Origin of the sequence: Vibrio sp. 1151_11, assembly GCF_029478525.1 — a bacterium.
Lineage (GTDB): Bacteria > Pseudomonadota > Gammaproteobacteria > Enterobacterales > Vibrionaceae > Vibrio > Vibrio anguillarum.
This window is the reverse complement of the sequence record NZ_SHMN01000018.1, coordinates 1-96,070: the sequence shown is the minus strand read 5'-3', so window position 1 is coordinate 96,070 and position 96,070 is coordinate 1. Positions and strand designations below refer to the sequence as shown.

Annotated in this window: 83 protein-coding genes; 39 read left to right on the top strand and 44 right to left on the bottom strand. The window is 43.9% G+C overall.

Annotation, left to right across the window (positions count from 1 at the left end):
- Positions 1–155 precede the first annotated feature (155 nt).
- Positions 156–1,280, bottom strand: coding sequence for a VarG family subclass B1-like metallo-beta-lactamase (locus tag EXZ60_RS13645; RefSeq protein WP_115340008.1), 1,125 nt, complete (start codon positions 1,278–1,280; stop codon positions 156–158).
- Positions 1,281–1,392: 112 nt separating this feature from the next.
- Here EXZ60_RS13645 and EXZ60_RS13640 point away from each other — a divergent pair, with 112 nt between their 5' ends.
- On the top strand, positions 1,393–2,325 hold the full coding sequence (locus EXZ60_RS13640; RefSeq protein WP_017044895.1) for a LysR family transcriptional regulator: 933 nt from the start codon (positions 1,393–1,395) through the stop codon (positions 2,323–2,325).
- 189 nt (positions 2,326–2,514) lie between these two features.
- Here EXZ60_RS13640 and EXZ60_RS13635 read toward each other — a convergent pair whose 3' ends face one another.
- Both EXZ60_RS13635 and EXZ60_RS13630 read right to left on the bottom strand, forming a co-directional pair.
- Entirely contained in the window at positions 2,515–3,255 is a 741-nt protein-coding gene (locus tag EXZ60_RS13635) for an isochorismatase family protein (RefSeq protein ID WP_017044894.1), read from the bottom strand.
- Between the two features lie 10 nt (positions 3,256–3,265).
- Positions 3,266–5,821, bottom strand: a complete 2,556-nt coding sequence (locus tag EXZ60_RS13630; protein WP_277435844.1) for a hypothetical protein — start codon at positions 5,819–5,821, stop codon at positions 3,266–3,268.
- Positions 5,822–6,388: 567 nt separating this feature from the next.
- Here EXZ60_RS13630 and EXZ60_RS13625 point away from each other — a divergent pair.
- The gene (locus EXZ60_RS13625; protein ID WP_277435843.1) at positions 6,389–7,417 is read left to right on the top strand and encodes a trypsin-like serine protease; all 1,029 of its coding nucleotides are present in this window, start codon (positions 6,389–6,391) and stop codon (positions 7,415–7,417) included.
- 95 nt (positions 7,418–7,512) lie between these two features.
- Here the strand turns inward: EXZ60_RS13625 and EXZ60_RS13620 are convergent, their stop codons facing one another.
- Complete coding sequence (locus tag EXZ60_RS13620; protein WP_277435842.1) at positions 7,513–9,069, bottom strand: PAS domain-containing methyl-accepting chemotaxis protein; 1,557 nt, start codon at positions 9,067–9,069, stop codon at positions 7,513–7,515.
- Positions 9,070–9,303: 234 nt separating this feature from the next.
- On the opposite strand from EXZ60_RS13620, the gene EXZ60_RS13615 reads away from it, so the two are divergent.
- Positions 9,304–12,222 (top strand): alkaline phosphatase family protein, encoded by a 2,919-nt coding sequence (locus tag EXZ60_RS13615; protein WP_277435841.1) that lies wholly within the window; start codon positions 9,304–9,306, stop codon positions 12,220–12,222.
- Positions 12,223–12,318: 96 nt separating this feature from the next.
- On the opposite strand, the gene EXZ60_RS13610 is transcribed toward EXZ60_RS13615, so the two are convergent.
- Complete coding sequence (locus EXZ60_RS13610; RefSeq protein ID WP_069211991.1) at positions 12,319–12,837, bottom strand: RNA methyltransferase; 519 nt, start codon at positions 12,835–12,837, stop codon at positions 12,319–12,321.
- Between the two features lie 229 nt (positions 12,838–13,066).
- On the opposite strand from EXZ60_RS13610, the gene EXZ60_RS13605 reads away from it, so the two are divergent.
- The 5 genes from EXZ60_RS13605 (at position 13,067) to EXZ60_RS13585 (ending at position 17,416) form a co-directional block, all read left to right on the top strand.
- A complete protein-coding gene (locus EXZ60_RS13605; protein WP_277435848.1) occupies positions 13,067–14,374 on the top strand; it encodes a sphingomyelin phosphodiesterase in 1,308 nt (435 codons plus the stop codon).
- Positions 14,375–15,322, top strand: coding sequence for a hypothetical protein (locus tag EXZ60_RS13600; protein ID WP_277435840.1), 948 nt, complete (start codon positions 14,375–14,377; stop codon positions 15,320–15,322).
- 83 nt (positions 15,323–15,405) lie between these two features.
- On the top strand, positions 15,406–15,927 hold the full coding sequence (locus EXZ60_RS13595; RefSeq protein WP_026027777.1) for a DUF2058 domain-containing protein: 522 nt from the start codon (positions 15,406–15,408) through the stop codon (positions 15,925–15,927).
- Positions 15,928–16,109: 182 nt separating this feature from the next.
- A complete protein-coding gene (dmeF, locus tag EXZ60_RS13590) occupies positions 16,110–17,000 on the top strand; it encodes a CDF family Co(II)/Ni(II) efflux transporter DmeF (protein WP_277435839.1) in 891 nt (296 codons plus the stop codon).
- Positions 17,000–17,416, top strand: coding sequence for a MarR family transcriptional regulator (locus EXZ60_RS13585; protein WP_129533202.1), 417 nt, complete (start codon positions 17,000–17,002; stop codon positions 17,414–17,416). Before dmeF ends, EXZ60_RS13585 begins: the two co-directional genes overlap by 1 nt.
- A 53-nt stretch (positions 17,417–17,469) precedes the next feature.
- On the opposite strand, the gene EXZ60_RS13580 is transcribed toward EXZ60_RS13585, so the two are convergent.
- Complete coding sequence (locus EXZ60_RS13580) at positions 17,470–18,939, bottom strand: serine protease (RefSeq protein WP_277435838.1); 1,470 nt, start codon at positions 18,937–18,939, stop codon at positions 17,470–17,472.
- Positions 18,940–19,214: 275 nt separating this feature from the next.
- Here EXZ60_RS13580 and EXZ60_RS13575 point away from each other — a divergent pair, with 275 nt between their 5' ends.
- Positions 19,215–19,766: a YbhB/YbcL family Raf kinase inhibitor-like protein gene (locus EXZ60_RS13575; protein WP_277435837.1), complete on the top strand. Its 552-nt coding sequence runs from the start codon at positions 19,215–19,217 to the stop codon at positions 19,764–19,766.
- 14 nt (positions 19,767–19,780) lie between these two features.
- Positions 19,781–20,623 carry a helix-turn-helix transcriptional regulator gene (locus EXZ60_RS13570; RefSeq protein WP_277435836.1) on the top strand — a complete coding sequence of 281 codons (843 nt, stop codon included), beginning with the start codon at positions 19,781–19,783 and terminating at the stop codon, positions 20,621–20,623.
- Positions 20,624–20,636: 13 nt separating this feature from the next.
- Here the strand turns inward: EXZ60_RS13570 and EXZ60_RS13565 are convergent, their stop codons facing one another.
- The 3 genes from EXZ60_RS13565 to EXZ60_RS13555 all read right to left on the bottom strand — a co-directional run bounded on the left by EXZ60_RS13565 (position 20,637) and on the right by EXZ60_RS13555 (position 26,491).
- On the bottom strand, positions 20,637–23,474 hold the full coding sequence (locus tag EXZ60_RS13565; protein WP_277435847.1) for an FAD-binding and (Fe-S)-binding domain-containing protein: 2,838 nt from the start codon (positions 23,472–23,474) through the stop codon (positions 20,637–20,639).
- Positions 23,475–23,546: 72 nt separating this feature from the next.
- Positions 23,547–24,683, bottom strand: a complete 1,137-nt coding sequence (gene lldD, locus EXZ60_RS13560; RefSeq protein WP_277435835.1) for an FMN-dependent L-lactate dehydrogenase LldD — start codon at positions 24,681–24,683, stop codon at positions 23,547–23,549.
- Between the two features lie 107 nt (positions 24,684–24,790).
- Positions 24,791–26,491: an L-lactate permease gene (locus tag EXZ60_RS13555; protein WP_277435834.1), complete on the bottom strand. Its 1,701-nt coding sequence runs from the start codon at positions 26,489–26,491 to the stop codon at positions 24,791–24,793.
- 220 nt (positions 26,492–26,711) lie between these two features.
- Between EXZ60_RS13555 and EXZ60_RS13550 the strand changes: the two genes are divergently transcribed.
- The 6 genes from EXZ60_RS13550 to EXZ60_RS13525 all read left to right on the top strand — a co-directional run bounded on the left by EXZ60_RS13550 (position 26,712) and on the right by EXZ60_RS13525 (position 33,969).
- The gene (locus EXZ60_RS13550; protein ID WP_013868134.1) at positions 26,712–27,611 is read left to right on the top strand and encodes a LysR family transcriptional regulator; all 900 of its coding nucleotides are present in this window, start codon (positions 26,712–26,714) and stop codon (positions 27,609–27,611) included.
- Between the two features lie 251 nt (positions 27,612–27,862).
- On the top strand, positions 27,863–28,663 hold the full coding sequence (locus tag EXZ60_RS13545) for a TIGR02391 family protein (RefSeq protein WP_040122747.1): 801 nt from the start codon (positions 27,863–27,865) through the stop codon (positions 28,661–28,663).
- A 146-nt stretch (positions 28,664–28,809) separates the two neighbouring features.
- Positions 28,810–29,601, top strand: coding sequence for a retron Eco8 family effector endonuclease (locus EXZ60_RS13540; protein ID WP_277435833.1), 792 nt, complete (start codon positions 28,810–28,812; stop codon positions 29,599–29,601).
- Positions 29,547–30,932: a retron Eco8 family effector endonuclease gene (locus tag EXZ60_RS13535; RefSeq protein ID WP_346780464.1), complete on the top strand. Its 1,386-nt coding sequence runs from the start codon at positions 29,547–29,549 to the stop codon at positions 30,930–30,932. The genes EXZ60_RS13540 and EXZ60_RS13535 overlap by 55 nt, the downstream gene beginning before the upstream one ends.
- 175 nt (positions 30,933–31,107) lie before the next feature.
- On the top strand, positions 31,108–32,208 hold the full coding sequence (locus EXZ60_RS13530) for a reverse transcriptase domain-containing protein (protein ID WP_277435832.1): 1,101 nt from the start codon (positions 31,108–31,110) through the stop codon (positions 32,206–32,208).
- Positions 32,209–32,862: 654 nt separating this feature from the next.
- Complete coding sequence (locus EXZ60_RS13525; RefSeq protein ID WP_277435831.1) at positions 32,863–33,969, top strand: hypothetical protein; 1,107 nt, start codon at positions 32,863–32,865, stop codon at positions 33,967–33,969.
- A 793-nt stretch (positions 33,970–34,762) separates the two neighbouring features.
- Here the strand turns inward: EXZ60_RS13525 and EXZ60_RS13520 are convergent.
- From EXZ60_RS13520 to budA, 3 genes are all read right to left on the bottom strand, one after another.
- Positions 34,763–35,521 carry an SDR family oxidoreductase gene (locus EXZ60_RS13520; protein ID WP_069212235.1) on the bottom strand — a complete coding sequence of 253 codons (759 nt, stop codon included), beginning with the start codon at positions 35,519–35,521 and terminating at the stop codon, positions 34,763–34,765.
- Positions 35,518–37,221: an acetolactate synthase AlsS gene (gene alsS, locus EXZ60_RS13515; RefSeq protein WP_096037131.1), complete on the bottom strand. Its 1,704-nt coding sequence runs from the start codon at positions 37,219–37,221 to the stop codon at positions 35,518–35,520. The genes EXZ60_RS13520 and alsS overlap by 4 nt, the downstream gene beginning before the upstream one ends.
- Before the next feature lie 100 nt (positions 37,222–37,321).
- Complete coding sequence (gene budA, locus EXZ60_RS13510) at positions 37,322–38,119, bottom strand: acetolactate decarboxylase (RefSeq protein WP_170894898.1); 798 nt, start codon at positions 38,117–38,119, stop codon at positions 37,322–37,324.
- A gap of 85 nt (positions 38,120–38,204) precedes the next feature.
- On the opposite strand from budA, the gene EXZ60_RS13505 reads away from it, so the two are divergent.
- A complete protein-coding gene (locus tag EXZ60_RS13505) occupies positions 38,205–39,089 on the top strand; it encodes a LysR family transcriptional regulator (protein ID WP_069212238.1) in 885 nt (294 codons plus the stop codon).
- A gap of 63 nt (positions 39,090–39,152) precedes the next feature.
- On the opposite strand, the gene glpQ is transcribed toward EXZ60_RS13505, so the two are convergent.
- Positions 39,153–40,214 (bottom strand): glycerophosphodiester phosphodiesterase, encoded by a 1,062-nt coding sequence (gene glpQ, locus EXZ60_RS13500; RefSeq protein ID WP_026028651.1) that lies wholly within the window; start codon positions 40,212–40,214, stop codon positions 39,153–39,155.
- 99 nt (positions 40,215–40,313) lie between these two features.
- Entirely contained in the window at positions 40,314–41,690 is a 1,377-nt protein-coding gene (gene glpT / locus EXZ60_RS13495) for a glycerol-3-phosphate transporter (RefSeq protein ID WP_069212239.1), read from the bottom strand.
- Positions 41,691–42,157: 467 nt separating this feature from the next.
- On the opposite strand from glpT, the gene EXZ60_RS13490 reads away from it, so the two are divergent.
- Positions 42,158–43,360, top strand: a complete 1,203-nt coding sequence (locus EXZ60_RS13490; RefSeq protein WP_277435830.1) for a lytic polysaccharide monooxygenase — start codon at positions 42,158–42,160, stop codon at positions 43,358–43,360.
- Between the two features lie 91 nt (positions 43,361–43,451).
- On the opposite strand, the gene EXZ60_RS13485 is transcribed toward EXZ60_RS13490, so the two are convergent.
- Positions 43,452–43,856, bottom strand: coding sequence for a cystatin domain-containing protein (locus EXZ60_RS13485; RefSeq protein ID WP_064626477.1), 405 nt, complete (start codon positions 43,854–43,856; stop codon positions 43,452–43,454).
- A gap of 398 nt (positions 43,857–44,254) precedes the next feature.
- Here EXZ60_RS13485 and ompW point away from each other — a divergent pair, with 398 nt between their 5' ends.
- Together ompW and empA are read left to right on the top strand one after the other, a co-directional pair.
- Positions 44,255–44,899 carry an outer membrane protein OmpW gene (gene ompW, locus EXZ60_RS13480; protein WP_026027686.1) on the top strand — a complete coding sequence of 215 codons (645 nt, stop codon included), beginning with the start codon at positions 44,255–44,257 and terminating at the stop codon, positions 44,897–44,899.
- Between the two features lie 362 nt (positions 44,900–45,261).
- On the top strand, positions 45,262–47,097 hold the full coding sequence (gene empA, locus EXZ60_RS13475) for a zinc metalloprotease EmpA (protein ID WP_094165313.1): 1,836 nt from the start codon (positions 45,262–45,264) through the stop codon (positions 47,095–47,097).
- A 74-nt stretch (positions 47,098–47,171) separates the two neighbouring features.
- Here the strand turns inward: empA and EXZ60_RS13470 are convergent, their stop codons facing one another.
- Positions 47,172–47,492, bottom strand: a complete 321-nt coding sequence (locus tag EXZ60_RS13470; RefSeq protein WP_105977001.1) for a heavy metal-binding domain-containing protein — start codon at positions 47,490–47,492, stop codon at positions 47,172–47,174.
- 119 nt (positions 47,493–47,611) lie between these two features.
- Here EXZ60_RS13470 and EXZ60_RS13465 point away from each other — a divergent pair, with 119 nt between their 5' ends.
- Complete coding sequence (locus EXZ60_RS13465; protein WP_235800198.1) at positions 47,612–48,517, top strand: LysR family transcriptional regulator; 906 nt, start codon at positions 47,612–47,614, stop codon at positions 48,515–48,517.
- A 49-nt stretch (positions 48,518–48,566) separates the two neighbouring features.
- On the opposite strand, the gene EXZ60_RS13460 is transcribed toward EXZ60_RS13465, so the two are convergent.
- Positions 48,567–50,573 carry an alkyl sulfatase dimerization domain-containing protein gene (locus EXZ60_RS13460; protein WP_277435829.1) on the bottom strand — a complete coding sequence of 669 codons (2,007 nt, stop codon included), beginning with the start codon at positions 50,571–50,573 and terminating at the stop codon, positions 48,567–48,569.
- Between the two features lie 224 nt (positions 50,574–50,797).
- On the opposite strand from EXZ60_RS13460, the gene EXZ60_RS13455 reads away from it, so the two are divergent.
- Entirely contained in the window at positions 50,798–51,406 is a 609-nt protein-coding gene (locus EXZ60_RS13455; protein WP_026027933.1) for a 2OG-Fe(II) oxygenase, read from the top strand.
- A 51-nt stretch (positions 51,407–51,457) separates the two neighbouring features.
- Here the strand turns inward: EXZ60_RS13455 and EXZ60_RS13450 are convergent, their stop codons facing one another.
- The 3 genes from EXZ60_RS13450 to EXZ60_RS13440 form a co-directional block, all read right to left on the bottom strand.
- Positions 51,458–51,703 (bottom strand): Rho-binding antiterminator, encoded by a 246-nt coding sequence (locus tag EXZ60_RS13450; protein ID WP_013868119.1) that lies wholly within the window; start codon positions 51,701–51,703, stop codon positions 51,458–51,460.
- Positions 51,704–51,720: 17 nt separating this feature from the next.
- On the bottom strand, positions 51,721–52,242 hold the full coding sequence (gene speG, locus EXZ60_RS13445) for a spermidine N1-acetyltransferase (protein ID WP_017044230.1): 522 nt from the start codon (positions 52,240–52,242) through the stop codon (positions 51,721–51,723).
- 90 nt (positions 52,243–52,332) lie between these two features.
- Positions 52,333–53,793 carry a PLP-dependent aminotransferase family protein gene (locus EXZ60_RS13440; protein ID WP_277435828.1) on the bottom strand — a complete coding sequence of 487 codons (1,461 nt, stop codon included), beginning with the start codon at positions 53,791–53,793 and terminating at the stop codon, positions 52,333–52,335.
- A gap of 97 nt (positions 53,794–53,890) precedes the next feature.
- On the opposite strand from EXZ60_RS13440, the gene EXZ60_RS13435 reads away from it, so the two are divergent.
- The 5 genes from EXZ60_RS13435 (at position 53,891) to pstB (ending at position 58,705) form a co-directional block, all read left to right on the top strand.
- On the top strand, positions 53,891–54,793 hold the full coding sequence (locus tag EXZ60_RS13435; protein WP_026027683.1) for a DMT family transporter: 903 nt from the start codon (positions 53,891–53,893) through the stop codon (positions 54,791–54,793).
- 282 nt (positions 54,794–55,075) lie between these two features.
- The gene (locus EXZ60_RS13430; protein WP_026027935.1) at positions 55,076–55,897 is read left to right on the top strand and encodes a phosphate ABC transporter substrate-binding protein; all 822 of its coding nucleotides are present in this window, start codon (positions 55,076–55,078) and stop codon (positions 55,895–55,897) included.
- A 211-nt stretch (positions 55,898–56,108) separates the two neighbouring features.
- Positions 56,109–57,041: a phosphate ABC transporter permease subunit PstC gene (gene pstC, locus EXZ60_RS13425; protein WP_088733528.1), complete on the top strand. Its 933-nt coding sequence runs from the start codon at positions 56,109–56,111 to the stop codon at positions 57,039–57,041.
- Positions 57,042–57,046: 5 nt separating this feature from the next.
- Positions 57,047–57,910: a phosphate ABC transporter permease PstA gene (gene pstA, locus EXZ60_RS13420; RefSeq protein WP_026027681.1), complete on the top strand. Its 864-nt coding sequence runs from the start codon at positions 57,047–57,049 to the stop codon at positions 57,908–57,910.
- A gap of 45 nt (positions 57,911–57,955) precedes the next feature.
- A complete protein-coding gene (gene pstB, locus EXZ60_RS13415; RefSeq protein ID WP_013868112.1) occupies positions 57,956–58,705 on the top strand; it encodes a phosphate ABC transporter ATP-binding protein PstB in 750 nt (249 codons plus the stop codon).
- Between the two features lie 73 nt (positions 58,706–58,778).
- Here the strand turns inward: pstB and EXZ60_RS13410 are convergent, their stop codons facing one another.
- From EXZ60_RS13410 to EXZ60_RS13395, 4 genes are all read right to left on the bottom strand, one after another.
- Positions 58,779–59,879 carry a GGDEF domain-containing protein gene (locus EXZ60_RS13410; protein WP_064626471.1) on the bottom strand — a complete coding sequence of 367 codons (1,101 nt, stop codon included), beginning with the start codon at positions 59,877–59,879 and terminating at the stop codon, positions 58,779–58,781.
- Positions 59,879–60,346, bottom strand: a complete 468-nt coding sequence (locus EXZ60_RS13405) for a molybdopterin-dependent oxidoreductase (RefSeq protein ID WP_064626470.1) — start codon at positions 60,344–60,346, stop codon at positions 59,879–59,881. Before EXZ60_RS13405 ends, EXZ60_RS13410 begins: the two co-directional genes overlap by 1 nt.
- A gap of 201 nt (positions 60,347–60,547) precedes the next feature.
- The gene (locus EXZ60_RS13400; RefSeq protein ID WP_026027937.1) at positions 60,548–61,924 is read right to left on the bottom strand and encodes a YjiH family protein; all 1,377 of its coding nucleotides are present in this window, start codon (positions 61,922–61,924) and stop codon (positions 60,548–60,550) included.
- Between the two features lie 351 nt (positions 61,925–62,275).
- A complete protein-coding gene (locus EXZ60_RS13395; RefSeq protein ID WP_277435827.1) occupies positions 62,276–63,937 on the bottom strand; it encodes a SulP family inorganic anion transporter in 1,662 nt (553 codons plus the stop codon).
- Positions 63,938–64,148: 211 nt separating this feature from the next.
- Between EXZ60_RS13395 and EXZ60_RS13390 the strand changes: the two genes are divergently transcribed.
- Together EXZ60_RS13390 and EXZ60_RS13385 are read left to right on the top strand one after the other, a co-directional pair.
- On the top strand, positions 64,149–64,448 hold the full coding sequence (locus tag EXZ60_RS13390) for an isoamylase early set domain-containing protein (RefSeq protein ID WP_026028657.1): 300 nt from the start codon (positions 64,149–64,151) through the stop codon (positions 64,446–64,448).
- Positions 64,449–64,634: 186 nt separating this feature from the next.
- Positions 64,635–65,942, top strand: coding sequence for a peptidoglycan DD-metalloendopeptidase family protein (locus EXZ60_RS13385; RefSeq protein WP_194567222.1), 1,308 nt, complete (start codon positions 64,635–64,637; stop codon positions 65,940–65,942).
- 52 nt (positions 65,943–65,994) lie between these two features.
- Here EXZ60_RS13385 and EXZ60_RS13380 read toward each other — a convergent pair whose 3' ends face one another.
- Together EXZ60_RS13380 and EXZ60_RS13375 are read right to left on the bottom strand one after the other, a co-directional pair.
- Positions 65,995–67,827, bottom strand: a complete 1,833-nt coding sequence (locus tag EXZ60_RS13380; RefSeq protein WP_277435826.1) for a bifunctional diguanylate cyclase/phosphodiesterase — start codon at positions 67,825–67,827, stop codon at positions 65,995–65,997.
- A gap of 215 nt (positions 67,828–68,042) precedes the next feature.
- Entirely contained in the window at positions 68,043–68,927 is an 885-nt protein-coding gene (locus EXZ60_RS13375) for a LysR family transcriptional regulator (RefSeq protein ID WP_026027569.1), read from the bottom strand.
- A gap of 134 nt (positions 68,928–69,061) precedes the next feature.
- On the opposite strand from EXZ60_RS13375, the gene EXZ60_RS13370 reads away from it, so the two are divergent.
- The 3 genes from EXZ60_RS13370 (at position 69,062) to EXZ60_RS13360 (ending at position 70,971) form a co-directional block, all read left to right on the top strand.
- Complete coding sequence (locus EXZ60_RS13370) at positions 69,062–70,258, top strand: multidrug effflux MFS transporter (protein WP_277435825.1); 1,197 nt, start codon at positions 69,062–69,064, stop codon at positions 70,256–70,258.
- Between the two features lie 124 nt (positions 70,259–70,382).
- The gene (locus tag EXZ60_RS13365; RefSeq protein WP_026027570.1) at positions 70,383–70,733 is read left to right on the top strand and encodes a hypothetical protein; all 351 of its coding nucleotides are present in this window, start codon (positions 70,383–70,385) and stop codon (positions 70,731–70,733) included.
- Positions 70,734–70,836: 103 nt separating this feature from the next.
- A complete protein-coding gene (locus EXZ60_RS13360; RefSeq protein WP_013868100.1) occupies positions 70,837–70,971 on the top strand; it encodes a hypothetical protein in 135 nt (44 codons plus the stop codon).
- A gap of 195 nt (positions 70,972–71,166) precedes the next feature.
- On the opposite strand, the gene EXZ60_RS13355 is transcribed toward EXZ60_RS13360, so the two are convergent.
- The 3 genes from EXZ60_RS13355 to EXZ60_RS13345 form a co-directional block, all read right to left on the bottom strand.
- Positions 71,167–71,736 (bottom strand): glutaredoxin domain-containing protein, encoded by a 570-nt coding sequence (locus tag EXZ60_RS13355; RefSeq protein ID WP_232471696.1) that lies wholly within the window; start codon positions 71,734–71,736, stop codon positions 71,167–71,169.
- A 59-nt stretch (positions 71,737–71,795) separates the two neighbouring features.
- Entirely contained in the window at positions 71,796–72,680 is an 885-nt protein-coding gene (locus tag EXZ60_RS13350) for a DMT family transporter (RefSeq protein ID WP_277435824.1), read from the bottom strand.
- A gap of 461 nt (positions 72,681–73,141) precedes the next feature.
- Entirely contained in the window at positions 73,142–74,137 is a 996-nt protein-coding gene (locus EXZ60_RS13345; RefSeq protein WP_199867990.1) for a porin, read from the bottom strand.
- Between the two features lie 284 nt (positions 74,138–74,421).
- Between EXZ60_RS13345 and EXZ60_RS13340 the strand changes: the two genes are divergently transcribed.
- Entirely contained in the window at positions 74,422–75,036 is a 615-nt protein-coding gene (locus tag EXZ60_RS13340; protein ID WP_277435823.1) for a fumarylacetoacetate hydrolase family protein, read from the top strand.
- A gap of 58 nt (positions 75,037–75,094) precedes the next feature.
- Here the strand turns inward: EXZ60_RS13340 and EXZ60_RS13335 are convergent, their stop codons facing one another.
- The 8 genes from EXZ60_RS13335 to EXZ60_RS13300 form a co-directional block, all read right to left on the bottom strand.
- Complete coding sequence (locus tag EXZ60_RS13335; protein ID WP_013868095.1) at positions 75,095–75,415, bottom strand: AzlD domain-containing protein; 321 nt, start codon at positions 75,413–75,415, stop codon at positions 75,095–75,097.
- Entirely contained in the window at positions 75,412–76,143 is a 732-nt protein-coding gene (locus EXZ60_RS13330) for an AzlC family ABC transporter permease (RefSeq protein ID WP_088733521.1), read from the bottom strand. The genes EXZ60_RS13335 and EXZ60_RS13330 overlap by 4 nt, the downstream gene beginning before the upstream one ends.
- 76 nt (positions 76,144–76,219) lie before the next feature.
- Positions 76,220–77,053 carry an AraC family transcriptional regulator gene (locus EXZ60_RS13325; protein ID WP_029388160.1) on the bottom strand — a complete coding sequence of 278 codons (834 nt, stop codon included), beginning with the start codon at positions 77,051–77,053 and terminating at the stop codon, positions 76,220–76,222.
- 207 nt (positions 77,054–77,260) lie between these two features.
- Entirely contained in the window at positions 77,261–78,964 is a 1,704-nt protein-coding gene (locus tag EXZ60_RS13320; protein ID WP_277435822.1) for a phospho-sugar mutase, read from the bottom strand.
- 158 nt (positions 78,965–79,122) lie between these two features.
- Positions 79,123–80,055, bottom strand: a complete 933-nt coding sequence (locus EXZ60_RS13315) for an amino acid ABC transporter permease (protein WP_047687756.1) — start codon at positions 80,053–80,055, stop codon at positions 79,123–79,125.
- Between the two features lie 14 nt (positions 80,056–80,069).
- Entirely contained in the window at positions 80,070–80,852 is a 783-nt protein-coding gene (locus tag EXZ60_RS13310; RefSeq protein ID WP_277435845.1) for a transporter substrate-binding domain-containing protein, read from the bottom strand.
- A gap of 97 nt (positions 80,853–80,949) precedes the next feature.
- Entirely contained in the window at positions 80,950–81,747 is a 798-nt protein-coding gene (locus EXZ60_RS13305; RefSeq protein ID WP_094165293.1) for an amino acid ABC transporter permease, read from the bottom strand.
- A complete protein-coding gene (locus tag EXZ60_RS13300; protein WP_047687789.1) occupies positions 81,747–82,466 on the bottom strand; it encodes an amino acid ABC transporter ATP-binding protein in 720 nt (239 codons plus the stop codon). The genes EXZ60_RS13305 and EXZ60_RS13300 overlap by 1 nt, the downstream gene beginning before the upstream one ends.
- A gap of 299 nt (positions 82,467–82,765) precedes the next feature.
- On the opposite strand from EXZ60_RS13300, the gene aroG reads away from it, so the two are divergent.
- Positions 82,766–83,818, top strand: coding sequence for a 3-deoxy-7-phosphoheptulonate synthase AroG (gene aroG, locus EXZ60_RS13295; protein WP_013868087.1), 1,053 nt, complete (start codon positions 82,766–82,768; stop codon positions 83,816–83,818).
- A 100-nt stretch (positions 83,819–83,918) separates the two neighbouring features.
- Here the strand turns inward: aroG and EXZ60_RS13290 are convergent, their stop codons facing one another.
- Positions 83,919–84,362: a DUF2850 domain-containing protein gene (locus tag EXZ60_RS13290; protein WP_026027942.1), complete on the bottom strand. Its 444-nt coding sequence runs from the start codon at positions 84,360–84,362 to the stop codon at positions 83,919–83,921.
- A gap of 369 nt (positions 84,363–84,731) precedes the next feature.
- On the opposite strand from EXZ60_RS13290, the gene EXZ60_RS13285 reads away from it, so the two are divergent.
- Positions 84,732–85,013 (top strand): pyrimidine/purine nucleoside phosphorylase, encoded by a 282-nt coding sequence (locus EXZ60_RS13285; RefSeq protein ID WP_194576687.1) that lies wholly within the window; start codon positions 84,732–84,734, stop codon positions 85,011–85,013.
- Positions 85,014–85,041: 28 nt separating this feature from the next.
- Here the strand turns inward: EXZ60_RS13285 and EXZ60_RS13280 are convergent, their stop codons facing one another.
- Both EXZ60_RS13280 and EXZ60_RS13275 read right to left on the bottom strand, forming a co-directional pair.
- Positions 85,042–85,788, bottom strand: coding sequence for a transporter substrate-binding domain-containing protein (locus tag EXZ60_RS13280; protein WP_170907573.1), 747 nt, complete (start codon positions 85,786–85,788; stop codon positions 85,042–85,044).
- 97 nt (positions 85,789–85,885) lie between these two features.
- On the bottom strand, positions 85,886–86,734 hold the full coding sequence (locus EXZ60_RS13275) for a pirin family protein (RefSeq protein ID WP_277435821.1): 849 nt from the start codon (positions 86,732–86,734) through the stop codon (positions 85,886–85,888).
- Positions 86,735–86,882: 148 nt separating this feature from the next.
- Here EXZ60_RS13275 and EXZ60_RS13270 point away from each other — a divergent pair, with 148 nt between their 5' ends.
- Positions 86,883–87,173, top strand: a complete 291-nt coding sequence (locus EXZ60_RS13270; protein WP_013868082.1) for a hypothetical protein — start codon at positions 86,883–86,885, stop codon at positions 87,171–87,173.
- Here the strand turns inward: EXZ60_RS13270 and EXZ60_RS13265 are convergent.
- Both EXZ60_RS13265 and EXZ60_RS13260 read right to left on the bottom strand, forming a co-directional pair.
- Positions 87,154–88,329: a GGDEF domain-containing protein gene (locus tag EXZ60_RS13265; protein ID WP_013868081.1), complete on the bottom strand. Its 1,176-nt coding sequence runs from the start codon at positions 88,327–88,329 to the stop codon at positions 87,154–87,156. The two genes, EXZ60_RS13270 and EXZ60_RS13265, sit on opposite strands and share 20 nt — an antisense overlap.
- Positions 88,330–88,643: 314 nt before the next feature.
- On the bottom strand, positions 88,644–89,552 hold the full coding sequence (locus tag EXZ60_RS13260) for a LysR substrate-binding domain-containing protein (protein WP_277435820.1): 909 nt from the start codon (positions 89,550–89,552) through the stop codon (positions 88,644–88,646).
- A gap of 90 nt (positions 89,553–89,642) precedes the next feature.
- Between EXZ60_RS13260 and EXZ60_RS13255 the strand changes: the two genes are divergently transcribed.
- Entirely contained in the window at positions 89,643–90,569 is a 927-nt protein-coding gene (locus EXZ60_RS13255) for a DMT family transporter (RefSeq protein WP_277435819.1), read from the top strand.
- 11 nt (positions 90,570–90,580) lie between these two features.
- On the opposite strand, the gene EXZ60_RS13250 is transcribed toward EXZ60_RS13255, so the two are convergent.
- On the bottom strand, positions 90,581–91,672 hold the full coding sequence (locus EXZ60_RS13250; protein WP_277435818.1) for a DUF3541 domain-containing protein: 1,092 nt from the start codon (positions 91,670–91,672) through the stop codon (positions 90,581–90,583).
- A gap of 328 nt (positions 91,673–92,000) precedes the next feature.
- On the opposite strand from EXZ60_RS13250, the gene EXZ60_RS13245 reads away from it, so the two are divergent.
- Positions 92,001–93,377: a diguanylate cyclase gene (locus tag EXZ60_RS13245; RefSeq protein ID WP_017045991.1), complete on the top strand. Its 1,377-nt coding sequence runs from the start codon at positions 92,001–92,003 to the stop codon at positions 93,375–93,377.
- 272 nt (positions 93,378–93,649) lie between these two features.
- Here the strand turns inward: EXZ60_RS13245 and EXZ60_RS13240 are convergent, their stop codons facing one another.
- Positions 93,650–95,167 (bottom strand): DUF3612 domain-containing protein, encoded by a 1,518-nt coding sequence (locus EXZ60_RS13240; protein WP_017047432.1) that lies wholly within the window; start codon positions 95,165–95,167, stop codon positions 93,650–93,652.
- Between the two features lie 161 nt (positions 95,168–95,328).
- Here EXZ60_RS13240 and EXZ60_RS13235 point away from each other — a divergent pair, with 161 nt between their 5' ends.
- Entirely contained in the window at positions 95,329–95,907 is a 579-nt protein-coding gene (locus EXZ60_RS13235; RefSeq protein WP_013868075.1) for a malate synthase, read from the top strand.
- The last annotated feature ends 163 nt before the right edge of the window (positions 95,908–96,070 follow it).

Below are 96,070 nucleotides of genomic sequence, written 5' to 3'. Positions count from 1 at the left end.
ATTAATTATGTTTAGAGCTTGAGAAACATCCATAAAAAAATCCAAGTGCATTAAATACACTTGGATTTTGACAGCTCTGAAGGATCGTTCAACCGATCACTTTGGCCTTAACTGATCGGCATTACTCGTTAGAGGGCTGTTTTATCCGAGTGAAATTAGTGATCGATCATATCAGCCAAAATCATGGCTGCGTGGGTTTCCACCACACCTGAATCGAAACCGTACATGTGGCTATACTTGTTCGCCATTGCGGTATGTACATTGTTAGTGATCTCATCTTGCCAGCGTTTGAACCAAACGAAGTGGTTTCCGTCACTCAAAACTGGAGTGTAGGGCGCGACTTCTAGCTGCTTGCCCACTTCAGTTCTGATGTCCGCAATATATTCCAGCAGATCTTTCACATCCTGTTTTGAACCGATATTGCCATGGCCGCCGTTAATAAAGTCCCACTGTTTGCTGAGTGGTGTGCTCAGAAGGCTTTGTAGATCCTCTTCGTAACCGTGGAAATGTTCTGCTCCCGCGAAATTATAAAACGGCAGTTGATCAGGGTTAATCATGTCTGCAAAATGCAGCACACGATCACTTGGGATAAGAATCATCGTGTTATCCGGTGTATGGCCAGAGCCTTCTGGTGCCATCATCTTTAACTTCATTGAGCCAAATTTGACCGTTTGAGGTTTTTTCAAATCGTATACCTCATTTGGCGCTGGAACTTTAGGCGTTTTCACACCGTTTTCGCCCACTTCAGCGTGGTGGTTGATCTTGTCTGCAACGGTTTGACTAGCAATAACACGGACATTATCCACCTTTGGATAATTTTTCTTAATCAAGTCAACCAGTTGGTTACCACCACCTACATGATCTAGGTGGTAGTGCGAATACATAATGGTAGTAATTGGTTTATTGGTGATGGATTTAACTCCTTTAAAAAGAGCATCAATGCGGCCATCGCCTAGCGGATCAATCAACAATACTGAGTCTTCATTAACTACAACCGTAGCGTTGTAATAATTAACCCCGATCCAATAGGTATTTTTGCCCAATTTTTGAACGGTGGCTTTACTCTCATCAAATTGGCGCTCATACAGGTTATTGATTTTCTGTCCCAGTTTCAGAGACTGAGTGGCAGAGGGCTCAACTACGATTTTCGCTGTGTCTTGAACGGTTTCACCAGGAAAAAAAATCGCATGTTGGTTGTCGTGGTCATGGCCTTTCGCATTTACATTAAAAGTAAACAGTGCAGCAGCAATAGGGGCTAAAGCTAGGGTGGATAGTTTCATTTTTTATCTCCTCAATCAGGTGAGGAGAAGATAAATGAAAAACAAACATATCAAAAATGCATGCTTGTTATAGTATATAGATCATTTACGCACGAAATTATTAGGTGATGGTATGGTCGCCCCCGAAATCAATTTGCGCAGCATTGACTTAAATTTATTGACGATTTTAGAAAAGCTATTAATTCATAAGCATATTAGTCAGGCCGCTCAAGTATTAAACATGAGTCAGCCAGCAGTCAGTCGAGCTCTGATGCGCTTGCGTGAACAATTTGGTGATCCATTGCTGGTGAAGGTGAAAAATGAGTACCGTTTGACTGTAAAAGGTGAGCGCCTTTATAGCGAATTGGAAATATCACTCAATACCATTCGTCATATGTTGGTAGATGACGAGTTTGACCCCCAGCAATACTCAGGCGTGTTCACTATAGGGGCGTTGGATTTCGAAATGATGATGATTGTGCCGAAATTGTTGGCGCGTTTTCAACAGCGTGCTCCAAACTTGAAATTACAAATTGTGTCTTACAACTCGTTTATGCCGCTGCATGATTACTTGGAAAAGGTGGCGGATTTATTACTGTATTCCACCGATGAGTCACCCACTAACGTGTTTAAACAGCGTTTATTTAATGATAACTATGCCGTAGTGATGTGTTGCCAGCATAAATGGGCTCTTCAGCCTATGACGTTAGAGCGCTATTGCCAGAGCCGACATCTAATCATCTCCGGTAATGGCTTGGGCAAAACGGATATGGATCATGAGCTGAAAAGACTGGGTTATCAGCGCGAAGTGGTGGCATCTTTGCCACATTTTTCGATGGTGCCGGAGTTATTGATTAACACTGATCTGATTGCCACTTTACCAAGACGTCTGGTCTCTCACCTAGGTAGACGTTATGACATCACGGTGGCCGATTTACCGTTTTACACTGCCGACTTTCGAGTTGAACAATTTTGGCATCTCATTCATCACAATAGCCCAATCCACCAGTGGGTGAGGCAGGAAATAAAAAATATGGTGGATGAAGAAATCGGGGAATCGGTGTGAGGCGACTTTATTGAGCCGCCTCTTTCTTTAGCGGATTCTAACTGGGAATATCGCAATAAATTTGAAGCCTCACACAATCGGCAGCGTAAGACTGCTTGTTAAATATAAGATACAGAGTAGGGCAAAATATAGCGATACTCCACCATATTGCTACTCCTTACTTACTTTAAACAAAGCCAAGTTAAAAACTTAAGCACCACTATAGCAGGCTGCATTGAAATCAAAAGGCTGTTTCTGCTTTCTGAAAATATGAACGTTTGGATCTGTATCAAGACCCAGCTCAGTCCACGTGCTAGAAATACCAGGCTTATTCGCTTTATTAGTAACAATGTCTTCGCTAACCAAAACGTTAATACGCTGCTCTTTTGAGAGAACGTAAGCAGTATGTCGCACACAACAATCACTGTTAAACCCCATGATGACTGCACTATCAATTTGGTTTTGGTTAATAAATTGAATGATTTTACTTTGAGAGCTGGTATCAATTTCAACCGTTTCTTTCACTACATAATGGTATCGTTCAGGTCCAAACTTATACATTTCAGATTTGAGCTTTTTAAAGGTCGGGTTGTGTTCAAGATAACGGCTTCTGTCTCCACCATAGTTATCTCGTAATGAAAAACGGTCAATGTAGTTGATATCAAAGACGTGAAGCTTGTTTTCGTTGGCAAACTTCAACATTTCTATTTGGTTTTTCCAAATTTTTTTATTGCCTGGTGCTTGTGCTGGTAACCAAGGCAACTTTGATGTCGTTTCTTGCATGTCAATCATGAGGATAACGGGTTTATCCCCCCTGTGTATACGAGACAATATGTCATTTTTTAAAGCCCCTACATCTGCCCATGATTGCGTTGAAGAAAGGATTAAGCTGAAGGTAAGCAGGACTCGTGTTGTCAAAAACTTCTTATTCATACTGTGTATTGGTTTCATTGTTTTATTCCTACAAATACTTAGGGTTGTTAGGACTGAGATCACTAGCCACTTTACGGTCACTTTGCTGTTTCACAGCCCATTCAATGGATGCTTGTACTTCCAATTGCTGACTTGTGAGTGATGACATTAATTCATGTATAGGAGCAATCCACTCAAGTAAACTGTCGCTATTTATATCTAATAGTGCTTTTTTGACAGGAGTAAAATTGATGTAGCACTCACGTCCTGGTTGGTTGTTAAGTTGATTTGACGCATTAGCCAGAGCAGAAAATCTTTCACTGAGAACGGATTGAGGATCAAAGAGCGCTCGCAGTGAAGAGTCTAACTTTTGGTCATAATTGTATGGGGGGAGGTGAGAGATTGTATAACGAAGAACATTGCCAGGAAGCTCTTCAGTAAAGAGAACATCATTTGGCATGTCGTTGGCATGTCCGGTAGAGGTGTGCTGCTGGTGGACGATGGCTGCATATCGATGGAAGTCCCCTATCTGAGAGATAAGCCAGTCTGTGCCTTTTTGTTTTGATTGATTTATTGCTTCAATCATCTCTCTTTTTAGGATCTCTTTGGCTATTTGAAGCGAGTTTCCGGAAAGAGAAGCCAAATCCAAAGTTGAGTTTTTTAAGGCTGAAGCCATTAAAGGGGCATGCTTTTCTAAGTCAAAGCTGCCAGGGTGCGCATAGCTCAAAAACTGAGTCAGTTGAATCGCTTGCCACTCGCTTTCTAGGGCTTGAGGAATAAGCTCAGCAAGTTTGATTTCCCTGTATCTTGATACAGAGCTTGAATAATCCGCAAACCACCGACTAATGTCGGATAAAGAGGAGTGTTGAGAGATGTTTTGCCTCTCTAAGTATCCGGCATTCCATCCTTCACAATTATGTGGACACTCATCTTTTATCTGCGCATCGGAACCGAACAACCATTTGTGCACTAAAGCTCTGTCTTTTTTTGCATTATTTTTGGCGGCCTGCTGCTGCGAATAGTGAGTGATTTGTTGTTCAAACCATTGTTCTTCTTGATTCGCATCCCAGCCTATGCTGATCAAATTCAAGATGGCTGCGTCGAACTTTGTATGAAAATTTTGGCGTGGCTGAGAAGTGATTTGGCTGATAACTGCGTCTTTTGCTGGTTCAAATTTTCGTGTTTCAGCCGGTATCCATTCGTATTTTCTACATCCTTGGAAGTTAGGATCACCTGCTAATATTCCAAATGAGGTGCATTTTCTATAGCCTTCATTCAAGATGAGGGTTTTTGTTTTGAGCTCATCAGCCGTTGCTGGACGGTAAAGAACACTACGCGCCATTTCATCGATCGCATATCGACTAGCTTGATCTTTAAAAAATTGAGTTGATTTTTCTAGAGCACCAGAATCAAACAAACGATCAACGGCTTGTCTGCCATCGATTATTATCTGCTTCTTAAGTGCTGAACTGATGTGCTCAAGGTGTTCGCTTGCTGTATTTGCTATCTGCTTCTTGGTCGACAAAACGGTTTTAAAGGCCTGCGTAAACGCCTGTTGATCAATATGCCCAGTACGTAACTCATCTAGACGCTGCACAACACCGCTTAATACACTTTGCTGACAGAGTTGTAAGTTAGTAAGTGCTCCATTAGCTTCTGAGGTCGCTGGAATGCTTGAAGAGCTATTGGAGTTTGAATTGGTATAAAGCGATGCAATCACTCGGGTTTCTGCATCACAAGCGCTAGTTAAGTCGCTAGGAAACAAGCGCGAGCCATTATGGTCAAACGAAAGAAGCGTATAAACATACTTATGTAACTCTTGATCGAGTGCGCTAATAAGCTCGTTAGACAATTTAGCTTGTGCGTAAACCATTTCCTGATAATGGTATTGATATTTAAGAGTGATATCTTTTGCGTACGCACCGACTATTTCAGTGACTAAATCCGCTTGTTTATTGGCGAGCTCTGCCCAATGTTTCTTGTTTCTTAAATCTTGCTGGGTGGCAATATCGTCGTGTATGTTGAAACTGTAATGTTGACCACTTGAAATGGCATCCCAGCGGTGACTTAATATCACTCGGTCTATTTCTCTTTCGGGTAGTTTGAGTACACCAAACCAATCCACTAGCCCCATAACCGTTGCAAATCGATCATAAGAAGTTTGGGATTCATCTTTAAATGTATTACCTATCTCTTTTGCCCATAACCCTACCGCCGCAGCATCTCCAATAGGGCCAAGCACTTCAAGAGCGCCGGTGGCGAATTTTGAGCTTGTTCTACCTAGTGTTTGCAGCAGTCTTTTTGCTGCGTCTGCTTCTATGGTAAGTATTGAGCTAGGGCCTAGTTCCAGTAAGGAAGAAGATTTTGAATACAGCTCATTAGCTTCAATAATTGAAGGTTTTAATTCAGTGAAGTGTTCTGGCGAGGAAGAAAAAAGTGTGTCGGCTGTAATGTCGTCACTAGATAAGGAATAATTATCTTTGCGTAATGCCCTCATGGAGTCGTTATCGAGGATGTTGATTTCATCCCCGATTCGGCAAATCTCAAAGGCAGTAGTGGATGTAGTAAAAAATGCACTTACGAGCAGCAGTTTGGGCAACTTCATATCTCAATCCTTTGTTGACTGTTATTTGTTATTAAACGTTACAGATATGTTTATTAATTCCTAACAAGGACCAAGTCTAGTGAATTATCATAAGTAAGAGTAATTTAATGAATCAATATCACGGAAAGTGAATTATTAATTAGTGTGAAAGAGTATTTTAAAAGTAGATCGATTTTCCAATTAAATAAATCGTAGAGAAATACCGTACGAATGATTTAATTGGAAAATGAACACATGTAATAATTGTGGCCTGGCTATATGCATAAATGGTATATGGGCTATATCATTTGTGCATTATTAATATTGATTTTATTCATCTATTTTATCGGAAATAATAAATATTAGCATCACATCGTTAAGATTATTTTTCACTATCTTTAATTCGTAAAAGCTAATGCACGGTGGTTTAATTACGGTCGTACCGTAAAATAATTAGTTTAGATAGCGTAACCATCTTATGAATATCGATAGGTTGCGTGAGTTTTTTTAGTGAAAAGCTATGTAAGCACTGGAAAATTTATTTTTGTCGTTTACTTTAAAAACTCATAAAATTAAGAGGAAAATTAAATGAAAAATAAAAAATACACAAAACCAATATTAATTGGCTTGACCTTGGTGGGAGGCGGCTATTCATTGCCTGCTAGTGCTGTTGAAGGTAATGATGTTTTACCAAGTGATGTGCCATACATGGTTTATTTTAAATATGCACATTGCTCTGGTACGTTGATTGCGCCAAAAACAGTACTCACCGCACTCCATTGTGTCGGACTCGGCGCTCAAAAAGGGAATCATGCGTATCTTTTACATTCAGGATCTCAAGAGGTTGATGAGAATGGCCGTATACCGAACCCAAGTATTAAAGTTAAAATAGTAGAAGCCTATACAGCTGATCACATATTCGAACCTAGTAATGGAATAGGCCGAGATGAATTTGATGATATAGCTATCGTAGAACTTGAAAGCATGCCAGAGGGGGTTACGTTTTTACCTGTCGCAAATCAGTCAATTCCTCTCGGAGCAGAAGTTTTCCCCATCGGCTATTCAACCTCAAGCCTAAAGCGTATGCCAATTCCTGCTATTGTCGCTGCAAAGGAAAATTCTCCAGATTATGAGCGTGAAGTGGATATGGCTCAATGTAATAGTTCTAAATATTTTTCAAACAACTTTTTTACTCAGGAATATTCTCAAATAGATCAAGAAAGTTGTGATTGGGCTGAAACGCGTTATGAATATAGACAAGAACATGGGATATATAAGCCTAACCGTTATTCTATTACTATTGAAAATCCACCATTAGATTCTTCAGATTCTAGATTTGATGTCAATGAATTTGGTACTGTATTAACGAAATATTCTACTTTTAGAGGGGATAGCGGTGGTCCTTTAATTTACCAAGGAAAGGTATATGGTGTTGCCAGTACGGGAGTGAATTCCCATTCTCAGGTGCATAATCAGGCGACATTCTATGCTGGTTTTACCAGACCTGGAGTATTTAATTGGATAGTTGATACAGTGAAAAAAATTCAAAATAAATCTATGGAAAAAAATGTGAGTACGGCAGTGCTTGATGCCCCAATTGTATTTCCAATAGATTAGCGATCCCTATAAAATAGAAGCAGTAATAATTTATAAACACTGCTTTTATTTTTTAAACTGACTGGCCCTCGTTAGAGGGCTGGTAGGGCATGAAATTATAACTTTCTAAATTGGCTAACTAATTGTCCTTGAGAACCAAGGTTTTCCACTAAATTCTCACATTCATCTCGTGTATCACTGGCCAAAATATTGGTCGCAACACAGACATCACTGATCGATTGAACGCTTGAGTTCATATCTTCAGTAACGCGTGCCATCTCTTCTACGGCTGTGGCAATTTGTTCATTTCTATCCGTAATATCAATCACCTGAGTAAGTAGCATATTGAGTTTATCACCAGAGACATTGGCACTATTAACACATAATTTAGATAATTGTGTGCCTTCATGCATTGCATCGACAGCTTGGTGGGTACTGGTTTGAATCAGCGCAATGACATTTTGGATCTCTTTAGTGGACTCATGGCTGCGTTGTGCCAAGGTGCGAACTTCGTCGGCGACGACCGCAAATCCACGGCCTTGCTCGCCAGCCCGAGCAGCTTCAATAGCGGCGTTGAGTGCAAGCAGGTTGGTTTGTTCAGCGACAGATTGGATCACAATTAACACTTGGCCAATGGTTTTCCCATGTTCTGATAGTTGCGTGACAACCGATGAGGCGCTGTCTAGTTGGGTGGCGAGCTGTTGCATTGCATTCAATGTATCTTTTACCGAATCCATGCCTTCTTCGGCGGCCAATTTTGCTTTCTCTGCCGCGTCAGAAGCACTTTGCGCATTTTGTGCAATTTCATTCGCGGTAGAGTGCATTTCATTGATCGCGGCGGCAACTTGTTCTGTTTCTCGTGTTTGCCCCTCTAAATTGATCGCCGTAGTTTCGCTATTTTTAGAGGACGATTGAGCTGCATCTTTAATTTGTTGGTTTGAATCTTGGATGCGTCCAACGACCGCATTGAGTTCAGACTGGCGCATTTTTAAGGCCAATTTGATTTCAGAAATGTCATCAATATGGTTGTTATACACCAATTCCATTAGTGGGTTATTAAACACCTTGCGGGCTTCGGCACTGAGCGATTCTAAGCGGCGAGTTAAACTATAGCCAGCAACTACTGACAGTAATAGCATCAATACTAAACCTACGCCGGGAAGGAAAGTATCTGCAACAAAGCTGACACCCGCGATGGGTAATAAAGTTAGGGCTAAGCGCTGCCATAAACGAGTTCGAGGTAGCTTGAGTCGCCTAGGTGTTTTTCCCGCTTTGAGCTGCGCGTAGATTTTTTCTGCGTTGGTGATGTGTTCTCGACTTGGACACAAACGTACCGACTGAAACTCAACCGTTTTACCATTTTCGACTATCGGAGAAGCAAACGCATCAACCCAATAATGATCGCCATTTTTACATCTATTTTTGACGATACCCATCCAAGATTGGCCGCGTTTTAAATGCTCCCACATATCTTTAAACGCTTCTGCTGGCATGTCTGGGTGACGAACTAGGTTGTGAGGCTGGTTGATAAGCTCTTCTAATGAGTAGCCCGCCACTTCACAAAACTCTTTACTGGCATAAGTGATATGGCTGCTTGGTTTAGTGACCGATAATAAGTTATAGCTAGGTGGAAACTTGACTTCTTTTTGTGTGACAGGTTGGTTGGTACGCATGATTACCTCGAATTAAATAAGTTAAAAACAAATTAAGCCAAGTCTCTCTAGCGTTAGATGAGGGTGTTATTTATTATTTTTGTTTCCACTGTTATAGATTCAAATCGCTAAGAACGCAATAGAATTAACCAGTATAGAATACCTAATTGGTATCATTACTTTTGATGTGGACATATGGCCGATTTATAACGTAAATATAACTTACGACTTGACCTTACGAGTAAGCTTGCCACAATGTGCGCATGCAATAACTGTAGGGAAAACAGTATGATATTTTATTCTTTTGGGCGGCTAAAACCCATCGCGTTACTCTTAACTTCTTTACTTTCATCAACCTCTTTCGCTGCTATCAATGATGCGCCTGTGGTTGGTGGGCTGTTCAATTCGGCGCAAATATTGAAAAATCAAATGGCGTCGTCTTTAAGCTATTCAACGCGCTTTGCCCGTGATTCGACCTTATTTACCATCGCTGGGGTAACACTCGATAGCTATATCCTTATGTTGCCTTTAGATGCAAAAACAAAAGCTCGCGTTATTGCACAAATTTCTAACCCAACTTACGCCATCCCGCTGGGCTATTTTTTATATCAATATTATGATCGTTATACGGGGTTAGAAAATGATGATGTATTTAAACAGTATTTAAGTACTGTTTATGACGCAAAGGTTTTAAAGGGATTCGAGCATAGCCTCTACCATTATGGGGAAGAGGTGGTGAGTGAACAAAAAGAAAATATTAAAGATCAAGGGCATCATGAAGGGATTAAAGTGGATGCCCAATTTATTGCGGCCATGGTGACTGTGTATGATGCCTTGGTTGAAATTGGTGAGTGGCAACAGCTTGAGAGATTGCCGGATCACTATCAATATCTGACGTCAAGTGAACCCGATCGATTACTGATTAATAAAATCCAACCGATAGTGATCCAAATTATTAGTCAGGCTGCTAATGGGATGGATGAAGGAGAGATGAAGCAAGCCCTTTTTGGGGTATTAGAAGATGCAAAGCCAGAAAATACAGCACGTGTGAACAACAAAGCAGAGGCAATCACGGTTACTTTGATTGATTTTGTGCGTATGAACGTATTAAAAGGCTACCGCCAATTTGTCTATCAGCAAGAGCGTGAACAAGCACTAAATTCCTGGTTACAAAAAGCATTTGATGATGATCCTCAAGCATTGATTGCGTTTCTCCGCTCTCAGCAACAACGTCGTATGGCAGTGCAGATCACCGTGGATGGTTTGCAACAAGGGCTGATCGAAGGTTTGGTTGATCCAAGTAAGCCATTTATCCGCAAAGCTCACCAAGATCACAACAATCGATTGAGCACTAAGCCTTCTTCAATGGAGGTGGTTCAACCCGAACATCAGCAGCAAGTACGTTTCATGCAGATATTGGCTGAGCAGCCTTATCACGATCCACATTACTTGCCGTTTTTTAAACGCTTGTATCGTGATCATCGCGCTTCTATTACTCAAGTGGGCATTTCATCAACACCAACGATCAGTGTGCGTAATTTACCGATCATAAAAACAGGAGCTAAGGTGTCCGGCCAAGGTGGTACTGGCATACCCAATTTCCACTTTGTTGATCGCCCAACCGACCGAGCTTATTACTTTTTTGGTAATGATGCACTGCAGCTTGATCGCTTACTGGTTAAAAACCAAGTACAAACGATGTTTGATCGCCTCGCTTACCTCAACACCCTCAACTGCAATGCACAATACGATTGGAATGCTCACACCACTTATGATGGTTTAGTGAATTTGGGGGCGGGTGAGGCATTACGTGATTTTGGTGAAAAGCGGTGTGTGCGTGAGCTGAAAGAGCGCGCGATTGTCGAACGTGAACTTCAACAGTTGCGAGCGACATTAGTTGAAGAGGTCTCGCGCTATCAGCAGATAAGCAAGTGGGATTTTTATACTCGCTGGACTCGCCATCAAGTGCTTGCTCACCAGTTGAAACAACTTGCACAAAAAGAACTGAAAGGAATGCCCGACTATACGCTGATTTATAATCCATGGCCGGATCATTTTGCTCATTTTAGCGGCCCATTCAGCGATGAAGTCATCATGCCAACTGGGGAGCTAAACCGCCTCGATTACTGGCTAGCGCAAATAGAAGCAACCTATCAAGACGCGGGAGTATATAACCGCACGTTATGGGGCATGGCTGGCGATCATGGTTTAGCTCCTGTTTATTTCTCCCTCAACCCAGAAAAACAGATCTTTGAGCCGCTAGCGTCACAACTGGGAATAAAACTCAACGTGAAAAAAATCTCATCGGATGAGGGAGAAGGGCCAAAAATGACGAATGCGATTAACGCGCCGTCAAACAAAGGGATTGATGTGGTCGTCGCTTCCACTGCGGGTGGAAATTTTATGATGGATTTCTTTAATGCAGAAGCTGGATGGGAAGTTCAACCGGTTTATCAAGAGCTGATCCGTTGGCAACCGATCCATTCTAAGCCAGGGCAGCAGGTTGATGTGATCGATGAAACCGTAGCGCGACTTGCTGAAAGCCTAGATTATTTAGTTGTGAGAGAAAAACCATGTGATTTAACAGGCTGTTCTGTACGGTTGGTTGGCGAGCGGCAAGGTAAACGAGTGGATGAGTGGATTGAAAAAAAGGGTGATAAACTGCGCTATTTTGCTAAATCGGAACAGCCATTGCTGCTTGGCGTTCAGCAGCTAAATGCTTATTTGTCGCCTCCTTCATCTGACGAGCTAGAACATTATGCACAACTCGTCGAACGTTGCGTTTATCACGCTAAAGCGAATCAAGCTGAGACGTGGTGCTCAAGTGCGCAGTGGCGAGAGTTAACACGTTTTACGCCCCGTCCAGATTCGGTTAATCAGCTCGCTGCTATTTATGAAGACGACCGTGCGGGCACCATTAACCTATTTCCTAAAGAGGGCGTTGGCTTTAATACTAAAGTTCCGGGGCGTCATGCGGGTGAAAGCTATCTAGAAAAAGATGCTTTTATCGGTTTTTGGGGGAGCCCAATTTGCAATCAAGCCACGCCGCTCGGTTCAGTCGAAAATGGCTCACTTGCGCCCACTCTTTATCACTATTTAACGGGAGACGAAGTTAAAGTTGGTGAAGATGGGTGGGGTTATCCATCGGTTCTTAAACAGCTGGATATTCGTTAGCGAGAGTTGGCCGTTATGACTGCCAATGAAATAAGTGAGCGTTAGGCTTTATTGAGTGAAGAACGTTCGCTTGTTTCATTGGCTTCGATTGCAGCCTTAAGTGGTAGGTTGATCAGCACGTTTAAACTTCAAACGATTTTTCACATCTCGGCTGCTCAGAATACGTTGGCTGTGGTCAATATCGAGCTTGGATTTTGCCAAGCGATCATACAGCAGCACATTGACGCTCGCGGCCAAATTCATGCAACCAATTGTTGGGATGTATACAACCTCACTGGCTTGGTTAACTATCTCTTGTGGAATAGAACCATCTTCAGGGCCAAACACATACAGCGCTTTTTCCGGGTGAATAAACTCGGGCAGTGGTGTCGCCCCTTCTGCCAGTTCAACACAGACGATTTTCATCTCACTTGGCAAGTCCTGCGTGATCTCTACCATCGCGGTGAGCGGGATTTTACTTTGAATGTTTTTTGTGTCGGTTTGAAATTTCACTGCGCGATCATAACGCTCACCACTGTAGCGAACCGCGCATGCTTGGTAGCAACCTGCCGCGCGCATCACACCACCTACGTTGGTTGGGCTTTTAGGGTTACACAAACCAATGATCACTGACATTTCACGTTCCACAAAAAATCCTCTCACAATTTGGGGCGGGCAGTATAACGCTAAAATTTGCCTTGAAAGAAAAAATATCGATAAATCGTTCAATAGTTTTTATATTTTTCGTGACCTTTCTTGGAGTACTCAAACTGTCGTATTTCTTACATCAATATTTCATAGGGGGATGGCTTAATTTATTTTTTCACAGTTAAAGGATGAAAACGTGAAGATTATTAATAAAGTCATGCTATTTGGGTTGTCTCTTGCTGCTCATGTGGTATTGGCGGACACCGATATTTATTTAACCAATAACTCTGCGCTGCCAATGTCTATTGCCGTGAAACAGACCGGATCTGATCAGTTGCAACAAGGCAGTGAATGGCAGCAACACAGTGAAACGCTAGGCCCGTGGGAAACTAAAATGGTGCTCAGCTTTAACCGCTGGCAAGGGGTGAAATCTGGCAAAACGTACCAATTTGAAACCATGTTGACTTTGCTGCAAGGGCAGGTTTTCTCTTTACAGCAGAAGATGGAAGGCCATTGGTATAACTCAAGCATTGAGCATGGGGTACAAGCACGAGATGTTCCTCTTCAGTGGCAAAATGATCGTGCGGTTCACCGTTATTACTCAACGCAGTTGATTGAACGTCCAACCGAGCTTGCGTTTAAATCCGTCAGCACCACTCGTTACGACGACATTTATTACACCATTACGCCAACGAATACAGAAGAAACACCCGACGCTGAGACCTTAAAAGTGATGACCTATAACGTTTGGGCGTTACCTGTGATTGCTTCAAATATTGCCGAGCGTTTTGCTATCATCCCTCAGCATATCAAAGGATATGATGCCGTAATGCTGCAAGAAGTGTTTGCTGCGGGGCGTGATGCTTTTCTTCGAGAGCTGGCAAAAGAGTATCCGTACCAAACGAAGATGCTCGATAAGTCTGGGGTGAATATCCATGACGGCGGAGTGATCATCGTCAGCCGCTACCCAATTGTTAACCAAGGACAATATGTCTTTCCTGATTGCTCGGGAACTGACTGTTTTGCTGATAAAGGGGTGAATTATGCTGAAATCATCAAAAATGGTCAGGCGTATCATCTGTTTGCAACGCATACTGCCGCGTTTGATACCGATACCGCTCGCGATTATCGCCAACGTCAGTTCAGACAGATGCGCAGTTTTGCGCAATCGTTCTCTATTCCCAGCACAGAAACGGTGATTTATGGCGGTGATTTTAACGTGAATAAACGTAAATTTGCCGATGACTATCAAAATATGCTCGCGAATCTTGCGTCAACCGAACCTAGCTACGCAGGCTATACCGAATCAACGTTTGATCCGCGTATTAATGATTTTGCAGGAGAACCCTTATCCGGTGGTGAAAACGTGGAGTACCTTGATTATGTGGTGGTAAGCCAAGAGTTTGCACAACCAAGCGAACAACAAAACCGCAATACTGTGCTGGTGCCAAGAACCACGGACGAGCGTTTATGGCAGCATTACAATTTATCGGATCACTTTCCGGTTAAAGCTGAGATCCGCTAGATGCGTTGGGTTAGGTTATTGATCTGCGTTGCCTTAGCCGGCAGCGCAAGTTATTGGTGGGTGAAGAGGGATGAGTTTCCCACTATCCAAACACCACCCAATAGAATTGAGGTTGCATTGCCGGGCACGGTGCGTTTGCCAGAGCAAAGTGGCGTTGCTTTGGTGGCTAATCGCGATCATCCAACCCATGAAGAGTGGACACTCGTTGGTGAAACGCTGCAAACAGAAATAGGCAAAGCGCTGAGAGAGAGAATAGAGCAGTTTTGGCAGCAGTGTCGTCAGCAAAATGTGTGTGCTGCGCGGCTACAACAACTACAAGCGCAGTTGCCCCATGAACGTTATGAGCTGGTTGTACTCTATTGGCAAAAACAGGCGCAACGTGACGCGTTGCTTGGAATGGAACTCATCAGTCAGGATACGGAATTAGGTGACAAAATGGCTTATGTAAAATCGATTGATCAACAAGTATGGGGGCGACAAGCGGATATCTTGTTTGCTGATCAGTACGCTTATGATGATTTTGTACAGCAACCCAATGACTACGAAGGTATTGCTTCCGTAGAAGAGGCGTTGCAGAGCATTGAACAGCGGCTTGCACAGCATCAATATCAATGGGATACATTCTCATTAAACACAGGTAATGCACGCTATGAACAAGCGATTCGGCTGATCCCCCAACATTTATCGTTAGAACAGCGCTTAGAAGTACAGCAAGGTTTGGCCGAACTTTACTTAAATGAACATGAGCGCAGTGAGGTGACCCATCGCCAAATCGAGCAACAAGCGCAGGCTGCTCAAGTCATTGACTACCAGCAAGCATTAGCGCAGTTAGAAAAGACGCTCTCAAACCAGAGAAAGACAGCCTATGCCACCCTTTCGACAGAAGAGTGGGTGCGTTACGCGGCAAAGCAGCGTTATGAGTTTAGAAAAGCATTTTTTGCTCGTTAGGATGAATAAGATAACCACAGCGCTCTTTATTCACTCGCCATGAACCGTTAAACTCACCAGCAAATAACTGACTTGGATTGATCATGGCAACCTTATCTCTACAAGAGCAAATGCTAAAAGCGGGTTTAGTCAACGCCAAAAAACTCAGCAAAGCGAAAAAGAGCTCTAAAAAATCGCGCGTGCAAGCACGTGAAGTGAAAGCGGCAGTAGAAGCGAATAAAGTCGAGCAACAAGAGCGCGACAAGGCACTAAATAAACAGCAAAAAGAGCAGTTGTTGAGCAAAGAAATTCGCGCTCAAGTAAAACAACTGATTGAGATGAATAAGCTGGATCTAAAACACGGTGAAATCAAATACAACTTTGTTGATGGTAAGTTGGTGAAGTCACTTTATGTCGATTCACTGGTTCGTGATCAACTGAGCAAAGGAATCCTGGCTATCGCGCGTTATGAAGATGGCTATGCTGTCATCCCGGGTGTGGTAGCGGATAAAATCTTCATGCGTGATGAAGAGAGCATTATCGAAAATAAAACTGCCGATGAATCTCTACCTGCTGAAGATGATCCGTACGCGGATTTCGTAGTCCCTGATGATTTGATGTGGTAATTCCTTCCAGCTCTCCTTCTCAACGGAGGAGGGCTCTCGTTCTCCCTTCCTACCTCTACTTTCCACTTAGCCTATTTCCCCCAATGGTTTCGGTACTAATAGACAGAGTTTGTTGACAATATTTGATAATCAAACTAAATTTAAATCAAATATTTTGATTATCAAACTAAGTGAGTGGGATTTTGCAGTTTACTACCGAGCATCGTCATAACTTTATCGCTAGCGCAGACCAAAATGAGAAACGCACGTTTTACGTTCTTTTGCTCACGCTTGTCACCATGATAGCGGAGATCATTGCTGGTACTATTTTCGGTTCGATGGCTCTGCTTGCCGATGGTTGGCATATGGGTACTCATGCGGCTGCTTTCTGCATTACGCTGTTTGCTTACCGTTATGCCAGAAAGCATGCACACAGTGAAAAGTTCTCATTTGGTACCGGTAAAGTGAGTGTGTTGGGAGGCTACACCAGTGCGATTGCATTAGGTATTGTGGCGTTGCTGATGGTGGTGGAATCGGTTCATCGTTTATTCAATCCCGAAGCGATTCAATTTAATGAAGCGATTATTGTCGCCATCATTGGCTTGCTGGTGAATTTAGTGAGCATGCTATTGTTGCATGATAACCATCACCACGATCATAACCATGACCATCACCATCACGATCACAACTTACGAGCTGCCTATTTGCATGTTCTTGCCGATGCCTTGACTTCTCTTTTGGCGATTGTGGCGCTCTTGTTTGGAAAATATTATGGTTGGAACTGGTTAGATTCTGTTGTAGGTATCGTCGGCGCTACCGTGATTGCTAAGTGGACAATAGGTCTTATCAAGCAGACTAGCCCCATTTTATTAGATGAAAGCATCGAGCAACCCTATCGACGTTTAATTGAAGAAGAGCTAGCCGCATTTGCGGTGATTAAAGATCTCCATATTTGGAAAATCAGTGGTCATCACTACTCAGCTGCGATTATCTTAGAATCTCATGTTGATAAAACCGTGGCAGAATATAAACAAATACTGGCGAAGTTTGATAAAATCCACCACCTTACCCTTGAAGTTCACCCGATGGCATGATGAGTAATATCGAAAAACTGAATCAACAATTAACGGAATTTTACGACAAGATGTCCTCATGGGAGCAATCTGTGGTGCGAGACACTGGCTACTCTCTGGCGCAGATCCACACCATCGAGGTGTTAGGTATTCATGGCGCGCTGAGAATGAAAGAGTTAGCGCAAAAGCTCGGTATCACAACTGGTACGCTCACCGTTCAAATAGAGAAGTTAGTGAATGCTAAGTTGATTGAACGCGGCGCGCACCCAGATGACAGAAGATCGATTGTCGTGACTTTAACCGCGGAAGGTCAGAAAATTCATCGCCAGCATAATCAGTTGCATGTGGAGTTAGTGAAAGATCTGACGAGGCACTTGGATGTAAACGAAGAAACAGTATTACTCAACAGCCTGCTAAAAATGAACCAAGAGTTTTAAGCTATGACCAACCACTTGCGACTTGCAAGTGGTTGGTCAGCTAATTTTCTGTTTTATTCTACCTGTAATGTTACATCAGAAAAATTCGAGTATGCATCGATCATGATATGCAGATCCTCAGAATTTGGCTCTGCTAAGCATTGCTCATTACTTCCTGATTGGTAAGGCCGACAATCAAAGACTCTTTTGGTCGGCGGATTGCCTGAAAGGGTATAGAGATCGGCATCGCCTTGCCCAGAGGTTATCGAAATTTTTACCGCTGCTTGGCGTTCTGATGCAGGTAAAATGAATCGTTTTTGTTGGCCTTTGCTCAAGGTGATGCCAGTAATACTTTGCCCACGCTGGATGACGCCATCTTGCGGAGGTGGAGTGCCTCCTTTTTTCCCTACGGGCAACTGGTTATCAAAGAATGGTGCAACCTGAGGCCAGATTTTGCTGATTTTGACCCCTTGGTTTTCACACCCCCCAAAGTGGTGTAGTGCAATGACTTTATGGCTCTCAGAGGTCAATACAGGTGAACCAGAAGAGCCGCCAATAGTGTCACAAAAATACCCTGTGTCGGTATTGGCACCACGACCATTGGTAGAGGCTATATCAATTTGGCACATGCCAGAGCCATTTTGATCGCTTTCAATCGCCAACTCTTTGGGGTTACCAGCGCCGTGTTGTGGAATATAAATACCCGTGCCGAAGCTGGGCTCTGAATTGTCTAAGCCTAAGTAACTAAATTGTCCTAGCTGCTCGAAATTAGCCACCGTGAATAATGTGTAGTCCAAGGTATAATCGGTGCTTAATAACTGATCGCCCATGACTTTTACTGTGGTATCCAAGCTACCGCCGCAAGTTGTGCGTTGGTAATTAAACCATACTTCAGTATTTTTTAGTTCAGAGGCTGTTGATACACAGTGGTTATTGGTGATCATGTGATTATTGGGCCCGACACGCCAAGCTGTGCATAAACTACGGCCATCAATCAGTAGCCTTGCTACGGCGCTACTCCACGCCACTTTTTCAGGGTGTGAGTCGCTCCAACAAGCAACATCTTTTCTTTCATTGATGCCACAGGTTGAAAACAACCCAGAATTATCAGCGGCTAGGTTCGGTTGTGGTAACGTGGCACTTTCATTCCCAGCCATAAAATAGTCAATCGAGATTTGTGCTTGGTCAGGGTGTTCGCCGGTTTTCCACTCCACGATAACGCTATCCCCATTAATCGAGCGGGCAAATAAAGGCCCGCTCTCTGAACTGTCGTAGGTGATACTTTCATTGCTGTGTGGAGAGCGTAGTGTGACGCTTCCCCCTTTGCTGAGTTGAAACTTATCAAAGTGGACCTTAATAAAGCTGGCTCCCGGCGAATGGATTGGATAGTGAGTGGTTAGAGATTGATGGGTTGTTAAAGAATGCGGATGGATTACTTTATCCGCAATGGTGGGGAGTGATTCTTTTTCTATTGAAGCAGTCGCTGGAGTAGAACTCAACACCACTGCTGCTATTAAGCCAAGTAGACGTATTGATAATTGCATTTTGATCTCCTCTATGTGGCAATAAATGCCTCATAAAGCATATGAGCCTATGAGAGTATTGGCTCAAAAATAGTCTCGATATGTGTGTAAACTTAATTGTGCGTAATATTATCAATAGCAGTCCTCTCCAGTAGTCTCTCGAAGATGGTAGAGGAATGGGGCCAACAAAAAGTATCACTGCTCAATCTTTAAAGCGTTAAAATGATACTTTCTGTCGGATGTTGTATGGGTGATGCTGCTAGACTTGTTCATGAACTTATTCATAGGAGAAAACAATGAACTCGACGATTTTTAGCTCGGCCATCGTCACCACGACGTTAACCACCAGCTTATTATTTGCAGGGATGGCAAATGCTTTGCAACTCAGCAGCCGTGATATCCAAGAAGGCCACCCGATGGCAAAAACCTTTGAATTTTCAGGCTGGGGTTGTTCTGGGGAGAATCTTTCGCCGCACTTAATTTGGACTGATGCACCACAAGGAACCAAAAGTTTTGCTATTACGGCTTTTGATCCAGATGCTCCGACAGGAAGTGGCTTTTGGCATTGGATTGTGCTGGATATTCCAGCGACAGTGAGTGAGCTAGCACGTGGGGTTGAAGTCAAAAAGCTCGGTGCAATAGAAACACGTATCGATTATGGCAGCGTTGGTTTTGGTGGTGCTTGTCCGCCAGAAGGGCACGGAATGCACCGTTACCAGTTTACGGTATGGGCTCTCCCGACGGAAAAACTCAATTTGGCGGCCGATGTATCACCTGCGGTGGTTGGTTTTACCCTCAATAGTTTGGCGTTAGAAAAAGCGACGCTGACCGCAACCTATACACGCTAATTCATGGGGGAGTGATGAATCACCAATACCAAGTCACCACCTTTCGAGCCGCTCAGCAACAAAGGCTGAGAAATGTGAGGATTCACTCTCCAAGCTTGATTCAGATCCAATTTGGCAGTAAAAAACTGTTTCATAAGGAAGAGGCGATTAATCTATCGAGCGCTTCGTTATTATTGTGTGAGGCCTCAGCTTCGCTCAGTTTCGAAAATTTACCAGAGCACGGTTACTTCTCGTCAAGGCTGTTCAGTTTCACCTACCGCCCGACCGAGGCGATGCTTGCGTTAAGCGCAAGTTATGATCGCCCAGTTATGTGGCCTGTGATTTCAACCAGCTCCTCATTGAAAAGTTCGCTCAATGCGCTCGCCTCGTTCGATCTTTCGTTAATCAGCCAAGAAACCCAAGCCTATCTACTGATGGTGTTATACCAACAATTGGCTGAGCAAGGTGCACTGCATTGGCTCTTTGAGAGTAATTCTCTACCCTTTGAGCAGAAGCTGAGAAACTACCTCGCCCAGGCACCAGAAGAAGAACATCCACTTGAGCGGGTAGCAACGCACTTTGCCATGAGCCGCGCGACCTTAATTCGACGCTTAAAGCAACATGGCACCCGTTACCGTGAGGTTTTGGCTGAAGTGCGTGTGAATCACGCGCTGAACTTAATGCAAAGTGGTCAACGAAATATAGCGATATTGGCACAGTGTTGCGGCTACCAATCGGAACAGCGATTTAATCAACGCTTTCGCAGTCAGTTTGGTTTAAGCCCCAAAGCGTATTTACAAACTCTTGGTATGCGAGGTAAAGGTACGCCAGATAAAGAGACAAAAAAACAGCCCATTTTATCCAATGAGCTATTTTAAGATTGAGGGTAGATCAAAGCGGTTTAGACACTTCATCAACCAAATACAAAATGGATTGATATGGAATACCGCTGTGGTGTGATAGGCCAATTTCACAGGTACGGCTATTACTGAATCCGCGTTCGCAGTGAGCAGGGACTTGCTCTTTGAGCGGATGAACAGCCGCCGCATTCAGTTCTGGCGTGGTAAAGCCTTTATCGCCCGCCCAGCCGCAGCATTGAATATGCTCTGGCACAATCACCGTGCTGACGCAGGTTTGGGTCAATTTGAGCATATCGGCTTCCAACCCCATTTTGCGTGCACTGCAGGTGATATGCAGCATCACAGTCTCTTCTTTGGCTTTGATCGCTAAAGAATCCAACAGATACCTATTGACAAAACCGACGGGTTCTAAGATCTCCAGTGGTTTGGTAAATTGTTCAATACTGCGTTTTGCACACGGGCTGGTATCCATCAATACCGGATATCGCCCTTGTTGGCTAGCTTGCCATAACGCGGCTTCTAACTGCTGCGCTTTTGGCTGCGCAAGCTCATTCATTCCCTTGCTGTCATAGGGCATACCACAACATTGGCTGTTGAGCTTGTTAGGTAGGATCACCTCATATCCTGCTTTGTTAAGCAGCGATAAGGTCACTTCGGTTAATGGTCGCTGATCGCCCGCGCTGTTTTGTTGGCCCATATTTCGGCTTGCACAAGAGGGCAGATAGACGACTTTTTTCTCACGGCGCGGCAGGTTTTCTACTGCAATGGTTAAGTTCTGATGATTGGCTTGCGGCAGTTGTGGATACCAAATAGGCGTTTTGCCTTTGCTGAGTTTACGCAAGCCGTTGGTTGCGCCGCCGACTAACTTCTCGCCCAGCCATTTACTAGCCAATTGGTTGGCACTGAGGCCGATTTTAGCCACGGCTGTGGTGGCGGCAAAGTGATCCGCCGTCCATGTAGCAATGGGGATGAATTTTTGGTATTTCGCGGTGCGCAGCTTTTTCACTAAATCGCCAGTGTTGATGCCAACAGGGCAGCGCTCAGCGCATAAGCCAGTTGCGGCGCAGGTGTCTAATCCTTGGTATTCAAAGACTTTTTCAAGCTCAGAAGCTTCTACCGTTTCACCTTGCGCGCGTCGACGTTGTAGCTCGCGGTACAAGACGATTCGTTGACGGGGCGAGAGTGATAGCGTGCGAGACGGACAAACAGGTTCGCAAAACCCGCATTCGATGCAGCGATCGACCAAGGCATCAGCCGCTGGCATCGGTTTGAGGTTAGCTAAGTGGGAACGCGGATCATCGTTGATTATAACGCCGGGGTTGAGCAAGCCTTGTGGGTCAAACAGGGTTTTGATTTGTTGCATTAAGGTGTAACCGTCTTTGCCCCATTCCAATTCCACATACGGTGCCATGTTACGGCCCGTGCCGTGCTCGGCTTTGAGTGAGCCCTGATATTTCACGGCCACCAGCTCGGCCACGTCATCCATAAATGCGCCGTAGCGGTCGATCTCGCTTTGGCTATCAAAGCCTTGTGTAAAGACAAAATGCAAGTTGCCTTCCCGAGCGTGGCCGAAAATGATGGCTTCGTGATAGTGGTAGTGATCAAACAGAGCCTGCAAGTCGCGCACACCATTGGCAAGGCTTTCTACCGGAAACGCCACATCTTCAATGATGACGGTTGTCCCCACTTCGCGCACCGCGCCCACGGCAGGGAACATCCCTTTGCGAATGCCCCATAAGGTTGCCACCGTTTTGGCATCAGAGGTGAATGGTACGGATTCGATGATCTGGTAATCGCTTAGTGCTGCCATCACGGCGCTGCATTGTGAGTGAAGTGTTGCGTGATCGCTGGCGTGAGACTCAATCAGCAGCGCAGCGGCTTCTAGATCCAATTGCGCAATAAACGCGGGCATGCCAGCTTTGTCAGCGACAGAGCGCATCGCGCGTCCATCCATCATTTCGACTGCCGCCACTGGGGTTTTGGACAGGGTCGTAACTGCTTGGCTAGCCTGCTCAATATCAGCAAAGACAAGCAGCGCTGAGGCTTTGTGCGCGTGCTCAATGACGGTGTTGTAGGTGATGTCGGCAATAAAACCGAGTGTGCCTTCCGACCCAATCATCAAATGTTCAATAATTTCAATCGGATCAGAGTAATCAACGAGAGCATTTAGGGCGTAGCCAGTGGTATTTTTTAGGCGATATTTGTGGTGAATAAGCTTTGATAGTGTGTGATTTTGCGCCGTTTGTGCATGAAGTTGAGCAATACCTTCAAGCAATTCGGGTTTGGCGATTTTGAATGCTGCGATGCTTTCTGGGTTTGCGGTGTCGAGCACGGAACCGTCTGCGAAGACGATCTTCATACTATCGACAGTGCGGTAAGAGTTTTGCGCGGTGCCGCAGCACATACCACTGGCGTTATTGGCGGCGATTCCACCAATTTTGCAGGTGTTGATTGAGGCTGGATCTGGGCCGATTTTGCGTTGAAAAGGGGCAAGGTATTTGTTGGCATCAGCTCCGATGACCCCCGGTTGTAGGGTGATTTTTTTGCCCTCATCGTGAATGCGATGGCCGCGCCAGTCATCGGTTAAGGCGATCAAAACCGAATCAGAAACTGCCTGACCGGACAAACTGGTGCCAGCAGCACGAAACGTGCAGTGAACGCCAAGCTCGCGGCAGCTTTTAATGGCAAAAATGACCTCATCAAGGCTTCGTAAGCGCAGCACAATTTTCGGCACCAAGCGATAGAAACTGGCATCAGTGCCATAAGCAAGGCGTTTTGCCTGCTGCGTGATGATGCGCTCAGGGTCGATGCGCGTAGCGAGTTGCGTTTCCAGTTGACGATAGGTGGCGTCTGAAAGAGTGCTGGCCATCATTGTTTCCCATTTTAAATTGAGGTTGTGGATAGGTTAACGTGCGGCTACCGTTGGTTTGTCATCATGAGATTAAAGTTTGACTAACGAGTCTCGTGACAAATCGGTAATGGTTTTCGCTCCGGTTAAGGTCATGGCAACGCGCATCTCTTTTTCATATAAATCGAGCAAATCTTCAACGCCGCTTTGACCTTGCGCCGCCAATGCATAAACAAACGAGCGACCCAGCAGCGTACAGTCCGCGCCCAGCGCCAGCATGCGTACCACATCAAGCCCAGTGCGAATCCCCGAATCGACCAGAATTTTCAGGTCGCCCTTCACCGCATCAGCAATCGCAGGTAAGGCTTTGGCGGTTGACAATACCCCATCAAGCTGGCGACCACCGTGGTTGGATACGATAATGCCATCAGCGCCAAATCGCACCGCGTCTTTGGCATCTTCTGTATCTAGAATGCCTTTAATGATCATCGGGCCGTCCCAAAAGTCGCGGATCCACTCTAAATCTTTCCATGAAATGGAAGGATCAAAATTCTCACCAAGCCAACCAATGTAGTCTTCCAATTTAGTCGGCGTGCCACGGTAGGCAGAAATATTGCCTAAATCGTGTGGCTTGCCGAGCAAGCCGACATCCCACGCCCAGCTTGGGTGTTTTATCGCTTGAAACACTCGGCGCATCGCTGCATTAGGGCCGCTCATGCCAGAATGCATATCGCGGTAACGCGCGCCGGGAACGGGCATATCCACGGTAAACACGAGGTTTTTTACCCCCGCGGCTTTGGCGCGATCCAACACATTTTTCATAAAGCCGCGATCTTTAAGCACGTAGAGTTGAAACCAAATTGGTCGAGCCAGCGCCGCTGATACTTCTTCGATCGGGCAAACCGATACGGTGGACAGTGTAAAAGGAATGCCTTTATTTTCAGCCGCGCGCGCCGCTTGCACTTCGCCGCGCCGCGCGTACATACCAGTTAAACCTACAGGGGCAAGGGCGATCGGCATTGCAAGCTGTTCGCCAAACAGTTGTGTTTCTAAACTGAGCTCTGACATGTCATTAAGCACGCGTTGGCGCAGTGCGATGTCAGCTAAATCCGCGGTATTGCGTGTGAGCGTGTGCTCACCGTATGAGCCACCATCAATATAATGAAACAGAAAAGGAGGCAATTTCGCTTTCGCGGCAGCGCGATAGTCGGTGGAGGCTGAAATAATCATAGATTGAATCCTAATTTGTACAGAGCCGCCGCCTAGCGAGCTCTGCATTTATTACACAAGATTAATGGTTATAAAAACCAAGTTGATACCAAATCACATTACCAAACTTAGGGTTGCGGGGTCATTAGTACGTCGGTCATATTAAAGCCGTAAATCACCACTAAACCGATAAGGCCAGTCATCACAAGGTAGTAGAAAGTTGGGATAATGGTTTTGCGCAGCGTCGCTCCTTCTTGGCCCAATAAACCGACCGTTGCTGATGCCGCGACGACGTTGTGAATCGCAATCATATTGCCCGCCGCTGCGCCAACAGCTTGTAGCGCAATGATCATCACACTGGAGATAGAGAGTGTTTGCGCCACTTCAAACTGGAACTGGCTAAACATCATGTTCGACACCGTATTTGAGCCTGCGATGAACGCCCCAAGTGCACCAACGGTGGCACTTAATGCAGGGAAGGCATCACCGACTAAACCCGCGGCAAAATTGGCGGTAGTGACAGGCATGCTCGCAAGCTCTGCGCCATTGACGCCAGAGTTAATAAAAATGCGCACCATAGGGATAGTAAATACCAACACAAAGCCCGCACCGATCAGCGTTTTGCTTGATTCACCGAATGCTTTGATGAGTGGTGTCGCACTGCGTGACTGCAATATTACTGCCAGTAACGCGACAAAAACCAAGATGCCACCGGGAAGATAAAGCGGTTGAATGGCCGTGCTGACGCCCGTTTCAGCCAGAATGTTGTTAAAGGATAGGCTCACTCCAGCCAGCAGTGACTTAAATTCGCTGCTCACACGGCTTGCCACAAGGATAACCGCGAGCAGAACATAGGGAGTCCAAGCCAATGCAAGGCCCATCGGTTTAGCCTTGATCTCTTCAATATCAATTTTTAATGAGCCTAACCACTCTGCGGGCCACGATTTCTCTTTTGGAAAATCCCATTGTGATTTGGGTACTAAAAAGCCTTTTTTCGCGGCCGTGACAACCAGTGCCAAGCTGATCAAGCCACCGATTAATGAGGGAAATTCTGGGCCAAGAAAGACGCCCGTTAGCGCGTAAGGCACAGTAAAAGCCAAGCCAGAGAAAATCGCAAAAGGCAAAATATCTAACCCTTCGGTCCAGCTTTTGTTTTTACCGAAAAAGCGCGTCAACATCATCGCCATTAATACTGGCATCAATGTACCGACTATCGCATGGGTGATGGCGACACTGGCGGTGATTTGCTGTAAATACACATCCCAACTTGAACCGTTGCTGATCAGCATTTCGGTGATGTTGTGCGTATCTAACCCCTTGTTTACCCCAACAATAATGGGTGTGCCCACTGCGCCGAAAGAGACAGGAGTGGATTGGATCATCATCCCCATCAATACGGCAGCCAACGCAGGAAAACCAATCGCAACCAGCAACGGAGCCGCGATAGCTGCCGGTGTACCAAAACCAGAAGCGCCTTCAATAAAAGAGCCAAAACACCACGCAATGATAATGGCTTGCACACGGCGATCAGCCGAAACATCCGTAAAACCGTTACGGATGGTGGTGATAGCACCAGTGTGTTTTAAGGTGTTGAGTAGGAAGATTGCGCCAAACACAATCCAGAGTACGGAAATCGTGATACCGAACCCTTGCAAAACAGAAGCGAGCACGCGGTTTGCCGACATATCCCAAAATGTGAGGGCGATGGCCACAGTTAATGCAAAGGCCACGGGCATCGCCTTTTTCGCAGGCCAGTTGAGCCCGACTAAAAGAATCGCTGCTACCACAATGGGGGAGAAGGCCACTAGTGCCAGTAAGGTTTCGTTCATTGGATACTTCCTCGTAAAGTGTGCTCTTCGTACTAGCTCTAAATAGTAGGATAGTTGAGGAGCAGACATCCTGTAGGGGCTACAGACCTTTCGGCCAGGTCGGGTAGCTAAATTATTATATTTGTGATTTTTTTGTTAATTCGGGGTGAATTTACTCCTTTATTTTTTATGGATATAGGGAAATAATGAAAATAATTAATTCCAAAATTGACATAATAAGATGCGAGCAGACGACCTAATATTGTTTTCACAAGTGATGGAACTGGGAAGTTTTAGTAAAGTAGCAGAACAGAATAGCCTTACAAATTCAGTAGTTAGTAAAAGAATGGCGCGTTTAGAAGAAGAGTTAGGCGTGCAGCTATTATATCGAACTACGCGTAAATTAACCCTGACCGAAGCAGGTAAGGCACTGTTACAGGGTGCGAAAAATGTGAAGCTTGCCACTCAAGAAGCCGTCGATGCGGTGGCTGGGTTTGGTGAAAATGTCAGCGGCCACATCAAAATGTCGGTACCCACCATATCAGGCGATCTAATATTGGCCGACGCGGTTGCGGAATTTTGCAATTTACACCCCGGCTTAACGGTGGACATGTCGCTTGATAACCGTTTTGTTGATTTAGTGGAAGGAGGTTTTGACTTAGTGATCCGCACTGGTTATTTGGAAGATTCAAGCTTAATTGCGCGGCATATTTTAGACTCACAGTGGGTTGTGTGCGCTTCTCCCTCTTATATTGCGAAAAATGGAAAACCGTTAAAACCGGAAGATTTAGTCAACCACAACTGCTTTCAATATGCCTACCAAACCACAGGCGCGAGCGAGTGGGAATTTAAAGGTCGCAAAGGAAACTACATTGTCACAGTCTCGGGCTGCTTTTCTACGGATAATGCCACGGCACTGAGAAAAGCGGCTTTAGGCGGCCACGGCATTGCTTATGTACCGCGCTGTTTGGTTTATCATGATTTTCGTAACGGCCAACTAGTGGATATTTTCCCGGAACAAGTGGGCAAAAAATTGGGTATATACGCCGTGTATCCCTTTACTCGCCAACCCCCGAATAAAGTCCGCTTGCTGATAGAGCACATCCGCGCCCGCTATTTGACTATTTCACACTATTTTTGAGTGTGACTTATGTAAAGGATGTCTTCGGTCGTATACCGTTCTGTTCCTCCCCCTAAAAGGGGAGGGAATTAGTTTCGTGAGCGTTGAGAGTGTGCCATTTATTATGATTGGTATGGCTTACTAAAACACTTTTGCCCCAAAATGCGCTAGCTCCAGATCTATGACTAATCTCTCGCGCCAGTTCTTGACCTACTTTTCCTAATAGCAGATTATAAAACAAGTTGATCAAATGAAATTATACAGACAAAGTCATGGAACGAATTGAACCATTCAATGCACAAACTTTAGAGGCAGCTTGCCGAGTGCTTGCTGACACTGAAAGAGGCTTAACAGGAGCAGAGTTAGGATATTTAATTCAGGATTGCAAAATCCTTGATATCAGCCCAACGATGACCAAATGGAAGAGGTTGTTTAACGCTTTAGTCAGTGCTCAAAATACGTATCAAGTTGGTAACCATCTAATTATGTTTATTAATCGTGCATTGAATCCTGTTAACTATGCTCGTGATAAAGAAAAATTTGAATGGCGTCGGTCTGAGCTGAATGTGGTTCTGTCTTTCTCTGGTTTTCATGTCCGAGAGGATGGAAAAACTATCCGAACAGACAAAGAGACGACCCTTAAAGGAGCAAGAGAGAGAGCTGGAGCGCTAAGAGTAAAGCTTGAAGATAGAGGTGCTCACACTGAAGTGTTTAAGTATTGCCGTGCTGAATTACTCGATGAAAACTACTTTCATGCAGCTCTAGAAGCCATAAAAGGTATAGCGCAAAGAATTCGGGATATGTCCCTATTAACAACTGATGGTGCTGAACTCGTAAATACAGCATTTTCTGTTAAAAATCCTGTACTAAAAATCAACTCTTTAACTACAGAAACAGAAATAAGCGAACAGAAAGGCTTTAGCAATATGCTTGTTGGACTTTTTGGGGCAGTACGCAACCCAGTTGCTCATGCACCCAAAATGTACTGGGTAATGAGCGAACAAGATGCTTTAGATGTTTTGTCTACCACATCATTCATACATAGGAAATTGGATATTGCTGTGAAAGCATAAATTCACTTTGGACTCATAGAACAAAAATCCCCGCCCACTATTGATACATTACTCTCTAGCGCCTAAACTCCCTTTGTATAGGTTCTTGAGTGGAGAAAAAGCTCTAAGATCATGATATAGTGAATAAAAATATATTCGAGTGTATTATGACTGTACAAGCAATCAAAATTACTAATTTACTATCATTCGATGAACTGGTCGTCAATAACTTGAATGATATGAACTGTATTGTTGGTAGGAACAATGTAGGTAAATCTAATTTACTTAAAGTCTTAAAGTTTTTTTACAACAAATTAGAAGGAAAAGAAGAGTTGCCGCCCAAGCTCAACTCAAACTATTCATATAAAGGTTCGATATCAATAACCTTTGATATGACTAGAATCTTTAGAATCGCTAGGAAGCAACCAACCAACACGTATTTCGCATTCATCATTAGAAAACTCGTTCCATTGCATAAACGAAGTATGTTTACATTGATGCGATACGATAACGACCATACTACTTATACGTTAACGTTGAATATATATAACGATGGAAAGGTAAAGTGGTCAACAAATGATAAGCAGACGCTAAATCTGATTTTATACCTTTTCCCTTTTTTCCATATTGAACCTAGGCATATGGATCTACATGAATGGGATAGCTTATGGGATCTTATATCACGATTGAAGTCATTCAATCTGTCAAAAATAGATGATCAAACTATAATTGACTTTTTTGACAAGTCCATTAACGCTGATGGTGAAAGTTCATATAAAAACTATATATCCGAACTAAATAGCACGATTTCTACCAAACCGAGCACACAAAAAGAAAAATTATTAAGCTATATTAAGGCGGGCTTAAAAGGATATCGATTTGAGATAGATGAAAATGATCTTAAATATCACTCAGATGGTACAAATTCATTTCATTTCATTTCATTAAGACGTTTTTAAAAATATTAATTACAATTTCGCGAAGGGAGTATATAACACCGTTTGTATTTATTGACGAACCTGAGCTTGGGCTTCATCCAAAAATGAATGAGGTGTTAATTCACGATATCTATAACAGCTATAAGTACAATAACGGTCGTGATCATAAAGTAACAAGACCAAGAGTGTTTTTGACTACGTATTCACCAAATATTGTAAAAGAGATAATCAAGAAATTTCGTGATTATCAACGAGTATTTTGTTTTCAAAAGAGAAGTGACTCAACAACATCGATTCATACTCTAAATTCAACGTATGATAGTGAAAGCTTTATTAACACATTTAGCGATAATGAAGCTAGATTATTTTTTAGTGATTATATTCTATTTGTTGAGGGGGAAAGCGAATTAGAAGTATTTGGCAATATGAGGCTATCAGAGCACTTTCCACATCTAAGAAATATCGATATATATAAGAGTAGTAGTAATGTCATTGGGGAGAGAGTTAACCCTTCTTACTCTAACTCCGCGATCCCCTACATGTTTCTCTTTGATGCTGATAAGGCTATATCAGTTAAAGGTCAACCGAATAGTTTTGAATTGAAACTACAAAAAAACGGTAATTATTTTAACTTCTGGAAGAAGACTTTAGAGGCTGAGTTTAATAAATACAAACTCGGATTTAGTAAAAAACACAAAGACAAAATGGAGAATGTTAAATATTTATTGTCGTATGATAAAAAGAATCTTAAGGTTGATCCTACAAAACAAGATTTCTTAAAGGAAAGTGATTTTGATAAAATTTTTTCCGCCGTAAAAAAACGCTTATTGGAAAAAAATATCTACATTAATAGAACAACTTTGGAAGGATGTCTAATTCAGAAAAGCAGTGCTGAGATTCTATATGGTTGGTTAGACAAAAAGTATGGCACTAATACTCAATCAATTATAACTAGGATTAATAATAGTAAGTTCATAACCGAAGATATGTTAATTGATTATATACGAGTTATTTTCAATGGAAAGTCTAAAGCTCTTACTGACTATAGTCACTTTAATGTTGAAGCGTACAAACAAACCATGCAAAAAGGTAATAAAGTAAACGGAAACCTAAGATACACATCTAGACACGCTAAATTGCTAATGGGTTTACTAGAGCAAGCCACTGTTAAAAATAAAGATCTCGAGAAAACAGACGGATGGACAACTAACTTTATTAACTATGCCGTTGAATATATAGAAACTCAATCTTTGCATAAAAATCAGACATTTGGAAGTACCTTCAAGGTTTACTTCCCTGAGCTTTATGATATTATTCGTATGCTTCAACCCGATAGTAGAGGGGAGATATGAGTTTTCACGAGTATCTGAGGGCTTGCCCCTCCCTCTCTTTGTTTCTGGGAGTTCGTCTTCCAGTAACTTTGAGTACAGTCCCAATAGTTACTAATCTGGTCGCGCTGATTAATGTGTCTGATAGTACACACCTACGGTGTAATAGTGTTCTTTTGTATCGGGTTGAAGCAATATAATGAATAAAAAAGTTAGTGATGAATTCTTTAATAACGCCATTCTAAAAGGTAATGTAGCACTATTAGATGATTTTTCTACCAGTGTCATTGAACGAAAGTCTGGGGCTGATATATTTTTCGAGATATTAAAAGATTCTGATCACAAAATCGTAAATGATAGAATTACAAGGTTTGTTCTATCCAAGATTCCTGTAAACTCTTCTGCTTGCGGTTTTGTCCCTGGTAAGTCTTATTATGACTTTCTAAGACCACACATCAGTGGTTATTACTTTTTAAGACTCGATATAAAGAAGTTTTTCCACTCCATATCTGTGTTGGAAGTTAAAAACCTCCTGAGTCAGTACTTCAGTGATGACAAAAAAGGTGCAAAATACTCGGCATTAGACATTGCTTATATGTCTATTACTCACAAAGTTAATAATAATTTCGACGATGATGACATAAAAGGAAAAGAAATACTTCCTATTGGCTTTTCGTCTTCCCCTGTCGTTTCTAATATAATTTTTAGAAGAATCGATATTTTGATCCAGAAACTGTGTGAAGATAAAGGGATTGTATACAGTAGATATGCAGATGATATGCTTTTTTCATCGAACAAGAGTCGATACCTCCATTCTGAGCAGTTTGAAAGAGACATCTCTATATTTGTCTCCACTCTTTCTCTTAAGTTAAAAAAAAGAAAAAGAAAGGCAGTAGAGAATACTATATCGCTTAATGGGTATGTAATTCAGAATACCAAGTTAAAGAAAAACCTGTTCTTTAATGTTTACAAACAAGATCCCATTGGTTCAATTAGACTCTCTGATAAAAAACTAAAACACTTAAAAAAACTATCTGCACTTTTAAGAAAAAATAGAGATTCTGTCTATATCATGGAGAATATTTTTCAGTTGAACTATAACAAATTTAAAAGAACATACGGCGAAAACATAAACTTCTACATCCAGTACTCTGATGACCAGTTACAAAATAAGATAAAAGGTTATCGGTCATATTTGGTTTCCTTGATTAAATACAATGAAAAATACGGATGTGTAGCCAATAACTGTATTGTCAAAGTAAAAGAGTTAGTTCGTGTTTTCGAGTCCAATATAAAATAGTTAAAGATAAAGGCGCTAGCTTAATAGCTAACGCCTGTTGCAGTCCTTGTAGTGGTTCCGTAGCATTGAACATGAGTATAGATGTTATCCATATATTTTTTCATCCGAGTCGAATGCATATTGATCCTATTCGTAACACGAAAATGTCCATACTCTTGCTAGGCCGAACCGCTCTAGCACGTTTCTGCCCCAAAGTGAGCCAGAAGTGGCTTTACCGAAACCAAATTTTTGTAGTGAGAAAGAGTCTTCCATGTAGGCGTTAAATCCACAATGCAAGATCTGACACCGCATATTCGACTTCACCTAAGAAATCACGGGCTCGGCCGCAAGGCTTTCAGCCCTCTTGACATCACCCCAGAACCTACTTTACGATTAAGGTTGTTGGCCCCCGACTCAGCCTTTTAGGTCGTTAGCAGTTGGTGTGTGTTAGCACTGGTGCGAACGACCTGTCTCTCGCTTACTCCCCTGTGGAGGCCCGTTGAAGGGCAAGGCAAACTGCGACATGCTTTAGGCATGTGTAAGACCTCCGAAGTGTACTAATGCGTCTCGCGTTAGGTATTTCATAGCTTATTTCCCAACGAAACCAAGCTGACGCTAGGATGAATCGAGCGAGCATCTCATAGCAATTCAGCGACTGTTTCGATGGAGATCTCTATGAAACAACTACATACTAGTACTCCCCAAAAACCAACCCGCAAGGGTAATCTACGTCGCCCTCAGCAACAGCTCCGTGAGTTGGCCCTGACCGAAGCCGATGGCTTTGCCGATCTAATGGCCCTTGTCCGCCACTTTAGTGAAACCCAACTGGGCACCCCACTCAATGACGGCAAGTGCCGAGAGAAAACAGCCGCCTTACTCGGCTACCCTAAACACAGCCTGTTCCGAAAGGACTACAAGGCCAAGCACGCCCTGCGAGCGGCCATCGACAAGCTGAAGCTGGAGGAGCTGCGCCTCACACTGGACGAGACCCACCGGAATAACAAAAGCATGTATCAGGTGCTAATCATCCGACCGAATAACCATATCAATGATCAGCTCTGTGAGGTCTATTTGGAGTGGACCAAGCGACTGCGTGAGGCCATGGGGCGCCGTGACATACAGGCCGATGCCGAGGCTATGGCTGACTACCTGAGCCAACTTTGTGGGGTTACACCCCGGGTACGGATCACCGAGACCCAGCGCTTTGAGCAGTGCAATCCTGAACAGTTGGCGATGGATCACATCCGCCGCCATGGCTTGTTCCTGTCACCCCGCAATCAGGGGGAAGAGAGGCTGGAGCATAACTCAGAGACCGACTATAAGGTTGCCATTAGCCCCAGTGCGGTCTTCCTCCACCAGTCCGATGCTTTTTTCGGGCGCTGGCGCGACGAGCACAATAAGACGTGGAAACTGCGTATCCATGCCACACTCGACAATGTCCTTACCCTTTCGACGCTGCAAATTGCCCTGAATCAGATCTACCTGCTGTGCCCAGCGCTGGAGCAGTGCTACCTCTTACCCGAGCAACTCCCGGAGATGTTGACACGATTTCTTGAAGGCGAGCCGAAATCCCTTACGCTGCACTATACAGTCCCCGAGCACGGCCAAGCGCCCAATCCGGTCGTGCTGGATATTGGCAGTGAAGTCATGAGTTTCTCCAATAACTTCAAAGGCGGTGTTTGGGGCAATGTGAATATCGAACCGCAACCTTTACCCGTGAATACAGGCCACCCGCTGTGGGAGGAGGCCCACATACAGCCAGATTACCCTATTCTGGATTAAACCAAAGGGCTGAGCCACACTGACTTAGCCCCTACGTTTTGGGAATCTAAACAGTTGTGTCCCAGGCTCATTCATGGCGGAGTCGCCACTTGTGCCAGCAACAGTGGTCATGTGATATTAGCCGCACCATACTATTTGCTGGGGAAATACCGAGGCGGCATGACCGCCTCGGCCTTTTCCTTAGTCAGTGGGCGCACGCCAGCAACAATTCCAAGTAGGGATATAGCTGCGCGAGCATCTCTGGCAGTGTCACGATAAGCAGGGCGGCATTGCTGTTTGGGGGTTGTGTCATTACGGCGACCTCACGTTGATTTTAAAAAAACGCACTGGACGGAATTGTCCTTAAAGTGCTGAATCTCATGACGGTTCACGTTGACTCAATTTTATGAGTTGGCTTTGCCTTGTTCAATCTTTCGGTATGCGTGAAGTACCGTAGTATGATCGCGAATTACTAGAGTTTTTTCCTTCTACCCCAATCTCTACTTATCTGAAGTAGACGCTTTTGGGCGCAATCCCTAACTCGCTTCTGTCCAATTATATGCTCCAGAGTGGAAGCTGATACCGTTCTGTTCCTCCCCCTTTAAGGGGGAGGTTAGGAGGGGGTGCTGCCAGCAACCAAGAAACACTCCACCCTAACCCTCCCCAATTAGTTTCGTGTTTGTAGGAGTTGTACTAATTGTGGAAAAGGAGGCCTTTTAGGGCTGAAAGGTTTATGGGGCTTGTTTTGAATTATGCGGTTTTAAAATATCAGCCAGCACGGAAAATGGTTTGGGTACTGGCTGAGTTTTCGTGGTTAAACGATTTTAGGTTGGCCGTCGGAAGCGGTAGCGCCACCATCGACGGGTAAATTGACACCATTGATAAATGATGCATCGTCACTGGCTAAAAAGGCCACTGCGGCGGCAATTTCGCTCGGTTCTGCGGCGCGTCCTAGTGCGATGCGCTCGTTAAATTTATCTCTAATCTCTTGCGACCAACCATTGGTCATATTGGTTTTAACTAAGCTTGGGCACACGGCGTTAATTCGCACGCCAGCGGCACCGTGGTCTAACGCCATGGCGCGAGTGAGGTTGACTACCGCGCCTTTACTGGCGCAGTAAAATGCGGCACCCCAGTCGCCACCTAAGCCAGAGACTGAAGCGGTGTTGACTATGGCCCCCTGCGTTTTTAGCAGTTCAGGTAAGGCAAATTTAGAGCAATACACGACGCCATCAATATTCACCGCTGATATTTTCTTCCAATCTTCAACACTGCTTTCTAAGACGGAGCCGGGGATGTGGATGCCCGCATTGTTGACTAAAATGTCGAGCTTACCGAAGCGTGATACGGCGTTATCGATCATGGCTTTTACTTTTTTAGGATCGGAGACGTCAATCACTTGCGCCGCGACGCGTGTTGAGTCAAAAGCTTCGATGGCGGTGGCGAGTTGCTCTTCATTCCAGTCGGCCAGTACTACATTGGCCCCTTCATCATATAAACGTTGTGCTATCGCAAAGCCGATGCCGTTGGCGGCACCCGTGACTAAAGCGACTTTATGGGTTAAACCATTCATATTGTTTCTCCTTCGATATGCTCAAAAATTGGATCTCGATTTTCTTGTGTTCTGGGTAGCATCAACTTGTAGTTGTCGCTGTAATCAACGGGGATAGCGATGACAGCAGGTCCTTGAGTTTCCATGGCTTGATGCAGCATAGGCATCAGTTGATGACGTTCGGTCACGGCAAAGCCTTGCGCGCCAAATGATTCGGCATACGCTTTAAAGTCTATCGGGCCAAATTTTATTCCGGACGGGCGTTGATACTTTTTCATCTCTTGTATCTCGACCATGTTGTAGGCGTTATCGACCCAGATGATATGTACAATGTTGCATTTTAGGCGGACGGCAGTTTCTAACTCCATGCTTGATTGCATGAAGCCGCCATCACCAGAAACAGAGACCACTTTGGTGCTGGGTTTAAGCAGGTTTGCACCAATCGCCCAAGGTAGGGCAACGCCCATGGTTTGCTGACCATTTGAAATCAGCATTTGACGGGCGCGAAAACAGCTTAAATAGCGCGCAATCCAGATATGGAAGCTGCCCATATCCAGACACAAGGTGGTGTCTGGGGTAATAATGGATTGCATCGCTTTGATTAAGGTTAATGGATGAAACCCATGCTGAGATTGACGAGTAGGATAGGATTTTATTATCTGCCGCTGTTGTGCCACTTCCTCTAAAATCGATAAGGCTTTGGGAGAGAGGCGTGCGAAATTGGTGACACAATCGATCATATCATCCAGTGATTGAACGATATTGCCGACAATTTCCACACAAGGTTGGTAATTGAGCTGATACTCTGCTGGTTCAATGTCTAAGTGGATGATTGGGGACTGTTTTGCGTTCCAAAGCTCTGGGTCGTACTCGATGGGGTTAAAACCAATAGTGACAATCAGGTCAGCATCTTGCAGCAATACATCTCCGGGCTGATTGTTAAATAAACCTACGCGGCCAGCGAAATGGTGATAATAGTTAATATCAACTGCCCCAGCGGCTTGATAGGTTCCGACTACAGGCAGTTGAGTGGTGCGCAAAAAACGGCTGATGGCTTGAGCATTTTCAGCGCGACTGGCGTGTAAGCCGAGTAAAACGACGCAGCGCTGTGACCGCTCGATTCGGGTAATGGCTTCTTCGATCGCTTCTGGGCTGGCTTGGCTTGAATGAACATTACGTGAGGGAACAATAATATCGGTGAGAGTGTGGTCGGATAACACATCTTGGGGAATGCTAACGAAACACGCCCCCGGCCGGCCTGATTCTGCTGTGCGAAAGGCATTGGCCATCACTTCGCTAGCGGCATCAACATGTTGAATTTCTGCACTGGATTTTGTGATAGAGCGGAAAATACTGACGGTATCCATACTCTGGTGCGTTTGCTTTTGTTGATCTGCTCGTTTGACCGCGCCGCCGATAGCGACCAGCGGGTCACCTTCTGAATTGGCAGTGGCAACCCCTGAAACCAAGTTGCCACAGCCCGGGCCTGAGGTCACCATGGTGACTCCGGCTTTGCCAGTTAAACGGCCGATGACGCCGGCCATAAAGGCCGCATTGGCTTCGTGACGCACTGGGATCATTTGAATATTGGTGTCTTCAATGGCGTCAAATAACCGATCAATTTTGGCCCCCGGAATGCCAAAAATATAGCGGACATCCAAAGATTCCAGCTGTTGAGCGATTAATTGAGCGCCGTTTCTAGTGGTAGGTTTTGTATTCATTTTTATACCCTTATTGTTGACTGACGTTGACACTTCTTCACGAAGTGGTGGTGCTATCTGGCGGCTTTTTTCAATTCAATTCTTTTTCTCCTGTTCAGCGCTATTTTTCCGCTTTTTCAATCGCGGTTCGGATGTCATTGGGAGCTAGGTTGGCTTTAAGGAAATCTAGCGAAGTCGGGGTATCAATTACCAAACGCGATACTTTGCCAATTTGTAAAAAGCCCGACGAAATAGAGTAGTCCTGTATGTGGCCACCGCCTTTTCTATCTTCGGTAATGAAATGTTCGTGATACCCCGGAACGTTAATACCTGTGGTGTACTGCGGGCTTCTAAAACCGGCGATAACGCCTTGTTTGAAGGTGAAATTAAATGTGGGCTGCTCTTTTACAACATCCAACATTGGGCGAAATGGGCGAGTTTGACGCGGCACGGTACGCGTTCTGACAAACTGATATAAACCGTCAATGCGTACTGCGCAGAAAATATTGTCACTGGGTACTAGATCATCAATCAGATGATGAATGTCAGCACGAGACATTTTAGAGGTGATAGGAACTTCGACATCAGGAGAGAAAAAAGTCATGACGGCGAAGGGGGTTTGCTGCGCTAAGTGTGCGGGGTTAGCCGAACCATCGGCTTTTAATTGGAAAACCTCTTTATCAAACGCGATCAGTTCACCGTCTAATTGATTGAATGTGCCCAAGCCAAAATCGCCATGTTGCAGCAGTTGTTCAACCGTTGTTGCGCCTTCATAAACGCCAGCAATCAACGCACTCATCAACGAAGTTTGGTAAATCTCTCCATCCCCCGTTACATGATGATATTCAGCAAACTCTTTTGCTACATCGAGAGAACAAGCACAAAGCGGAGTGTAGAATCCACGCATGAGAATAACCATTTATGCAATAAAGTGTATATTTAGATTGACTTCTCCACGTGGCTAAATCCAATATAAATAAGATTTATTTCTATATGGAAAAGATATGGAGTTTCGCTATCTCAAGTATTTTGTGGCGGTGGCACAAACGCGCCATTTCACACGAGCGGCTGAAGTGTTAGGTATTGCTCAACCACCGTTGAGTCAGCAGATAAAGAAATTGGAGCACGAGCTCGATACGCTGTTATTCAAGCGTTTACCACGTGGGGTAGAGCTGACCGAGGCTGGGCAAATGTTTTATGTCGATGCGGTCACCATCTTAAATGATGTGGATCGAGCGAAGGCGAAAGTAAAACAGCTGGCGCGTGGAGAAAAAAATGAAGTGCGGATGGGCTTTGCGACTTCGGTTGCGATGAATACCCAAATATTATCCCGAGTGCGGGAGATAAGGGACAGTTTTTCAAACGTGAATCTCACCGCGGTTGAGCAAGCGATGCCAGAGTTGGTTGAGCTGTTGAAAGCTAAGCAGTTGGATATAGCATTGGTGCGTTTACCTTGTTATGCCAGTGAGTCTTTACAGCGGGTGGTTTTATTTGAAGAGCCTTTTGTCGCGGTGATCCCTTTAGGGCATCCCTTGGCTGAAAAAGATCGCCTTACTTTAGTTCAGTTAAAAAATGAGCACGTGTTGTTGTTTCCTCGTGAAACGGGGCCAGCATTACATGATGGTATGAAAGCGCTGTTTGACGATGTAGGAATCCGTGTCGATCAACGTTTTTCGGCTCCGCAGTTGAGGTCGATGGTTGCAATGGCTCAGGCGGGATTTGGTGTAGCTGTTGTGCCCCAATCACTAGCTGAACATATCGATGATTCTGCCGTGATCACTCCCATCGAGGAGATGCCTTTTAACAGCCAAATTGCGGTGCTTTGGGAAGCCAGTAACTTAAATAAGCATGTGCTTAAGGTGGTGAAGGCATTAAGTCACCAAAAATAACATCCCCAGCATGATGATACTGGGGATGAAGCGTGCCAAAGTGGTAAGGTTAATCACGCTTACTTAGCGAGTTGAATGCAAAAACTCCACTGCTTTATCGGGATAGTCAGTAAATAAACCATCTACTTTTACAGTGTTGTAGAACACATCGAGCATCCCATCAAAGCTGTCGGCATAAGGTGCAATGCGATCGGGTTCTGCGCGGAAGGTATAAGGGTGAACGACTAATCCGGCGGTTTTAGCGGCTTTCATCAATGGCTTGATGATGATGTTTTCTTTGGTTGAAGCGTCGTCAACCAACATAGGTTTCCACGGGCCAATGCCATCGGCGTAGGTGGCGACTTGCTTCATGCCGTTTGCTTCGAACATCCAATCATAGCTGTATGGCTGTGCTTGGTCGCCATCATAGATCATGGTCTCATTCCAATCGGTGTAGGCCATCAATTGAACCAGTTTGAGGTCCATGTTCATTGCTGGAAGCAGTTCATCATTAATGCGTTTTAGCTCGATAGGATCAAAACATTGCAGATAAACGTTCGACTCTTGACTGTCGTAACCATATTCCTTCAGCATTTTCAGTACCGCTTTACTGATGTCTTTACCTTCATGGCGGTGGAACCAAGGCGCTTTGATTTCTGGATAAATACCAATATCGTAACCGAGCGTTTTGTTCAGCCCTTGGATCAGCTCGATCTCTTCCGCTAAGGTTGGGACGGTGAAGTCTGATTTCCAAAGAGGGAAACGGTTGGGGAAACCAGCGGTTTTATTGCCTTTGTCATCGATATTAAAACCTTCAGTTACGCGCAGGCTTTTGATCTCTGCCAGCGTAAAATCGATGGCGTAATAGCGGCCATCACCACGTGCGCGGTCAGGGAAACGCTCCGCAACGTCAGTGACGCGGTCAAGATAGTGATCGTGCAGAACCACCAATTGGTCATCCTTGGTCATCACGACATCTTGTTCAATAAAATCAGGCTTCATGCCGTAAGCAAGCGCTTTGGCTTCAAGGGTATGTTCAGGCAGATAACCGGAAGCGCCGCGATGGGCTATCACCAATGGTTCTGCTTGAACCCACGCCGAGCTGGCTAAAGTAGCCATGGAAAGTGCGAGTAGTGTCAGTTTCATATTGTTATCCTTAAAAATTCCCCCTGACGTTGCAGGGGGAGAGTTTTGATTCAAAGTGAACAGTGCGTAACGCAAATTCAACACATTTAGGTGTCAGATTTATGATGGCGTTGACGCTTTTTCTTCCGCAAGTCTGTCTTTTTCTTTATGGTGAGCACGCTCGCCAATGTAGGCATACAGCAGACAAAGGATAGAAATACCGCATGAAGCGACTAGGATCATAAAGCCGCCATCCCAACCAAAGTGGTCAACGGTGTAACCCAATACTGCATTTGCCGCTACTGCGCCGCCGAGATAACCAAATAAACCTGTTAAACCTGCTGCGGTACCTGCCGCTTTTTTCGGAGCCAGTTCCAGTGCGTATAAACCAATCAGCATTACTGGGCCATAAATTAAGAAACCAATCGCAATAAGAGCCGCCATGTCGATACCTGGGTTACCGGCAGGGTTAAACCAGTAAATGAGTACCGCAAAAGTAACGAGAACCATGAATAAGATGCCCGCAGGTGCACGACGGCCTTTGAATACTTTGTCGGATATCCAACCACACAATAGCGTTCCCGGAATACCTGCCCACTCATACAAGAAGTACGCCCAAGAAGATTTATCAACGGTGAACTCTTTAGCTTCTTTCAAATAAACAGGAGCCCAGTCCAATACGCCATAACGAATGAGATACACAAAAGCGTTGGCAATAGCGATAGACCACAACAATTTGTTAGAGAAAACGTACTTAAAGAAGATTTCCTTCGCGGTCATCTCATTCTCATGAGATTTATCGTAGTCGTCTGGGTAGTCATCTTTATACTCTTCAATCGGTGGTAAACCACAAGATTGCGGCGTATCGCGCAGCGTCATCCAAATGAAAATGGCAACTAAGGTTGCAAAAAAGGCAGGAACGTAAAATGCGGCGCGCCAGTCATCGTTAAATGCCCAAAGACCAAACAAGAAAAGGGGACCAATTAAGCCACCGCCGACGTTGTGGGCTACGTTCCATACAGAAACAATTTCCCCACGTTCTTTACGTGACCACCAGTGAACCATGGTACGGCCACAAGCAGGCCAGCCCATACCTTGGAACCAACCGTTTAAGAACAGCAAAATAAACATCGCAGTAATGCTGCCTGTTGCCCACGGCATAAAACCGAAACAGAACATTACTAACGCAGACATTAAAAGGCCTGCACTTAAGAAGTAGCGTGGGTTAGAGCGGTCAGAAACACTCCCCATTAAAAATTTAGATAGGCCATAAGCAATCGATACGGCGGCAAGAGCTACCCCGAGATCACCGCGGCTAAAACCTTGGTCAATCAAATAAGGCATCGCCAAACTAAAGTTCTTACGAACAAGGTAGTAGCCTGCGTAGCCGAAGAAAATACTGATGAATAACTGCCAGCGCAAGCGGCTATAAGTGCTATCGAGCCGCTCAGTAGCGAGCCTCTCGATATGCGCTTGGGGTTTAAAGATACCAAACATAGTTGACCTCATTATTGTAGTGCGATGGTTCTAAAGCTCGAACGATAAAAAATGTTTCATTCGAAAGAGAACGGCATTGTCGTGTGCAACTAAATGTATTTCTGTGACAAATGTTACAAGGGAATTAATTTGTGCATAAAAACAAATGATTAGTTTTCATTTTTTCATGGTTAGTGCCATTAAATTGAGATGTAATCGTTTTCATTTTTGTTCGCGAGATGTTTGTTTTTGGTTGTTTTGTCGTCAATTAAATCGCAGATAAGGAAAGTTGGCAAAAATTGTTAAACCATGAAGTCACTCGAAACTCACTGTGAGTTCAATGATTCATATCCTTTTTGATTGGAAAGAGAGTGGCAAAATAAGCAAATAGTCCAGTATTCCTACCCAGATTTGACACTGTCTATTGATAATTCTTGCTAGCTTTGATTGGCAATTCATGTGTTACAGAGTGTCGTTCTGTGGCATTGATGTTAATAATACAAAAAGGAAGAATGATGAATAATATTAATAAAGTCAGTGTGTTGGGTTTGCTTTCATTGAGCGGATTGCTTTCTGCTCATGCACAAGCTCATGGTTGGGTTGAATTTCCGAGCGCGCGGCAAAATACCTGTTACCTAGATGGTGGTTTCTGGAGTAATACGATCCCTAATGCAGCATGCCAAGCGGCTTTTGATCAGTCTGGAGCTTATCCTTTTGTACAACGCAATGAAGTGGCGGCCAATGTGGCAAATTATCGTGATATGGCTCATGTTCAAGCTGTTGTTCGCGACGGCTTGTTGTGTTCCGCAGGCAGCAACGCGAAAGCAGGGTTAGATGTTGCTTCACCTCATTGGCAAAAAACGGCCGTGAATTTAGACGCTAATCAACAAATCGAATTAGTCTTTAATGCTACCGCGCCACATAACCCCTCTTATTGGGAGTTTTATCTCTCTAAACCGACTTATACCGGTGAGGCCCCATTAACTTGGGATGATCTGGATCTTATTGATACCAAAGGTAATATCACAGTGGGGACGGATAAAAAATATCGCATAAAGATTACCCTGCCTGCCGATAGAAGTGGTGATGCAGTGCTTTATACCCGCTGGCAACGTATTGATGCCGCGGGCGAAGGTTTTTATAACTGCAGTGATATTAGTTTTAGCGGTGGTGGATCAAATCCAACGGATCCGACAGACCCATCAGAACCTGCGCAGAATCTCAGCGATCTTGGTGGTTATCTTTCACAAGGTTTTGGTCCTGTTGAATCTGGCGATATGGTTCGCTTGCGTACCTTCGATGCCAATGGCAATGAAACGACCGATATCAGCTTAGCGATTTCAGCCAATAATACAGCAACGTGGCCAGCGGAAATGGCAGGTCAGTTTAACCAAGTGAAAAAAGGGGAGTGGTTTATTGGTATTTGGCACCAAGAAATGAATCACTATATGTACGATAGCCAGAATGTATATGCTAACCGTGTATTTGCTCCAAACGCGACTTACAGTTATCAGCTTTCTTTGCTAAAAGAGGAAACGCCACAGCCACCTGTTCCCGATAATGCTTGGAATGCGACTAAAATTTATACGTCCGGTGATGTCGTTATGCACAATCAGCAAACTTGGACCGCGCAGTGGTGGACAAAAAATGAAGAGCCCGGAACTACGGGTGAATGGGGCGTATGGCGATAGTATTAAATAGCTATAGTATCGAGTAGTAAAAAGAGGCCATGGCCTCTTTTTGCTCTCTAACTCTGGTTTAATAATGGCTTATGAGATGAGGTTATTCACACAATTTGCCTTGTTTTGCTGGTTGGGTTAACGAGTAATCACCTTCTAAACTGCGATAGATTATCGCATTCCAAATGCTGCCATCATCCATTTCAAACTCAATGGCATAATTCACCCCGTTAACTACTTGTGAGCGGACATCGATAATGTCTTTTAATTGTGCATTGCTCTCCATTTGTGCTAAAGCGCTCTTCAACGCTTCTTTAGCTTCGTCGGTAATTTCTGTCGCTTGCCAACCTCCCGGCATCAACTCGCTTGCACAGATGGGTGACGGTACGGCATCTGTTTCCGCCACCATCACGGTGGGCTCTAGAGCCTTAGTACTTTCTGTTTGTGTTTGTTGATCACACCCCGCTAACGCGAGCACACCAAATAGAGGTAAAAGAAATCGTTTCATTGAGTTGTCCTTTGTTTTTAGAAAAGCAGAAGGGGTTAATCTGAGGAGTTCATATTAACAATTGTGGTGTGAGGAGTCCGTCAAGCTCTGTTAGGTGCGTGATAAATTATGATGATATTTTCTGACAATAAAACGCTATTACTATTTCTTACCAATACTGTCAGTTTTTAACCATAAATAACAAAGCCATTTCAACGTTAGGCTAGGTGTGATGCACATAAAAAACGCATTACATGACTGTGTGTTTTTATGCCTAGAAAAGTGATCAAGGTTGCAGAGTTGTAAGCTGATCGGCGATAAATTTTACAAATTGATTTCCATCAAAAAAGTGTGGTTTTTATGTGCTACTGTGCGCGCAAATAAAAACTATTACCCCGCCCTACAAAAAGGAAATCACAATGAAAAAAACACTTTGCGGCCTTGCCGTGCTTTCTGCTCTTGTTTCTACGAATGTTTTTGCCCACAAAGAAGGTGACTTTATTGTGCGTGCCGGTCTTGCCGCTGTGGTGCCCAATGATAGCAGCGATGGTATTTTAGGCTCAAATGAAGAGCTTGCTGTGGACTCAAACGTTCAGCTTGGCTTAACAATAGGCTATATGATCACCGACAATATTAGCTTTGAAGTGTTAGCGGCGACACCTTTTAGCCATACTATTTCAACCAATCTTTTGAACTTAGGTGACATTGCTGAAACAAAACATCTACCGCCGACTTTTATGTTGCAATACTACTTTGGTGAAGCGTCATCGAAATTCCGTCCTTATGTTGGAGCGGGCATTAACTACACCATGTTCTTCGATGAAGGTTTTAACAGTACGGGAAGTGGTGCATCCTTAACGGATCTCAAACTCAAAGATTCTTGGGGTTTAGCGGCCAATGCTGGTTTTGATTATATGCTCAACGAACAGTGGTTTTTGAATGCGTCAGTTTGGTATGCCGATATTGAAACTGAAGCGACTTATAAGTATCAAGGTGTCGAGCAGAGAACTGATGTGACCATTGACCCTTGGGTATTTATGATAGGCGCTGGTTATAAGTTTTAACTCTATTAACCTATTAACTCTTCCTGGTTTTTGAAAGGCAGCATGGGCTGCCTTTTTTCAATTTCAAGTAAAAAATATATTGATAGTTATGTGCACTATTAAATGTACATATAATTATCATTTATGTTTATCTTGTTGACATGAAAGTTAATTATCATAAAAAATCTTCGAGTTATTTTGGCTATTGTCTTTTTTGTGACCATTTTATTTGACGCTCGTTTTGCACTATTTTTCCGTGCTACTGGCAAGACTATCTTTCTTGAACCACTGTCAATGAGCGAACCATTCGCAGTCACGTCGCTGGTGGTTGATTGGATGTAAGTCGTCAGCGGATGCTAATAATAACTCTCTAGGATTGAGAAATGAAAAAAGTACAACGTCAAATGAAGTGGCTATTCCTCGCAGCCTCTATCAGCGCAGCACTACCAGTATCAGCCGCGAAAATGGTGCAGGTTGATGATCCAAGTCTACTAGAACAAACTTTATCCATGCAGGCTCGCAGTATTGTGCCAACACAAAATGGCTTTCAGGTGGTAAAAAGCGTCACTCTACCTAATGGTAAAGTCAAAGTTCGTTACCAGCAGATGTATCATGGTTTACCGGTCTTTAATACGTCAGTCGTAGCAACGCAAACTGAGAAAGGTATCGGCCAAGTTTACGGCATGATGGCGCAGCAAATTGATTCTGATGTGGTAAGCACTTCACCACAAGTTGAACAAAAGCAGGCGGTTAGTATTGCACTTACGCATTACCAACAACAAAACCCATCACTGACGAGTGCGGATCTTGTTACAGAAAACGAGCGTGCTCAATTGATGGTGCGTTTGGACGAAAACCAAATAGCTCAAATGGTTTATTTAGTCGACTTCTTTGTTGCAACCAATGAGCCTGCACGGCCATTTTTCTTTATTGATGCGAACTCTGGTGACGTATTACAAACTTGGGAAGGGTTAAACCATGCAGAGGCGACGGGTACTGGACCTGGTGGAAATCAGAAGACAGGTTTTTATCAGTACGGAACAGATTTCCCAGGGTTAGTGATAAATAAAGTAGGCAACACCTGTAGCATGGTGAATAGCGCTGTAAAAACCGTGGATATGAAGCATGCGACATCGGGTGGTTCAACGTTCAGCTATTCATGTACCGACGCGAGTAATTACAACGATTACAAAGCGATTAATGGCGCTTATTCACCGCTTAATGATGCACACTACTTTGGTAAAGTGGTGTTCGATATGTACAAAGACTGGATGAACACCACTCCATTAACCTTCCAGCTAACTATGCGTGTGCATTATGATAGCAACTATGAAAACGCCTTCTGGAACGGATCGTCCATGACCTTTGGTGATGGCCAAAATACATTTTATCCATTAGTGGATATCAACGTCAGCGCGCATGAAGTGAGCCACGGCTTTACCGAGCAGAACTCAGGGCTTGTTTACCAAAATATGTCTGGTGGTATCAATGAAGCGTTCTCTGATATTGCTGGGGAAGCAGCTGAATTTTATATGAAAGGCAGCGTTGACTGGGTGGTCGGGAGCGACATTTTCAAATCTTCCGGTGGCTTACGTTATTTTGATCAACCGTCAAAAGATGGCCGTTCTATCGATCACGCTTCTCAATACTACAATGGATTAAATGTTCACTATTCAAGTGGTGTGTTTAATCGCGCGTATTATTTGCTAGCCAACAAAGCCAATTGGTCGGTTCGTAAAGGTTTTGAAGTGTTCACCGTCGCTAACCAGTTATATTGGACAGCAAACAGTACCTTTGACCAAGGTGGATGTGGCGTCGCAAAAGCGGCACAAGACTTAGGTTATAACAAAGCGGATGTGGTTGATGCCTTTAACCAAGTGGGCGTAAATGCTAGCTGTGGCGTAGTGCCTCCAACGGGGAATGTGCTAGAAAAAGGCAAACCAGTAATAGGGTTACAAGGTACGCGAAGCTCCGAAGCCTTCTATACCTTTACGGTCGCAAGCTCAACCAGCGCTAAAGTTTCGATCAGTTTGGGCTCAGGTGATGCTGATTTGTATGTCAAAGCCGGCAGCAAACCAACCACTTCTTCGTGGGATTGTCGCCCTTACAAATCGGGCAACAATGAACAGTGCACAATTTCTGCAACACCAGGAACCACCTACCATGTGATGCTCAAAGGCTATAGTAACTACAGTGGTGTAACCCTGCGGTTAGATTAATCACTCTACTTTATTTGACTTTCAAGTAGTTAAGGTTATAAAGGGGCAGATCTTCGCCCCTTTTACTCGTTTGGTCATTCCACAATCACGGCCGTTCCACTGACTGATACCATCAGCATACCGTTGGTCTTTCCAAATGTTTCATAATCAAGGTCAACACCGATAACTGCATTTGCGCCTAATTCTTTAGCTCGAGCCTCCAACTCTTCTAGTGCAATCATCCTTGCTTTTTGTAGTTCCTGCTCATAGGTGGCAGATCGTCCACCGACAATATCGCGTATTCCTGCGAAAATATCTTTAAAAATATTGGCACCTAAAATAGCTTCGCCTGCAATTATGCCGCAGTAACGTACGATTTTTTTTCCTTCAATTGTCGGAGTGGTGGTGATGTACATAAAATGTCTCTCCTAGAGATAGGTGTGAATATCGCTCGATGCATGATTGGCTATTTCCAATCTAAAATCCAGAGATTACTATGGGTGAACTTTATGTAAACACAACTCTGGTTGGTGTAATGAAAATACAACGAAAATTTGATCTCAACCTACTAAGAGTTTTTATTTCAGCCTATCAGACGGAGTCGGTAACCAAAGCGGCCGAGCAATTAGATTTAACTCAATCAGCAGTGAGCAACGCTTTAGCTCGTCTAAAAGAGCAGGTAGGAGGCGATCTATTTATCCGAACAGGAAGAGGGATTAAACCGACACGTTTTGCTCAAGATTTGTATCAAAGTATCCAATCTCCATTAATGGAAGTGGAATCAATGCTGCAAGGCATCAACCAGTTTGATCCTAAAACATCGACTCACCGATTTTTAGTCTATTGCCATGAGGCACAAATTCATGTGTTGCGGCAACGATTGGATCAGTCATTGATAGACATGAGTATTGATGTGGTATTGATGGAGCCGCCATCTAATGAAGAGCGTTTGTATGAAGAACTGCAGCTAGAAAAAGTCGATTTAGTGATCGATGTCGAAGCGCCTCAGAGTAAAGTATTTCGATCAACTCTCCTAAAAGAAGATCATTTGTGCTGTGTTGTTCGTAAAGGTCATTCTCGGTTATTCAAGCAAGCTTTAAGCAAGGTCGAATACTTACAAGAAAAACATGTATTGTTGAAAATGCGTCGTTCACAGCTCCCTTTTCTCGATTGGTTTGTGAAAGAAGTGGTGCCTGTGCGGCAGGTATACAGTCAACATTCGTCGTTAATTGGTATGTTAGCGGCTGTCTCTTATAGTGATGCAGTTGCGGTTGTGCCGGTGACGTTTGCACAGCAGTACCAGCACGTCTTTCAATTGAACATTCTTCCGTTTCCGTTTGAAGACCAACTCCTTAAGTCACATATGGTTTGGTTGAGTAAGATGAATTTGAATCCAGCCAACCAGTGGTTGAGGCATTTAATTTCCGCACTATCACAATAAAAAAAGCAGCCGAGATTAGGCTGCTTTATCATATTAAGCGTAATTTAAATCAAGGTGTTACAATGCCGAAATTGCTGTCGAACGTGTCAAGGATACTAATAAATTTGTCAAACTTCGTCTGGTCTGAGACAGTGAATTTACCGCCTTTTACCGCGTCTGGTAACGACGTTGTGCCTGTCAGAAGCTGAACAAAGGTCTCATGTGAGAAGCTTAACGTAATATCAGCTTGGTCAAATTGACGATTTTGATAAGTTTTTAATACCGCGTTTGATAGCTTCAATGCATATTGACCATTTGTCGTTTGATCATCACCTTTCACTTTGATGTTAACCGTCATATTCATGTTACTAGCAAGGTCTGGTTTTACACGAACCGCTAATGATTCTAATACAGAATATACTGGCATATTGGCAACAATCGCTGTTGTATCTGGGGTCGCCGCTGGTGTGAAGCCGTGGCGTAGCTCTTTAGCGCCGATCAGGTAGTAATTACGCCAAGGGCCAGATTCGGCTTGGTAGCCCAGTTGTTCCATAGCATCAGCTTCTAAGTAGCGAGCATCCATATTTTCTGGGTTTGAAAATGTCACGTTGTTTAGCAAAGTGGCAGCCCAGCGGTACTCGCCATTTTTAATCGCTTGTTTAGCGATTTCGATAACCTTATCTTCGCCACCAATGGCTTCAACGTATTTCGCACCTTGTTCTGATGGTGTGAGTGGATTTAAGTTAGCTGGGTTACCGTCCCACCATGCACCGAAATAAAAGTCATAAGTGGCGCGAGCGTTGTGCGACACCGTGCCATAATAGCCACGGTTATACCATGCTTTATCAAGTGATTCTGGCAGAGCGATGGACGCTGAAATTTCGTTAGGTGTGTAACCTTGGTTGGCTAAACGTAGCGTTTGATCGTGAACAAATTTGTACATGTCGCGTGTTTTTTCAAGCTGCTCGGTGATGTTGTTCGTTCCCCAAGTCGGCCAGTGGTGAGAACCAATCATCACATCAGACTTAGCTGCAAACATTTCTAACGACTCATCTACATAAGCCGCCCATGCATTGGCGTCACGAGTTCGCGCGCCGCGTAATGTAGAGATGTTATGAATGGTATGGGTCATCACTTCAGATGCCATTAAGACGCGGTGTTTAGGGAAGTAGAATATAAACTCTGAAGGTGCTTCGGAACCATTTGCCATTTGGAATTCGACTTCAACACCATCAATTTGATGAATTTCACCCGTATCCAAAACTTCCATAGTTTGCTCTACAATGCCTGGTTTACCAGTTGACGTTGTTTTACCCAATCCCCCATCAACTTTACCAGTAGGACCGGCTTCGACCATATTGCCATACATGTAGCTAGCACGGCGGCTCATGGCATTACCCGCTAGCACATTTTCTGAAATTGAATGTTCAAAGAAATCTTTTGGAGCAATAACGGGAACCTTACCGCTTTCAATATCTTTCTTATTCGTGACTCCCCAAATGCCGCCAAAGTGGTCTATATGAGAATGAGTAAATACCACCGCTGAAACTGGTGCATCTTCAACGTGTTGACGTAACAGCTCAATCCCCGCTTTAGCGGTTTCTTCCGACAGCAGAGGGTCTATTACTATCCAACCGTGCTCACCGCGGACAAAGGTCATCACAGACAAATCAAAGCCACGGATTTGGTATATATCCTCTTTAACCTTGAATAAACCATGCTGATTATTGAGTTTAGCCATGCGTTGTAAAGAAGGGTTAATAGTATCAATGTTGTGGTCGGTATTGACAAAATCGAACTTAGTAAAATCCCATACAACATTGCCGTTTTTGTCTTTAATCGTACTTTCTGGCCATGTCGCAATGAAGCCGCGAGTCGCATCTTCAAAATCACGGGTATTGGCAAAGTCCAAGTAGTTTGCTAATTGGGCATTTTTTTCGACAGTAAATTCACTTGCTGATTTAACGTTAGGGCTAGGCACAGCTGATGATAATGAGCTAGTTGATGGTATGTTTGCTCCTGCAGTAGCCAGTGTACTTATTATGGTAAAGGATAGCGGGAGGAGTCGTAGATTCATGATGGCCTCTCTATAGTTAATGTAATATCGGTGCAGAGTCATCATAGTGAAAAACGAGGTATTAAATCATTATAGGAAGCTACTGATCTAATATTTACATTATAAATATCATGGGTCGTTTGGGCTTCGACAAATTCGCCTTGTCTTAAGCATCGAAACACCGATTTGTTGTTATGGCTTGCTATCGATATAACCACAGCACTTTTGTTATATGTAGTGTGAAAATGTCGTTAGATAAATTGATGGACGCAATTGCCGATCAAGGTTGGTACATATGGGATGACTTTTTAACACCAGAGCAAACCAAAAACCTACGAGCGTGTACGCCACCGCAGTTACAAGTGGCGCGAATTGGCAGGCACGATGCCTTGCAATTAGAGGTTGAAATACGCAACGATAAAATCCAGTGGATTGAAAACAGCATGGGCCTGCCTGTGCAAGACTATTTGCAACGTATGGAGCAAATTCGCCAAGAGGTTAACCGCCACTTTTTTCTTGGGCTATTTGAATACGAAGCTCATTTTGCCAAATATGAAATAGGGGCATTCTACCAAAAACACCTCGATGCCTTTACAGGTAACGCCAGCCGCAAACTGACGACGGTATTTTATATGAATGATCGGTGGTGTGGTGCTGATGCAGGTGAGTTGGTTATTTACGATGTTCAAGATCAGTATCTCGCGACGGTTGCACCGATAGCGGGGCGTTTACTGGTCTTTTTATCCGAACGTTTTCCGCATGAAGTACAACCTACCAATGCTGAGCGTTTCAGCATCGCTGGGTGGTTTCGCATTAATGGCGTGACAGGCAACAAGCTCGATATTGCCAGTTAACGCAAAAAAGCTAATAAGTAAGCGTGGCTTGTGTGCTGCCACGCTCTTTTATCAGTCAAATTTGATCAGGGTAAAATGAGGATGTGAGCTTAATGCCTCCATCATCAATAAGGCATTGGTTTCAATTAAGTGTTCACTTTGTTCATTTTTCAACACAATGCACTCTTGTTGGTGTTCATTGCGCAGAGTGTCCATCGCGGTGCCTGAATAGGTAATACCATTTTTTAAGGTGAGCTTGACGGGCAAATGAAACAAACACGCGAGCTCAATGTAATCATATTGACTGCAAGTGACCATTATTCACTCCTATGACGTTACGCGGGCTTATTAAGATACGCGTTTTGCAAAATGTACATGCGCTTTACGTCACGATATTGGCCATTAATGAAGAATTCTTCAACTAAGTGCCCTTCCTCAACAAAGCCGGTTTTTTGGTATAAATGGATGGCTTTTTCGTTTTCCGTCGACACATGCAGGTAGATTTTGTGTAGGTTCAAAATGGTGAAAGAGTAGTCTAATGCTTTGTTGATCAAGGTTTGTGCAAACCCTTTTCCTTGGTGCTCTGGCGTGATGATGATCTGAAACTCGCCACTGCGGTGAATGTAATCAATTTCAATTAATTCAACGAGACCGATCAGTTCCTTATCTCGGTTCTCAACCACAAACCGACGCTCGGCGTTATCGTGAATGTGCTTGTTGTACAGCTCTTCCAGCTCATCAAAAGATTCATAAGGCTCTTCAAACCAGTAAGACATAATGTTGCGGTTGTTATTGAGATCATGGATAAAGCGTAAGTCACCGCGCTCTAACGCTCTTAATGATAATTGATTATTCATAGCAAACCTTCATTGAACTAAGGCATTCATCTTATGCCGACTTTGTTGCAATACAAGTGGTTAGTCAGCAATTTTTTAAAATGTGTACGCTTACGTCTTGTGATCTGATGCCGCGAGATGAATCAGTTCGGTCAGTTTGTTGATGCTTTCCTGCCATGCTATGTTGTCTTCAAAGTTCGCTACACTGAAACGAATACAGTGTTGGAATTGCCCCTGTGTTGCAAAAAGATGCCCCGGCAGGAGGCTGATTTTGTTTTGCAGGCCACGTTGATAAAGCTCAAAACTATCGATGAATGGCGGAAGTGTCAGCCAGCATAAAAATGAACCTTCAGGTCGGCTTAATTGAAACTGCCCTTGCAGCGACGGGTAGTGATTGAGCGAGGTGGTGAGCAATTTGGCAAAGCGCTGCTGGTTCAGTTGGTAAGTGCGGCGCATTTTGGCTAGATGTTGGCGGTACTTACCACTTTCGAGAAATTCCGCTACGGCTGATTGGATTAAATTCAAGCTGCCCATATTCTCGCTGAGCAGTATCTTTTCTATTTTCGCTTGATACTTTCCAGCGATGATCCAACCGATCCTCAGCCGTGAATCCAAGGTTTTGGAGAGCGAATTGATGTAAATAACGCGGCCTTTGCCATCCAGCATCTTCAAGCAAGGTATCGGTTTTTGAAAATACAGGCCACCAAACACATCATCTTCAATAATTGGTGTATCACCACTGACAGCCAAAAGCTGTTTACGTTTTTCCAGAGGCATTTGTGAACCGGTTGGGTTGTTAAAATTAGGCGTGACGAGAATCGCCTTAATCGGCCATTGAGATAGCGCTTGTTCGAGGGCGCTGATGTCGATGCCTTCGACACTATGGCTGGGGATCTCCACCACTTTTAAGCCTAATGATTCAAGCAACAGCAGCGTGCCAAAATAACAAGGTGACTCAACGGCCACAATGTCTTCGCGCTTGGTTAATGCACGAAATGCGAGGCTGATGGCCTGCTGACCGCCATGCGTAATGGCGATTTCTTGTGCTTTGATTTGTAGGCCCAAATCTTGCGATATTTTTAGCAGTTGTTTGACTAAATGGCTATTACCTGGCGGTAGCTGATAGTGGCTAGGAATGTGCGTTTGCTGGCGGCTGTGGCGGCCAATTTCTGCATACAAACTACGAATCGCGGCGCTTTGCGTATTAGGATGCGCTGAACCTGCGGGCATGTGATGTTTCATTGTGGGTTGAACCAAAATTGATTTAGATAAAGAGAGCAGGTCAATGCTATTGGGTTGTGGCAGCGGAATCTCCAAAGGGGTTACAGCACCTTGGACTCGATAGCCTGAACGAGGCTGAGAGTAGACGACATTCATCGCTTCTAACTCTTGATAAGCACGAATAACGGTATTTTTGCTGACAGACAGTTGTTCGCATAGCTGGCGAATGGAAGGCATTTTATCGTGTGCGTGGAATAAACCATCGTCGATGGTCTGCTTAAGATGACGTTTTACCTCAGTATATTTAGGTTCAGTATATTTAGGATCCGTGTTTTTAAGCTTACTTTTCATTCTGTACCCACTAAATTATTCAGATCTGTGCCTTTTTCGCATAACTGTACCCAAATAAAGTAGCAGCATAGAATCGATTGTGGCTAGGAATTTTGTGATGTTTGTAAGAATGATCCCGTTCTTGTTTGTTGTGCTATGGGCATCTGGTTTCGTTGGCGCAAGGTTTGGCTTAATGTATGCGGAACCTGCCACGCTGCTCACGCTGCGCATGGTGGCGAACGTGGTGCTTTTTATTGGTTTGCTGTTATTGCTCAAAAGGCGCATTCCGCGTGGTCGCCATTTGTGGCATTCCTGTATAACGGGCGTGTTGATTCATGGTTGCTATTTGGGTGGAACCTACCAAGCGATTTCTTGGGGAATGCCAGCAGGTTTAAGTGCTCTGCTGGTGGGGACGCAACCCATTTTGACTGCGCTGCTGCTGGTTTTTATGAGTACAGAGCGCTTTAATCTGGCGCAGTGGTTAGGGTTAGCTCTTGGGTTTTCTGGGATAAGTCTCGTCTTGATGGGTAACATTGAGTGGCAATCGGAAGTACACAAATGGCCTGCCATTAGTTTGTGTTTGTTATCTCTGCTCGGCATCACGCTCGGCACCTTATATCAGAAAAAATTTTGCCAAGGTGTGGATATGATTGGCAGCGCTACCGTGCAATATGTGGCTGCGTTATGCCTATTTTTACCTTGGGCTTGGAGCTTTGAAACCATGCAAGTGCAATGGACACCGACCTTTATCATGACACTGGTATGGCTGGTTGTGGTGCTGTCATGTGTCTCTATTTTATTGCTGTTGTATATGGTTGAACACGGTGCGGCCTCAAGTGTGGCTTCAGTGTTTTATCTTGTACCGCCAACCACCGCCATTCAAGCATGGCTTGCTTTTGATGAATCATTGGATGGGTTTGGTGTTGCGGGCTTCTGCCTTGCCGTTACGGCTGTTTATCTGGTGGTGAAAAAGCCGAATCTGCTGAGAAAATTGGCGAAACCGGTATTTGAGCGTTCATAAAATTCACCCCTATAAATCGAACTTAGAATGGGGTGCTCTGCTGGTGGTCGGGTAATAAATGGATAATTTCTGACTCGCGGCGGCACCTAATGACTTTGCCAATTTTTTCAGATTGATCTTAAGCTATGCACTCAAAAATGCGCTGCCCTTCCTCTGTTTTCCTAAAATATTTTACTGTGTCATCTAGTTTTAAACTAAGTGAAACACAACTGTCATATTTGCGTCCTAAAGTGAGTTTCGTTCAATACACAACGGCAATAAAGCCTCTTAAGGATATTTGTGATGAAAAAGACAGTAATCGGTGCAATCGCTCTTTTAGGTGCATTGGCAGTTAACCCAGTTTTTGCAAAAGAAACCATTTCTGCTGTTGGCTCTAGCAGCGTAACGCCATTGATGGAAGTTTTCTCTGAAACATATATGAAGAAAAACGCGGACGTGTTTATTGAGGTTCAAGGCCCTGGTTCTTCTGCCGGTATTAAAGCCGCTAAGAACGGCAGTGCGGATATTGGTATGTCTTCACGTGGCCTAAAAAGCTCAGAAAAAGAAGCATCATTAGTTGAAGAAAAGATCGCGCTTGATGGTATAGCGGTGGTTGTGCATCCAAGCAATAAAGTAAAAGGGTTGAGTGCTGAACAAGTCTCTGCTGTTTACCGAGGCGAGATCACGAATTGGAAAGATGTCGGTGGTGAAGACAAACCTATCGTTGCAATTACTCGCGATACCGCATCAGGGACTCGTGGTGCATTCGAAGAGATTATGAAACTGACAAAAAAAATCTCAGACAAGACGGTATCTGCTATCTCTCAACGAGCTCAAGTAGCTAACGGTAACGGCAGTTTGAAAACTATGGTTGCGTCTAACCCTTATTCCATCGGTTACATCTCTCTTGGCACCGTTGATAACACGGTTCATGCCTTAGCGGTAGACGGTACTGATGCATCGGTAGATAACGTGAAAAATGGTTCATACAAAGTGGCTCGTCCTTTCCTTGTACTGTACAAAAAAGGCCAACCATCCGCTCAAACGCAACAGTTCCTTGATTGGATGCTAACGCCTGAAGCTCAAAAACTCGTTGCAGAACATCACTATATCGCAGTGAACTAATTGACTCTCCCATTCGACTTGAAGTTGCAGCGGCGTTGTTTCGTTCAGCCCAATCACATGCTTTATCCATGTGGATGGGAATTCACTGACCTGCTGTTTAGCCGCCACTTCAAGTTGTTTGGGGAAATAACTTTAAAAGTTTGCTTGGCCCATCGTTGGGGCTGAGCCTTTTCTATCCACGTCGATTCCATCGAATAGTGAGATTGATACTATGACCATCGCAACAAATAGTGAAAAGCTTATGAACAACGTTTCTACGCAAGCTTCCAAACGTGCACTTCGTGCTAAAAAGCGTGTGGACTGGAAAGAGCGCATTTTCCACGGGTTGTTTCTTACCAGTGCCATTATTGGCATTGTGTCTCTTGCCATCATTGCCTACTTCATTTTCCGCGAAAGTATTCCCGCATTTCAAGAAGTGGGTATCTCGGGTATCGTCCTTGGACAAGATTGGTTGCCGCCAGCTCTGTATGGTGTGGCAACTATGATTGTCGCTTCTGTGGTTTCAACGTTTGGTGCGGTTATCGTTGGTGTGCCTGTGGGCGTACTCACCGCTATCTTTATTGCCGAAGTCGCACCAAAACGTGTCGCGAATATCATTCGCCCAGCCGTTGAATTGCTCGCTGGTATTCCTTCCGTGGTCTATGGTTTCTTTGGTCTTGTGATTATTGTTCCTTTGATTCAGGACATTTTCCAAGTTCCTGCGGGCAATACCATTCTCGCGGGCATTATTGTGCTTGGTGTCATGATCTTACCGACGGTGATTACCGTGTCCGAGACTTCTATTCGCGCAGTCCCTCATACGTACAAAGAAGGTTCTTTGGCATTAGGTGCATCCAGTATTTTTACCATCTTCAAATTGCTGGTACCGGCAGCTCGCTCCGGAATTATGACCGGCGTCATCTTAGGAATTGGGCGTGCGCTCGGTGAAACCATGGCCATTATTATGGTGATGGGTAACGCGCCAGCGATGCCTGAAGGTATTTTAGACTCAGCACGCACGCTGACAGCCAATATTGCGATTGAAATGTCTTACGCAAGTGGTGTTCATGCCAGTGCGCTTTACGCAACAGGCGTTGTGCTATTGGCATTCATCATGATCTTGAATGCCACATTGCTCTATTTAAACCGTGAGAGAGCGAGGTAATAGTGATGGATACAGTAAAACTAAAACGTGCCCGCCAGCTAAAAGATAACGTATTGAAAATATCTATTTGGATTGCGGCCGCTGTAACAGTCGGCTTCCTATTTTGGATTATCTGGTACATCCTTTCTAACGGGCTACAACACGTAGATTGGAATTTCGTTACTGACGATTACACCCGTACTGGCAATGAACACGGGATCTTCCCGATGATCATATCGACGATTTATATGGTGATCGCTTCTATTTCGGTGGCCGCCCCGTTGGGTATTATGACGGCGATTTATCTTACCGAATACGCCAAAATCGGTAGCCGCTTGGTGAAAGTGATCCGCTTTTGTACCGAATCTTTGGCGGGGATCCCCTCCATTATCTTTGGTCTATTTGGCATGACCTTCTTTGTGGTGATTCTAGGCTTAGGCTTCTCTATTTTGTCGGGAGCGCTAACGCTCAGCATTTTGATTTTGCCTGTGATCATTCGGACCACAGAAGAAGCGTTGATGGCCGTCCCCCAAACTTATCGCGAAGGTTCTTATGGTCTTGGAGCCTCAAAAATATACACCATTTGGCGTCTGATTTTGCCAAGTGCAATGCCCGGCATCCTTACGTCAATTATTTTGAGTATTGGTCGTGTTATTGGCGAGTCGGCCCCTGTGTTTTTAACCGCAGGAATGGTGGCACGTATTCCTGATTCATTGCTCGATTCAGGCCGCACCCTAACCGTTCACCTTTACAAGCTCACAACAGAGCTGTTCACGGTTGAAGAGTGGAATCAAGCCTACGGCACAGCAACCGTGCTGATTGTGGTTGTGCTACTGATCAACATGGTGACGAAGCTAATCGCAAGACGATTTAATACCGCTTCTTATTAAGCAGAGCGTTGGGCGCGATTTACAGAATTTTGAGAGATAACAAGAATGAACAAATTTAATATTGAAAACCTAGACCTTTTTTATGGCGATAACCAAGCGCTAAAATCAATCAACCTGCCTATTCCAACTCGTCAAGTGACAGCGCTGATTGGCCCTTCTGGCTGCGGGAAATCGACTTTATTACGCTGTTTGAACCGAATGAATGACCTCATTGAAGGCGTGACTATCACCGGTAAATTGGCGATGGATGGGCAAGATATTTACGGCAATATTGATGTTGCAGATCTGCGTATCAAAGTGGGAATGGTGTTCCAAAAACCAAATCCGTTCCCAATGAGTATTTATGAAAACGTGGCGTATGGGTTACGCGCACAAGGGATTAAAGATAAAAAGCACATCGATGAAGTGGTTGAGCGCTCATTGCGCGGCGCTGCGTTGTGGAATGAAGTAAAAGATCGCTTGAAGTCGCATGCGTTTGGTCTCTCTGGTGGTCAACAACAGCGTTTGTGCATCGCACGTACGATAGCGATGGAGCCGGATGTGATTTTGATGGATGAACCAACGTCCGCCCTTGACCCGATTGCAACACACAAAATTGAAGAATTGATGGAAGAGCTGAAAAAGAATTACACCATCGTTATTGTCACGCACTCAATGCAGCAAGCGCGTCGTATTTCTGATCGCACGGCGTTTTTCTTAATGGGGGAATTGGTTGAACACAATGATACACAAGTGATTTTCAACAATCCTAAAGATGATAGAACCATGGGATATGTCAATGGCGATTTCGGCTAGTCACTTATTGCAGCGACTAACCTGGAATAATATCGGACTCATTATAACTATAAAGCGATGGTAACTTTGCCCCTCATACAGAGGGGCTTTTTTGTAGAAACTTCATTGCATACATATTCTTATCCGCAATATGTATTAATTGATTAATATTGGCTGAATCTTTAGGAAAAGAGGCAATACCGATACTGGTTGAAAGTTTTGCTCCCACTCCATTATCCACGAAGAAATTCTCTTTAAAACACGCTTTAATGTGGCGTTGCATAATGCTCAGTTCCATCGCATCTACGCTATGGATGATTAGGGCAAACTCATCTCCCCCCATACGAAATACCGAATAATCAAAGGTTGGAATCGAATGTGTTAAGCGAAACGCTACTTGCTGCAACACACTGTCCCCTGCTTTATGACCATTTTGGTCGTTAATGGGCTTAAAGCCATTTAAGTCGAGAAGAAAGAGAGAGAAGGGGTTATTGGCAGAAATTTGATTCAGCTCTTCAAACATCGCAAGGCGGTTTGCAAGTCCAGTTAGAGGGTCAGTTAACGCTAAGGTACGCTGAGCAACCGCTTCTTTATGAAAAATATAGCTAACTAAGCCAATGCAACCCAGCATCAAGAACATCAGCAGAAATTGTACCTGTGTTAGCCTATTTGCTTTTTCTTTTTGCTCGAGATAGATAGGGCTTTGCAGTTGAAAGTTTTGGTTTACATAGCCGATAATCTGGTCGTAAATCAAGCGAGCATGTTTTTCAAATACAGCCAATGACTTTTGATCTTTAACGGCTAGCAATAAGCTTTCTAATATTTTGAAATCATCAAAGTTGTTCTTAAAGAAATGCTGGGAATCCGTTCTACCCATAAAATTATCCGATTCCTTACTCGTTAGAATCAAGTCAAAACGGCTCCAAATCAGCTCATACTGCAGCCAAGTGTGCGCTCTCTTCTCCTTTGACTCTAGGTAATAAGGAATCGAAGCAACCAGCTCAGAATACTCTTTGGTGAGCTGGAATAAATACCAAGTTGCATAGTTACGTTGGTCGGTATAGGAGTTGGCTAAAGAGCGTGTGGTCGAAAGTATATACAAATTAGCGACGATCAAGGCGACTGACAGGACAATCAACAGTGTTTTTGCTCGGTATAGCAAGGGGTGTAAAGTGCTGTATTTTGTAAAATTCATTATTTACCGTGAATCAATAGTTTTTCTAACTGCCACACCATCTGGGTGTAATAAATGTCATTGTCTATTTGTGGATATTTATCTAGATTGTAGATCAGCCAAAATGGCCCCTTGTTTCTTATTTTCATTTCATCGCCATTCATGTGATAAGCAATAATGGGTTCATAGCGAGTTAAGTTTTCAATTGCAATATTAGCGGCGTAATCATTAATGGCCAAAAATGATACAGAAGAAACCTGTCCAACTTGCAAATGATTAATTAAATCAATAACTTTAAAACCAGTGAAAGTATTTTCTTTTGGTAACCAAGGAAGCTGAGTCGTGAAGGTTTCACGAGGCAGTATCTCTGCCAATTGTGCAAGAGAATAAGTAACCCGATCTTGGTTTGGGAGGGTAATAGTTAAGCTTGCAGCATGAACAAATAAGCTGAAAAAAATAAGTGGTAAAGCGGTTATCCATCTCATCATAAACTACCTTATTTACTTCTGCTTTTTTCTTAGAGCATAGGCTAAAAGTATAAGGTGATAATTTAATCAATGAAATTATTTTCTATTTATATTTCTGTTAATTTGGTCGAATCAATCTTTAGTTTAGAACAAAAAAATCCCCACATAAGTGGGGACTTGCATATTGAAATGTTATTAGTGCCGTTACTGCCGCATTGTTTACTAAAAAATGAGATGTGCTACACCAGCTATCACTGGCAGTGTAATGAGCGTACGCAGAATAAATATGACAAACAGCTCAAGGATGTTGACAGGAATTTTGCTGCCTAACATTAATGCACCCACTTCAGACATATAGATCAACTGAGTCACTGACATGGCCGCAATCACGAAACGTGTCATTTCATTATCAATGGAAGCTGCAAGAATCGCGGGAATAAACATATCCGCAAAGCCGACCACAATGGTTTGAGATGCTTGAACAGCCTCAGGTACACCAAGTAATTCTAGAAAAGGAATAAACGGTTGGCCCAATACAGAAAATACAGAGGTGTATTCTGCAACAATCAGAGCCAGAGTACCCAAGCCCATCACGACAGGTAGCACACCAAACACCATATCAACAGCGTTACGCATGCCTTCAGCGAAGATCGATTTTGCAGATTTAACTTGGCTTGCTTTCGCCAGTGCTAATTCCATCCCCCATGAGAACGAGGTATGGCCGCTTGGAACTGCATCGGCATCTTTAGCTGGAGAGGTACCATCAATATAAGTGTTCTTTTTGAAACTTAATGGTGGCAGGCGAGGAATGATGATCGCTGCAACAAAGCCTGCAAGGCAAATGGTGCCATAAAAAGGTAGGAACAGATGCTCTAGCTTAACTTGCGCAATAACGACTAAGCTGAAGGTAATTGAAACGGCAGAAAACGTTGTACCAACAATAGCGGCTTCACGCTGTGTGTAGAATTTGCTTTCGTACTGTTTGCTGGTCAGCAAAATACCGACACTACCGTCGCCCAACCAAGAAGCCATGCAGTCGATTGCGCTACGGCCTGGAAGGTTGAAAACTGGACGCATGATTCTGCTTAATAAACTACCAAATAGCTCCAGTAGCCCGAAGTTAAGCAGTAAAGGCAGCAAAAGCCCTGCAAAAATAAATACAGAAAATAAAGTGGGTAATAAACCCTCAAGAACCATACCGCCAGTGTTTTCTTCCCAGATAGCCTTAGGGCCGATTTGGAAAAACGTCATGATGACGGCGATACCACCAAATACACGGACGGCTAACCAAAGAGCAGATGGATTAAAAAGCCCATTTAAGAAAGGACTCTTTGTAATGAATGCAGGTTGAAAAATTTTACATAAAATGGAAGCTGCAGACATAAAGGCGATGATCACTGTCACTATTGCAACAAGGTAATCGCCCAAAATAGCTTGGATAGATTTAGCAAGGACGGCAACTGGAATGGTTAAGTCACCTTGGTAGCTAATTGGCGCCATAAACAAAAATAGACCAATTAACGAAGGGATGAAAAACATCCAAAAGCTACTTTGTGTTGGTGCTACAGGAGCTTCAATAGTTTGAGCGTTATCTTGCATGTCGTGTCTCGTATTACTGCGGGTCAATAGTCACCAACTGGTGGCATAAAAATGCACTAAATAGCTCTATTTAGTCATTGCAGGCAAGAATATCTATTTTTAAGATGGCTTGCAATACTATTCATTAATCAAGGTTAAGTATTCAAACAAAAGAGCTGTTATTCTCAGATAACATGGTCATTTGTTTTGTTATTGTTGCATTGGTTAATAATCTGTTGGTGATTGAGGCGTGCGTTTTAAAAAGAATTAAGGAGGGCTGAGGAAAATTGGGCGGTTAAGGTAAGAGGGACGGGTCAGTCAAAGGCCTTTAACCGCAGGCTAAAGGCCAAAAATGTATAGGTCCAATGAGCTTTATTGAGCTGTACTGATATTCAAACGTTGTAGGCTAACGCTGAGCGCATCATCGAATTGACTAAAGAAATTATCTTCACCGACCAAATCAACAATCCCCGCTTTTTTCAGTTTCATTGCAACACGAGTATTTGCACCAGAGATCAACACTTGCACATTCTTTTTATGGAAGTTTTCGATCATTTCCTCAATGGATTGCAGGCCAGTAATGTCCATAAATGGAACCCATTTAAGGCGAATAATTAAAATTTCTGGCTGCTCTTGAATGCTGCTCATCACACGCTCAAAGGTTTCAGCCGCAGCAAAGAAAAATGGGCCTTCTAAGGCATAAACGGCGAGCTCTCTTGGTAACTGAGTTTGCCCATGACGAAGCAGCTCAGCACTGAGCTCATGGTGTGTACTGGCTTTTACCTCAACACTAGATGCCATACGTTTTACAAAGTGAAGGGTAGCGATGATCACCCCGATATTGACGGCGACAACTAAGTCAGCAAACACGGTTAATCCAAAGGTTAGCAACAAAATAACCACATCGGCTTTGGGTGCACGTTTAACCAATTTAATAAAGTGGGTAACTTCACTCATGTTCCATGCTACGACGAACAAAATCGCACTGAGTACTGCCAGCGGAATATTGACGGCTAATGGTGCAAGTGCAATAAGGATAATGACCAGAGTGAGCGAGTGCACCACGCCCGAAAGTGGGCTTGTCCCCCCGTTGCGTATATTGGTTGCAGTACGTGCAATGGCGCCTGTTGCTGCAATACCACCGAAGAGAGGAGCAACGATATTAGCGATACCTTGGCCGACTAATTCTTGGTTTGAGTTGTGTTTGGTGCCCGCCATACCATCGGCGACCACCGCAGAAAGCAATGATTCAATCGCACCTAGCATGGCAATCGCAAAAGCAGGGCCAATCAATAGAATAATTTGAGAGAAACTAACTTCTGGAAGCGAAAACTCTGGCAATCCTTGAGGTATGCCTCCAAAAGCCGATCCAATCGTGCGGATCCCTTCAAAGCCAACAAAATATTGCAACACGGTAACGGTGATGAGAGCAAGCAGCGGCCCTGGTACTTTCGAGAGCTTAGGGATCTTAGGACCGAAGATAACCAGCGCGAGTGAAAATAACGCAAGGCCTGTTGTGGCCCAATCCATCTGCGGAAAGGCATGGAAAATAGACACTAATTTTTGATGAAAATGCTCACCTTCGATCTTGGGGAGGCCGAAGAACTCTTGCCATTGCCCAACCCAGATGATGACACCGATACCGCTGGTGAAGCCGACGATTACGGGGTCAGGAATATAGCGGATGATGCTACCGAGTTTTGCGACCCCCAGAACCAATAGAATCACACCGGCCATCATAGTGGCTATCTGCAACCCGCTGACCCCATACTGGCTCACAATTCCAGCGAGTATCACGATGAAAGCACCCGTTGGGCCAGCTATCTGCACTCGCGAGCCGCCAAACAGTGAAACGATAACGCCTGCAATAATGGCGGTGTATATCCCTTGCTCCGGTTTCACGCCAGAAGCAATAGCGAATGCCATCGCCAGTGGCAGAGCGACAACCCCTACAATCAAACCTGCACTGATATTATTTAGCCACTGTTTTGGTCGTAGCAGACCGGCTTTATAGGATTCATATACGGCAAACATAATTGATAACCTTATTGAAAATAGGGGAAAATAGAAAGCGCGGTGGATTCTACGCTCATTTAAAATGCTGTAAAGAGGGGGGAATATTCAACTGAGGTTATAAATATAGTGGTTCGGCGGCGGAATTTTTACTATTTAGAGTTGTGGATGTGAGTCTATTTTCTTATGATTCACTAGGTAGGATGTTTTTTATACAGAGATGGAGTTTGTGATGATCAATAAACGTTTTTTTAAAACAAAAGAAGAAGTCGAAGTGACCTTTGAAGTGGACGTCCCAGATACGGCTGGCAATGTTGCGATAGTAGCGGACTTTCTTGACTGGCAACCAGAACCAATGAAAAAGGTGGCGAAAAGTAATAGTTTTAAATTTAAAACCCGTTTACCTAAAGATGCTGAATTTCAATTTCGTTACTTGTTGGATGACCAACAATGGGTTAACGATCCTAGCGCTGACCAGTACATTGCCAATGGTTTTGGCGAGGAAAATAGCCTAGTAACGACTTATCAATAGGTTGTTGATAAATCTTGTGAAAGCGTGAAACATGATTAGGACAGTACTCATTTTTACGTGTAATTGTTGATTTGTTATAAGGCACTCCGGTGCCTTTTTTGACCATAGAATCACACGATATAGGTGACTTTTGAAACAGAAAGTCTTAATCTTGAGGCTCTTTTGACTTAATCCACAGGATAGATAGTGCTTCCTCGTTCTCTCATTCTGCGCTTTTCTGAGCTTTCACTTCCAAAAAAAGCGTCGATTATTGGCCTACCGATTGTTGCGGCCATCGCATTTTCCTCATCTATGCAGGATAGCTCCTTACAGCGCCAAATTGAGCTCTCTATTACTGAAACTCAAATTGTTCAGTCGATTTTATCTGATGCTATTGAGGTAAAAAATCTTCCGGATTTTGAATATGAGATTAAATCTGGTGACAATTTAAGTACTATCTTTAATCAACTTGGCTTTGGCTACCAAGACTTGATGAAGATTATGGAAACCGATTTAAACTACCTCGCATTGGATACGCTAAAACCTGGCAACATCCTCAGGTTTTGGAAAGCGCAAAATGGAAATGCGCTTTCCAAAATGGAGCTAGAATTTAGCCTAGTCGAGCGCGCGGTATATTCACGTTTAGATGATGGTACCTATGAGTTTCAAGATGTTAAAATACCGGGTGTATGGAAAGAGTTCGCCATGGTTGGCGAGATCCAAGGCAGCTTTTCTCAGTCGGTCAATTCGATAGGGTTAGGCAGCGCTGAGATAGAACAGATCGTCTCTTTACTTAAAGATAAACTCAATTTCTCTCGTGATCTTAGGGTTGGCGATCGATTTGAAGTGGTTCAATCTCGTCAATTTGTCGGTGAAAAATTAACGGGCAGCCGTGAAATCCAAGCAGTTAAAATTTACAGTCGAGGTAATGAAGTCTCCGCTTATTTGCATCGTGATGGGCAATACTACGATAAGAATGGCGATAGTTTGCAGCGTGCATTTCAACGCTATCCAACCACCAACAAGCGTGTCAGCTCTAACTTTGATGCGCATCGCCTGCACCCAGTCACGAAAAGAGTGGCTCCGCACAATGGGACTGATTTTGGTGTACCAGTCGGTACTCCGGTATTCTCGACTGGCGATGGTACGGTGATCATGACGCGTAAGCACCCTTATGCGGGTAATTATGTGGTGATACAACATGGCAGTACTTACAAAACACGCTATTTGCATTTGAGTAAAATTTTAGTGCGTAAAGGTCAGAAAGTATCGCGAGGTGAGCGGATCGGTTTATCTGGGCAATCGGGCCGAGTCACTGGGCCTCATCTGCATTATGAGCTGATGGTTCGAGATCGCGCAGTGAATGCCATGACCGCCAACATACCAATGGCAAACTCAGTGCCTAAAAAAGAGATGGCGGGGTTTGTTGCAAGGCGTAATGAACTCGATTCTATGCTTCAGCAGCAAGAACTGCGGTATGCCACCAGTGAGTCTTCGGCTGACCAAGAGTCTTAATTTGATAGCATAATGGATATTAGTAATCCCTCACTTTCAGAGTGAGGGTTTTTTATGCGCGCCGTACATGGCTCATGTTGTTCCAGTGAGTCACGATAGAGTGCGGTGTTTCTGGCTTTGAAAAATAGTAACCTTGGATCTGTTCACAGCCCATAGCATAGAGTTTCTCCAGAGCTTCTTGGTTCTCCACCCCTTCTGCGACGAGATCAACCCTAAGTTGATTTGCCAATTGAATAATCAACCAAACTACACGCTCTGCTGTTTCGTTACACACCATGTTTTTGATAAAAGTGGCATCAATTTTAATGCAATCGATGGGGTAGCTATGGATGTAATTCAAGCTCGAATAGCCAGTGCCAAAGTCATCAAGCGCGATGGTAAAACCAAGTAGTCTGAGCTTATCTAAGATGTATCTAACTTCACTGGTTTGTGAAAGTAGTACTGTTTCGGTGAGCTCAATTGTGAATTCATTAGGCTCAAAGCCGTATTGAGTAATGGTTTGCATTAAGTGTTCGAGATAGCGCTTGGAGTTGATCAGTTCATGTGCCGAACAGTTAAGTCCTAATTTTACCTTGTAGCCTAAGCCCTCCTCTAGCTCAACTTTTGCTAGGCATGCCAGCTCAACAATGCGTTCTCCTAATTCCACAATTAAACCTGACTGCTCAGCAGTATCGATAAACTCAATCGGTGAAATCGCACCCAGAGTTTCGCTATTCCAGCGAGTGAGAATCTCAAAATAGTTCCACTGTTCTTGGTGACGACTGACGATCGGTTGCGCCACCACAAATAGCTCACTATTTTTACTGGTTAACTTATTGAGTTCACGGCGTAGAGCTTCTGTGATTTGGGTTTGACGATGGTATTGGTCACTCAGATGGGTATCATAGCAACGGATATTACTACCGCGAGTTTGCTTACACTCTTTGAGTGCTAAACAGGCATTGAGAATCAGTTGATCGGCCGTGATTGTCTCTTGAGTTTTCCTTGAAATGCCAATGCTTAAGCTAATTTTAATGCGATGTGATGCATCGACATAACCTGTATTTAGCTTATCCAATATGCAGCGGCAGATTTGCAACGGATCATTAGAGAAGGTGATAAACGCATATTCATCCCCTGCGATTCGAAATGCCAAATTCTCTTCCGGAACGCTTTGAATGATGGCATTAGCCACAAACTTAATGATTTGGTCGCCAATATAGTGCCCATATAAGTCATTGATCGATTTAAAATTATCGATGTCTAAATAAGCAAGAGTAAACGGTTCATTGGTTGTTTCAACTAAGCGTTCTAATTTGTCAGCTAGATAACTGCGGTTCATTAAATCGGTCAGGTTGTCGTGAGAAACTTCATAGCTAAGTTGATTAACCAAGCTGTCAGAGCGTTCGCTCAACCACTTATTGCGCAGGCTGTGAACGACTATGTTAGCAATGATTCGGTGGTAGCCAATCACGAATTCCTCATCTTCGATGGGAGAATAGAAGGTAGACACGAGCATTCCGAGTATTTCGCGATTCTTGGCACGTAGGGGAATACCGATATAGGCATCAATCTTATTTTCAATTAGAAACTTGTCATCAGGAAAAATTTTGGTTACTTGTGATGGAAACAGACAGTATTCCTGTTTTGATTTCCACACTTGCTCACACGGTGTTCCCCTGAGCGGATAACCCGTGTCGTTGTTGTCTGGCGTCTCACCAGCATGAGATAAGGTGTGAGCTCTGTAATGCCATTTGTCTAACTCGACGATGCATGTACAGCAGGTTTGAAAATGTGTATGCAGCACCAATGTGGCTCGATCATGTAACTCAGAGCCATCGAGCAGCATGAGCTCGTTAATGGTGTTTAGACTAACTGCATCCCTAGCCAATGATGTTTTAGTCATATGTCGTACTCTGTTTTTTTAGAATATGCACTTAGTGACTATGGTCGACATTGCGCAGTTTTGCCACTCGCAATGATGGGTACTTGAGACGCAAAAAAATAAAATATTGGTTATTCAGCGGCTTAGTTGCAGAGTTTTATGAGTACTTTTTTGTCTAGGATAAATTTGCTCTGGTGGACAATTTTGTGATGGAAATAGACGTAACCCCAATTTAGTTACCTAGCTTCATTCGTTAATTTTTCTTTTAAGTAGTTGAGAAATAAATGAGTTCGAGTGTGTTGATAATCAAGTTTAGGGTAATAAGCGTAAACCGTTGCTTGATCAACGGTGATATCGGGTAGCAAACGTACCAGATTGCCCAAACGTAGCTCTTCTTTGACCATCACGTCGTTGGTGACAATCACTCCCATGCCATTTTTGCCTGCATAGAAAAGTGCTTCTGGATTGGTTGTCGCGAAATTACCTGATAACGATAGGCGTTTGCCCGTTGAGGTTTTTAATTCGCGCGTTGTGTGTTCTCCCCAAATCAAGACATTGTGCTGTTGAAGCTGTTCGGCAGATTTGGGCATACCATATTTTTCAATATAGTTAGGAGAAGCATAAAAGCCGGCCCTATGTTCAAATAGGGGTGAGGCTTTAAAACTGAGGGAGTTGAGTTGGTCAATTTCTCGGCTGATGAATAAATCAAGGTGAAGTTCGGGCAATTGCCCCGGAGTTGTTGTGGTCAGTTGGATTCGAATGTCAGGGTAGCGCTGTAGAAATTCATCTAAATACTGCACCAAAAATTTTGAGCCCACAGAGAGTGTCGCCCCAATTTTTAGCAGGCCAGCGGGAGTTTGGCTGACAGATCGTGTTTCATCAACCACCGATTGCCAACTTTCAAGTTGTGCTTTTGCTCGCTCATAAAAGAGAGCACCCGCTTCGGTTTGTGTCACCGTTCGTGTGGTGCGCTTAAGTAACTGCACGCCAATTTTCTCTTCCAGCCAATGTACTCGTTTACTGATGGCTGAGCTGGTGGTATTGAGCTTACGTGCCGCGCCGTTAAAGCTTCCTTCTTCAACCACTCGCATGTATGTTTTAACATTTTGTATCCAATCCATCGTTACCCTACTCATTCCTCATTGGAACTAATTCATTTCCTGAGTGCTTTATTATCAAATCTGAGTTGCCAATATATACTGAAAACGTATTTTGACACCACATCTACCGACGATAAGAGCTCACTTAGCAACCCATGAAAACTCTCGCTAGCACACCATTTAAAAAGACGCCGATGTTATTGGCGATGATGATCATTGCCACGGGCCAAGTTGGGGTGAGTATCTATTTACCTGCACTGCCGTTGATCAGCCGAGACTTAATGGTTGACCAAGCCAGTATTCAATGGCTCGTCACGCTCTTTTTAGTGGCGTTTGGAATGTCACAGCTTTTTTACGGGCCATTGTCTGATGCGGTTGGTAGACGCCCGACATTTTTACTCGGGCAGGGGATCTATTTGGCCGGTACAGTATTGTGTGTCTGTTTTTCGGATAATTTTCATGCGTTGGCTGCTGGTCGCCTACTGCAAGGGCTTGGCGCGGGAAGTGCTTCTGTTCTTGGTCGCAGTGTGCTGCGTGACAGTTATGATGGTCTGCAATTAACAAAGGCGCTTTCTTACATCGCCATCACCGCCTCAATTATGCCAATTATTGCCCCCGTACTCGGTGGGTGGCTTGCCTTTCATTTAAGTTGGCAGTCCGTGTTTGTGTTCGTATTAATGTATATCTGTACCATTTTTATTTTAGGTTGGTGGATATTGCCAGAAACGTTGCCATACGCGAAACATCGGTTTCAACCTAAGGCCGTATTGCATAACTACTTGCTACTCTTGAAAAATTCCCAAGTGCTGACCAGCGCCAGTTACAACTGGATCAGCTATTTATCTAGTTTAGTGACTCTGTCGGTGCTGCCTTTTCTCTTGCAAAACAAGCTGGGGTTAACGGCCGCCGATTATGGAACCGTAATGATCGTCCCTTCCGCGGGTTTGATGATAGGCAGTGTTGCCGTTAACTTACTCAATGATCGTTTTTCATCCCAACGTTTACTTGCTTTGGCGATTGTCATTATGGCCTTTGCCGGTGTTTGGTTACTGATAACACCGATGAGCGTGTTTAATTTAGTGTGGGGATTTACTTGGTTAACGGTTGCGCAAGGTATCTCATTTCCATTATCCACCAGCATGCTGCTCGGGCCACACAAAACTCAAGCGGGCTCCGTTGCGGCTCTATCCGGCTCCATTCAAATGTGTTTAGCTGGATTTTTAGGGGGATACTTGGTGGAAAGATGGATCACGAGTCAGATGTCACTAGGCTGGTTCTATTTAGCCACCAGTTGCTCTATGTTTGTGGTGTTGTGTTCTTCCTATCGCTTACGTCAAAGCAAATTCGCTTAATGCTGTTTATACCCTTCCGGTTTGAAGCGGTTTAAGTCTAGTGGTGCATTTGTATCGTACATGTCGGCACAAGAGAAATAATTTGAGGTATAATCTCGGCGACATTAATTCGACGGAAAAATCAATGCAACAAGATGAATTTCAAGCATTAGTCAAAAGCTTGTGCGAGCAAAAAACACTTCCTCAAGCGTTAGATATGCTGAAAGTATTTGAAGATCAAGATATTGCTGAAGCAGCCTTATCGTTAGTGGGCCAGTTTGCTTTAGCCGAAGTGGATGGGGAGCAACGCATTTACCACGTCGTGTTGCAAGAAAATGAGCAAGGTGAAGAAGAAGAGTTTGTCGAACACATTATGAATGAAGGCGATGACGTTATTAAGTTTGTTGCTTGGTTTTTTGAAACCATGTTTGAAGTTAAGCAGAAAGAAACTTACTTGGCTGCTGGTAAAACCTATAAGCAGCCTAAACGCGGTTAACTGAAAATTAATTACTTTATTTTGTGACTCAGGTCTTGTTTTTGTTCTTTATTGGACTAATATACACCTCGTTAGGTAAATAAATTACATGTTGAGGTGATTCATGGGTTATGAATTAGGTGGTGCTTACGTTGGTCAACTGATCGCAAAAAAAGCGATGTATGATGCAATGCATGGCAAACCACAAGCAAAGAAAAAGTCTTTCATTAAAACGCTAGTGAAGAAATTCAGCAAATAGTGAATGCCTAAGAATCAAAAAGCCCTAGCTTGGTAACAAGCTGGGGCTTTGCTTTATTTACTGGGGTAAAAATGGCTGTGCAAATTCGTCCACCATTCGTCCACAAAGAGCCCGTATACCATTACTGACTAAAGAGTCGGCGGTTTCTGAGGCGTCAGTACTTTTTCTTCTAAAGTAACCAGATGCTCTGGGGCACTACTGACTTTTTTTGGTTAGCCAATCTTCCAATTTATCACACCCGCCGATATAGCGGCTTTCTAGCCAAATTTGTGGCACGGTGACGGGCGTTTTTTGACCAATGATAGCTTTAACTTCTGGGATCATCCGGTACAGCGCCGCACTTTCTTTGACGACATCATGATAGGTGTATTGAATTCCCGCTTCATCCAGCAATTTCTTTGCTTTTACGCAGTACGGGCAAGTGGCTTTTCCATACACAATATTGCCAGTTAACTCGTCACGTTGTGCCCACTCTTTGATCACCGATTGAACCAAAACACCTCGATTTAACGCTTCTCCTTGGCTGATCACTTTACCTTCAACGACCAATATTGGGGCGTGCCATGCGCCAAGTTTCAAGGGTTCCCACCAGTACGATAGCCAGTCTTTGACTTCTAACTCGATGGGAATGCCCTCCAGTTCATTATTGAAGGTGTCAGTCAAAATGTCCTTGGTGAGCGTACACTCGCCGCAAGAGATGGTGACTTTAAATGGACCCCAACTTCCAGCCCATCGGTATAGTGTGATTTTTATCGGTTTTGCCATCGTGTTTTCCTCAAGAAGCATTGCTTAGAGAATAGGAAAGAGTTGAGTGACTTTTTATTTCAACGCGAAGATTTTTTTGTTTCCCAGTGAGTAATAAAGGCCACTGAAGCGATAATGATGGCAGCGCCAAGCCATAATCGCCCGGGTGGTGCCCAGCCAAACACTAACCAACCCGCCAAAACATTCAGTGGCAGCTTCGCGTGATCAAAAGGTTGCACAAAAGACGCATCTGCCACCGCATAGGCTTTAACTATCGCCCATTGAGCCAGTGCTGTCATCGCACCCGCAAAAAGCAATATGAGCCATAGAGTGCTCCCTTGAGGTGTTTGCCAATCTGGTAAAGCGAGCAGTAGATTGAACGGTGTGATCAGTACCAAAAGGTAGACCACCATAGTAGACGGTGAGTCATGGGCAGACAGTTTTTTCACCATCAAAGAGTAACAAGCCCAAAAAAATGCCGCGCCAACAGGTAGCAACGATGCCCAGTTGAAATCGTCAGCCCAAGGTTCAAGGATGATCATCGCCCCGACAAAGCCAGTTAATGTTGCTGCCCAGCGTGCTGTACCCACTTTCTCTTTTAAAAAAAGGCCTGAGCCAATCGTGGCAAACAGAGGAGAGGTCATCAGCAGTGCAATACCTTGCCAAATGGGTACGGGATAGGCGAGTGCCCATAACCAGAGTTGTATGCCAATCACAGATAAAAACACACGGAAAATATGCATGCTTAAATGCTCGGTGCGCAGCGAGTAGCGGATCCCTAACGTTGATAAATACGGCAAAATAACGACTAACGCGATGGCATACTGAACCAGCGCCACCGTGGTAGATGACAGGCCATAATTGATACTGGCGACTTGAGCAAGGCTATTGACTATCGCAAAGGCGAGGCCTGCGATTAGCATCCAACTTGCCCCTTGGATTGGGTGGTGAAGTATTTTGGTCATAGAGAAGAGGGTTATAGAAAAAGTCGTTGAATCATACTGACTTATCAGCGTTAAACCAATCTCTGAAATGAATGGAGTGGTTCAATAAATTTGAGCAAGTGTTATCCCTGCTGATTCCCACTTGTCTGAAACGCCAAACATTTTGCGTATGGGCTGTGGTTATGGGATAAAAAAAGCCCCCTAAAAAGAGGGCGAAAGAACATGAACGGCCAGTGCTCTGCCTTAGCACTGAAAAGAAGCACAAACGCTGCCATGCATTTGTACTTATTACATAGCAGGTTGTGTGCCAAATTTAACCTATTGAAAAATAATAAAATTATATTATTGGCTCTATGAGGGATGGTCTAGCCTAGTGCAATGAGTTTCATTGTGGTGCAATGCCGTCAAATAAAAAAGGCCAAGCGAGTGCTTGGCCAAAAGGATGATATCCTTAGGGAGTATATGCGTTCGTATGATTGAAATTAGAAGTTGTAACGTAGGCCTAGGCGAATAGAGTCTTTTGCATCATACGCAGTGCCGAGGTCTTTTTTATCTAGGTTGTTCATTTTGTAGGCAACGTAAGTGTAGATTGATTTATTGAAATCATAACGCCCCGTCAACTCAGCAAAATCACTTTTCGTCGTTGTGACGTTTGCAGTTTCATTTTCCGTTTTTTGATACACCCCAATCAAGCGGAAGTTACTTGTGATTTTGTATTGCGCAGCAAATTCAATCCCGTTGAATTCGCTCTTCGCTTTATCGTCCAAATCCCCTTGTGTATAGGTCAGGCCTAAGTACAAATCGTCCAACGTGTAATTCGCACCGGCAATAATTTGATTCGCTGCACCTTGGCCTGTGCCATTATCGTTGCTTGCGTAGCCCAAGCCTAAACCAAGGCCGATAGGTAAGTTATAAATTGCAGAAAGACCAAAGCCATCGGTGTCTTTTTCTTCGCCTGCAATAAAGCTTGCTTTCACATTGAGGGCATCAAATGTAGCTGCGTAGAGGAAGGTGTTGTTGATTTGCTCATTACCTGCGTTGATGAACTCTTTTTGAGCGCCAGTATAAGTACCGATGTCTGACATTTGAGAAATTTGCACGCCAGCCGTATCTTGGCGGCCGACAGAAATAGCACCAAAATCAGCTTGTAAACCTGCAAATAGGTAACGTTGGTTGAAATCAGAATTCTTATCGTTGCTGGCGGAGGAATTAACCGTTTGCTCTGCTTCATAGGTTGCAAAACCTTTCAAAGAGTCAGAGATTTCTGTTGAACCTGTAATGTTCAAACGCGCACGGCTTTTGTTTTTCATCGTGCCTTCAATTTCTTTGCCTTTGTCATCACCACCGAAATCGCCACGAAATTCTGCACGTCCACCAACTTTAAGCTCATTTCCATCCGCTTTGTAAACAGTCGCAGCAAAAGAAGAACCTGATACCAATGCTGTAAGAATTGCGGTTGCGATTGTTGCTTTTTTCATTTTATTTACCTTATCCATAATCAATGAGCTTCAGTGCTCGAACGGTTTGATGTGAGTAAAGTAGATGTTTTAAATGAATATTTAATTACTGATTTATGATGTTTACATGTTGTTTTTATTGATGATTTATTAAAGAGAATGTTATGTAGTGATGTTCAAAATAATCAAGGTGCCATGAATTTTGAGTCGAAGATCTTACTTTTATCTAATGAAGATGCAAATCCATTCACTCGCGCTGTAGATGAGGTAAACTCGACGATCTTAGTTATCTCAAGGAAGACTATATGTATTCGGTTCGTTTGGATAAACAGAAGATAACCCCGTCTAAAGTGTTGTGTGTTGGTCGGAACTATATTGAACATATTCAAGAGCTTAATAACACAATGCCAGAACAAATGGTGGTGTTTAATAAACCCAATACGAGCATTACAACCACTCTATCCTCGTTTCACCAAGAGACGCTTCACTATGAAGCTGAAATTTGTTTTTTGATCAAAAAAGGTCAATACAGCGCGGTTGGTTTGGGGTTAGATCTGACTAAGCGGGTACTGCAATCTCAGCTGAAAGCAAAAGGTTTACCTTGGGAGCGGGCGAAAGCATTTGATGGTTCAGCAGTACTTAGCCGATTTGTGCCACTGTATGGTATCGACATCAATAAGTTGCAGTTAGAGCTATTCATCAACTGTGTTCGGGTTCAGTGCGGCGGTGTCAACCAAATGATCTATTCACCCGCCACCATTTTAGAAGAGCTGAAATCTTACACATCGCTGCGTGATGGTGACGTTGTGATGACCGGAACGCCACAAGGAGTTGGAGAAGTGCATTGTGGCGATCTCTTTTTAGGGCGTCTTAAATGTGGAGAGCAGACCTTAATCGAGATTGAATGGCTAGCGCAATAAAACTGATTTGCGCTATTCGGGCTGCGGTTATTATCAGTATTAACCGCAGCCTCTGTCTTTAATGGGCTAAGAGCGTTAAATTTAGCAAAAAGAAAGTCGCCATGCTGATGATCGTGGTCAGCAGGACATTCTTGGTTTTCCATGCAATCAGTCCCGCTAATGCTGCGGCCCACAAGTAGGGATTATGGCGATCAAGCCAAAGTGTTTGCTCTGGCAGGAACACAATCGGAGCCCAAATAGCAGTTAATACAGCAGGGCTAGAATAAGTGAGTAAGCGCTGGATAACTGGGTTGAGACGCAGCGGTAATTTAGGCTCTAAGAACAGATAACGGCTCATAAAGACCAAAGCGGTCATGGCGAGGATAGAAAGCAGAATCATCGTTGGTTCCTCCTGCTCGAACAGAGTAAAACTTCAGAAACATAACCTGCACACATTGCGCCAATGCTTGCTAGCATTAAGCTACCTTCAACTTGCCAAAGAGTCAGGCTTACCGATAACACTAGGGCACTGATGACAGCAACGAGTATCGGTATGTTTTTAATGTTCGGAATGACAATGGCGATAAAAGTAGCCGCGACTGCAAATTCCAACCCCAACTCGTTTAAAGCGGGGATGTAGCTGCCCGCAATAATGCCGACCAGTGTGGCCAAATTCCAAACTAAATAGAAGCTTAAACCTGCACCAAGCGCGTACCAACGGTTAAACTGTTTTTCATTTTGTTGTCCGCAGACCGCAAACAGCTCATCAGTGAGCAGAAAACCCAGAATTAAACGCCAACGTGTCGGGAGTGGGCTGATTTTGCTGCGCATGGAAACGCTGTAGAGAAAATGGCGAGAAGTGATGAAAAATGTGGTGATCAGCAGAGTCAACAGCCCTGCACCTGTTTTAAACATCCCCGTGGCGACGAGTTGCGCTGAGCCTGCAAATAAAACCGCAGAGAGTGCTTGGCTCTCTAATATGGTCAGGCCACTTTCAATCGCAAATGATCCTGCCAATAAGCCCCATGGTAAAACGGCAATGCTCAGCGGTAGCATGGCCAGTGCGCCTTGCCCAAAGAGGCGACCTCTAGGTTCCAAATGTACGTGGTTCAATAGTGTGCTATCCATAGTAATTCCTTTGCTGGAAGTGATGAATCTATCAAGCCACAAGGTTGGGTCAAGCGATTGTACAAAATTGCGCTTGCTATTTGGCTAAGAACTGTTTTGGCGTTAAGCCCATTGCACGCTTAAAGTGGCGATGTAGATGACTTTGGTCATGAAACCCAGATTCTTGCGCAGCATCTGAAATGGGATGACCACTTCTCAATAGTGTTTTAGCATAACGCAACCGCGCTTGAATTTGATAGGCATGCGGTGGGAAGCCATACATTTTTTGAAATGAACGAACCAAATGATAGGGGCTAACTCCAGCTAGTTTTGATAAATCTTCTAATGAGACATCGGCCTGAGGGAAGTCATCTAAGAATTCTTTAACCGTATAGAGCGACTGCTGAATTTTAGTTTTAGGTAGTGAGATAGGAGGACTTTTGGCATGACGTGCTACCAGTTTGGTTAGGGTCGCATAAACTAATGTTTCGCGTAATAGACGGTTACTCGACTGCTCTAACGTATCAAAAACTAAACGAAATTGGTTTGCTAATTCAGGATCGTAGACTACGGGTTCTGGAAAATAAGGAGCGCATGAGTTAGAAGAACCTAACTCTTGAAGCACGGTACTAAATTGTTCTGGAAGTGGGTACATGGCTTTATAGGCCCAACCACCTTCTACAGCAGAATGGCCATTATGGACTTCTTCGGCATTAACCAAAATAATGCTGTCTTGTGGAGCAATATGATGACCACCGGTGCGGTAAAATCGTTGAGCACCGCGTTCAATAACTCCCACCGTGTACCCTTCGTGGCTGTGGCGCGAAAAGTTTTGTGTTTCGTATTGTGCATCGAGAAGCTCAATTCCGCCAAGTTCATTAGCGATATGAAACTTGGCTAGTTCTCTCTTTTTGCTTTTCTGCTTGGGCATTTCATATCCTACCTTTTTGCAACAACCAGTGTAGCCGATTTATTCAGAATGGTTTTGTACAAAATTGCGCATACAACTGTCATCCACTGGAGGGAAAAGAGCGTTGTAGTCGCAGGCATTGTTCACCTAAACAGATGAAATAAAAATGCCGCCAACAATGAACTGAAGACGGCCTGTTATTTCGTTGTGCTTGTCCGGCAGTGAGCGCTACAAGCTGTGTTGGTGTTCTGCGATGAGCATCGCCATTTGCTCGTCGGCTTTTTTCTCGGCGCTGGCGAAATCTTCTTCTGCTTCGAAGGCTCCGATGACCTCGTAATAGCATTTCAATTTAGGTTCAGTGCCCGACGGGCGCACAATCACTCTCGCTCCGCCTTCCAAGTGATAGGTCAATACATCGCTAGCAGGAAGTTGAATCGCTTGCGTTGTTCCATCGGCAATATAACGTGTGAGTGATTTGAGATCGTCGGTCATGAGCACTTTTCTACCAGAGATTTCCGTTGGCGGTGTGGCGCGAAGCTTGTCACCGATCGGCGGTGAGTTAGGGTCTAACTTAATGCTGCGTTGTGCATTAATGTAAAAACCGTGCTGGCGGTAAATGGTTTCGAGTTGATCCCAAATAGTCTTACCTTGGCTGTATAATTCGGCCGCTAGTTGTGCAAATGCCACCATGGCCGAAAGACCATCTTTATCCCAAACGGTTTGCCCTATGGTGTAACCCAATGCTTCTTCATAGGCGAATAAGAACTGCTGTTCATCGCTTTGTTGTTGCATCGCCACGTTGGTCAACCATTTAAAGCCAGTCAAGGTTTGGTAGTATTTTGCACCTTTCGCCTGCGCAATATTACCGAGTAAACTGGATGAGACGATGGTGTTGCCAACCAACTGTTTTGAGGCATCGGTTTTGGAGAGCAAATAGTCCCCAAATAGTGTGCCAACTTGATCGCCAGTCAGCATTTGGTATTGACCATCCGCTCGTTGTACGGCAACGGCAAATCGGTCGGCATCTGGGTCGTTGGCGCAGGCCAGTTGTGCATTTTGGGCATGGGCTAACGCGATAACCATATCCATCGCCCCAGGCTCTTCAGGGTTCGGGAAGTTGACGGTCGGGAAACGGCCATCCGGCTCTCGTTGTTCCTTTACACTGATGACATGGGTAAACCCAGAGTCATGCAGCAAAGTTTCAGCCATCTCAGCGCCGACACCATGCATCGCGGTATACGCAATGGTAAGGCATTGCGGATCAGTGTGGTGGTTTAACAATGGGCTTTGATTGAGGGTACGACGGTAAGTTTGGTAATACTCTTCTGTTAGCCATTGCAAAAGGCCTTGTTGGTGCGCGTTGTCTAACGGCATCAGAGAAATAGCTCGCGTTGCCGCTAAGTCGATCTCCTCAGCAATGCCTGAATCGTGAGGAGGAATAATTTGTGCGCCATTTTCCCAGTACACCTTAAAGCCATTGTATTCGGGTGGGTTGTGACTGGCGGTGACTACGACTGCGGCGGCGGCATTAAAGTGTTTTACCCCAAAAGCGACTACTGGGGTCGGTGCCACTTTATACGTGAGATACACTTTGATCCCCAGCGCGGCGAGTACTGAGGCGGTATCGTGTGCAAATTGCTGAGAATCTGGCCGGCCATCATAGCCAATCACCACCCCACGTGTTTTGGCATTGCTGACTTGTTGAATGAGGTAGTGCCCTAAACCCGTCGCCGTTTCTTGAATTACCAGGCGGTTCATACGATTAGGGCCGCATCCCACGATGCCGCGTAAACCCGCGGTGCCGAACTCAAGACGTGATTGAAAGCGAGCTTTTATCTCATCTAACTGATGCTGATCGACTAGTGCTTGTAGTTCTTGGCGAGTTTTAGGATCGGGATCTTTTTCTAACCATTCGGAAACGTGTTGCATCATGGTTTCACCTTCTTACATTCATGTTTAATTAATTCTAACTGATATTCATTCTCAATAATGGGGGCGCAATCGCTAAACATCGTTCTTATTTTGTTTCTCATCACGTGTTGCTTCTCTTTGATTGGTTGCGCAACTGACGCTGACAAATTCAGTGTTATCTAGTTAGAGTGATGAAGCGAGAGATGGCGTAAACTGCGTAGCTCGAGCCGCCTAAACAGTAAAGAGAGGCTTAAACATAAACCCAAGTATGCACCGCCCACTAACAACCATATTTCAAAAATAAGCCCAGAAGAGTTAGCGATTTCTGTGCCAACAAACGTCATTTCTTGAATTGAAATTAGCGATACAATCGAAGAATCTTTGACCAAAGAAATCGCTTGCCCAGCTAAAGCCGGCGTGATCGCCGCCAATACTTGAGGGGCAATGACGTATCGGTATTTTACCCATCGAGACAGCCCTAAAGAGTGCGCTGCTTCCCACTGACCTTGAGCGATTCCGGCCAAACCTGAACGAACAACTTCAGCGATGTAGGCCGATGAAAGCATCCCAATACACACAATTCCAGAGAACAAATTTTCCCATAGATGAGAAGGACCAAACAGCCAATGCTGAATGACATTGGTTGGCTCATGGTGTTCCCGTAGTAGGTTTTCTAGGCCCAACAACGGGATCAGTTGATTGGAGACAAAAAAATAAAAAATGAACACGAAAACCAGCGGCGGAATGTTCCTAACTAATTGCACAAAAGCGTTAGCCGGAATTCTGAACCACGAAAACTGAGAGTGGCGTGCTACGCCAAGCAGTGTGCCTAACACAAGGGCCAGCACCATCGCCCAGACACTTAAGCGCAAAGTAGCAACTAACCCCTGAAAGAAATAAGGGATAGCACCATGGCTCGTTGGGGTGAAAATCAGAGCAAAAGCTTCTTGCCAACGCCAATTATAATTCACCCCAAGCTCGGCTCGGTGCGTTAACCAAATAACAAAGCCTAGCAGTGCTACGAGTAACGCATAATCGAGCTTATTGAGCGATAATCGTAGCCATGGTTTAAGGCTCCGTTTTTCATACAGTACGGTTTTTGTTCTATTCACATCCGCCCCTCAGGCTATTGCCCTGAGACGATTTGGTTTTGCCAATCTAGCGTTGAGAACCAATATTCGTAGCGCTCATTTAACCAGCCGTCATTGGTTCGTTCAATAATCCATTGATCAAAAAAGGCTTTTTTGTCCTCTTCACCTAAGCGAACGGCAAACGCTTCGTTTCCTTTGGACAACCGTTCATTGAAAGGAATGAACAGTTTGTCACTGTGTTTCACTGTTTCATGTTCAGGTTTAGGGCTTGACGCAATCACGGCGTGTGCTTGGCCGTTTAATACTTCTTGAAAGGCTTGTGCATCGTCATCAAATTGCAGAATTTTGGCTTTGGGGAAGGTTTCACGAGCGACTTGAACGGTAAATGCTCCGCGTCGCGCTGCGATAGTCACTCGACGAGAGTTGAAGTCTTCAATGGTGGAAAAGCCATTAGCTAAGGATTGATTAGCGGCAAGTTGTACTCCTGAATGTGAATAGGGAGCAGTGAACAGGACGCTTTTCGAGCGCTCAGGAGTGATAGACATGCCGCCGATAATGACATCAAATTTCTGTGCTAAGAGTGCTGGAATAATGCCATCCCACGCGGTAGGTACAAATTCCACTTTCCAACCTGAATCTTCAGCAAGACGTTTGGCAACATCAATTTCAAAGCCAATTAGGTCGCCTTGCTTGTTGCGCATTGCCCAAGGCACAAACGTAGACATACCCACACGCAATGTGCCTCGTTCAGTGATTTTATCAAGGCTAGGCGTTTCACTGGCAAAGGCGGGTATGGAAATGGTTATCCCTAGTAACATGGTTAACCCGAGCGATAGAGCGGCGATAGCCTTCAACCCAGCGCGTTGCCACGCTTTTGGTGCAGATTGCTGCATGATGTTCTCCTTTTAAGGATGATTATTGAGCGCGCCATTGCGCCCCGAGTTTGTGTTCTAACCATGCTGAAAACCCTGATAAAGACAGAGTTAACAGTAAATAAATTGCAGCGACGGTAAACCATATTTCAAATGGCATCGCCGTTTCTGAGACAATATTTCTACCTTGAGTGGTTAAGTCAAAAATAGCCATCACACTGACGATAGACGAGTTTTTAATTAATGACACGACTTCATTGGTCAGTGGAGGTAATGTACGTTGGATAAGTTGCGGTAAGATCACATCAACATAGGTATAAAAACGAGAAAGCCCTAATGTTCGTGCCGCTTCAAACTGTCCCTTCGGAATGCTGTTTAAACCACCACGAAACACTTCGGCAGTATAAGCGCCTTGAAACAGTGCCAAAGCTAAAATGGCAGTAGAGAAGCGATCTAAGCCCAGCACTGGGCCAAACACAAAATAGAGCAGGTATATCTGCACCAGTAGCGGCGTGTTGCGGATAAGCTCAATATAAATATTGGCCAACCAACGCCCTACCACAGAATTGGAAAGCTTCAACAAAGCGGTTGTTAAGCCAATGACCAGCGTAAAAAATAGGCTGACCGTTGAGATTTGCACCGTGACGGCTAACCCTTCGAGCAGTTCCGCGGGCCACCATTCCCCCTCGTCGTAAAAAGCGATGAAATCAGGCACACGATGCCATTGCCACTGGTAACCCATAGCATGTGCGCCAGAATCAAGTAGCCATATCATCCCCGCAAGCAATAGAACTATCTGTACTAGAGCGGAGAAGATCGGTTTTATCAGTACTTTTATCATCAATGGCTCAATATTTGGTTGAGAAACTGTTGAGTTCTTGGGTGTTTTGGCTGACGAAATATCTCTTCCGGCGTAGCGATCTCGAGAATTCTTCCTTCATCCATAAAAATGACGCGATCCGCTACTTTTCGGGCAAAACCCATTTCATGAGTGACGCACATCATGGTGATGCCATCTTGAGCAAGATCTACCATGACATCCAGTACCTCCTGGATGGTTTCAGGATCGAGAGCTGAAGTGGGCTCATCAAACAATAAAATTTCTGGTTGCATACAGAGTGAGCGTGCAATGGCAACACGCTGTTGCTGACCGCCAGATAATTGCACCGGATATTTGTCAGCTTGGTCAAGAATATTCACTCGCTGTAAAAAATGGCTCGCTCTTTGTCTTGCGGCTTGCTTACTCAATTTCAGTGTACGAATTGGAGCTAAAATAAGGTTTTCAATCACCGTCAAGTGAGGGAAAAGGTTGAAATGCTGGAAAACCATACCGATTTTTCCCGCAGGCTGTGTGATGTCGGAATGGTTAGAGTTCAGGGTGATCTTGCCCGCGGTGATAGCTTCTAACCCATTGACCGTTCGGATTAATGTTGATTTTCCTGAGCCTGAAGGGCCACAAACGACTAAGATTTCCCCTCGACGAACCTGAAGAGTAATGTCTTTCAAAGCGTGAAAATTATTGTACCACTTGTTTACTTTTTCAAACTCTATCGCATTCATGGTTGAATATCTTGTTGCTATTTTGTTATCACCTACCTTAGCAATATCAACGAGATAATGCACCTACGAAGCTCATATTAGCGTTAATTTGTGGGTTCCAGCTCAAGGGTGTAACTATTTTTTTACGCAGTGATTATTTTGTAAAAAAGTAGCCAATATTGCCTTTTGTTGAAAATAATGATTGAAGTTGTGGTTTTTAGTAGATAAGTTACAGGGGAGAGCCGAAAGCAAGGCTGCGTATAGATCCAACCTGTCCGTTGTTCGGTAGGCAGTAGAAAAGAATAAGGAAGAAGTAAGCAATGTTTCAGACTGATGATGTAAAAATTAAACGAGTTAAAGAGTTATTACCTCCTGTTGCGGTTCTAGAAAAGTTTCCGGCAACAGAAGTTGCTTCTTCAACCACATTTCAGGCTCGAGAAGCCATTCATAATATTCTACAAGATAAAGATGATCGCTTATTGGTGATCATTGGCCCATGTTCAATTCATGATCCTCAAGCGGCTGTTGAATATGGAAAACGTCTTAAAGTGTTGCGCGATGAACTAGGTGATCGCCTTGAAATTGTCATGCGTGTCTATTTTGAAAAACCTCGTACGACCGTCGGATGGAAAGGGCTCATTAACGACCCTTATTTAAATGATACCTATAAAATTAACGATGGTTTACGCATGGCGCGTAAGTTACTGCTTGATTTGACCGATATGGGGATGCCGACAGCGAGCGAATTTTTAGATATGATCACACCGCAGTATGTGGCTGACCTTATCAGTTGGGGCGCTATTGGTGCTCGAACAACAGAATCTCAAGTTCACCGTGAGCTCGCATCGGGTCTATCTTGTCCGGTTGGGTTCAAAAATGGGACAGATGGCAATATCAAAATCGCTTCTGATGCGATTCGCTCTGCCAGTGCATCGCACCATTTCTTGTCGGTCACTAAGTATGGTCATTCGGCCATCATTCAAACGGCAGGCAACCCTGATTGCCATATCATTCTACGAGGTGGTAAAGAGCCAAACTACAACGCTCAACATGTCGCGGCTATCAAGCAGGAACTAGAAATCTCCGGTTTACCACAAAAAGTGATGATTGACTTTAGCCACGCAAACAGCTCTAAACAGTACCAGCGTCAACTTGTGGTATCACAAGATGTGAGCGAGCAGATTGCATCGGGTGAACATGCTATTTTTGGTGTGATGATTGAGTCTCATCTCGTTGAAGGACGTCAGGATCTCGTGGATGGTTGTGCGGCCACTTATGGTCAATCGATTACGGATGCATGTATTGGCTGGGATGATACTGAAGTGGTATTGCGTCAATTGGCTGGTGCCGTAGAGGCGCGTCGCGCACGCTAAATATGGCGTCACTCTATAATATAAAGTATCAACAGAGCTCCCGATTTGGGGGCTTTTCTATTTAGGCTTAGACTCAGCCCTGATCGCGTCACTTTAAGCACTATGGTTGTGAAAAGTGCTCAGATAATGCTGAACGACGATTTTTACTTGGGTCGCCGTTTTCATCGTTTTCTACAGTGCTTTCATAGCCTTGTTTGATAAAGCGTTGTAAAGGCATGACAGGTTCAATGCGCTTGAGTTGAGGGGAGTTTGTTGTCCCAGCAAGTTGGTAAATGGTCACGCCACTACCAGTGTTAATCACAATTTTATCCCCATCATATTCAAACTGAGTGCTGACTAAGCGATTATTTCGAAACACGCCATTTGAATTGAGAGTTAGAACCTCAGTGCTATAACTTGGTGTACCGATTTCGATCCATGAACCATAGACATTTTTGGGGCTTGTATACTCTTGATAGCTCACTAAAAGTAAAGTGGCAAAACTAGCTGCGATAGTGAACAGCACTATCCAAAAAAGACTTTTTAATACCCACTTTTTTTTCATAGGGTGACCTGAAGAGGCTTTATTTGCATGCGTGAAACCCTTAACTGCCATTCCCACTCCATAACGTAAGCAATCAGCGACTAGTACCGGTAAGGCTAACCAATTAAAACAAGGTTAGAGAGTGGAATATGTCGTGTGGTTTAGCAAATGTCACACTGGAAAATATGATCTTTTTTCCAAAACTAGTACTAATGGATGACAAGATGAACATTGCATCATGAATTTTGTTGACTTACCGATCAGTATAGGTCGCGTTTCACTATTTGTTTAATCCCAATTGCCACTTGTGTATTTTTACGATTTCAGATAAAACGGCTTACAAACGTGTTATTCACCATATTTTGGTGGTTTATTTTACAAGGAAGAGAAATGATCAAAGAAAACAAATACTTCGACGGGGCTGTTAAATCTTTAGGTTTTGCTCACCAAAGTGGTGACAGTTCGGTGGGCGTAATGGCTCCTGGCGAATACACCTTTGGCACGGCGGCTCCTGAGCGTATGACAGTCATCAAAGGTTCGTTAACGATAAAGCGTTTAGGGGATGAACACTGGTCTACATTTAAAGCGAATGAATCTTTTGAAGTCGCTGAGAATTCGTCCTTTGATTTGAAAGTTGCCGAAGCAACAGCTTATTTGTGCGAATATTTGTAGTTGAAATAGGGCTTAAAAGCCCTATTTCTTATCGAGCTGTTAAGCCAAATTTTGCATAGATGGCTTCGATCCTTCCACTTTTTACCATTTCAGACAGAGCGTTTTGTAATGCATCCGCTTGTGGATGGCTTTTAGGCATACCGTAATAGTTGCCGATAGTGTTTGGATAGTAGTAGGTTGCTACTTGGTAGTTACTAAAATTGATTGTTTTTAATTCCACTTCTAGCGCAGGTAAATCCAATACGATAACGGTATCTATTCTCTTTGCCTCTAGCATTCTTGCTAGGTTGAAGTCATCATTAACAACCGTTCTATTTATCTCTTTGTCTTGATCAAACGCTTCGAAATAAGCGGTACCTCTTTTCACACCGACATTTAGCTCTCGTAAATCTTGATAATTGTTGATTGCTGGCCCATCACTGCGAGTGACAAAAACAATATTCCGTGTTTGCTCACTTATAGGACCGATAAAGCGAACAAATGCTTCTCTGTCTGCTGTTCGTATGACACGTGGAACAATGTCAACAGTACCATTTTCTAAAGTAGCAAGGCTGCGAGGAAATGGAATGTTTCGCCACTCGATATCGAAGCCTATATTTTTTGCTGCTTCTTCAATGATTTCCTTTAATGGACCGCTGATTTTTTGACCATCTGGACTGATCACCATTTCTGGTGGTCGATGCCTAAAATCAGCTTTAAGGGTGTTAGCAAAAAGCGTTGAGCTGATCAGCACTGCTGCCAATGAAATGAGAATATTTCTAGTCAATACCCACATATTTCGTGCCTCTCGTCAAATTTACTACTTGAGTATAGGCAAACTTTCTGAGAACCCCAAAATGACACTTAAGATCAGCCGGATGGCTACCCTATGATTAATACTGTTCAAACACACCTGAGTTGTAGTCTTTAATTGCTTGTTCTATCTCAGAAAATGAGTTCATTACAAACGGCCCATAATGCACTACAGGTTCATCAATGGGTTGCCCCATTAGCAACAATACTCCGCTCGTATCATTGGCTTTTAATGTTAAGAACTCACCTTTTGAGAGCAACGCTAGCTCGCCTTGCTTCAACACTTTACTGCCTAGCTGTGCATTGCCTTTGTAGGTAAATGCCATGACATTAAAGTGATTTGGAGTGGCGATCTCTAATTGGCTACCCGGTGTTGCTTGCCAGTCGGCTACACTCAATTTAACGCCCGTTTTTGTTAATGGGCCAGTTACTATCTGGTTGCCACAAGTGACATCACCCGCAAGTACTTTCAGCAGGCCAGCCTCTTGGGAGTGGTATTCGGTAATGGTTTCGGGTTGAAAGTCGTGGTATTGCGCTGGCGCCATTTTTTGGCTAGCAGGCTGATTGATCCAAATCTGAAAACCGTGCAACTGACCTTCAGTCATGATTGGCATCTCGCTATGAATAACACCTCTTCCTGCGGCCATCCATTGGGCACCACCAGAGCGTAATTCACTGACATTACCCATATGATCTTGATGTTGGAAATGCCCATTTAGCATATAAGTGAGAGTTTCGATTCCTCGGTGTGGATGAGGAGGGAATCCGCCAATATAATCGGCTTTTTGATCAGATTTAAATTCATCGAGCATTAAAAATGGTGAAAAATTAGCGTTATTAAAGCCAGCAACGCGGCTAATTTTTACGCCATCTCCATCCGAAGTGGGTTGTGCGGGGATTATCTGTTTTATTTCACGTTGCGTTAGCATAATGATTCTCCTTGTCGGTATAAGATCAGTCTAAGACAAGGTGCTGATAAAGAAGAGCGCTGTGTTTTGAAGGTCTTCGTCGAGAAATTCGAACATATCTTGAGAGGGGCTATAATTAAAGTAGGTTGGATCACGAGGAGGATGCCTAATGTCTATGTTGCCCAAACATGAAGATCAGAATCCGCATTATGATCCCAAAGAGGATTTTACGCTTGAGCAGATGCACCGATTTACCAAGGTGGCTAATCAAGCGCAGAAAAATCGCGATACGCTTGAACAGCTCAGTGATAAAGACGTTTCCATTGTTGAAGCAGCAAGGCGTGCGGCAATGAGGCCGGTGATTCACCCTAAACCAAATAAACCTAATACAGCACGCTACGCCGCATGGATGGTGGTGGTATGTGCAGTAGGTTTGTGGATTATGTATATGACTCGCTAGCTTTCTTTATTGGTGTCACTGTTGCTGAATGGGTTGCAGTAGATGCTTCAGTATGGTCAAGTGAAATATGTTGGTAATACTGATATTGATTTTTGCCGTTGTGTTTTGCTGCGTACATCGCTTTGTCTGCGCACCGAGTCAGCTCGGCCAAGTTATCAGCATCAGAAGGAAACAAAGCAGCGCCGATGCTGACGGTGAGGTTATTGATCATTTCTGAGCCTTGATATTTATCCTCAAACAGATAACAAATCCGGTTGAGAACGCCATCCAAATCCTTAACCGTTTTGATATCGTAAAGTAGTAGCACGAACTCATCTCCGGCAAATCTCGCGATGGAGTAATCGTGTTTATCTGTCTTCCGGTCTTTATTTCGGACGTTGTTTTTTAAACGGTTGGCGAAATATTGCAAGACTCGATCCCCGACCTCATGTCCGTAGCTGTCATTAATGGACTTGAAATTATCAATGTCTAGAAAAACGAGTGCGGTGATGGTCTTTTTATCAGTCTGCTGGGAGAGCTTTTCACGTGCCCAAGTTTCGAAACTCCAACGATTGGCGAGCCCAGTCAGTTGGTCGGTGTAGGCAAGGTCTTCAATTCCCTCTTGATAAAGATGCTGGATATAGCAAACCGCTTTGTTGTAGTAGTAAGAGGAAATATGACACATGCAACAGAGTGCGATGAGACTGAGAAAAAACCGATCTATGGGGAGATATTGAGGAAGAATATCGGCACCGGAGAGTTGTACTGAGACGCCAATTAGCATAAAGAAACTACAGCTAAAAACTAAGCCTATTCGAAAGTCATTAATGAAGATCACCGCCGCAATAATTGGAAACAACCACAGCACATTGCCGACCATATGCTGTCCATATAGTAGTAATATGACCCCTTTTGTTAACAAGATGGCACTGAGGAATAAATCGGCATAGGAGGTGTTATCAGAGTGATGGTAGAAATAAAGGTAATTAGAGGCAATGGCGATCAAGCATAATAAATTAAAAGTGCTCAGGTAATATTGCTGTTCAAGAAAATGAAGAATGCCATAAAAGGCGAAAAGTAGCACAGACACAAATGAGCATAAGGCAACGACCCTACGCTTGCGTGACGCCCGCATATTGGCCATCTCTTCTAAATGTCTACCTACCAGTTCAGTCATACTCGATCTCGATGCTATCCTAAAGTATTAGATACCGAGTTAAGTCTAGAATAAATAACAGAGTTTTGCGGACGAAGTGCATGGAGTCAGTTAAAAAATACAATGGCTAATCATTTGGCGTTTTCGTTAAGTCATTAGGCTATTAATCATCGGTGATCAATGGTCTTATAACTTATTGTATTATCAGCATGTTTTGTCGATTATTTTAACGTTGTCCAAATAAGCCATTATTTTTTTTATAAAAAAATGAATATAAGCAAATGTGGATATAGCAAAAAAATCTAAGCCGTCCTGTAGTTACATCGCAAATTTAGTTACATCACAAATTCTTTTTTGATCCAACTTCTTAGTACTAAGATACTCTCTTGTTTCAGTTGCTCTTTGGCACAAACGAAGTAGTAGTCTTGATAGGGATTAGTCACTGCGGAACCGAGTTCTTGTAGTAGGCCTAACTTGATGTCATCTTTTACAAAGAGGCGATGGGTAACGAAAATACCTAATTGGCGGATAGTTGCTTGTACGGCTTGTGCTGAAGAAACAAATGATAGGTTTTTGCGACTTTCTGGCATGCTAAGTTGATAAGCATCGCACCAAATTTGCCAGTCTTTTTTGCGGCGCTCGTTCACAGCGATAATCGCTGGGTGGCATTTAAGTATGGATGAAAGCGTCTGCTTATCACCTTGCTTTATGAGGTCAGGTTTTATGAGTTCAGGGCTGCATACCAGCACTAGTTCATCTTCGGCAAGTTTCTCACAATAGTAGTCTTGCCACTCATCTTGTTTACCATGAACAATCGCGATATCAACGTTCTCTGATGTTAGAGAAAAAGTGCCTGTTAAACTCGATATTCTCACGTCTATATGTGGCGCGTGCTCTTGAAAGCGGTTAACTCGTGGTATCCACCAGTGCAGCGCTAATGAGTTGACCATGTTGAGTGTCAGTCGGTTATGGCGCTCATCTCTCATAAGCACTTCAGTTGCTTCAACGATTTGCTCCAAAGCAGGCGCAATTCTCCGATAGTATTTTTGACCAGCACTATTGAGTACGACGTGACGCCCAACGCGATTGAATAGCGGCTGGTTTAGCTGGTTCTCTAATGCTTTTATTGATTGACTGACGGCTGAATGACTAACATTAAGGTGCTTTGCTGCATCCGTCATACTGCCTGTTTCTGCTACGGCAATAAATGAGTAGAGTGACTTGAGCGGAGGTAGTTTTCGCATTGGTAAGTTTCTCTTACAGGTTTGGTTAATATTACTCGTTATTTTTCCTTTCGTCATTGTTCTATGATGGCTGTACTAGAGGAGAGTTGTATGAACCCACGAATTTTGGCTCCATTATTTATGTTGTCCTCCACATTTAGCTTGTCATTGACAGGGCTACTGTCTAAGTTTCTTGCACATGAGATACCGCTACAAAGTCTCAGTTTTCTCCGATTTTTACTCCCCGCGCTCATATTGTTGGGAGTAATGAGCTTAACTCATTTCCGTTTTCCTCCCAAAGGTATGAAACGGGCTCTGTGGGTTCGCTCAGTATGTATTGCAGGCTGTCAGCTCTGTTTTATTTACTCACTTCAGCACCTTTCTTTGGTGGAAAGTGTCGTATTGTTCAGCACTGGTCCACTGTTTATTCCTTTGTTAGAAAAATTAATATTTGGTGTAGTGATGAAAGCAGGCACGGTTGTGAGCTTGGCCATTACATTTATCGGGGTGTTACTGCTGGCTGGCGATGTTTCGGGCATCCATTTACGGATGGAGTTATTGGTCGGTTTACTTGCGGGAGCGCTGAATGCGGGATCGCAGTTAAGCTTATATCGAGCGACGAAAAGTAATATGCGATCTATTGATATAAATGCTTGGACGTTTGTGTGTGCATCAATCTTATTACTACCTTTGTTATTTCTTCCTACCGTAGACGCGAATGTACTTCAACAAACCTGGGGCAGCTTGCAGCAGTTAGCCGTGGTTACTGCCTTGAGCGGAGTTTCTATATTAGTCATTAACACTCAAATTTTTCGAGCCAAAGCCTACCGTCTGGCACACTCTGGCTCGCAGCTCGCTCCGTTGATTTTTACCAATTTGCTTTTTACCGCTTTATGGCAACAGTTGTTTTTTAATGTGCAGTACTTGCCAACACAAATGGTAGGATTGGGCTTGATTGTGATGGCAACTTTTACCGGAATTCTTATCCCGAAGCTATTTAAATCCTCAGTATCGTCAAACCAGCTTAAATCAGCTTAACCCGCTTATTGCTACTGTCTGATGAGCCCATAAGGCAGGCTAGAAAATACCTTAGGATTATTTTTCACTGTGGGCGCTTGGTTGGTTTTCTGCCAGTCAAGTAACATAATGGCAAGTACATTGCGGTGCTCTCCGTCGGCAAGGTCAAACACACCTGAGGTAGAGGGGATCATCCCTTTCTTTTTATCAATCGCTTGTTGAATTGCGAGACGAGTTTTTTCTACAACAGGATCTTTTTCTAAACCTGCGAGTAGAAAAGTGATCCCAACTTCAGCAACCACATCTTCCTTCGCTCTTAGCAAAATGGTATCGATATTATTGCGAAAGTAGTCGAAGATCCATTGATGCTGCTGCTCTTTAATGGGATTTTGATAGTATTCCGAATCGGCAAAAATAATGTGTGTCATGCCATACAGCTTATTGCCATATTGTTGCGCGGAGAGTGCTTTATCAGCAGAATCTGGGTATGTTTTCCTAAAGCTATCAATGAATGGTTGTACGACATCTTGTTCACCTAACTGGCGTAACCAATAGACTTGGTTAGCAAGTTGTGCGGCCCACGCTTTAATCATTTCTTCATCAGTGGCGTACTTAGTAAAATCATAACGGCGGATCACTTGGCGCAAAAGCTGATCTGCTTTATGTTTCAAACCATATTCGTTGGCACGGGCCATAGAGCCTAATAGGTCGACGCCTAAGTAGAGGTATTCTGGCATATGTTTAGTGGCGATATAGCGTAATTGGCTGCGTTCATCTGCGTCATCGAAGTATCCAGCCAAACGTTGCTCAGAGTAGAGAAAAACCTGTTCAGCAGTTGAAACTTCTGCGGAAAATTGATTAAGTCGGCTCGCCACGCGAGCAAGATCACTCCACACCGCTGCTGAATATTTAGGGTCTAGAGTTTGGCGATACATCCGTAACCCATAGTGCCCCTCTTTGAATGCCGGCAATGTGAAAAGTTGCTCTTCATAGGTTTGACGAATAAGCTCCGCAGATTCAGAAAAAGTGTTATTCGTTGTTGGCGCCGGCTCTGCATAGCCAGAGGCAGGCAACCACAATGCAATAGCTAATCCCAGAAATAGGCCACTCTTTTTTAATAACATGATGAAAACACACCTCTAAGCTAATATTCATAATAATATTAGCATTTCATGGATTTATTATTGTTGGTGATATGTCAGGTGTGCGTAAAATGACCGCTTTGAGCCGTCGTTAGGATAATGCGTTTAGCTGATTGTGCTTTTTACGCTATGCAAATGGATGAATTAAAATCTTACTATGTTAGCAAAAAGCTACGAGTTCATTTGGTTATATCAATAAATTTGTAATTAATTTGGGTATTCCCTCATTAATTACGTTAATCTTAAGTAAGAAGCACTATTCTAAATAGAGCAAGTAAAACCATACACATGTAGTGATTGCTACAGGCTAGTGAGGGAGAGTTGCATGAGACATATCTCAGGCAAACAGTGGTCTGTCAATTTGCTTCTCGTTGCCTTCATCATTTTTTGTGGAGGGTTGATCGAAATTATCAATTTCAATCAACGAAGTTTTATCCGAGATAATCTTCAAACCAGAGCAAAGGAAGAGCTTTCGATTATTCGAGCTCAGTTAGAAGCTGCCATTTTGTCTGACATCTATGTAGCAAATGGGTTAACCAGTTTAATTGCGATTAACGCCCATTCTCAGTTCGAAGATTGGGAAAAGATTGCGGCTAATATTTTACATGAAGGTAGACATTTGCGCGTGATTGGGCTTGCGCCTGATGATGTGATTCGTTACACCTATCCATTGAGTGGAAATCACAAAACGATAGGCTTAGATTACCGTACCGTTCCCAAACAGTGGGCCACGATCTTAAAAGCAAGGGAGATCCAAGAGATCTTCATTGCAGGCCCTGTGAACCTAGTTCAAGGTGGGCGAGGCCTTGTTGCTCGGATTCCTATATTTACTGACCCTCCTGATAACCAACAATATTGGGGGGTATGCAGTGTCGTGATCGATTTAGATTCTCTATTACTTTCCACTGGCGTTGAACGTTTTACTCACCGCTTTAATTTGGCGATACGTGGGGTAGACAGTACTGGTTCGGAAGGCGAGGTATTTTTTGGTGAACAAGAGGTGTTCACGAAAGCTTTTGCAAAACAAAGTGTTCATTTTCCCTATGGCGGCTGGGAAATTGCTGTTGCGCAGAAAAGCGATGTTTTAGGTCAAGTGCCTTGGTATCAGGTTCACATTGTACGGTTGTTAGGTTATCCGATCTTAATCTTGTTGGTTGCGGCGTTTATTACGATATATCGCTTGTACTCTATTGCTAATGAAAGAGCACTTCATGATGAATTAACTCAGCTTCCTAACCGTCGGTACTTCATGTATACGCTTGATCGATATTTTGAGCAGGCTATAAAAATGGACCAATCGGCTGGTTTTGTCATCCTCAACATTGATATTGATAAGTTCAAATCGATCAATGACACCTATGGGCATGCGGCGGGTGACAAGGTGTTGATTGCTTGTGCGGAGCGAGTGAAAAGCGTATTGCGTTCTTCGGATTTAGTTGCACGTATTGGCGGTGATGAGTTTCTGGTTTTGCTGTCTCGAGTATCGGACAACGATGATATTGAGCGGATCAGTCTCAAAATAAAAAGTGCGTTGTGTAATGCGCCAGTCATTTATGAGCAGCACTTAATTAACCTACATGTCAGTGTAGGCGCAGCCGCATTTAGCCCAGAATTTGATAATGTGGATGCGATGTTGAAACTGGCTGATGAGCGGATGTATCAAGAAAAGAGGCAGCAGTACTACTAAATTATTTATTCAGATTTGCATTTTGAAATTTAATTGCAAAATGCAAATTTATTATGCGACACGTTGTAATGAAACCGCTCATAAAGTAGACAGATAAGGTGTTTTTTGGCAGTTTTAAAGTTGGCATGCATCCTGCTATATAGTAAGTGACCCTTCTAAGCCGAGGGTCACCTAGCCAACTGACGTTGTTAGTGAACCTTATTTTTGTTCACACTTATTAATAGCCAATCATACTTTTTGTGATTGGCTTTTTTTATTTTTACGCTCTGCAACTAGCCAGCACATTTCTCATAGCAGCTTGGTTTTCTTGGACAGACAGCACCGCGTGAGCAGATTAAGCGCGCATTATTTTCAATTCCGCGTTCAATCCAATTAATATTAAGAATTTTAGCAATAGTCGTGAGATCTTTTTTAATATGTCTTGGAATAAGAGAGCTTCCGCCGTTGCTGACGCATAACGCTTTGAGCTCCTCAGCAATTGAGTGAGCATCCCCACCTTGTGCATTGATGGCTGGATTCAAATCTATTCCTGCGCATAGCACTCGATTATTGCCTGCTGGATCGATCATATTGACGGATTCACAGCAATATATTCTCGGCTCATCACCTACATTCAAAATCGAAATTTGCGCAGAGCTGCCACTTTGCGGCTCTGAAAGACGTCTAAACACGGCCCAATGCTGGCAAGGGTCATTCACTTTACGCATATTCCCCCACGGTAGAGGGATCCCATTGCCACGATAAACCGCTTTTAATTTGCCTTCACCATAAGCATCGAAATAGTGCCAATGCGGATAGGGTGACACGACCGTCATGCGCCTCATCGCAACGGAAGGAGAAACCCCCGCTTTCAAATGTACATCGATTTCGTAACCGCTGCGATCAAGAAGTTGCCGATAAGGCACTTTGGGGCACAGCAGTGCGCCAGCAAAAAAACTCGATTCAAAATCTCGCCATGCCTGAAGGATATCTTGGGAATTTAATTCACAGGTGGCGGTGGCATCCGGCGTTTCTTCCCAACTGTTTGTGTGGCCAACCGTTAAGACACTTTTTAGTCCCTCTTTGCTGTGCAGAATATTATGGCCAATATACACTGCGAGGTCGTACTTTAGGCGAGTTGGGTACTCACGTAGAATTTCATTGAGGTAGATCGTGCATGGTGGTTCAAAAAAAGAGGTAATAAGTTGTTTGGCGCTAACACCAAGCTCATCAACAACATCTTGCGGGGTTCTCGTGACCCAGCGGATAACCAAACCAAGGCTTTTGGCGATGTCGATAAGATCTTCAACAGCTAAGTTTAAGCGTTTTAAACCCACTTCTTCTGCTGCTCGCTCAAGATCTGGGAAGTGGTTTTGTAAACTCTCTTGGTGAGCACGGATCAATAGATGAGCAAACTGTTTGCCAGTGATCCCGGTTTGGGAAAGCATCTCTGGGATTGCGATTTGTAAAATATCATTTGAGAATAAAAAGCTAGGTTCAAGAGCCATACCGCTGATCCCACCTCTGTTACCCTTGTCAGGAGTAATATCCGTTTGACCTGGTTCATCATCTAAAAACCAAGCGGGATCTTTTTGGAAAACTTGGGCAATGACCTCCAACATATCAACACTAGGCACCCGTTTTCCACGCTCAATCATCGAAAGGTATGAAACGGAGGGGGCGTATTCTGGGTTGATACGAATACAGCGTGCCGATAAGTCTTCCATCGTTAGGTGATTGCGCTTTCTTAAGTTTCTGACTTTTGTCCCTAAGAAATGTGACTGACGAACTAAGCTTTTTGATAAGGCCATTTTGTAAAATTCACACTGTAAAATTTTTGTTGTGAAATTGTAGTAAAAAATTGGTTAATCTACCAAGTAAGCAAGGTCACAAATTTGCACAAAGGTTAAACGCAAGTTTGGAATAATTGCTCTAGAACACAAAATGTTGAGTTACCTATAAGGAAAAGACGATGAATATGCTGACATTCGATAAAACAGAAATCCAAAAACTAGATAAACCCTTTATCGCTGAAGCCGTCTTCGCCGTCGAGACTATCAGTGCTAATCAACAAAATGAAAAGCAGAGTAGAGCGAAGCAACTACTCGATAGATTGTTCCCTTTGGCGACGGGCTCTCATCAAGATGTGACCAGTTATGTGATCGATTACCGCCATGTGTTGGCTTATTTCAAGGATGGGCGTCATAGTGGTTTGAAGCATCCAAAACATTTTGTTGCCTTCAATGGTGAAAAGGAGTCACCATGTTCGATCTTGTTCCGTGATGGAAGTGGTAGCCATGTTGAAGTGATGTTAGGCTGCACTAAAGGGACTGGGCGCGTTGAACTGATAGAGATTAATGATATTCAGTTAGAAACGTGTACCACATTTACCCAATCGGTGGAAGAAATGCCCAGCGCCGCAATGCGCCACTGGGTAAGCCTAGTCAAAGGTGATGAAAAGGGTAAGCCTCAAGCTTGTAGTGAAGATAAGGAGTACACCGCAAAAGATGGTGAAGACTATTACTTAAACTACAGTTTTAACCTTGCTTAGGTTATAGATGCGTATTGGGATTAAATGGGGCGTGGCGCTAATGCCGTTCACTTAAGAGTGAACGGCATTTTTGTTCTTAGCATACCGTTGTGGTCTAGGCTTAACTGTTCTAGGGAATGTTCTTTCCCTTCGCCCTTCAAGTATTAAGCTTTCAGCCATGTTG

Excerpts from the sequence above, each read along its gene's own strand:
- pstC (WP_088733528.1), top strand. The coding sequence starts at position 56,109 with ATGACCATCGCAACAAATAGTGAAAAGCTTATGAACAACGTTTCTACG.
- EXZ60_RS13625 (WP_277435843.1), top strand. The coding sequence starts at position 6,389 with ATGAAAAATAAAAAATACACAAAACCAATATTAATTGGCTTGACCTTG.
- EXZ60_RS13575 (WP_277435837.1), top strand. The coding sequence starts at position 19,215 with ATGAACTCGACGATTTTTAGCTCGGCCATCGTCACCACGACGTTAACC.
- EXZ60_RS13260 (WP_277435820.1), bottom strand. The coding sequence starts at position 89,552 with ATGCGAAAACTACCTCCGCTCAAGTCACTCTACTCATTTATTGCCGTA.
- EXZ60_RS13540 (WP_277435833.1), top strand. The coding sequence starts at position 28,810 with ATGACTGTACAAGCAATCAAAATTACTAATTTACTATCATTCGATGAA.
- EXZ60_RS13335 (WP_013868095.1), bottom strand. The coding sequence starts at position 75,415 with ATGATTCTGCTTTCTATCCTCGCCATGACCGCTTTGGTCTTTATGAGC.
- EXZ60_RS13330 (WP_088733521.1), bottom strand. The coding sequence starts at position 76,143 with ATGGATAGCACACTATTGAACCACGTACATTTGGAACCTAGAGGTCGC.
- EXZ60_RS13360 (WP_013868100.1), top strand. The coding sequence starts at position 70,837 with ATGGGTTATGAATTAGGTGGTGCTTACGTTGGTCAACTGATCGCAAAA.
- EXZ60_RS13375 (WP_026027569.1), bottom strand. The coding sequence starts at position 68,927 with ATGGATTGGATACAAAATGTTAAAACATACATGCGAGTGGTTGAAGAA.
- aroG (WP_013868087.1), top strand. The coding sequence starts at position 82,766 with ATGTTTCAGACTGATGATGTAAAAATTAAACGAGTTAAAGAGTTATTA.
- EXZ60_RS13345 (WP_199867990.1), bottom strand. The coding sequence starts at position 74,137 with ATGAAAAAAGCAACAATCGCAACCGCAATTCTTACAGCATTGGTATCA.
- EXZ60_RS13405 (WP_064626470.1), bottom strand. The coding sequence starts at position 60,346 with ATGATGAGATGGATAACCGCTTTACCACTTATTTTTTTCAGCTTATTT.
- speG (WP_017044230.1), bottom strand. The coding sequence starts at position 52,242 with ATGAATAATCAATTATCATTAAGAGCGTTAGAGCGCGGTGACTTACGC.
- EXZ60_RS13455 (WP_026027933.1), top strand. The coding sequence starts at position 50,798 with ATGTCGTTAGATAAATTGATGGACGCAATTGCCGATCAAGGTTGGTAC.
- EXZ60_RS13440 (WP_277435828.1), bottom strand. The coding sequence starts at position 53,793 with ATGAAAAGTAAGCTTAAAAACACGGATCCTAAATATACTGAACCTAAA.
- budA (WP_170894898.1), bottom strand. The coding sequence starts at position 38,119 with ATGGTTATTCTCATGCGTGGATTCTACACTCCGCTTTGTGCTTGTTCT.
- EXZ60_RS13390 (WP_026028657.1), top strand. The coding sequence starts at position 64,149 with ATGATCAATAAACGTTTTTTTAAAACAAAAGAAGAAGTCGAAGTGACC.
- EXZ60_RS13525 (WP_277435831.1), top strand. The coding sequence starts at position 32,863 with ATGAAACAACTACATACTAGTACTCCCCAAAAACCAACCCGCAAGGGT.
- EXZ60_RS13310 (WP_277435845.1), bottom strand. The coding sequence starts at position 80,852 with ATGTTACTAGGGATAACCATTTCCATACCCGCCTTTGCCAGTGAAACG.
- EXZ60_RS13395 (WP_277435827.1), bottom strand. The coding sequence starts at position 63,937 with ATGTTTGCCGTATATGAATCCTATAAAGCCGGTCTGCTACGACCAAAA.
- EXZ60_RS13325 (WP_029388160.1), bottom strand. The coding sequence starts at position 77,053 with ATGCCCAAGCAGAAAAGCAAAAAGAGAGAACTAGCCAAGTTTCATATC.
- pstA (WP_026027681.1), top strand. The coding sequence starts at position 57,047 with ATGGATACAGTAAAACTAAAACGTGCCCGCCAGCTAAAAGATAACGTA.
- pstB (WP_013868112.1), top strand. The coding sequence starts at position 57,956 with ATGAACAAATTTAATATTGAAAACCTAGACCTTTTTTATGGCGATAAC.
- EXZ60_RS13530 (WP_277435832.1), top strand. The coding sequence starts at position 31,108 with ATGAATAAAAAAGTTAGTGATGAATTCTTTAATAACGCCATTCTAAAA.
- EXZ60_RS13240 (WP_017047432.1), bottom strand. The coding sequence starts at position 95,167 with ATGGCCTTATCAAAAAGCTTAGTTCGTCAGTCACATTTCTTAGGGACA.
- EXZ60_RS13320 (WP_277435822.1), bottom strand. The coding sequence starts at position 78,964 with ATGATGCAACACGTTTCCGAATGGTTAGAAAAAGATCCCGATCCTAAA.
- EXZ60_RS13280 (WP_170907573.1), bottom strand. The coding sequence starts at position 85,788 with ATGTGGGTATTGACTAGAAATATTCTCATTTCATTGGCAGCAGTGCTG.
- ompW (WP_026027686.1), top strand. The coding sequence starts at position 44,255 with ATGAAAAAAACACTTTGCGGCCTTGCCGTGCTTTCTGCTCTTGTTTCT.
- EXZ60_RS13605 (WP_277435848.1), top strand. The coding sequence starts at position 13,067 with ATGCTATTTGGGTTGTCTCTTGCTGCTCATGTGGTATTGGCGGACACC.
- EXZ60_RS13370 (WP_277435825.1), top strand. The coding sequence starts at position 69,062 with ATGAAAACTCTCGCTAGCACACCATTTAAAAAGACGCCGATGTTATTG.
- alsS (WP_096037131.1), bottom strand. The coding sequence starts at position 37,221 with ATGAATACAAAACCTACCACTAGAAACGGCGCTCAATTAATCGCTCAA.
- EXZ60_RS13285 (WP_194576687.1), top strand. The coding sequence starts at position 84,732 with ATGATCAAAGAAAACAAATACTTCGACGGGGCTGTTAAATCTTTAGGT.
- EXZ60_RS13465 (WP_235800198.1), top strand. The coding sequence starts at position 47,612 with ATGAAAATACAACGAAAATTTGATCTCAACCTACTAAGAGTTTTTATT.
- EXZ60_RS13645 (WP_115340008.1), bottom strand. The coding sequence starts at position 1,280 with ATGAAACTATCCACCCTAGCTTTAGCCCCTATTGCTGCTGCACTGTTT.
- EXZ60_RS13350 (WP_277435824.1), bottom strand. The coding sequence starts at position 72,680 with ATGACCAAAATACTTCACCACCCAATCCAAGGGGCAAGTTGGATGCTA.
- EXZ60_RS13340 (WP_277435823.1), top strand. The coding sequence starts at position 74,422 with ATGTATTCGGTTCGTTTGGATAAACAGAAGATAACCCCGTCTAAAGTG.
- EXZ60_RS13290 (WP_026027942.1), bottom strand. The coding sequence starts at position 84,362 with ATGAAAAAAAAGTGGGTATTAAAAAGTCTTTTTTGGATAGTGCTGTTC.
- EXZ60_RS13410 (WP_064626471.1), bottom strand. The coding sequence starts at position 59,879 with ATGAATTTTACAAAATACAGCACTTTACACCCCTTGCTATACCGAGCA.
- EXZ60_RS13355 (WP_232471696.1), bottom strand. The coding sequence starts at position 71,736 with ATGGCAAAACCGATAAAAATCACACTATACCGATGGGCTGGAAGTTGG.
- glpT (WP_069212239.1), bottom strand. The coding sequence starts at position 41,690 with ATGTTTGGTATCTTTAAACCCCAAGCGCATATCGAGAGGCTCGCTACT.
- EXZ60_RS13635 (WP_017044894.1), bottom strand. The coding sequence starts at position 3,255 with ATGAAACCAATACACAGTATGAATAAGAAGTTTTTGACAACACGAGTC.
- EXZ60_RS13300 (WP_047687789.1), bottom strand. The coding sequence starts at position 82,466 with ATGAATGCGATAGAGTTTGAAAAAGTAAACAAGTGGTACAATAATTTT.
- EXZ60_RS13460 (WP_277435829.1), bottom strand. The coding sequence starts at position 50,573 with ATGAATCTACGACTCCTCCCGCTATCCTTTACCATAATAAGTACACTG.
- EXZ60_RS13365 (WP_026027570.1), top strand. The coding sequence starts at position 70,383 with ATGCAACAAGATGAATTTCAAGCATTAGTCAAAAGCTTGTGCGAGCAA.
- EXZ60_RS13565 (WP_277435847.1), bottom strand. The coding sequence starts at position 23,474 with ATGGCCAGCACTCTTTCAGACGCCACCTATCGTCAACTGGAAACGCAA.
- EXZ60_RS13490 (WP_277435830.1), top strand. The coding sequence starts at position 42,158 with ATGTTAATAATACAAAAAGGAAGAATGATGAATAATATTAATAAAGTC.
- EXZ60_RS13615 (WP_277435841.1), top strand. The coding sequence starts at position 9,304 with ATGTGCGCATGCAATAACTGTAGGGAAAACAGTATGATATTTTATTCT.
- EXZ60_RS13435 (WP_026027683.1), top strand. The coding sequence starts at position 53,891 with ATGTTTGTAAGAATGATCCCGTTCTTGTTTGTTGTGCTATGGGCATCT.
- glpQ (WP_026028651.1), bottom strand. The coding sequence starts at position 40,214 with ATGAAACTGACACTACTCGCACTTTCCATGGCTACTTTAGCCAGCTCG.
- EXZ60_RS13265 (WP_013868081.1), bottom strand. The coding sequence starts at position 88,329 with ATGACTGAACTGGTAGGTAGACATTTAGAAGAGATGGCCAATATGCGG.
- lldD (WP_277435835.1), bottom strand. The coding sequence starts at position 24,683 with ATGATTATTTCAGCCTCCACCGACTATCGCGCTGCCGCGAAAGCGAAA.
- EXZ60_RS13545 (WP_040122747.1), top strand. The coding sequence starts at position 27,863 with ATGGAACGAATTGAACCATTCAATGCACAAACTTTAGAGGCAGCTTGC.
- EXZ60_RS13570 (WP_277435836.1), top strand. The coding sequence starts at position 19,781 with ATGAATCACCAATACCAAGTCACCACCTTTCGAGCCGCTCAGCAACAA.
- EXZ60_RS13430 (WP_026027935.1), top strand. The coding sequence starts at position 55,076 with ATGAAAAAGACAGTAATCGGTGCAATCGCTCTTTTAGGTGCATTGGCA.
- EXZ60_RS13585 (WP_129533202.1), top strand. The coding sequence starts at position 17,000 with ATGAGTAATATCGAAAAACTGAATCAACAATTAACGGAATTTTACGAC.
- EXZ60_RS13505 (WP_069212238.1), top strand. The coding sequence starts at position 38,205 with ATGGAGTTTCGCTATCTCAAGTATTTTGTGGCGGTGGCACAAACGCGC.
- EXZ60_RS13620 (WP_277435842.1), bottom strand. The coding sequence starts at position 9,069 with ATGCGTACCAACCAACCTGTCACACAAAAAGAAGTCAAGTTTCCACCT.
- EXZ60_RS13610 (WP_069211991.1), bottom strand. The coding sequence starts at position 12,837 with ATGTCAGTGATCATTGGTTTGTGTAACCCTAAAAGCCCAACCAACGTA.
- EXZ60_RS13305 (WP_094165293.1), bottom strand. The coding sequence starts at position 81,747 with ATGATAAAAGTACTGATAAAACCGATCTTCTCCGCTCTAGTACAGATA.
- EXZ60_RS13400 (WP_026027937.1), bottom strand. The coding sequence starts at position 61,924 with ATGCAAGATAACGCTCAAACTATTGAAGCTCCTGTAGCACCAACACAA.
- EXZ60_RS13235 (WP_013868075.1), top strand. The coding sequence starts at position 95,329 with ATGAATATGCTGACATTCGATAAAACAGAAATCCAAAAACTAGATAAA.
- EXZ60_RS13640 (WP_017044895.1), top strand. The coding sequence starts at position 1,393 with ATGGTCGCCCCCGAAATCAATTTGCGCAGCATTGACTTAAATTTATTG.
- EXZ60_RS13450 (WP_013868119.1), bottom strand. The coding sequence starts at position 51,703 with ATGGTCACTTGCAGTCAATATGATTACATTGAGCTCGCGTGTTTGTTT.
- EXZ60_RS13255 (WP_277435819.1), top strand. The coding sequence starts at position 89,643 with ATGAACCCACGAATTTTGGCTCCATTATTTATGTTGTCCTCCACATTT.
- EXZ60_RS13555 (WP_277435834.1), bottom strand. The coding sequence starts at position 26,491 with ATGAACGAAACCTTACTGGCACTAGTGGCCTTCTCCCCCATTGTGGTA.
- EXZ60_RS13580 (WP_277435838.1), bottom strand. The coding sequence starts at position 18,939 with ATGCAATTATCAATACGTCTACTTGGCTTAATAGCAGCAGTGGTGTTG.
- empA (WP_094165313.1), top strand. The coding sequence starts at position 45,262 with ATGAAAAAAGTACAACGTCAAATGAAGTGGCTATTCCTCGCAGCCTCT.
- EXZ60_RS13380 (WP_277435826.1), bottom strand. The coding sequence starts at position 67,827 with ATGACTAAAACATCATTGGCTAGGGATGCAGTTAGTCTAAACACCATT.
- EXZ60_RS13630 (WP_277435844.1), bottom strand. The coding sequence starts at position 5,821 with ATGAAGTTGCCCAAACTGCTGCTCGTAAGTGCATTTTTTACTACATCC.
- EXZ60_RS13470 (WP_105977001.1), bottom strand. The coding sequence starts at position 47,492 with ATGTACATCACCACCACTCCGACAATTGAAGGAAAAAAAATCGTACGT.
- EXZ60_RS13550 (WP_013868134.1), top strand. The coding sequence starts at position 26,712 with ATGCGAGCAGACGACCTAATATTGTTTTCACAAGTGATGGAACTGGGA.
- EXZ60_RS13595 (WP_026027777.1), top strand. The coding sequence starts at position 15,406 with ATGGCAACCTTATCTCTACAAGAGCAAATGCTAAAAGCGGGTTTAGTC.
- EXZ60_RS13275 (WP_277435821.1), bottom strand. The coding sequence starts at position 86,734 with ATGCTAACGCAACGTGAAATAAAACAGATAATCCCCGCACAACCCACT.
- EXZ60_RS13485 (WP_064626477.1), bottom strand. The coding sequence starts at position 43,856 with ATGAAACGATTTCTTTTACCTCTATTTGGTGTGCTCGCGTTAGCGGGG.
- EXZ60_RS13250 (WP_277435818.1), bottom strand. The coding sequence starts at position 91,672 with ATGTTATTAAAAAAGAGTGGCCTATTTCTGGGATTAGCTATTGCATTG.
- EXZ60_RS13520 (WP_069212235.1), bottom strand. The coding sequence starts at position 35,521 with ATGAATGGTTTAACCCATAAAGTCGCTTTAGTCACGGGTGCCGCCAAC.
- EXZ60_RS13270 (WP_013868082.1), top strand. The coding sequence starts at position 86,883 with ATGTCTATGTTGCCCAAACATGAAGATCAGAATCCGCATTATGATCCC.
- EXZ60_RS13600 (WP_277435840.1), top strand. The coding sequence starts at position 14,375 with ATGCGTTGGGTTAGGTTATTGATCTGCGTTGCCTTAGCCGGCAGCGCA.